Annotated in this window: 103 protein-coding genes and 1 pseudogene (1 of these 104 running past the window's edge); 41 read left to right on the top strand and 63 right to left on the bottom strand. The window is 65.5% G+C overall.

The genetic code is table 11. The annotated features are described in order from the left end of the window. Positions 1-277, bottom strand: partial view of a DUF3857 domain-containing transglutaminase family protein gene (locus EX20_RS23135; RefSeq protein WP_034195041.1) — the 5' end (the start) only. Its footprint begins 1,637 nt before the window's first position; the window shows 277 of its 1,914 coding nt (coding positions 1-277); the start codon lies at positions 275-277; the stop codon falls past the left edge of the window. A gap of 427 nt (positions 278-704) precedes the next feature. On the opposite strand from EX20_RS23135, the gene EX20_RS23130 reads away from it, so the two are divergent. Then, positions 705-1,568 carry a crotonase/enoyl-CoA hydratase family protein gene (locus EX20_RS23130; RefSeq protein WP_011881371.1) on the top strand — a complete coding sequence of 288 codons (864 nt, stop codon included), beginning with the start codon at positions 705-707 and terminating at the stop codon, positions 1,566-1,568. 54 nt (positions 1,569-1,622) lie between these two features. Here the strand turns inward: EX20_RS23130 and pdeR are convergent, their stop codons facing one another. The 4 genes from pdeR to EX20_RS23110 all read right to left on the bottom strand — a co-directional run bounded on the left by pdeR (position 1,623) and on the right by EX20_RS23110 (position 10,213). After that, positions 1,623-3,626 carry a cyclic di-GMP phosphodiesterase gene (gene pdeR, locus EX20_RS23125; protein WP_034194893.1) on the bottom strand — a complete coding sequence of 668 codons (2,004 nt, stop codon included), beginning with the start codon at positions 3,624-3,626 and terminating at the stop codon, positions 1,623-1,625. A 673-nt stretch (positions 3,627-4,299) separates the two neighbouring features. Further along, positions 4,300-7,944, bottom strand: coding sequence for a hydantoinase B/oxoprolinase family protein (locus EX20_RS23120; RefSeq protein ID WP_034194892.1), 3,645 nt, complete (start codon positions 7,942-7,944; stop codon positions 4,300-4,302). 117 nt (positions 7,945-8,061) lie between these two features. After that, positions 8,062-9,369 carry an MFS transporter gene (locus EX20_RS23115; protein WP_011881368.1) on the bottom strand — a complete coding sequence of 436 codons (1,308 nt, stop codon included), beginning with the start codon at positions 9,367-9,369 and terminating at the stop codon, positions 8,062-8,064. Positions 9,370-9,439: 70 nt separating this feature from the next. After that, positions 9,440-10,213: a putative hydro-lyase gene (locus EX20_RS23110; RefSeq protein WP_014724461.1), complete on the bottom strand. Its 774-nt coding sequence runs from the start codon at positions 10,211-10,213 to the stop codon at positions 9,440-9,442. Between the two features lie 205 nt (positions 10,214-10,418). Here EX20_RS23110 and EX20_RS23105 point away from each other — a divergent pair, with 205 nt between their 5' ends. After that, entirely contained in the window at positions 10,419-11,351 is a 933-nt protein-coding gene (locus EX20_RS23105) for a LysR family transcriptional regulator (RefSeq protein WP_034194891.1), read from the top strand. 163 nt (positions 11,352-11,514) lie between these two features. On the opposite strand, the gene EX20_RS23100 is transcribed toward EX20_RS23105, so the two are convergent. Then, positions 11,515-12,468 carry a LysR family transcriptional regulator gene (locus EX20_RS23100; RefSeq protein ID WP_034194890.1) on the bottom strand — a complete coding sequence of 318 codons (954 nt, stop codon included), beginning with the start codon at positions 12,466-12,468 and terminating at the stop codon, positions 11,515-11,517. Positions 12,469-12,594: 126 nt separating this feature from the next. On the opposite strand from EX20_RS23100, the gene EX20_RS23095 reads away from it, so the two are divergent. After that, complete coding sequence (locus EX20_RS23095; RefSeq protein WP_034194889.1) at positions 12,595-13,614, top strand: zinc-dependent alcohol dehydrogenase family protein; 1,020 nt, start codon at positions 12,595-12,597, stop codon at positions 13,612-13,614. Between the two features lie 150 nt (positions 13,615-13,764). Here the strand turns inward: EX20_RS23095 and EX20_RS23090 are convergent, their stop codons facing one another. Continuing rightward, the gene (locus EX20_RS23090) at positions 13,765-14,913 is read right to left on the bottom strand and encodes a porin (RefSeq protein ID WP_014724456.1); all 1,149 of its coding nucleotides are present in this window, start codon (positions 14,911-14,913) and stop codon (positions 13,765-13,767) included. Positions 14,914-15,121: 208 nt separating this feature from the next. On the opposite strand from EX20_RS23090, the gene EX20_RS23085 reads away from it, so the two are divergent. Further along, the gene (locus tag EX20_RS23085) at positions 15,122-15,736 is read left to right on the top strand and encodes a LysE family transporter (protein WP_034194888.1); all 615 of its coding nucleotides are present in this window, start codon (positions 15,122-15,124) and stop codon (positions 15,734-15,736) included. Positions 15,737-15,779: 43 nt separating this feature from the next. On the opposite strand, the gene EX20_RS23080 is transcribed toward EX20_RS23085, so the two are convergent. The 26 genes from EX20_RS23080 to EX20_RS22960 form a co-directional block, all read right to left on the bottom strand. Next, positions 15,780-16,571, bottom strand: a complete 792-nt coding sequence (locus EX20_RS23080; protein ID WP_034195040.1) for an alpha/beta fold hydrolase — start codon at positions 16,569-16,571, stop codon at positions 15,780-15,782. Between the two features lie 81 nt (positions 16,572-16,652). Then, entirely contained in the window at positions 16,653-17,012 is a 360-nt protein-coding gene (locus tag EX20_RS23075) for a DUF4148 domain-containing protein (protein ID WP_034195039.1), read from the bottom strand. Between the two features lie 275 nt (positions 17,013-17,287). Next, positions 17,288-17,812: a cytochrome P460 family protein gene (locus EX20_RS23070; protein WP_014724452.1), complete on the bottom strand. Its 525-nt coding sequence runs from the start codon at positions 17,810-17,812 to the stop codon at positions 17,288-17,290. After that, a complete protein-coding gene (locus EX20_RS23065; protein WP_034194887.1) occupies positions 17,812-18,855 on the bottom strand; it encodes an alpha/beta fold hydrolase in 1,044 nt (347 codons plus the stop codon). Before EX20_RS23065 ends, EX20_RS23070 begins: the two co-directional genes overlap by 1 nt. Positions 18,856-19,101: 246 nt before the next feature. Then, positions 19,102-20,379, bottom strand: a complete 1,278-nt coding sequence (locus EX20_RS23060; protein WP_011881357.1) for an epoxide hydrolase family protein — start codon at positions 20,377-20,379, stop codon at positions 19,102-19,104. Between the two features lie 180 nt (positions 20,380-20,559). Beyond that, positions 20,560-21,156: a pyridoxamine 5'-phosphate oxidase family protein gene (locus tag EX20_RS23055; protein ID WP_034194886.1), complete on the bottom strand. Its 597-nt coding sequence runs from the start codon at positions 21,154-21,156 to the stop codon at positions 20,560-20,562. A 90-nt stretch (positions 21,157-21,246) separates the two neighbouring features. Further along, complete coding sequence (locus EX20_RS23050; protein ID WP_011881355.1) at positions 21,247-21,432, bottom strand: hypothetical protein; 186 nt, start codon at positions 21,430-21,432, stop codon at positions 21,247-21,249. 10 nt (positions 21,433-21,442) lie between these two features. Next, the gene (locus EX20_RS23045; protein WP_014724449.1) at positions 21,443-22,642 is read right to left on the bottom strand and encodes an aminotransferase-like domain-containing protein; all 1,200 of its coding nucleotides are present in this window, start codon (positions 22,640-22,642) and stop codon (positions 21,443-21,445) included. A gap of 371 nt (positions 22,643-23,013) precedes the next feature. Next, positions 23,014-23,202 carry a hypothetical protein gene (locus tag EX20_RS23040; RefSeq protein ID WP_014724447.1) on the bottom strand — a complete coding sequence of 63 codons (189 nt, stop codon included), beginning with the start codon at positions 23,200-23,202 and terminating at the stop codon, positions 23,014-23,016. 60 nt (positions 23,203-23,262) lie between these two features. Continuing rightward, positions 23,263-24,447, bottom strand: a complete 1,185-nt coding sequence (locus EX20_RS23035; RefSeq protein WP_034194885.1) for a thiolase family protein — start codon at positions 24,445-24,447, stop codon at positions 23,263-23,265. Between the two features lie 169 nt (positions 24,448-24,616). Further along, on the bottom strand, positions 24,617-24,802 hold the full coding sequence (locus EX20_RS23030) for a rubredoxin (RefSeq protein WP_011881352.1): 186 nt from the start codon (positions 24,800-24,802) through the stop codon (positions 24,617-24,619). Next, the gene (locus EX20_RS23025; protein WP_034194884.1) at positions 24,799-25,722 is read right to left on the bottom strand and encodes an alpha/beta hydrolase; all 924 of its coding nucleotides are present in this window, start codon (positions 25,720-25,722) and stop codon (positions 24,799-24,801) included. Before EX20_RS23025 ends, EX20_RS23030 begins: the two co-directional genes overlap by 4 nt. After that, positions 25,722-26,819, bottom strand: a complete 1,098-nt coding sequence (locus EX20_RS23020) for a fatty acid desaturase (RefSeq protein ID WP_011881350.1) — start codon at positions 26,817-26,819, stop codon at positions 25,722-25,724. The genes EX20_RS23025 and EX20_RS23020 overlap by 1 nt, the downstream gene beginning before the upstream one ends. Positions 26,820-26,832: 13 nt before the next feature. Next, a complete protein-coding gene (locus EX20_RS23015) occupies positions 26,833-27,153 on the bottom strand; it encodes an acyl carrier protein (protein WP_011881349.1) in 321 nt (106 codons plus the stop codon). A gap of 55 nt (positions 27,154-27,208) precedes the next feature. Next, positions 27,209-28,192 (bottom strand): acyl-CoA desaturase, encoded by a 984-nt coding sequence (locus EX20_RS23010; RefSeq protein ID WP_034194883.1) that lies wholly within the window; start codon positions 28,190-28,192, stop codon positions 27,209-27,211. A gap of 25 nt (positions 28,193-28,217) precedes the next feature. Next, positions 28,218-29,177, bottom strand: a complete 960-nt coding sequence (locus tag EX20_RS23005; protein ID WP_034194882.1) for an acyl-CoA desaturase — start codon at positions 29,175-29,177, stop codon at positions 28,218-28,220. Positions 29,178-29,237: 60 nt separating this feature from the next. Beyond that, positions 29,238-31,037, bottom strand: coding sequence for a fatty acyl-AMP ligase (locus tag EX20_RS23000; RefSeq protein WP_231572286.1), 1,800 nt, complete (start codon positions 31,035-31,037; stop codon positions 29,238-29,240). A 78-nt stretch (positions 31,038-31,115) separates the two neighbouring features. Then, positions 31,116-32,534, bottom strand: a complete 1,419-nt coding sequence (locus EX20_RS22995; protein ID WP_034194881.1) for an MFS transporter — start codon at positions 32,532-32,534, stop codon at positions 31,116-31,118. Between the two features lie 4 nt (positions 32,535-32,538). Beyond that, positions 32,539-32,751 (bottom strand): hypothetical protein, encoded by a 213-nt coding sequence (locus EX20_RS33025; RefSeq protein WP_231572285.1) that lies wholly within the window; start codon positions 32,749-32,751, stop codon positions 32,539-32,541. Between the two features lie 32 nt (positions 32,752-32,783). Beyond that, entirely contained in the window at positions 32,784-33,452 is a 669-nt protein-coding gene (locus tag EX20_RS22990) for a hypothetical protein (RefSeq protein WP_231572284.1), read from the bottom strand. Continuing rightward, positions 33,449-34,453: an aromatic ring-hydroxylating dioxygenase subunit alpha gene (locus EX20_RS22985; RefSeq protein WP_014724439.1), complete on the bottom strand. Its 1,005-nt coding sequence runs from the start codon at positions 34,451-34,453 to the stop codon at positions 33,449-33,451. The genes EX20_RS22990 and EX20_RS22985 overlap by 4 nt, the downstream gene beginning before the upstream one ends. 80 nt (positions 34,454-34,533) lie before the next feature. Next, positions 34,534-35,616 (bottom strand): fatty acid desaturase family protein, encoded by a 1,083-nt coding sequence (locus EX20_RS22980; protein ID WP_011881342.1) that lies wholly within the window; start codon positions 35,614-35,616, stop codon positions 34,534-34,536. A 108-nt stretch (positions 35,617-35,724) separates the two neighbouring features. Continuing rightward, positions 35,725-37,110, bottom strand: coding sequence for an NAD(P)/FAD-dependent oxidoreductase (locus tag EX20_RS22975; RefSeq protein WP_034194880.1), 1,386 nt, complete (start codon positions 37,108-37,110; stop codon positions 35,725-35,727). 172 nt (positions 37,111-37,282) lie between these two features. Next, on the bottom strand, positions 37,283-38,575 hold the full coding sequence (gene fabF / locus EX20_RS22970) for a beta-ketoacyl-ACP synthase II (protein WP_011881340.1): 1,293 nt from the start codon (positions 38,573-38,575) through the stop codon (positions 37,283-37,285). A 155-nt stretch (positions 38,576-38,730) separates the two neighbouring features. Then, entirely contained in the window at positions 38,731-39,390 is a 660-nt protein-coding gene (locus tag EX20_RS22965) for an acyl-homoserine-lactone synthase (protein WP_011881339.1), read from the bottom strand. A 392-nt stretch (positions 39,391-39,782) separates the two neighbouring features. Then, on the bottom strand, positions 39,783-40,166 hold the full coding sequence (locus EX20_RS22960; protein WP_034194879.1) for a DUF4902 domain-containing protein: 384 nt from the start codon (positions 40,164-40,166) through the stop codon (positions 39,783-39,785). Positions 40,167-40,336: 170 nt separating this feature from the next. On the opposite strand from EX20_RS22960, the gene EX20_RS32220 reads away from it, so the two are divergent. From EX20_RS32220 to EX20_RS22945, 4 genes are all read left to right on the top strand, one after another. After that, positions 40,337-40,555 (top strand): hypothetical protein, encoded by a 219-nt coding sequence (locus EX20_RS32220; RefSeq protein ID WP_124259904.1) that lies wholly within the window; start codon positions 40,337-40,339, stop codon positions 40,553-40,555. Positions 40,556-40,562: 7 nt separating this feature from the next. Then, entirely contained in the window at positions 40,563-41,306 is a 744-nt protein-coding gene (locus EX20_RS22955) for a helix-turn-helix transcriptional regulator (RefSeq protein WP_224383353.1), read from the top strand. Between the two features lie 194 nt (positions 41,307-41,500). Continuing rightward, positions 41,501-42,847, top strand: coding sequence for an MFS transporter (locus tag EX20_RS22950; RefSeq protein WP_034194878.1), 1,347 nt, complete (start codon positions 41,501-41,503; stop codon positions 42,845-42,847). 88 nt (positions 42,848-42,935) lie between these two features. Next, entirely contained in the window at positions 42,936-43,508 is a 573-nt protein-coding gene (locus EX20_RS22945) for a PAS and helix-turn-helix domain-containing protein (protein WP_034194877.1), read from the top strand. A gap of 129 nt (positions 43,509-43,637) precedes the next feature. Here EX20_RS22945 and EX20_RS22940 read toward each other — a convergent pair whose 3' ends face one another. The 4 genes from EX20_RS22940 to EX20_RS22925 all read right to left on the bottom strand — a co-directional run bounded on the left by EX20_RS22940 (position 43,638) and on the right by EX20_RS22925 (position 48,295). Then, positions 43,638-44,810: an NAD(P)/FAD-dependent oxidoreductase gene (locus EX20_RS22940; RefSeq protein WP_014724430.1), complete on the bottom strand. Its 1,173-nt coding sequence runs from the start codon at positions 44,808-44,810 to the stop codon at positions 43,638-43,640. A gap of 144 nt (positions 44,811-44,954) precedes the next feature. Then, positions 44,955-46,106 carry a branched-chain amino acid ABC transporter substrate-binding protein gene (locus EX20_RS22935; protein WP_034194876.1) on the bottom strand — a complete coding sequence of 384 codons (1,152 nt, stop codon included), beginning with the start codon at positions 46,104-46,106 and terminating at the stop codon, positions 44,955-44,957. A gap of 311 nt (positions 46,107-46,417) precedes the next feature. Further along, the gene (locus tag EX20_RS22930; protein WP_034194875.1) at positions 46,418-46,621 is read right to left on the bottom strand and encodes a CsbD family protein; all 204 of its coding nucleotides are present in this window, start codon (positions 46,619-46,621) and stop codon (positions 46,418-46,420) included. A 153-nt stretch (positions 46,622-46,774) separates the two neighbouring features. Next, positions 46,775-48,295 (bottom strand): helix-turn-helix transcriptional regulator, encoded by a 1,521-nt coding sequence (locus EX20_RS22925; RefSeq protein ID WP_014724427.1) that lies wholly within the window; start codon positions 48,293-48,295, stop codon positions 46,775-46,777. A gap of 384 nt (positions 48,296-48,679) precedes the next feature. On the opposite strand from EX20_RS22925, the gene EX20_RS32605 reads away from it, so the two are divergent. The 3 genes from EX20_RS32605 (at position 48,680) to EX20_RS22915 (ending at position 49,523) form a co-directional block, all read left to right on the top strand. Beyond that, on the top strand, positions 48,680-48,844 hold the full coding sequence (locus EX20_RS32605; protein ID WP_165927435.1) for a hypothetical protein: 165 nt from the start codon (positions 48,680-48,682) through the stop codon (positions 48,842-48,844). Positions 48,845-48,921: 77 nt separating this feature from the next. Further along, a complete protein-coding gene (locus EX20_RS22920; RefSeq protein ID WP_034194874.1) occupies positions 48,922-49,272 on the top strand; it encodes a BON domain-containing protein in 351 nt (116 codons plus the stop codon). Positions 49,273-49,325: 53 nt separating this feature from the next. Then, on the top strand, positions 49,326-49,523 hold the full coding sequence (locus tag EX20_RS22915; protein WP_014724426.1) for a CsbD family protein: 198 nt from the start codon (positions 49,326-49,328) through the stop codon (positions 49,521-49,523). Between the two features lie 226 nt (positions 49,524-49,749). Here EX20_RS22915 and EX20_RS22910 read toward each other — a convergent pair whose 3' ends face one another. Beyond that, a complete protein-coding gene (locus EX20_RS22910) occupies positions 49,750-50,784 on the bottom strand; it encodes a DUF1338 domain-containing protein (protein WP_034194873.1) in 1,035 nt (344 codons plus the stop codon). Positions 50,785-51,005: 221 nt separating this feature from the next. On the opposite strand from EX20_RS22910, the gene EX20_RS22905 reads away from it, so the two are divergent. Together EX20_RS22905 and EX20_RS22900 are read left to right on the top strand one after the other, a co-directional pair. After that, positions 51,006-51,950 carry a LysR family transcriptional regulator gene (locus EX20_RS22905; protein ID WP_034194872.1) on the top strand — a complete coding sequence of 315 codons (945 nt, stop codon included), beginning with the start codon at positions 51,006-51,008 and terminating at the stop codon, positions 51,948-51,950. Between the two features lie 460 nt (positions 51,951-52,410). Further along, positions 52,411-54,039, top strand: coding sequence for an NADP-dependent glyceraldehyde-3-phosphate dehydrogenase (locus tag EX20_RS22900; RefSeq protein WP_034194871.1), 1,629 nt, complete (start codon positions 52,411-52,413; stop codon positions 54,037-54,039). A gap of 109 nt (positions 54,040-54,148) precedes the next feature. Here EX20_RS22900 and EX20_RS22895 read toward each other — a convergent pair whose 3' ends face one another. From EX20_RS22895 to EX20_RS22855, 9 genes are all read right to left on the bottom strand, one after another. Continuing rightward, positions 54,149-54,385, bottom strand: a complete 237-nt coding sequence (locus EX20_RS22895; RefSeq protein WP_034194870.1) for a hypothetical protein — start codon at positions 54,383-54,385, stop codon at positions 54,149-54,151. A gap of 70 nt (positions 54,386-54,455) precedes the next feature. Continuing rightward, complete coding sequence (locus tag EX20_RS22890; protein ID WP_014724421.1) at positions 54,456-54,920, bottom strand: DUF2846 domain-containing protein; 465 nt, start codon at positions 54,918-54,920, stop codon at positions 54,456-54,458. 153 nt (positions 54,921-55,073) lie between these two features. Then, entirely contained in the window at positions 55,074-56,189 is a 1,116-nt protein-coding gene (locus EX20_RS22885) for a hypothetical protein (protein WP_060715424.1), read from the bottom strand. Positions 56,190-56,720: 531 nt separating this feature from the next. Beyond that, on the bottom strand, positions 56,721-57,311 hold the full coding sequence (locus tag EX20_RS22880; RefSeq protein ID WP_034194868.1) for a hypothetical protein: 591 nt from the start codon (positions 57,309-57,311) through the stop codon (positions 56,721-56,723). 273 nt (positions 57,312-57,584) lie between these two features. Then, positions 57,585-59,339 carry a ShlB/FhaC/HecB family hemolysin secretion/activation protein gene (locus EX20_RS22875; protein ID WP_034194867.1) on the bottom strand — a complete coding sequence of 585 codons (1,755 nt, stop codon included), beginning with the start codon at positions 59,337-59,339 and terminating at the stop codon, positions 57,585-57,587. A 425-nt stretch (positions 59,340-59,764) separates the two neighbouring features. Then, on the bottom strand, positions 59,765-60,034 hold the full coding sequence (locus tag EX20_RS22870) for a hypothetical protein (RefSeq protein WP_011881335.1): 270 nt from the start codon (positions 60,032-60,034) through the stop codon (positions 59,765-59,767). 560 nt (positions 60,035-60,594) lie between these two features. Continuing rightward, a complete protein-coding gene (locus EX20_RS22865) occupies positions 60,595-60,993 on the bottom strand; it encodes a hypothetical protein (protein ID WP_034194866.1) in 399 nt (132 codons plus the stop codon). Positions 60,994-62,056: 1,063 nt separating this feature from the next. After that, on the bottom strand, positions 62,057-62,278 hold the full coding sequence (locus EX20_RS22860; protein WP_034194865.1) for a hypothetical protein: 222 nt from the start codon (positions 62,276-62,278) through the stop codon (positions 62,057-62,059). After that, positions 62,275-72,813: a hemagglutinin repeat-containing protein gene (locus EX20_RS22855; RefSeq protein WP_034194864.1), complete on the bottom strand. Its 10,539-nt coding sequence runs from the start codon at positions 72,811-72,813 to the stop codon at positions 62,275-62,277. Before EX20_RS22855 ends, EX20_RS22860 begins: the two co-directional genes overlap by 4 nt. 1,467 nt (positions 72,814-74,280) lie before the next feature. On the opposite strand from EX20_RS22855, the gene EX20_RS22845 reads away from it, so the two are divergent. Both EX20_RS22845 and EX20_RS22840 read left to right on the top strand, forming a co-directional pair. After that, complete coding sequence (locus EX20_RS22845) at positions 74,281-74,601, top strand: 3'-5' exonuclease family protein (RefSeq protein ID WP_011881331.1); 321 nt, start codon at positions 74,281-74,283, stop codon at positions 74,599-74,601. Between the two features lie 361 nt (positions 74,602-74,962). Then, positions 74,963-75,283, top strand: coding sequence for a DUF1330 domain-containing protein (locus tag EX20_RS22840; RefSeq protein ID WP_014724414.1), 321 nt, complete (start codon positions 74,963-74,965; stop codon positions 75,281-75,283). Positions 75,284-75,306: 23 nt separating this feature from the next. Here EX20_RS22840 and EX20_RS22835 read toward each other — a convergent pair whose 3' ends face one another. After that, positions 75,307-76,143: an NAD-dependent epimerase/dehydratase family protein gene (locus EX20_RS22835; RefSeq protein WP_011881329.1), complete on the bottom strand. Its 837-nt coding sequence runs from the start codon at positions 76,141-76,143 to the stop codon at positions 75,307-75,309. A 226-nt stretch (positions 76,144-76,369) separates the two neighbouring features. Between EX20_RS22835 and EX20_RS22830 the strand changes: the two genes are divergently transcribed. Beyond that, the gene (locus EX20_RS22830) at positions 76,370-77,362 is read left to right on the top strand and encodes a LacI family DNA-binding transcriptional regulator (protein WP_011881328.1); all 993 of its coding nucleotides are present in this window, start codon (positions 76,370-76,372) and stop codon (positions 77,360-77,362) included. 377 nt (positions 77,363-77,739) lie between these two features. Here EX20_RS22830 and EX20_RS22820 read toward each other — a convergent pair whose 3' ends face one another. Beyond that, positions 77,740-79,032 carry an MFS transporter gene (locus EX20_RS22820; protein WP_014724412.1) on the bottom strand — a complete coding sequence of 431 codons (1,293 nt, stop codon included), beginning with the start codon at positions 79,030-79,032 and terminating at the stop codon, positions 77,740-77,742. Positions 79,033-79,610: 578 nt separating this feature from the next. On the opposite strand from EX20_RS22820, the gene EX20_RS22815 reads away from it, so the two are divergent. Continuing rightward, positions 79,611-80,147: a methylated-DNA--[protein]-cysteine S-methyltransferase gene (locus EX20_RS22815; protein ID WP_034194862.1), complete on the top strand. Its 537-nt coding sequence runs from the start codon at positions 79,611-79,613 to the stop codon at positions 80,145-80,147. 34 nt (positions 80,148-80,181) lie between these two features. On the opposite strand, the gene EX20_RS22810 is transcribed toward EX20_RS22815, so the two are convergent. Next, on the bottom strand, positions 80,182-80,679 hold the full coding sequence (locus tag EX20_RS22810; protein WP_014724410.1) for an Lrp/AsnC family transcriptional regulator: 498 nt from the start codon (positions 80,677-80,679) through the stop codon (positions 80,182-80,184). Between the two features lie 156 nt (positions 80,680-80,835). On the opposite strand from EX20_RS22810, the gene glmS reads away from it, so the two are divergent. The 4 genes from glmS (at position 80,836) to EX20_RS22790 (ending at position 84,849) form a co-directional block, all read left to right on the top strand. After that, positions 80,836-82,665, top strand: a complete 1,830-nt coding sequence (glmS, locus tag EX20_RS22805) for a glutamine--fructose-6-phosphate transaminase (isomerizing) (RefSeq protein WP_011881323.1) — start codon at positions 80,836-80,838, stop codon at positions 82,663-82,665. 200 nt (positions 82,666-82,865) lie between these two features. Further along, the gene (locus tag EX20_RS22800) at positions 82,866-83,507 is read left to right on the top strand and encodes a LemA family protein (RefSeq protein WP_014724408.1); all 642 of its coding nucleotides are present in this window, start codon (positions 82,866-82,868) and stop codon (positions 83,505-83,507) included. Between the two features lie 2 nt (positions 83,508-83,509). Beyond that, positions 83,510-84,349 (top strand): TPM domain-containing protein, encoded by an 840-nt coding sequence (locus tag EX20_RS22795; RefSeq protein WP_371464454.1) that lies wholly within the window; start codon positions 83,510-83,512, stop codon positions 84,347-84,349. 2 nt (positions 84,350-84,351) lie between these two features. Next, a complete protein-coding gene (locus EX20_RS22790; RefSeq protein WP_011881320.1) occupies positions 84,352-84,849 on the top strand; it encodes a TPM domain-containing protein in 498 nt (165 codons plus the stop codon). Positions 84,850-84,990: 141 nt separating this feature from the next. Here EX20_RS22790 and EX20_RS32215 read toward each other — a convergent pair whose 3' ends face one another. Further along, positions 84,991-85,230: a hypothetical protein gene (locus EX20_RS32215; RefSeq protein WP_014724405.1), complete on the bottom strand. Its 240-nt coding sequence runs from the start codon at positions 85,228-85,230 to the stop codon at positions 84,991-84,993. 268 nt (positions 85,231-85,498) lie between these two features. On the opposite strand from EX20_RS32215, the gene EX20_RS33020 reads away from it, so the two are divergent. From EX20_RS33020 to EX20_RS22750, 8 genes are all read left to right on the top strand, one after another. Further along, positions 85,499-85,786 (top strand): hypothetical protein, encoded by a 288-nt coding sequence (locus EX20_RS33020; protein ID WP_072465304.1) that lies wholly within the window; start codon positions 85,499-85,501, stop codon positions 85,784-85,786. After that, positions 85,783-87,240 (top strand): TolC family protein, encoded by a 1,458-nt coding sequence (locus EX20_RS22780; protein WP_034194861.1) that lies wholly within the window; start codon positions 85,783-85,785, stop codon positions 87,238-87,240. The genes EX20_RS33020 and EX20_RS22780 overlap by 4 nt, the downstream gene beginning before the upstream one ends. Position 87,241: 1 nt before the next feature. After that, positions 87,242-88,537 carry a multicopper oxidase family protein gene (locus tag EX20_RS22775; protein WP_034194860.1) on the top strand — a complete coding sequence of 432 codons (1,296 nt, stop codon included), beginning with the start codon at positions 87,242-87,244 and terminating at the stop codon, positions 88,535-88,537. A gap of 66 nt (positions 88,538-88,603) precedes the next feature. Continuing rightward, positions 88,604-88,951, top strand: a complete 348-nt coding sequence (locus EX20_RS22770) for a copper-binding protein (RefSeq protein WP_011881316.1) — start codon at positions 88,604-88,606, stop codon at positions 88,949-88,951. A 60-nt stretch (positions 88,952-89,011) separates the two neighbouring features. After that, positions 89,012-89,386, top strand: a complete 375-nt coding sequence (gene copC, locus EX20_RS22765; RefSeq protein ID WP_034194859.1) for a copper homeostasis periplasmic binding protein CopC — start codon at positions 89,012-89,014, stop codon at positions 89,384-89,386. Then, on the top strand, positions 89,386-90,327 hold the full coding sequence (locus tag EX20_RS22760) for a copper resistance D family protein (RefSeq protein WP_034194858.1): 942 nt from the start codon (positions 89,386-89,388) through the stop codon (positions 90,325-90,327). The genes copC and EX20_RS22760 overlap by 1 nt, the downstream gene beginning before the upstream one ends. Positions 90,328-90,512: 185 nt before the next feature. Continuing rightward, positions 90,513-90,914, top strand: coding sequence for a Cu(I)-responsive transcriptional regulator (gene cueR / locus EX20_RS22755; protein WP_034194857.1), 402 nt, complete (start codon positions 90,513-90,515; stop codon positions 90,912-90,914). Between the two features lie 75 nt (positions 90,915-90,989). Beyond that, on the top strand, positions 90,990-93,434 hold the full coding sequence (locus EX20_RS22750) for a heavy metal translocating P-type ATPase (protein WP_072465305.1): 2,445 nt from the start codon (positions 90,990-90,992) through the stop codon (positions 93,432-93,434). A 127-nt stretch (positions 93,435-93,561) separates the two neighbouring features. Here EX20_RS22750 and EX20_RS22745 read toward each other — a convergent pair whose 3' ends face one another. Then, complete coding sequence (locus tag EX20_RS22745; RefSeq protein ID WP_034194855.1) at positions 93,562-94,434, bottom strand: LysR family transcriptional regulator; 873 nt, start codon at positions 94,432-94,434, stop codon at positions 93,562-93,564. Between the two features lie 120 nt (positions 94,435-94,554). On the opposite strand from EX20_RS22745, the gene EX20_RS22740 reads away from it, so the two are divergent. From EX20_RS22740 to EX20_RS32600, 6 genes are all read left to right on the top strand, one after another. Further along, positions 94,555-94,986: a DoxX family protein gene (locus EX20_RS22740; RefSeq protein WP_011881310.1), complete on the top strand. Its 432-nt coding sequence runs from the start codon at positions 94,555-94,557 to the stop codon at positions 94,984-94,986. 17 nt (positions 94,987-95,003) lie between these two features. Continuing rightward, entirely contained in the window at positions 95,004-95,693 is a 690-nt protein-coding gene (locus EX20_RS22735) for a glutathione S-transferase family protein (protein WP_034194854.1), read from the top strand. Positions 95,694-96,256: 563 nt separating this feature from the next. After that, complete coding sequence (locus EX20_RS22730; protein WP_034194853.1) at positions 96,257-96,805, top strand: TetR/AcrR family transcriptional regulator; 549 nt, start codon at positions 96,257-96,259, stop codon at positions 96,803-96,805. Positions 96,806-96,943: 138 nt separating this feature from the next. Then, on the top strand, positions 96,944-97,069 hold the full coding sequence (locus EX20_RS33195) for a hypothetical protein (protein ID WP_257785927.1): 126 nt from the start codon (positions 96,944-96,946) through the stop codon (positions 97,067-97,069). A gap of 75 nt (positions 97,070-97,144) precedes the next feature. Continuing rightward, entirely contained in the window at positions 97,145-98,356 is a 1,212-nt protein-coding gene (locus EX20_RS22725; RefSeq protein WP_034194852.1) for an MFS transporter, read from the top strand. Between the two features lie 51 nt (positions 98,357-98,407). Further along, positions 98,408-98,860, top strand: a complete 453-nt coding sequence (locus tag EX20_RS32600) for a hypothetical protein (protein ID WP_174479781.1) — start codon at positions 98,408-98,410, stop codon at positions 98,858-98,860. A gap of 185 nt (positions 98,861-99,045) precedes the next feature. Here EX20_RS32600 and EX20_RS22715 read toward each other — a convergent pair whose 3' ends face one another. From EX20_RS22715 to EX20_RS22705, 3 genes are all read right to left on the bottom strand, one after another. Next, positions 99,046-99,333: a putative quinol monooxygenase gene (locus tag EX20_RS22715; protein WP_011881304.1), complete on the bottom strand. Its 288-nt coding sequence runs from the start codon at positions 99,331-99,333 to the stop codon at positions 99,046-99,048. 175 nt (positions 99,334-99,508) lie between these two features. Continuing rightward, the gene (locus EX20_RS22710) at positions 99,509-100,045 is read right to left on the bottom strand and encodes a carboxymuconolactone decarboxylase family protein (RefSeq protein ID WP_011881303.1); all 537 of its coding nucleotides are present in this window, start codon (positions 100,043-100,045) and stop codon (positions 99,509-99,511) included. 272 nt (positions 100,046-100,317) lie between these two features. Then, positions 100,318-100,686, bottom strand: a complete 369-nt coding sequence (locus tag EX20_RS22705; RefSeq protein ID WP_014724390.1) for a BON domain-containing protein — start codon at positions 100,684-100,686, stop codon at positions 100,318-100,320. 483 nt (positions 100,687-101,169) lie between these two features. On the opposite strand from EX20_RS22705, the gene EX20_RS22700 reads away from it, so the two are divergent. From EX20_RS22700 to EX20_RS22690, 3 genes are read left to right on the top strand one after another with little or no spacing between them, the layout of a single operon-like run. After that, positions 101,170-101,970, top strand: a complete 801-nt coding sequence (locus tag EX20_RS22700; protein WP_011881300.1) for an SDR family NAD(P)-dependent oxidoreductase — start codon at positions 101,170-101,172, stop codon at positions 101,968-101,970. A 56-nt stretch (positions 101,971-102,026) separates the two neighbouring features. Next, positions 102,027-102,788, top strand: a complete 762-nt coding sequence (locus EX20_RS22695; protein WP_034194851.1) for an SDR family oxidoreductase — start codon at positions 102,027-102,029, stop codon at positions 102,786-102,788. Positions 102,789-102,832: 44 nt separating this feature from the next. Then, a complete protein-coding gene (locus EX20_RS22690; RefSeq protein WP_034194850.1) occupies positions 102,833-104,197 on the top strand; it encodes an FAD-dependent oxidoreductase in 1,365 nt (454 codons plus the stop codon). Here EX20_RS22690 and EX20_RS32200 read toward each other — a convergent pair. Continuing rightward, positions 104,190-104,675 (bottom strand): hypothetical protein, encoded by a 486-nt coding sequence (locus EX20_RS32200; protein ID WP_124260260.1) that lies wholly within the window; start codon positions 104,673-104,675, stop codon positions 104,190-104,192. The two genes, EX20_RS22690 and EX20_RS32200, sit on opposite strands and share 8 nt — an antisense overlap. Positions 104,676-104,687: 12 nt before the next feature. Here EX20_RS32200 and EX20_RS22685 point away from each other — a divergent pair, with 12 nt between their 5' ends. Next, entirely contained in the window at positions 104,688-106,016 is a 1,329-nt protein-coding gene (locus EX20_RS22685; RefSeq protein ID WP_034194849.1) for an MFS transporter, read from the top strand. 54 nt (positions 106,017-106,070) lie between these two features. Here EX20_RS22685 and EX20_RS22680 read toward each other — a convergent pair whose 3' ends face one another. The 6 genes from EX20_RS22680 to EX20_RS22655 all read right to left on the bottom strand — a co-directional run bounded on the left by EX20_RS22680 (position 106,071) and on the right by EX20_RS22655 (position 112,299). Continuing rightward, positions 106,071-106,715: a response regulator transcription factor gene (locus EX20_RS22680; RefSeq protein ID WP_011881296.1), complete on the bottom strand. Its 645-nt coding sequence runs from the start codon at positions 106,713-106,715 to the stop codon at positions 106,071-106,073. Then, positions 106,712-108,610, bottom strand: coding sequence for an ATP-binding protein (locus EX20_RS22675; protein WP_034194848.1), 1,899 nt, complete (start codon positions 108,608-108,610; stop codon positions 106,712-106,714). The genes EX20_RS22680 and EX20_RS22675 overlap by 4 nt, the downstream gene beginning before the upstream one ends. Positions 108,611-108,641: 31 nt before the next feature. Next, positions 108,642-109,022 carry a response regulator transcription factor gene (locus tag EX20_RS22670; RefSeq protein ID WP_034194847.1) on the bottom strand — a complete coding sequence of 127 codons (381 nt, stop codon included), beginning with the start codon at positions 109,020-109,022 and terminating at the stop codon, positions 108,642-108,644. 157 nt (positions 109,023-109,179) lie between these two features. Further along, a complete protein-coding gene (locus tag EX20_RS22665) occupies positions 109,180-110,211 on the bottom strand; it encodes a LysR family transcriptional regulator (RefSeq protein WP_034194846.1) in 1,032 nt (343 codons plus the stop codon). Positions 110,212-110,475: 264 nt separating this feature from the next. Beyond that, a complete protein-coding gene (locus EX20_RS22660) occupies positions 110,476-111,303 on the bottom strand; it encodes a hypothetical protein (RefSeq protein ID WP_226145107.1) in 828 nt (275 codons plus the stop codon). Positions 111,304-111,486: 183 nt separating this feature from the next. Continuing rightward, the gene (locus EX20_RS22655; protein WP_011881291.1) at positions 111,487-112,299 is read right to left on the bottom strand and encodes an AraC family transcriptional regulator; all 813 of its coding nucleotides are present in this window, start codon (positions 112,297-112,299) and stop codon (positions 111,487-111,489) included. 118 nt (positions 112,300-112,417) lie between these two features. Between EX20_RS22655 and EX20_RS22650 the strand changes: the two genes are divergently transcribed. Then, on the top strand, positions 112,418-113,077 hold the full coding sequence (locus EX20_RS22650; protein ID WP_034194844.1) for a glutathione S-transferase family protein: 660 nt from the start codon (positions 112,418-112,420) through the stop codon (positions 113,075-113,077). A gap of 203 nt (positions 113,078-113,280) precedes the next feature. Next, positions 113,281-114,765 (top strand): aminotransferase class V-fold PLP-dependent enzyme, encoded by a 1,485-nt coding sequence (locus EX20_RS22645; protein ID WP_011881289.1) that lies wholly within the window; start codon positions 113,281-113,283, stop codon positions 114,763-114,765. Positions 114,766-114,854: 89 nt separating this feature from the next. Here EX20_RS22645 and glyA read toward each other — a convergent pair. Continuing rightward, positions 114,855-115,343: pseudogene (glyA, locus tag EX20_RS22640) on the bottom strand (serine hydroxymethyltransferase); the annotation flags it as partial.

The following is a 115,343-nucleotide window of genomic DNA, read 5'->3' as shown; positions in this document are numbered from 1 at the left end:
CCAGATTCTTGTCGTACCAGACGTAGCGCTGCGCAATCGCATCGATGCCGCTCGCGTCGTTGGCGCGCAGCGTCGAATCGTCGTCCTCGTCGAGCGAGCCGTCGCGCTGGATCACGAATACGTGGACATCGTCGACGAGCGTGACGGGCGCCGCGTCGCCCGTGTCGGCGGCGGGCACGGGGCGCGCGGCGGTCAGCGCGACGGCGGCGACCGCCGCCGCCCATGCAAAGGCGCGACGCGGCCCGCTGCCGGACCGGCGGAAGGGAAATCGCACCACGTCGAAGCGCTCCAACGCGTGGGGGTTCGGGTCAGGAATTCGGCCGGCGTATCGGCGCCGGCTGCAACGCGCGCGAGCCGATGAGGTCGGCTCGCCCGGTTCGCTCAGCCAGTGTGTTCGCCGCACCGCCCAGCGTCAACCCGCCCGGCATTCGCTCTCCCCGCACGAAACCACCCTGCCCGTTGCCGCCGCCACGCGGCAAGCGCACGCGCGCGGCACCACCCCTCCCTCTCCACTCGCGCGATCACATCGCTCGCCGCGTGCGCGGCTCGCGTAAGCGCCCAACTCGTGCGTTGTTCCCCGCATTTCGGCATTTGTGCGCGCGCAACAATGGCGGTGCCTCGCGACCGGCGCCGTCCGGGGGCCTGTTTTTCCGCGACGCCGGCCGCGGCGCTTTCCGAAGAACCACATCTCACGAGGACATACCATGCAACTCCAATCCCATCCGGCGTGCCGTCCGTTCCATGAAGCAGGCGAACTCACGCAATTGACCGCGTTCTACGAAGAAGGCCGCAACGTCATGTGGATGATGCTGCGATCGGAGCCGCGTCCGTGCTTCAACCAGCAGCTCGTCACGGACATCATCCACCTCGCGCGCGTCGCACGCGATTCGGGCCTGCCGTTCGACTTCTGGGTGACGGGCTCGCTCGTCCCCGAGCTGTTCAACGTCGGCGGCGACCTGAGCTTCTTCGTCGACGCGATCCGCAGCGGCAGACGCGATCAGCTGATGGCCTATGCGCGCTCGTGCATCGACGGCGTGTACGAGATCTACACGGGCTTCGGCACCGGCGCGATCTCGATCGCGATGATCGAAGGCAGCGCGCTCGGCGGCGGCTTCGAGGCCGCGCTCGCGCATCACTACATCCTCGCGCAAAAGGGCGTGAAGCTCGGCTTCCCCGAGATCGCGTTCAACCTGTTCCCGGGCATGGGCGGCTATTCGCTCGTCGCGCGCAAGGCGGACCGCGGCCTCGCGGAGACGCTGATCGCGTCGGGCGAGGCGCATGCGGCCGAGTGGTACGAGGATCGCGGGCTCGTCGACGAGACGTTCGACGCGGGCGACGCGTACGTCACGACACGCACCTTCATCGACGTGGTCAAGCCGAAGCTGAACGGCATCCGGGCGATGCTGCGCGCGCGTGAGCGCGTGTTCCAGCTCACGCGTTCCGAGCTGATGGACATCACCGAGCAATGGGTTCACGCGGCGTTCACGATCGAGCCGAAGGACCTCGCCTACATGGAACGCCTGGTGATGCTGCAGAACCGGCGCGTGTCGAAGCTGCGCACGGTGTAACGGAAGCGGAGCGCGCCGCCGCGTCGCGGCGGCGCGCCCGCGATGCGGACACGCTCAGGCGATCAGCCTGAGCTTTCTCGTTTCGGCGAGCCACGCCTCGAAGGCCTGAGCCGGCATCGGCCGCGCATAGTAGAAACCCTGCGCGCGGTCGACATCGATCTGCTTCAGGAACTCGGCCTCCGCGCGCGTCTCGACGCCCTCGGCGACCACCGAGAAGCTCAGCGCCCGCGCGAGCGACACGACCGAGCTCACCAGCGCCTGCGAGCGCGTGTTGCGATCGATGCCGGTGATGAAACTGCGATCGAGCTTGATCGAATCGAGCGGCAGCCGCGACAACTGCGACAGCGACGAATAGCCGGTGCCGAAATCGTCGAGGTGAATCTGCGCGCCGAGCTGGCGGAACTGCTTCATCAGCCCGTGCGCCGCGTTCTCGTCCTCGATGAAGCTGCTCTCGGTCAGCTCGACGTCGACGAGGCTCGGCTTCAGTCCGGCGCTGTCGAGGATCGACGCGAACTGATCGACCACGTTCATGTCCTGCAACTGCCGCGCGGACACGTTCACCGCGATCCGCACGCCGAGCCCCTGCGCCTTCCATGCGGCGGCCTGCGCGGCCGCGGTGCGCATCACCCAGCGCCCGAGCGGCGCGATCAGCCCCGACTCCTCGGCGAAGCGGATGAACTCGACCGGCGCGACGAGCCCGCGATCGGGCGACTGCCAGCGGATCAGCGCCTCGACGCTGCGCACGTCGCCGGTGGCGATGTCGACGACCGGCTGGTAATGCAGCACGAACTGCTCGTCCTCGAGCGCCTTGCGCAGGTTGGTGTCGAGCCACATGTACTTCGCGACCTTCTGGTTCATCTCCAGCGAGAACACGCGGTACGTGTGCTTGCCTTCTTCCTTCGCGACATACATCGCGGTGTCCGCGCTGCGGATCAGCGTCTCGAGCGAATCGCCGTGCTGCGGATACATCGCGATGCCGATCGAGCAACTCGTGTAGACCTCCACGAGCCCCAGATGGATCGGCGTGCGCAGCCGCTCGAGGATGATCTGTGCGGTCGCCTCGAGCAGCGGCCGCGTGCCGTGCTCGAACAGCACGAGGAATTCGTCGCCGCCGAGGCGCGCCAGCGTCGCGCCCGACGGCAGGCAGCCGCCGATCACGGCCGACACGTCCTGCAGCAGCCGGTCGCCGGTGATGTGCCCGTAGTGGTCGTTGACGCGCTTGAAGTTGTCGAGATCCAGGAACAGGATGCCGACCTGGCCGCGCACGTCGCTGCGATCGGCCGCGAGCGCGATGCGGATGCGCTCGCTGATCGCATGGCGGTTCGGCAGCCCGGTCAGCACGTCGGTATTCGCGAGCTCGGTGAGCCGCTGCTGCGCGTTGCGCTCCTCGGTGATGTCGATGCCCGAGCAGATCAGGTACTGCTCGTCGACGCCGCTGCCGCTCTGCACGAACTTGTTGCGGAACTGGAACAGGCGCGGCCCGTTGACCGTGTTGATGTAGCGCTCGACCGCGAACGGCCGGTTGCTCGCGAAAAAGCCCGTGATGTTGTGGCGCGACTGCTCGCCCTGCTCGGCGCTCATGAACAGCTCGAACGCGCTGCGGCCGATCACGTCGACTTCGCGCTTACCCGTCACTTCCTCGCACAGACGGTTGAAGCGCTGCACCATGCCGTTGCGGTCGAGAATCACGACGAGCGAATTCACTTCGGACACGACCTGCTCGGCGAACGCGAGCCCGTGGGCGAGGTCGGCCGCGACGGACTCGGTATCCGAGTAGGCGGACGCGGTGCCGGCCCAGTTGGCGGTGTCGACCTTGCGGCCGACGAGGTGCAGGCTCACCGGATCGCCGAACAACGCGAGCTCGAGCACGAGGTGCGACGTGACGCCGGTGAGCACGCGGATGCGCGCGGCCTGCTCGCCGGTCAGCGCGACGGCGACATTGGTACAGCCGCGCTGCGCGGCCAGTTCGAGTGCATTGCTGTCGCTACCGAGGCGCCAGCATGGGCTGCGCGTACCGAGATGCGCTTCGAGCACCGCGCAATCGTTTTCGTCATCCATCGACACGCCCCGATCCAGAAAAAACGCATAGTGTAGACGGAGGCGAGCCATCTGCCATCGGTCGCTGCAGGTGCACCGCGCATGCGCGGCGGCGCAGTCGTGACGACAGGGACAGCGGCCCTCGTTCCGTACGTGTTTTCAACCAATGCGACCCGGCATTCGCGCTCGACGCGCGCAGGATTATTCAAACGAATGATGTAACCCATCTTATCAAATGACGATGCGGATTGACACTCACATTTGACGGCGAGTGTCAAGGAATCACGCAATGATTGACAACGATTTCCCATGAATGCGCGCCGCGTCGCGCCCGCGACTTGCGCGGGCGTCGAAGCGCGTGGTGGGGGCCGCCGGGAAGCCGCGTCCGGCGGGCTTTTGCGGCGCAGCGGACGAGCGCGGCAATCAAGCGGCGGTGACGTGTGCGGCCGGGGTCGGAACGCAATGCGCATTAGCGCGGGAAGCCGGATTTTTATTGCCGTACGCATCAGAATGCATGCGTATTGGCGCATATTAATTCCCGTCCCGTTGCGGCGTTCCATCGGACGAATCGCATCCATATCGGCACGCGGGCGGCCACGCGACGCGCGGTGGAACCGGTACTAATACAGCGAGGCGCCCCGCCCGCGCGGAAAATCGCACGCCGCGCATACGGCCGCACCGGCGCGCGTCATGCCTATTCGCCGTCGACGAAGCCGTACCCGCCGCCGCCCGGCGTTTCGACGACGAACACGTCGCCGGCCGCCATCTGCGCGCGGCCGATATGCGCGAGCGTCTCGACGGTGCCGTCGGCGCGCTCGATCGTGTTGCGCCCGAGCGCGCCCGCTTGGCCGCCCGCCGCGCCGAACGGCGCATGGATCCGGTTGTTCGACAGGATCGATGCGGTCATCGGCTCGAGGAAGCGGATCCGCCGCACCGCACCGTCGCCGCCGCGCCAGCGCCCGCGCCCGCCGGAATCGGCGCGCAGCCGGTGCGACTCGAGCCGCACCGGGTAGCGCCATTCGAGCACCTCCGGATCGGTCAGCCGCGAGTTCGTCATGTGGGTCTGCACCGCGCCCACGCCGGCGAAGCCGTCGCCGGCACCGCTGCCGCCCGCGATGGTCTCGTAGTACTGGTAGCGCGCGTTGCCGAACGTGAAGTTGTTCATCGTCCCCTGGCTCGACGCGACGCAGCCGAGCGCGCCGTACAGCGCATTGGTGATCGCCGACGACGTCTCGACGTTGCCCGACACGACGGCCGCCGGATACTCGGGATTGAGCATCGAGCGCGCCGGCACGATCACGTCGAGCGGCTTCAGGCAGCCGGCGTTCAGCGGAATGTCGTCGCCGACCAGCGTGCGGAACACGTACAGCACCGCGGCCATGCAGACGGCCTTCGGCGCGTTGAAGTTGTTGTCGAGCTGCGCGGACGTGCCGCTGAAGTCGATCCGCGCACTGCACGCCGCGCGGTCGACGCGGATCGCGACGCGAATCTCCGCGCCGTTGTCGAGCGGATAGCGATAGGCGCCGTCCTGCAGCGCGCCGATCACGCGTCGCACCGCTTCTTCCGCGTTGTCCTGCACGTGCGCCATGAACGCGACCACCACGTCGCGGCCGAACTGCGCGACCATCCGCCGCAGCTCGTCGACGCCCTTCTGGTTCGCCGCGATCTGCGCGCGCAGGTCGGCCATGTTCTGCTCGACGTTGCGCGCCGGATAGCGGCCCGACGCGAGCAGCGCGCGCGTCTCGGCGTCGCGCAGCACGCCCGCCGACACGAGCTGCCAGTTGTCGATCAGCACGCCTTCTTCGTCGATGTGGGTCGAATCGGGCGGCATCGAGCCGGGCGTGGTGCCGCCGATGTCCGCGTGGTGGCCGCGCGAGCCGACGTAGAACAGCGGCGTGTCGGCATCGTCCGCGAACACCGGCGTGATCACCGTGACGTCGGGCAGATGCGTGCCGCCGTGATACGGATCGTTCAGCATGAACACGTCGCCGTCGCGCATGCGGCCGCGGTTGCGCTCGATCACCGTGCGGATGCTCTCGCCCATCGAGCCCAGATGCACGGGCATGTGCGGCGCGTTCGCGATCAGGTTGCCGGCGCCGTCGAAGATCGCGCACGAGAAGTCGAGCCGCTCCTTGATGTTCACCGAATACGCGGTGTTCTGCAGCCGCAGCCCCATCTGCTCGGCGATCGACATGAACAGGTTGTTGAAGATCTCGAGCCGCACCGGATCGGCCTCGGTGCCGAGCGAGCGGCGCACCGGCAGCGGCGTCGTGCGGGTCAGCACGAGGTTGCCCTGCGCGGTCATCTGCGCGCGCCAGCCCGGCTCCACGACCGTCGTGCCGTTGCGCTCGGCGACGATCGCCGGGCCGTCGATCGTGTCGCCGGCCAGCAGCGCGTCGCGCACGTAGAGCGCCGCATCGTGCCAGCGGCCGCCCGAATAAAACCGCACGGTGTCGTGCACGGGCACGCTCGCCGCCGCGTCGCGCGGCGCGAGCGGCGCGACGTCGACCGGCGCGTCGGAGCGGCCGATCGCCTCGACCGACGCCAGCTCGGCCACCAGCGGCGTGCCGGGCATCAGGAACGCATAGCGCTGCCGGTACGCGGCCTCGAACGCCTGCTGCATCGCGGCGACGCTGCCGGCCGGCACGTCGAGCGCCGAATCGGTGCCCTGGTAGCGCAGGTGCACGCGCCGCTCGGTGGCGATGCGCTCGGGCGCCACGCCCTGCTCGAGCAGCGCGCCGATCGCGTCGTCGGCGAGGCGGTCGAGCGCCGCGTTCAGCCCCGGCAGCGACGCGTCGGACAACACGGCTTCGATCGCGGCCTCGCGCATCGCGGTCTGGTCGGCGAGCCCCATCCCGTAGGCGGACAGCACGCCCGCGAGCGGGTGCGCGAACACCTGCGTCATCCCGAGCGCGTCGGCCACGCCGCACGCGTGCTGGCCGCCCGCGCCGCCGAAGGTCGTCAGCACGTAGCGCGACACGTCGTGGCCGCGCTGCACGGAAATCTTCTTGATCGCGTTCGCCATGCTGCCGATCGCGATCTCCAGGAAGCCTTCGGCGAGCGCCTCGGGCGTCTCGCGCCGGCCAGTCGCCGCGTGGATTTCGTCGGCGAGCGCGGCGAACTTCGCGACGACGCCGTCGCGATCGAGCGGCTGGTCCGCGTTCGGGCCGAACACGCGCGGGAAGTGCTCGGGCTGGATCTTGCCGAGCATCACGTTGCAGTCGGTCACCGTCAGCGGGCCGCCGCGCCGGTATGCGGCCGGCCCGGGGTTCGCGCCGGCCGACTCCGGCCCGACGCGCAGCCGCGCGCCGTCGAAGCCGAGCACCGAGCCGCCGCCGGCCGCGACCGTGTGGATGCTCATCATCGGCGCGCGCATCCGCACGCCGGCCACCTGCGTGTCGAACACGCGCTCGAACTCGCCGTGGTAGTGCGATACGTCGGTCGACGTGCCGCCCATGTCGAAGCCGATCATGCGCTCGAAGCCGGCCGCGCGCGCGGCGCGCGCCATCCCGACGATGCCCCCGGCCGGCCCCGACAGGATCGCGTCCTTGCCCTGGAACGCGTCGGCGCGCGTGAGGCCGCCGCTGCTCTGCATGAACTGCAGGTTCACGCCGGGCATCTCGTGCGCGACCTGCTCGACGTAGCGGCGCAGGATCGGCGACAGGTATGCGTCGACCACGGTCGTGTCGCCGCGCGGCACCATCTTCATCAGCGGCGACACCTCGTGCGACACCGACACCTGCGTGAAGCCGATCCGGCGCGCCAGCACCGCGAGCGCGCGCTCGTGCGCGGTGTGCCGGTAGCCGTGGATCAGCACGATCGCCAGCGCACGCACGCCGGTATCCAACACGCTGCGCAGCGCGGCTTCGGCGCCGTGCAGGTCGAGCGGCACGACGACGTCGCCGTGCGCGCCGATCCGCTCGTCGATCTCGACGACCGTCTCGTACAGCGCGTCGGGCAGCACGATGTCGAGATCGAACAGCCGCGGCCGGTTCTGATACGCGATGCGCAGCACGTCGCGAAAGCCGCGCGTCGTAGCGAGCGCGGTGCGCTCGCCGTTGCGCTCGAGCAGCGCGTTGGTCGCGACCGTGGTGCCCATCTTCACCATCTCGACGCGCTCGGGCGTGATCGGCTCGCCGTCGGCGAGGCCGAGCAGATGGCGGATGCCGGCCACCGCTGCGTCGCGATACTGCTCGGGGTTTTCCGACAGCAGCTTGTGCGTGACGAGCGTGCCGTCCGGGCGGCGCGCGACGATGTCGGTGAACGTGCCGCCGCGGTCGATCCAGAATTGCCAGCGCGCGGCGTCGGAGGAAACGGGGGAAGTGTGTCGGTCGGTCATGGCGTTGAAGTCGATGCGTCGTTGAAGCGGAGGACGAGCGCCGCCGCACGGCGCGCGTCGCGCGCCGCGGGTGGGCTTCGATGAACGTGGGAAGGTGAAGCGGCGGGCGCGGTGCGCTTACGCGGCGTCGAGTTCGCGGCCGCGCGTTTCGGGCAGCGTCAGCGCGGCGACGATCAACACGCCGTATGCGGCGACCGCGAAGATGCCGATGCTCGCGCCGAGCCCGTAGTGCTTCGACAGCGCGCCGATCAGGAACGGAAACAGCGCGCCGACTGCGCGGCCGACGTTGTAGCAGAAGCCCTGCCCCGAGCCGCGCACGCGGGTCGGGAACAGCTCGGTGAGGAACGCACCCATCCCGGAGAAGATGCCCGACGCGAAGAAGCCGAGCGGAAAGCCGAGCCACAGCATCGACGTGTTCGTCAGATGCAGCGCCGGCGACGTGTAGGCGAATGCGATCACCATCGAGCCGAGCGCGAACAGGATGAAGTTCGGCTTGCGGCCGAGACGGTCGGTCAGGTAGGCGCTCGTCAGATAGCCGATCCACGAGCCGACGATGATCGTCGCGAGATAGCCGCCCGTGCCCATCACGGTCAGGTGCCGCTCGGTCTTCAGGAACGTCGGCAGCCACGTCGTGATCGCGTAATAGCCACCCTGCGCGCCGGTGGTCAGCAGCGCCGCGCGCAGTGTGGTCGACAGCAGCTTCGGCGCGAAGATTTCGGTGAGGCGCGGCGCGTCGGTCGCGCGCTGCGCGGCCTTCTCCTTTTCGTAGACGTCCGGCTCCTTCACGTAGCGACGGATCACGACCACCAGCAGCGCGGGCGCGAGGCCGACGAGGAACAGCGCGCGCCATGCCTGCTCGGCCGGCAGCACCGAGAACAGCAGCGCATACAGCAGCGCCGCCAGGCCCCAGCCGATCGCCCAGCCCGACTGCACGAGCCCGACCGCCTTGCCGCGGTCGCGCGCGCGGATCACTTCGCCGATCAGCACCGCGCCGGCCGTCCATTCGCCGCCGAAGCCGAAGCCCATCAGCGCGCGCGCCGCGAGCAGCTGCGAGTAGTTCTGCGCGAGCCCGCACAGTGCGGTGAACACCGCGAACCACAGCACGGTCAGCTGCAGCGTGCGCACGCGGCCGATCCGGTCCGACAGGATGCCCGCGAGCCAGCCGCCGAGCGCCGATGCGAGCAGCGTCATCGTGCCGATGAAGCCGGCGTCCGCGAGCGAAATGCCCCACGTCGCGACGAGCGTCGGGATCACGAACGACAGCATCTGCGTGTCCATCCCGTCGAGCATGTAGCCGACCTTGCAGCTCCAGAACGCGCGGCGCTCGCGCGGCTGCGCGTGCGCATACCATCCGAACAGGCCGTTGTCGTTGCGTGCGGGGCCCGTCGGATCGGCGGCGGGCGCCGCGAGCGTCTTGCTTTCCATGGTGAAGCTCCTGTCGAAGTGTGCGGTTCGGTCGATGCGCGTCGGGTAAGTCGCGCCGGCGGACGCCGGCTCAGAACACCGCGAGCGACGCGTTCGTCATGTCGGTGATCAGCATGTAGCCGGGCGTATGCGCGATCGCGAGCGGCAGCTTCGCTTCCATCAGCGCGGTTTGCGGCGTCACCCCGCACGCCCAGAACACCGGCAGTTCGTCGTCGCGCACCGTCACCGCGTCGCCGAAATCGGGCGCGCCGAGATCGGCGATGCCCAACGCCTGCGGATGGCCGATATGGATGGGCGCGCCGTGCACGCCGGGAAAGCGGCTCGTGATCTGCACCGCGCGAATCGCGTCGGCGCCGCGCAGCGGGCGCATCGACACGACCAGCTGGCCGCCGAAGATGCCCGCCCGGCGGTTCGGAATCGACGTGCGGTACATCGGCACGTTGCGGCCTTCTTCGATATGGCGCAGCGCGATCCCTTCGCGTGCGAGCATGTCCTCGAACGAGAACGAGCAGCCGATCGCGAACACGACGAAATCGTCGCGCCACAGCGCTTCGAGCGAATCGACGCGCTCGGTCAGCCGGCCGTCGCGGTACACGTTGTAGCTCGGCACGTCGGTGCGCACGTCGAGATCCGCGCCGAGCACGTCGACCCGGAACGCGCCCGGCTCGCCGACACCCAGCAGCGGACACGCCTTCGGATTCGCATGACAGAAGCGCAGGAAATCGTGCGCATGCGCGTTCGGCAGGATGGCGAGGTTCGCCTGCGCGAACGGCCCGCACTGGCCGGCCGTCGGGCCGCGGAACGCGCCGCTGCGTACGGACCGGCGGAATTCTGAAGGGGTCATGTAGGTGCTCTGAGGATCGGTCGGTGGTCGGGATGACGCGCTTGCGTCAGCGGATACGGCGAAGAATAGGAAAGAAAAAATTGGCCGGCCAACGAGTTTTTTTGCTGCCGGTGTATAGAATTCCTTAACGCGTATCGGGGTCTTCCCCGATCCCGTTCAGTTTTCTTCACCGGCAAGCTGCGCGTCCCACGTCCACCGATCGCCCATGAACACGCGCTTTCTCGAAACCTTCGTCACGCTCGCGAAGCTGCGCAGCTTCCGCACCACGGCGGCTGAGCTGCATGCGACGCCGGCCGCGATCTCGCAGCGCGTGAAGGCGCTCGAGGACGAGTTGCAGACGGTGCTCGTCGACCGCGACAGCCGCGAATTCCGCCTCACCGCGCACGGCGAATACCTGCTCGGCTACGCGAAGGCCGTCGTCGCCGCGACGCAGGAGCTGCAGGCGGCCGCGGCCGGCGACAGCGCGTTGCGCGGCAAGCTGCGGCTCGGCGTGATCGAGACGGTCGTGCACAGCTGGCTGCCGCACTACCTGCGCCGGCTCGCCGCCGACTATCCGCAACTGGAGGTCGACCTGACCGTCGACGTCAGCGTCGTGCTGCAGCGCCGGCTGATGGCCGGCGAGCTCGATCTGATCATTCGGGTGGAAGGCAGCGACGAGCCGTCGGTGGTGTGCGACGCGCTCGCGAACTATCCGGTGCGCTGGATCGCCCGCGCGGGGCTGCTGCCGAACACGCGCACGGGCCTCGCGCGGCAGGTGCTGCGTCAGCCGATCCTGACCTACGGGCGCGGGACCGCGCCGCATCGCGCCCTCGAGGACATCGTGCGCACGCTCGCGCACGCGCACGGCGTGCCGCTGTCGGAGACGCGCATCACCGGCTCGCCGTCGATCTCGGTCATCGTGCAGCTGGTGCGCGACGGGTTCGGCGTCGCGGCGATTCCGGTGCTGTTCGTCGATGCGCTGATCGAGCGCGGTGAGGTGGTCGAGCTGCCGCTGCAGCCGTTGCCCCCGTCGATCGTGGTGTCGATGTCACGGCGCGCGGATGCGCCGAAGTTCGTGCACGGCGCGTCGATCGCCGCGCGCGCCGCGTGTCATGAGTATTGCGGGAACAGCAACCGGTTGCTGGTGGAAGCGCTGTGACGCGGTGACGGGTCACTGCTCTTGCGCTTAACGAGGTCGGGCATCGCCGGATACGAGCCGGTTGCCGCAACCGCCATGCCCGGCCATCCGCGTACGCCGACGCGCTTTCGCCGATAGCCGAATGCTCGCGCCCGTGCGTCGTGCTGGCGTACGTGCGCCGTGGCTACCGCGTGCGGCTCGCGCGTCGCGGCGCGCGTTCTCCGTCGGCGTCGTCGGACGCGAGCATCTGCGGAATCTCGTCGACGAGCGCATCGACGACGACACGCACCTTCGACGGTACGTGGCGCGACGCCGGCCGCACCGCGAACACCTCCGCGCCCGACACGCTGTCGCTGTCCATCACGAGCGCGAGGCGCCCGTCGCGCACGTACGGCGCCATCAGCCAGCACGGCAGCCAGGCGAGGCCCGCGCCGGCGGCGGCCGCGTCGGCGATCGCCAGCAGGTCGTCCAGCCGCAGGCGGCAGGCCGGGCGATGCTCCCGCACCGTGCCGTCGGCGCCGATGACGCGCCACGGCGACGGCTGCCCGCCGCGCGAATACGCGATGCCGACGTGCGACGCGAGTTCGTCGAGCCCCGACGGCCTGCCGTGCCGCGACAGATACGCCGGCGCTGCGCAGATGCCCATCCGCTGCACGCCGAGCTTCCGGCCGACGAGCGCGCTCGTATCGGCCAGCTCGCCGATGCGCACCGCCACGTCGAAACCGTCGTTGACGAGATCGGCGATGCGATCGCTGAACGACAGATCGACTTCGAGCTTCGGATACCGCTCGACCAGACGCCGCACCACGGGCGCCACGCACTGTCGGCCGAACAGCACGGGCACGCTAATGCGCACGCGCCCGGCCGGCTCGCGGCGGCCCGCGTCGAGCGCGGCCTCCGTTTCGCCCAGCTCCGCCAGCAGCCGGCGACACTGCTCGTAATAGATGAGCCCTTCGTCGGTGAGCCCGAGCTGGCGTGTCGTGCGTCGCAGCAGGCGCGCGCCGAGACGCTGTTCGAGCCGCGCGACGACCTTCGCGACGGCCGAGCGCGTCTTGCCGGCGCGCAGCGCCGCCGCCGCGAAACTGCCCGATTCCACCACGTCGACAAATTCCGCGACGCCTCTCAGTCGTTCGTCCATGGGGCTCCGCTCCGATGCGATGACGGGTTGTGTCCGCGCCGGCACCAATCGTCGGCCGAATTCTCGCCAATGCGTCCCCGTGCGCGACACTATGATAGTCCCGACTATCTCGAAAAAGGAGTCGACATGCACGCATGGCAAGTCAAACCGGGCGACGGCATTGCCGGGCTACGCCGCATCGACGCGACCGCGCGCGCCGTCGGGCCGACCAACGTCGTCGTGAAGATCCACTCGGCCTCATTGAACTATCGCGACCTGATGTTCGCGCGCGGCGACTATCTCGGCATCGGCACCGACGCGCTGATCCCCGTCGCCGACGGCGCCGGCGAAGTCGTCGAAACGGGCCGCGACGTCACCCGCTTCAAGCCGGGCGACCGCGTGATCAACAGCTACTTTCCGCGCTGGATCGACGGGCCGCCGACGCCGCACAAGGTATCGGGTTCGCCGGGCGCGCAATTCGACGGCGTGCTCGCGGAACGGTTCGTGTCCGACGAAGCCGCGCTCGTCGCGATTCCGCCACATCTGGACTACGACGAAGCGGCGACGCTGTCGTGTGCGGGCATCACCGCGTGGAACGCACTGTTCGTCGACGGCGCGCTGCGGCCGGGCGCGACCGTCGTGCTGCTCGGCACCGGCGGGGTGTCGATCGTCGCGCTGCAGCTCGCGCACGCGGCCGGGCTGCGCACGATCGTCACGTCGTCGAGCGACGCGAAGCTCGAACGCGCCCGCGCACTCGGTGCGGACGCAACCATCAACTACCGGGCGATACCCGACTGGCAGCACGAAGTCCTGCGGCTCACCGGCGGCGACGGTGCGGATCTGGTCGTCGAAGTCGGCGGCCGCGATACGCTGCCGCGCTCGGTGGCCGCGACGAAGATCGGCGGCACCGTGTCGGTGATCGGCGGCCTCAGCAGCTTCGGCGGTCCGGAGCTCGGGCTGCTGTCGCTGATCGGCGGCTTCCGGCGGCTGCACGGCCTGATGGTCGGCAGCCGCGCGATGCTCGACGACGTCGTGCGCGTGGTCGACGCGCAACGGATCAAGCCGGTGGTCGATCGCGTGTTCGGCTTCGACGAAGCGCCGCACGCGTACGCGTACCTGCAGTCCGGGCAGCACTTCGGCAAGGTGGTGATTCGCGTCGCGTCGTAAGGCGTGACGGTGCGGGCAGCCGTGGCAACCGTCGTCCGTCCGATCGTCGCGGTCGGCGCGATCGCGGCCGCGCCGGCCGCGCCCACGCCCAAAGCAAAACGCGGCGCCCTCGGGCGCCGCGTTTCGTTTCATGCGTCGTGCACGCCGTCGTCAGAACATCTGACGCAGGCCGATCGCGGCGCCGACGTTGTTGGTCCGGCCGATCTGGTCGACCTTGCCCGTCAGCCGGTTCGTCGCGCCCGGGTAATCGGCCGCGAACGCGCCGTTGCCGCGCGCGAAGTCGACCGTACCGTACACCTCGGTGTGCTTCGACAGCGAGTACTCGGCCAGCACGGTCGCCGAGTAGTTGATGCCGGAGCCGAGCGTGCCGTCGAGCCGCTCCGCGTTGCGCGCGTGGCCGTAGTAGCCGGCGACCGTGATCAGCAGCGGCGCGGTGGCCTGCCAGTTCGCGCCGACGTAGAACGTGTCGTCGATCCGGTTCGGGCTGCTGCCGTTGAGCGTCGGTGCGCCCGACTGCTGCATGTTGAAGTCGGTCGTGCCGGTCTTGTCCTGGCCATGCAGCCAGCCCGCGAGCAGGCGCACGGTCGGCGTGATCTGGTACGCGCCGCTCAGGTGCAGGAAGCTCACCTTCGCGCCGTTGACCGCGCTGCCGTTCAGCGACGACACCGAAGTCTGCTGATAGCCTGCGTTGACCGATGCAGGCCCTTGCGCATAGGTCAGTTCGACGCCGTAGGTGCTGTCGAGGCCCATCGCGCCGGCATGATTGCCGAAGCCGTAGATCGCGTCGACGCTGAAGCCGCGGTACGCGAACTTGTACTTGACCGAGTTCTGCACCGTCAGGAAGTTGCCGATCCCGTTGTAGGCCCAGCTGTCCTGCCAGTAATCGCCGACGGTCATCGGGTCGAAGATGTCGCCCATCGTGTCGTACACCGGCGCGTACTGGTTACCGAACGTCAGCGCGCCGTAGCGGTCGCTCGACAGCCCGACGTACGCCTGCCGGCTGAACAGCGTGTTCGCGACGTGCAGCTTGCCGTCGCCGAGTTCGAAGCCGTTCTCGAGACGGAAGATCGCGGCCAGCCCGCCGCCGAGATCCTCACTGCCGCGCAAGCCCCAGCGGCTGTGCGTTTCCGGGCCGACCGTCATGCCGATCAGGTCCTTGCCGTCGGGTGCGGCATTCGTCTGATAACGAATGGCCGTATCGACGAGGCCGTACAACGTGACCGAACTCTGCGCGAACGCGGAAGGTGCTGCAATAGCGAAAATCGCGCCGATACCGGCGGGAACGACGATACGTCTCATGAAAGGCCTCCCTGAGCAAATTAATTTTGTAAGCACTCCGACAGCATTTGCGCGCGTGGCCGGAACTGCGACCCGGAGAATAATCGGTCATATACGCGACACCTATTGCTGTTTCTGGATTGGACCTTTCCAACTTCGTCAACAATCTCGCAGATAGTCGGGCGGCATTCTGTAAGATGAAAGCCCGCTCCGATTCGCCGCCCATCCCATGTCGACCGCCGCCACCGCCCTGCTGCCGCTCGCCGGCGTCCTGCTGCTGAGTGTCGCCAGCCCGGGACCGAACTTCGTCATCGTCACGTCGACCGCGCTCGCCCGGCGCCGCGCCGGCGTGATGACCGCGCTGGGCCTCGCCGCCGCGTCCGGCAGCTGGGCCGCGATCGCGATCGGCGGCCTGAGCCTGCTCGTGACCCACGTTGCATGGGTGCACACGGCGCTGCGGCTCGCGGGCGCCCTCTATCTGATCTGGCTCGGTCTGAAAATGTTGCTGGCCGCCGGCCAGCCGGCAGCGCCCGCCGCGCCCGCAACGGCGGGCGGCTGGCAGGCCGCGAGAAAAGGCTATGTGGTCAGCATGACGAACCCGAAGGCCGTCGCGTTCTACGGCAGCATCTTCGCGTTGATGGTCCCGGCCCAGGCGCCGGCATGGTTCGACGGCGCGGTCGTCGCGCTGTCGATCGCGATCTCCGGCACGTGGTACGGCGCGATGGCGCTGCTCGCGTCGCACCCGGCGGTGCGCCGCCTGCTGGTCGCGCGCAAGGCCGTGCTCGATACGACGGCCGGGCTGCTGCTGATGGGGGTCGGCGGGAAGATGCTGGCCGGGCGCTGAGCGGCCGCACGATCGCGCGGCGGCACGCGCGGCGCCGCGTCATTCATCGTGCATCGTGCTGCGCGCGCTCGGCAGCCGCGATGATCGCATCGGCCACCGCCTTCGGCTGGCTCAGCATCGCGACGTGGCTCGCGCGCACGTGCGTGACCGTCGCGCCGCTCCGCTTCGCCATCGCGTCCTGCAGCTTCGGATCGATCATCCGGTCCTGTGTCGTGACGACGAACGACGACGGCTTCGCATGCCACGCGGCCTGCGTCACCTTCTCCGAAAGGCAGCCTCCGTACCACGGCCCCTGCGTCGCCGCGACCACGCGCTGCTGCGCGGGCGACAGGTCCGGCGCGAAGTCCTGCGCGATCGCGCGGTCCGACAGCGTCGTGAAGCCGGCCGCGTCCTTGCGCAGCTCGCCGGCCCACGCGGGCGCGGGCAGCCCCTGCGTGACGTCAGCGATCGACTGGCCGTCGTCCGGCGCGAACGCGGCGACGTAGACGAGCGACTTCACCTTGGCGTCGTTGCCCGCCTCGCTGATCACGACGCCGGCCCACGAATGGCCGACCAGCACGACCGGTCCGGTCTGCGCGTCGATGGCGCGCCGGGTCGCGGCCGTGTCGTCGGCGAGCGAACTCAGCGGATTCTGCACCGCGACCACATGCAGGCCGCGCGCTTCGAGCAGCGGAATCACGCGGCTCCAGCTCGAGCCGTCGGCGAACGCGCCGTGCACGAGCACGACGTTGGTCCCTTTCAAGTCCTGCTTCGGTGCGGCGTGCGCCGCGACCGCGCCGGACAGTCCTGCCAGCACCGCCGCGGACAGCAGCAGCCGTTTCGTCAAACCCAACATCGTCATGCTCCTTTGCTTCGTGTCGTCGACTGGATGAAGTGCGGTGATGCCGCGCCGGCGTGACGCAGGCGCGGCCGCGCATCACGAATGCGCGTACAGATCGTCGGTGGCCGGGCGCGGGTAGCGCGCAGCGCGTGCCGCGTGCGTGTCGGCTACTTCGTAGCGGGCGGCCGGCGCGAGCGCGGCGGTCTGGTCGTCCTGCGACTTCGACGGGCCGTTCTGGTCGGAGCGTGCGACCTGCTGCGCGGCCAGCACGCGCTGCGCGGCTTCGATGTCGTCCGGGTAATTCGCTTCGCTGCCTGCCGGGTTGTATCCGGCGTGCTCGAGGCGGATCAGCTCGGCGCGCACGTCGGCGCGCGTGAGGCCGTGGCCGGTAGCGGCGAACGACAACGCGGGGATGGCGGCGAGGACGGCGACGGCGAGGATTCGGGCGGCTTTCATGGTGTTCTCCTTGAACAAGGTGGGTCGGTCGATCATGGGGGCGGCGATCCTGCGCGTGCCACCGAACGCTTGCTGCATGTCGACAGTAGAACCCGCTCACGTATCCGGCATGTTTCCGAAACCCCCGTGCCGTGCAAGCAGACGTTTCCACGACGGCGCCCGATACAGTGCGATACAAAACGGTCGGACGACGCATCGCGCGCCACGATGAAAAAAGGCGTGCCGCGCGCGGCACGCCTTCGTCGAACTGCGCCCACCGGACGCGACGGGTCGCGTCAAGGCGCGAGCCGCGTGAACACGTAGTCGTGGTTCTTCACGCGCGCCTGATGACACGCGAAGCACGTCTGGTGCTGCCCGAGATCGGCCGGCACGCCGTCGATGAAGCGCCCGAAACCCCAGCCGCCGGTCGCCGCATAGCGCCGCGAATCCTTCACCATCACCTGCACGGTCGTCGCCTGGCCGGGCACCGTGGCCGGCGCGAACTCGTCTGACTGCTTGCGCTTGTACGCGAGCTTCACGAGGATCGTGCCGTCCGGGAACGGCAGCGTCGAACGCTCGAGCGCGCGCATCGCGACGGGGTTGCCGAGCACCACGCGCAGTTCGTCGAGCGGCGCCGCTTCCTCGGCCGGCGCGACCATCTCCCACTTGCGGTAGCCGGGCGGAATCGTCACGCCGTAGAGCGGCGACGCGGCCGGCTTCGGCCGCTCGGCGAACGCGAACGGGCCGCTGGCGATGGCCAGCAGCACGCCCGCCGCCAGCACGCAACGGGCCGCACTGCGCACCGCCGCACGCGCGCGCATCACAGATGCTCCACGTGCAGGATCGCCTCGGCGAACGCCTGCGGCGCTTCCTGCGGCAGGTTGTGGCCGATGCCGCCGGTGATCGTCCGGTGCTGGTACTTGCCGATGAACTTCTTCGCATACGCGGCCGGTTGCGGATGCGGCGCGCCGTTCGCGTCGCCCTCCATCGTGATGGTCGGCACCGCGATCGTCGGGCCGGCCGCGAGGCGTCGCTCGATGTCGTCGTATTGCGCCTCGCCCTGCGCGAGCCCGAGCCGCCAGCGATAGTTGTGGATCACGACGGCGACGTGGTCGGGGTTGTCGAACGCGGCCGCGCTGCGCGCGAACGTCTCGTCGGAGAACTTCCACTGCGGCGACGCGAGCTGCCAGATCAGCTTGTTGAACGCGTCGCGGTTCTGCGCGTAGCCGAGCGCGCCGCGCTCGGTCGCGAAGTAGAACTGATACCACCACTGCAGCTCGGCCTGCGGCGGCAACGGCTTCTCGTTCGCGGCCTGGCTGCCGATCAGATAGCCGCTCACCGACACCAGCGCCTTCACGCGCTGCGGCCACAGCGCCGCGATGACGTCGGCCGTGCGCGCACCCCAGTCGTAGCCGCCGAACACCGCGCGGTCGATCTTCAACGCGTCCATCAGCGCGACGACGTCGACGGCCGTCACTGCCTGCTGGCCGTTGCGCATCGTGTCGGCCGAGCGGAACGTCGTCGATCCGTAGCCGCGCAGATACGGAACGATCACGCGATAGCCGGCCGCCGTCAGCCGCGGCGCGACGTCCGCATAACTGTAGATGTCGTACGGCCAGCCGTGCAGCAGGAACACGACGGGGCCGTTCTTCGGGCCGAGATCCGCATACCCGACGTTCAGCAGGCCGGCGTCGATCTGGTGGATCGTGCCGAGCGACGCGGTGGCGGCCGCACCGCTCGCCGCCGATGCATCGGGCGCGGGTTGCGCCTGCGCCGGCGAGCCGAAGCCGAGATCCGCGAGGGTCAGGCTGGCGAGGGTCGTACCGAGCAGCAGGCGGCGACGGGTATTGACGGTTTCAGACATGACTCGTTCTCCAGGGTCGATCGCTAAGAAAAGAGCCCGCGCGGGCGGGCATTCGGAACGGTGTTGGCAGCGGGCCGCGGTCGGGCCGAACGCTTGACCGACGTTATATCCGAGCGGCCGCGACGGTTTGTATCCCAACGTATCTGCAATTGCGGATGACACAAGGCGATTCAAAATTGCGGGCGCCGCGGCACGATGCGGGCCGCACGGGCGGCCCGCCGCCGTCGAGGCCGGCAGCCGCCGCGCTCAAGCGCGCCGCAACGGCCGGAATCCGGCGCGCACCTCGCGGGCGAACAGCTCCGGCTCCTCCCATGCCGCGAAGTGGCCGCCCTTGTCGACTTCGTTGAAGTAGATCAGGTCGTGATACGCGCGCTCGGCCCAGCTGCGCGGCGCCTGATAGATCTCGCCGGGGAACACGGTGATCGCGGCCGGCAGCGAGAGGTCCACCGCATTGAAGTTGTTCGAGTGATCCTCCCAGTAGATCTGCGCGGAGGACGTCGCCGAGTTGGTCAGCCAGTACAGCGAAATGTCGTCGAGAATCTCGTCGCGCGGGATCGACCGTTCGGGCACGCCGCCGCTGTAGGTCCACTGCGAGATCTTGTCGTACATCCACGCGGCCTGCCCCGACGGCGAATCGGCGAGCGCATAGCCGACCGTCTGCGGACGCGTGACCATCATCGCCGAATAGCCGGTGTTGTCGCGATAGAACGTCGCGAGCTGCTCGTAGGCGGCCCGCTCCTTCGCCGACAGCGACGCCGGCGCCGGCGCGTCGGTCTGCAGCAGCGCCGCGATGTCGGGCGGAACCGTCGCCGGCATGTTCACGTGAATCCCGACGAGCCCCTGCACGCGCTGCATCGCCATCCGGTGCGAGATCACCGAGCCGCAGTCGCCGCCCTGCGACACGAAGCGCGTGTAGCCGAGGCGCGCCATCAGTTCGCCCCAGGCGCGCGCGATGTGGTCGGAGCCCCAGCCGGGCTTCGCCGGATGGCCCGAGAAGCCGAAGCCCGGCAGCGACGGCACGACGACGTGAAATGCATCGTCGGCGCTCGCGCCGTGCGCGGTCGGGTCGGTCAGCGGGCCGATCGCCTTCACCAGCTCGAACACCGAGCCCGGCCAGCCGTGCGTCATGATCATCGGCAGCGCGTTCGCGTGCCGCGACCGCACGTGGATGAAGTGGATGTCGAGCCCGTCGATCTCGGTGATGAACATCGGGAAGCCGTTCAGCCGCGCTTCGCCCTTGCGCCAGTCGTAGTCGCTGCCCCAGTACTGCAGCAGCGCCTGCATGCGCGCGAGCCGCACGCCCTGCGATTCGTCGGCGACCGTCTCGCGGCCGGGCCAGCGCGTCGCCGCGATGCGGCGGCGCAGGTCGGTCAGCGCCCGCTCGGGAATGCGAGCGGTAAACGGCCGTATGCCGGTGTTGCCCGTGGCCGCGTGCAGCGCGGTGGGCAGCATCGCCGATACGCCGGCTGCCATGGAGGACGCCAGCAGATGGCGACGCAGCGGGGAAAAAGGTGTGGAAGACATCGTTCGGCATCTCCTTTCTTGAAGTGGAAAGTGAACATGCCGCGCGCGCCGGCGCGCCGTCTGTCGAGCGGGCGCACGCGGTCGTGCGGCGTCGCCCATTTGAAAGGTCCGATGTATCGCGAGTTTGTCCGGTACGTATGCGTTTGTAGCCGTGCGCCGCGCGGCGCGGTCAAGGTGCGGTCAAGGTGCGACCCAGCGCCCGTCGTAGCCGTCGTCGTGCAGCTCGAACAGCGCACGGCGATGGCCGCTGCGCGCGAGGTCGAGCCAGTCGATGCGCGTCACGGCGACGTCGAGCACGCAGAAGTTCGCGTAGCCGTCGGCGGCGGATGCCGTGTCGGGAGCCGGCGCGACATGCGCGTGCCCGGGCGCGTCGATCGGCGTGCCGGGTCGCAACGGCGCGCGATACAACAGCAACGTATGCGGACGACTCGACGCCCAGATCGCGCGACGCCGCGCGTCGTCGTCGCAGATCGACGCGCGGCCTTCGACACGGATCTGCACGAGCGCATCGAGATCGGCCGCGACGATCGCGATGCGCGGATCGCGGCGCGGCTCCGCGACCTTGTCCGAACGCGCATCGGTATGGAACGACAGCCGCTGCTCCGCACGGCTCGCCTGTCGCAGCACGATGGTGCGCACCTTCGGTGCACCGTCGACGCCGAGCGTCGCGGCCTGCACCATCGTGAACGGCGAGCGCTGCGGCCCGACGCCGGATTCGAGGCAGGACCACAGACGGTCGTAGACGTGCGCGAGCGAGTCGGCAGCTGGAACGGACATGATGGCGCGGCGCGGTTGAGGAATTCGATCGCGCCAGCTTAACCGATCCGCCGGCGCGCTTCCCGCGTGAGCCGCGGTGCGCCGGGCGGCTCAGTTGTAGCCGCGCACCACGGTCGCCGCGGTCGTGTCGCCCGGCGCCGCGGCGAAGCGGCCGAGCACGTCCGCGACGTACTGCGGCCCTGCGCCGATCTGCGACGACCGATGCGCGGCCGGCCCGATAGCGGCGACGACCGGCGCGGCGCCGGTCGATCCGACGCCGTCGGTGACGATGCTCATCGCGGTCTCCTCACGCGGCGAGCGCCGCGCGATACGCGCGCACGAGGCGCGCGACGCCTTCCCGGATCGCGTCGACGTCCGGCGCGGCGAACGACAGGCGCAGCGATGCGGCGTCGACGTGGTCCGCGAAGAACGCCTTGCCCGGCACGAACACGACCTGGTTCGCGATCGCGCGTTGCAGCAGCGCGTCGGACGACACGTCGCCGAGCCGCGCCCACACGAACATCCCGCCTTCGGGACGATGGAAGGCGATCGCCGCGCCGAAACCGTCGCGCAGTGCGTCGCACAGCGCGTCGCATTTGCGCCGGTAGGCGGCCGTGATGCGCGGCAGATGGCGTTCGAGCGCACCGTCGGCCAGATACTCGGCGGCGGTCGCCTGCGTCCACGGCGTGCTGCACAGGTCGACCGTCTGCTTCGCGATCACGCAACGCCGCGCGATCTCGGCCGGCGCGATGGTCCAGCCGACGCGCAGCCCCGGCGCGACGATCTTCGACAGGCTCGCGAAGTGCACGATCCAGTCGCGTGCGCCGTCGACTTCGCTCGCGAGCGCCAGCATGGACGGCACCGCTTCGCCCGCGAAGCGCAGATCGCCGTACGGATCGTCCTCGACGATCAGGAAACGGTATTGCACCGCGAGACGCAGCAGCTTCATGCGCCGCTCGCGGCTGAGCGTCGCGCCGGTCGGGTTCGCGAAGGTCGGGACGGTGTACAACAGCTTCGGCCGCGCAATCGCGCCGGCTTCGAGCTGCGACGCGAGGCGTTCGACGTCGAGGCCATGGCCGTCGACGGGAATCGTCACGACGTGCGCCTGCTGCAGACGCAGCGCCGCGAGCGTCGCCGGGTATGCCGGCTGTTCGGTCAGCACGACGTCGCCGGGCGCGACCATCACGCGCAGCAGCAGGTCGAGGCCCTGCTGCGAGCCGGTCGTGACGAGCAGCTCGGCCGGCGTGCAGGTCACGTTGCGGCGCGCCATCAATGCGATCAGCTGCTGCTTCAGTTCGGCGAGGCCGTCGGTCGGGCCGTATTGCAGGCAGCGGACCGGCTGCGCGTATGCACGCTCGGCGGCCGCGTTCAGGCCGTCGACGTCGAACAGCTCGCTGGCCGGGTAGCCGCCCGCGAACGAGATCATCCCCGGCTCGGACAGGTATTTGAACAGCTCGCGGATCGGCGAACCGGCGGGATTCTGGAAGGAAGGCGTGAACGCGTACATGTCGTCGTGAGCTGGATGGCGGCGACGGCCGGGATAGCCGCCGGGGCCGCGCGCCGCGGCGCGCGTGGCGCACGCCGCGGGGAATTCGAGCCACGATTGTCGACAGTCATTAACGCTGCGGCAAACGATATCTACGCACTAGGTCTTGCGGTTTGGTCATCAATTGGCGCGCGGCGAACGCGCGCCTTGCGGCGTTGCGAAGCGAGGCCCGGCCGCTCTGACGGACGTGTGCGGCCGGCCGTCGGGCAAGCTGCCACCGGCGACGCCACGGCCGGCCGGGCCACGGCGCGAGTTCGCCGCATCGTCAGCGGTACGCACCACGACGCAGCATCGGCAAGGCGCGCCGTGGCCCGGCCGCCCGCAAGCGCGCGCTATCCGTGCGGCGGCGCTATGCCGTCGCGGACATAGCAGGCAATCGCCTCGAGCATGCCGAGGTCGAGGTCCTGCACGCGGTCGGCCCCGAAATGGGCCAACCATTTGCGCGCAAGCTCGGCATGCGCCGTCGTATGCCCGGTCGCGGCAAGGGCACTCAGGTCTTCCAGTGCTGAACGCTCGTCCATGTCTTCTCCGTGATCCTGATGGTCCGGACGCTGCCGGCCGTCGTCGGGGCCGGGCTGCCGTCAGACGGCTTCGAGCGCGAGAGCGATGCCCTGGCCGCCGCCGATGCACAAGGTCACGATGCCGCGCTTGATGCCGTCGCGGCGCATCGAATGTGCAAGACGGGTGGTCAGGACGGCACCGGTCGCGCCGATCGCGTGACCGTGCGCGATCGCGCCGCCTTCGACGTTGATCCGCTCTTCGTCGATGCCGAGCTCGCGCGCGACCGCGATCGGCACGGCGGCAAAGGCCTCGTTGATCTCGAACCGCTCCACGTCGTTCATCGACCACCCGGCACGCGCGAGCGCCATCTTCACTGCCGGCACCGGCCCGAGTCCGAACAGGCCCGGCTCGACCGCCCCCACGCCGTACGAGACGAGCGTGGCGATCGGCTCGATGCCGTGCGTCTCGGCATAACGCCGCTCGGCCACGATCATCGCCGCCGCACCGCTGTTCAGGCCGGGCGCATTGCCGGCGGTGATGGTGCCGTCAGCGCGAAATGCGGGCTTCAGCCTCGCAAGCGACTCGAAGTTCGTGTCCGGGCGCGGCTGCTCGTCGCGCTCGAATCGGACGGTCTGCTTGCGCCCCGCGACCTCGACCGCCACCAGTTCGGCGTCGAATGCCCCACGCGCCTGCGCGTCGGCGAAGCGCCGTTGCGAACGTTCCGCCCAGCGGTCCTGCTGCTCGCGCGTGATCCCCTTCATCGCGACGAGGTCTTCCGTGTGCCATCCCGAATGCAGGTTGGAGAACGCATCGACGAGGCCATCCACGAGCATGCTGTCGGCGATCTCGGCATTGCCCATCCGATAGCCCCAACGGCCGCCGCCGAGCAGATACGGCGCGCCGTCCATGTTCTCCATTCCGCCCGCCGCCGCAACCTCGCCGAAGCCGAGCCAGATGTCCTGCGCCGCATTCGCGATGGCCTGCGCACCGGAGCCGCACACGCGATTGACCGTCAGCGCGGGCACGGTCACGGGAATGCCGCCCGCGACGGCCGCCTGACGCGCGGGATTCATCTTGTTGCCGGCCTGCACGACGTTGCCCATCACGACCGACGCCAGCTCCGCCGGATCGATCTCGCTGCGACGCACCGCTTCGCGCAACGCGGCCGCGCCGAGCGCCGTCGCCGCAACGTCCTTCAACGTGCCGCCGAACGCGCCGATTGGCGTCCGGACGGGACTGCAGATCACTACCTGTCGAGCAACCATTTCAACACTCCATTCAAAGCCCGCTTCATGCGGGACGGATGCCGCCGCAACTCGACGCGGCGCTTGCGGGAAAGGAACGCATGCATTCGCATGCCCGGCACGTTCGTAAAGCGCTCTCGTGTGCCGACGCACGCACCGATGGCGGGGCGACGCGCGCCCCGCCATCGCGTCAGATCGAGACCATTTCGAAATCCTCCTTGCCGACGCCGCACTCGGGACACTTCCATTTGGCCGGAATGTCTTCCCAGCGCGTGCCCGGTGCAATGCCGTCTTCCGGCGCACCGTGCCGTTCCGAATAAATCCAGCCGCACACCAGACACATCAGCGTGCGCATCTCTACCGCCGTCGTGCTCATCTCGCCATCTCTCCCAGGTTCGACGTCTGTCGCGTCACGAATTCGCGCACCTGCTCGCGTACCCTCGCATCCGACAGGATGCGGCCGTGCCCCGCACCCGGCGCCGGCCACAGCGTCGCGTCCGGCAGCCCGGCCACGACGCGCTGCGCCTCGCAGTACGGCACCACCGAATCGGCCGGGTCGTGCACCACCAATACCGGGACGTCGAGCGACGCGCCGCGCGCGAGCAGATCCCAGTGACTGACCGGCACGCCGTTGCGCAGCTGCAGCTCCGCATAGATGCGCTCGACCACCGGGCGCGGAAATGCCATGTCGCGGCTGGCCCAGCGCTCCAGCACCTCGGTCAGGCCGCTGGTCGGGGCGATCAGCACGAGGCAGCGCAACGACGCGCGGCGCGAGCGCTCGGCCAGCGCCGAGACGGCCGCGATCGAGCCGAGCGAATGCGCAATCACCACCTGCGCGCCTTCGATCGCATCCAGCACCGCACCCGTCGCGCGGGTGAACTGCGTCATCGTCGTATGCTTGCCCGGCGAACGGCCATGCGCGGGCGCGTCGAACGCGGCCACCGAGAAGCCGAGCGACTGCATCGGCTTCACGAAGCTCAGCATGCTGCTGCTGTCGGTGCCCCAGCCATGCACGAGCAGCACGCGCGATGCGCCGCCCTCCCAGTGATAGGCGCGGTCGATGTCCGCGTTGCCGTCGATGGACGCCTCCTTCGCACCGAGCGGCACGCGGTCGCTGACGGGCAGCCCGTAGCCGCGCGTGAAGCCGAACGTGTCGGCCGCCCGGCGCCCCGCGGCGTGCGGCGCGAAGGTCGTCAGCACGCGCAGCGCACGACGGCCGAGCCGAACGCGCAACGACGGCTTCCTGGCCTTGCGCCGCGCGAGCGGCGAGACGTCGGTAGGGTTCGCTGCCGCCATCACCGGCCCTCCGCCGCCGCACGCGCGCCGACCGGCACGGCCTCCCGGGACAGGCTGCGGTAGTAACCCGACTCGGTGTCGTAGAAATGGCAGTGACCGATCACGTGCCACAGATCGCCGAAGGAGAAATCCTTTTCGCGGATCATTCCCGGAAACGCCTGCTTGAGCGCCGCCTGCGCCTTCGGCAGGTTGTAGAACGGCACGATCGGCGCGACGTGGTGCGCCGTATGCACCGAGATGTTGTGCGTCATGAAGTGCAGCCACTTCGGATACCGGTAGTCGGTCGTCACCAGCAAGCGGCTGGCGTTCGGCGTCCAGTGCTGCGACGGCAGGAACGGGATCTCGTCCGACGTGTGATGCATCAGCGTCGTGGCGCTGAACCACGCATGAATCATCAACCAGGGCACGACGAAGTACAGGAACAGGCCGGTGATGCCGGTGAAGTAGATGAGCGCCGGGAAATAGAGCGCGGACGCGAACAGGACGAACGCGATCGAGCGTTTCACGTCGCGCCGCATCTCGCGCTTCGGATAGAAGCCCGGACGGAAGCCCGATTCCTTCCAGTAGCTCACCGTGCCGGCCCAGAACAGCCACTTGCGGGTGCCGGCGTACTCGAGCCGCTTCAACAGCGGCATGCGATCGTAAAGCGGCGCGGGAATCGGCCGCCAGTCGGTATCGAGCTCGAGGTTGTTGGTATTCGCGTGGTGCAGGTTATGCGTGTGGCGCCACGCGTGGAACGGATACAGCAGCGGCAGAAGCGACAGGTGCCCGATCGCCAGGTTGAACCATCGGACGCGCGAAAACGAGTTGTGCCCGCAATCGTGCGCGATGCAATGCAGCCCCCAGCCGCCCAGGCCGGCCAGCAGCCACAGCGGAACGTAGAACAGCCAGTGCGGCGCGTAAGCGATGCCGACGAGCGCGCCGATATACGCCGCATAGCTCACCACGAAACCGAGAATGCCGCGCCATACGCGCGGCTCGTAGAGGGATTTCGGAATCGCATCGGTCAGCCGCACGCCCTCGAGCGACTTCGACTTCTGCATGAATTCGTCGAAACGCGCCGGCGGCGCGCTGGGGACCGTGTAGGTTTTCGCCATGTCGATCTCCCGCTTACGCCGCTTGCAGACCGAGCTCGGTCGACAGGTGGCGCGCCAGCTCGTCGATGCTGTTGTGTTCGAACAGCAGCGCCGGGGACAGCCGCTGCTCGACCACCTTCTCCAGATCGCCCGACACCTGCACGGCGACGATCGAATCGAGCCCGTACTCGTCGAAGCGCTTGGCGGGATCGATCGCGGCGCGCTCGAGCTTCAGCTGCTTGGCGAGCCGGTCGATCAACCAGTTGCGGATCGACGCTTCGGTGAGCGGCCCGACATCGGCGGCCACCGCCTTCTTGCGGCCGAACAGGCCGCCCAGGATTCCAGCTTGAGACATGATGATTAATCCTTCCGTACGAGGGAGATGAACTGAATGACGACGGCAACTAGCTTCAATACGGCTGCTTGGCGAGCTTGCGGATCGCCGCCGGCGTCGGCTGACGCAGGTCGCGCACGATGCCGACCTTGCCGAGCGTCCACAGCACCCAGGCGCTCAGATCCGGCTCGTACCACTTCACCGAATGGCGGTATGACGCGGGAAAAGCATGGTGGTTGTTCTGCAGGCCTTCGCCGAACGTGAATACGGCGACCGTCCAGTTGTTCGCGCTGTTGTCCCCGGTCTTGAACGGCCGGCCGCCGAACATGTGGCACACGGACCCCACGCACCACGCGGCCTGGTTGGCCACGAAGATGCGCGCCAATCCGCCGAACAGCAGGCCGTTCCATGCGCCGAGCCACGAGCCGGCGACGGCGCCGCCGATCGCGGCCGGCAGCACGAGGCCGAGCACGATCCACCAGGCGTAGGTGCGGTGATAGAAGAACAGGCGGCGATCGCGCAGCACGTCGGGCGCGAAGAAGGTCCAGCCCGAGACGTCGGGGGCCAGCATCCACGGCATGTGCGCATACCAGAGGCCGCGCAGCTTCGCGAACAGGCCCTTGCCGGCCAGATTCGGCGAATGCGGATCGCCTTGCTGATCGCTGTACAGGTGATGTCGGCGGTGCGTCGTCACCCAGAACATGATCGGTCCTTGCGCGGCCATCGACCCGCAGATCAGCAGCAGCCCTTCGAACCACTTCGACGTGCGGAACGTCTTGTGCGCGAGATACCGATGGAAGCCCATCGTGATCCCGCCCATGTGCAGAAAATAGAACACCGCGAACAGCACGAGATCGGTGGCGGCGAACTCGCCCAGCACGAGCTGGCGTACCGCCAGCGCGAAGCCGGCCAGCGGCACCAGCATCACGGCCAGGGCGGTCAGGCGTTTGACGCGCGCCCCGCTGCCCAGCAGCGGCGAAACACCGGGGATCTGCCCGTCGGCGGCCGACAGCCCGCCTGCGGCAGTCACGCCGGGTGCAACCTGAATCGACGAATTCATAGGAATCTCCAGACGCTAAACAGGATTACGGCGAAATTGAAGGAGCCGTCGCGCGGCGCTTGGGCGCATAGCGCACCTCCGTGACGAGCCCCAGCGCGTCGAGCAGGCGGATGACCCAGGCGGAAGGATCGAGCTGCCAGAACGCGTGATCGTTGTTGGCGAAGGCCGGCTGTGCGTGATGGTTGTTGTGCCACGCGCCGCCCACCGAGACGATCGCGAGCAGGCCCAGATTGCGGCTGTGGTCGCGCGTCGCGTGCGGGCGGGTGCCGATGGTGTGGCACAGCGAATTGACGGCCCAGGTCGACTGATCGAGCAGGAAGATCCGTGCGAGCCCGCCCCACAGGAAACCGCCGACGGCGCCGGTCAAGGCCTGCCCGGCCGGCGCGAGCAACGCGCCCGCCAGCGCGGGCAGCGCGAGGCCGAGCAGCACCCACCACCCATAGCGCAGATTGAGATTGACGATCAGGCGGTCGCGCAGCAGGTCCGCGGCATACGCGCTCCAGTTCTCGCGGCGCACGCTGAACAGCCAGCCCACGTGACCGTGCCAAAGGCCCGCGAGCCGGCTCGGTTGGCCGTGGCGGTTCGCGCGCGGCAGCGGCGAATGAGGATCGCCGTCCTGATCGGTGAACGCGTGGTGCATGCGGTGCGTCGCGGCCCAGAACAGGATCGGCCCCTGGGCGGCCATGCTGCCGAATACGCCGAGCATCACGGTGACGATCGGCCGTCCCTTGAACGCACGGTGTGAGAAGTAACGGTGCATGCCGGTTTCGACGCCGATCGCGGTCGAGAAATACATCACCGCGAGCAGGATGAAGTCGGTGGCGCGCACGCCGTATGTCCACGTGTAGGCAATCGCGAGCACGAAACCGAGCGCGGGAACGCCGACGGTCAGATAAGCGAGCCGGCGCGCGCGCGAGTCGGTGTCGGCGTCGGCCGCACGGGCGGTCGCGGGTGTTCGCGACGACGAGAGATCTGCTTCAGCCATGACTGGCTCCGAAGAAAGACAGCGACAATGGAAATCGGGAATGCGGAAGCGGCGAACGGCTCAGGCGCGGGCCTCGAGCGTGCTCAGGCTGCCTTGCTGGAACGCCTGCTTGCACGCTTGCCTGCGCACCTTGCCGCTGGTCGTGAGCGGAATCGCGCCCATCGGCCCCAGGTGCACGACCGCCGGCGCCACGCCGTGATCGCGCGTGACCGCCAGCGTGATCGCCGCTCGCACCTCGCCCATTTGCTCGGGGCTCAGACGCCGCGAGCGCTTGAGCTCCGCAACGATGACGAGCGACTCCAGCGGGCCGCCGTCGATCGAAAACGCCACCACGCCGTTGGTTCGGATCGCATCGTGCGCGGCCTGCACCGATCCTTCGATGTCGGTCGGATAGAGGTTGCGCCCGGCGACGATCACGACGTCCTTGATCCGGCCCGTGACGAACAGCTCGCCGTGGTTCAGAAAGCCGAGATCGCCGGTGCGGAGGTAGCGCGCCGAATCGGCGTCGCCGCGTTCGTCGCAGACCGCCGCCGCGAACACGTCGTCGCTGTCCGCGCGGCCGAGATAGCCGGCAGCGACGTTCGGACCGCTGAACCAGATTTCGCCGATGCTGCGCTCCGGCAGCGCGCGCTTCGTCGCAGGATCGACGATCAGCAGCCGATGGCCGGCCGCCACGGGCCCGCAGCCCACCAGCGTCGTGCGCCCGAGCAGGTCGGATTGCGCGTCGTACGGCACGCACTGGCCGCGGGCGAGCGCCTCCTTGTCGACGTCGATCAGCGTGATCGGCGAACGGCCGGGCTTGCCGGACACGTAGAGCGTCGCCTCCGCCATTCCGTAGCACGGCACCACGGCGCGGCGCTCGAAGCCATGCCGGCCGAAGCGCGCGGCGAAGCGCTCGAGCGTCGCGTGGCTCACCGGCTCCGCGCCGCAGAACACGTGCTGCAGCGAGCCGAGATCGAGCGTGGCGGCTTCTTCGTCGCTGATGTGGTCGACGCATAGGTCGAACGCGAAATTCGGCGCGACGCTGGTGGTCACGCGGTAGTCGCTGATCGCCTTGAGCCAGCGATACGGACGCTGAACGAAATGCTGCGGCGACAGGATCACGAGCGGAAAGCCGCTGAACACCGCGAGCAGCAGCGCGCCCATCAGGCCCATGTCGTGATACGGCGGCAGCCACGTGCAGCCGACGCGCTCCGGATCGGCGCCGAGCCGCTCGGCGATCACCGCGCAGTTGCTGACGAGATTCCGGTGCGTGACGACGACGCCCTTCGGCTCGCCCGTCGATCCCGACGTGTACTGCAGCAGCGCCGGCCGCTCCAGATCGAGGCCCTGCTCCAGCACGCGCCCGAAGTCGTGCGCCGATGCGTCGATGGCGTCGAAGGCATGCTCGTCGATCGTCAGCAACGCCGGCGCGACGCGCGCGCCGTCGTGCAGCCGGTCGAGCTCCTGTTGCAGCGAGCGATGCTGCTTGCCGGCGATCACCACGTCGGGACGGGCGTCGCGGCAGATCGACGCGAAACGCGCCACGGCGCGGGAGCCGGCCGGCGGAAACGAAGGCACCGCGGTGGCGCCCGCCAGCAGGATTCCGAACAGCGCCGCGACGTAACCGAGACCGGGTTCCAGCACCAGCAATACGCGGCGTTCGTGCAGCGCGTGCTGCACGAGCAGATCGCGCACGTGGGCCGCAGCGGCGGCGAACTGGCCGTAGGACCAGCTCGCGACGTCGTCCTCGCCGTCGCGCAGAAAATGGAACGCGACACGCTCCGGCGTGTGCTCGGCACGCTCGCGAAGCACATGGAGCAGCGACGAGGTCGTGCGCTCCGCCAGCAGAGCGGAGGGAGGAATGCTACCGGCCATCATGGGACCCTCGGATAATCGGTTTCGTATTGTTTCGATCAAATCGTCATGCCCGGCGCCGGGCCGAACGCGGCGCCGCCCTCAACGCGCCGCCGCGGAGGCGAGCACGCGCGGTCGCGTATCCACCGGCGCGCACAGGATCGCCGTCGCCAGCGCGAGCGCAATCTGCAGGTAGCAGAGCGTGTGGAATTCGGCGAGCCGCGTGATCGCATTGCCGGTGATGGCGACCGTCAGCGCCACGCCGAACACCGATCCCATCTGGCGTATCGCCTGATTCACGGCCGAGCCGACGCCGAACCGCGCGGGCGGCAGATGCGCAACCGCGGCAGCCGACAATGAAGGCATGACCATCCCGACGCCCAGCCCGGTCAGCAGCGCGCCCGGCAGCCAGGCATGCAGATAGTCGGGCGTGACGCCGGGCACCAGCGCGAACCACAGGCTTGCCGCCATGGAGATCAGGCTTCCCGTCACCAGCAGAAGCCGGTGCCCCGCGCGCGCCGCGAACCGGCCGCAGACGATCGCCGTCGGCACGACGAGCAGCGGCCCTGGGGTGCCGGCCAGCCCGGCGCGCGTCAGCGAGTACGACCAGACGCCCGTGGTGAACAGAAACGTCTGGAAGAACATCATCGCGAAGCCGATCGCGAAGCACAGCGACGCCAGATTGATGTAGCGGTAAGTGCGATCCTGGAACAACGACAGATCGATCGCCGGCGCACGGGCCGTGCGCGCCCACGCGACGAACGCGGCCAGCATCGCGAGCCCGCCCGCGATCGCGAGCGCCACCTTCGGCGACGCCCAGCCAAGCGCTTCCGATTGCACCAGCCCGAACGCGATCGCGCCGACGCCGACGATCAGCAGGACGACGCCGACCAGATCGAGCGGCGCGCCCCGCTCGGGGTCACGCGACTCGTCGAGCACGCGCCATCCTTGCCAGAGTGCGAGCGCGCCGAGCGGCAGATTGAGAAAGAACGCCCACGGCCAGCCGAAGCGATCGACCAGGAACGAGCCGACGCTCGGCCCCAATGCGCCGGCCACGCCGCTGACCGCGCCCCACAGGCTCACGGCGATCGCCCGTTTGGTGACGGGGAACGCCGCCAGCAGGATCGACAGCGAGGCAGGCAGCAACAGCGCCGCGCCCGCGCCCTGCACCGCGCGCATCATCCACAGCATCTCGATGCGCGAGGCGATCCCGCAGCCGAACGATCCGCCGACGAACATCGCGAGCCCGAGCAGGAACATCCGCTTGCGCCCGCACAGGTCGGCCAGGCGGCCGGCCGGCACGAGCAACGCGGCGAACACCAGCGTGTAGGCGTTCAGCACCCACGACAGGCCGCCCGAATCCGTGCCGGGAAACGCCCGTCGCAACGCGGGAAACGCCGCGTAGAGCACGGTGACGTCGATCGAAACCAGAAACACCGCCACGCTCGCGATCCAGAAAACCGGCCACGGCGAAATCGAATTCGGCTGCGCCTGCGAAGCGGGCACGCTGGGTGCGCTCATGGCCTTATACCTCGCGAAGCTGGGCGCGCGTCACGCCGTCGCCCGATGCGGATTCGGGTTCGGCGTCCGCTTCGAAATACGACGGGTCGAGAAACGGCAGCGTCCGTGCCCGCATCCGCGCCTGGAACAGCGCGACGACCGGCCACGGGCGCATCGCCATTGCCATGCTCCTGACGTTGCGCTCGTCTTCCCAGCAGATGACGTTGGCTACTTCCAACGGCAGCCCGCCGACCTCGCCGGTCCACAGGCTCAGCGTCGTCGCACCTGCCGACAGACGCGGCCCGCTCGCCCGCCATAGACCGCGATCGAATGGCCGCACACGCGCTCGACATCGGCGCGCCCGCGTATCGGCTTGCAGGCCACCGGGCTGGTCAGAAACATCTCGTCGGTAATGCCGAACGGCAGCTTGGCATCCAGCACTTCGTCGTCGGGAATCGGCGGCAACGCGGTGTTGACCTCGGCGGGCAATACCCACGCATCGACGTCGACCAGATCCCGGCTCGCGTCATACAGCGCGCGCCGGACCGGCGCCGGAAACGAGCCGAGGAAAATGTCGACCTCGATGCGCGTGCCGGATCTGCGCGCCACCGTCACGCCGCGAATCTGGCGGTCCTCGAAGCGGCCGTGCCATTCGCGCCCGCCGATGTCCGCGCCACGCCACGCGTGTTGCGGCTCGATCGCGGCAAAGACGCCCGCGGCGGCCGCTGCGAGTTGCTCGACCCGCTCGCGACCGAGGATTTCGCCGAACATCATCGGATGATGCAAGGCGACCTCGTCCGGCGCCGACATCCCGAGTTCCTGCAGCAACTCGCCCACATAGAGCGTCCGTCCCGGCTCGTTCATCGTCGCGCCCGCCTCTGCCGTCATCGTGGTTTGTTCGGGTGCGCCCGGCAGGCGCGCCGTTGCCGCGGCCGTCATACCGTCGCTCGAATGGATGCGCGCGCACCCATTCGCTCCAGGATCCGTCGTGCGGCGAATGCCGGCCGGTCGAGCTGGATGTCGATCATCGGCGCCGTGGGGCTCCAGTTCGCCTGCAGGCTCTCCGCGACGTCCTTGTCCTCCATCACGGTCGCGAACACCTCCTTCGCGGTGAACTCGGTAAACCGCTCGTTGTCGACGTCGAAGTCGCGGTGCATGCCCACGAACACGTGGGTGGTGGTGTCGGTGGCGGGCGTGAAGATCGTCGTCGTATAGACGTGGAAGATCCGGCCGCTGGCATCGTCGCAGGCGTGCGCTCGCGTTTCGACCCGCGTGTTGCCGATGGGCCAGTAGAGCACTTCCTGGAAGCGATCGATGTAGTCGAGCTTCAGGATATGGGTATAGAGCGGCGGCGTCTTCTCGCGGCGCAAGTAGCGGCGCACGCGGACTTCGTCCTCGCCGATCACGATTTCAGGCGGCGTCTCGACGATGTCGAGCGAGCCGAGCGTCTTCGCGTGCACGAACGCGGCGTGCGAAATATCGAGGATGTTGTCGATCCCGAACAGGTAGCTGCACGCGATCGTGCAATAGCTCATCGTTCCGGCGAGCTCGGGCGCCGAGCAGACCCAATGGTTCGGAATCGCTGCCTCGTCGGCCTGCTCGGGGTCGCCCGTCCACAGCCAGATGAAGCCGTATTTCTCGACGGCGGGGAACGCGCGCACGCGCGCGCCCTTCGGGATCGTGCTCTGGCTCGGAATGCCGACGCACGCGCCCGAGCAGTCGTACCTGAGCCCGTGGTACCAGCACTGGAGTTCGTCGCCGACCACGCGCCCGCGGGACAACGGAACCTGTCGGTGCGGGCATCGATCCTCGAGCGCGACGACCTGGTCCGCCAGGGTTCGATACATGACGACCTTATGGTTCAGGATCGTCCGGGCAAAGGGCTCGCGCTGGACTTCCGCGGAGAGTGCTGCTGCATACCACGCATTCTCGATAAACATGATTCCTCTCTTTGCTACATGGGCGACGTGGCGGCACACCCGACCCGCGTGCGGGTCGGTGTGCGGCTTGCGGATCGTTGCTACTTGCGCATGACGGCGATCAACGCATCGGCGTCCGGCGCGTCCATCGATGCCGCCTCGCGGTCGAGATGCCCCTGCGCCATCCGCTCGAGGAATTCGTCGGTCGACGACTGCAGATTGACGCAGGGATACTGGAAACGGCCCGTCGTATACCGAAGCGCGCCGAAGAAGGACGGCTCGACCGGCGCGCGTGCCGCGGCGAGCAGCCCCTGCGACATCAGATACTTGTGGAGCGCCGGCAGCCGGTAGCACGGCACAGCCGGATACTGATGGTGTTCGAGATGGAAGTTGCTGCCGAAGAACAGCGCGGTGTAGATCGGCGACGTATAGCTGCGGCTGTCGCGATAACGCCCCGGCACGGTATCCGTGTGCTCGATGTACGCGCGGATGGTGCTGAACACGTAGACGCCGATATACGGAATCAGCATGACCGTGAAGCCGAGCCACAACGACCGATGCCAGATGAACCCGTAGGCCGTCACCGCACCCAGGTTCAGTGCAATGTTGATCCGCGAGATCCAGCGCATTTCGCGCTCGCTGAACGGCAGCCGCGTGTTCTCCGGCCACGGAAGGCCAGCGGCCATGCGTACGGCGTTCTTCGTATAGATCCGTACGCCCCGGGAGCGCGCGAGAAAGAAGCGCGACCAGAAGGTGCGGTACTGCGAATAGATCTGGACATCGGGGTCGATGTCCTGACCGGTGTAGCGATGGTGCTTCCAGTGAGTCATGCTGAAACCCACGATCAGGAAGCCCGGCACCAGCGACGAGCAGATGAGCGCCAGCGCGGCGCTCACGTACTTGTTGCGATGCAGGTTGGTGTGCATGCCCTCGTGGCCGACGAAGGTCAGCAGATGCATGCCGTGGCCCGCGATCACGCCGAGGACGAGCGCCATCGCCACACGGGCCGGCGCCGACGCCGGGATATCGACGACGGCGAACGCCACCGCAGCCGGAATCAGGAAGAATGCGAGCGCGTGCGCCACATAGAGGATCGTCGCGACGGAGCTGATCTGGTGGAAGTGTCGCGGCAGCTTGAGCCGCGAAAATGCAGCATTGCCGTCCAACGTGGCTTCGATGGTCATGGAATGGCTCCTCGGCTTACTCGACATGGGACCGGTGACGGGCAGAACTGCCCCGCCACGGCTTGCATACGCGTGATCGAAACGACCACGCGCCGTCGTTCCGTGCGCTCATATCGACGCTCTCGCGCAAACGTCGCGATCGCCACCGGCGGCCACCGGCGCGAGATCGTCCGACTCGCACGCCTGCGCCCACCTTGCGTGCGCCTCGTCCGCGAGACGCTGGCGCAACGCCATCTCGGCGCGGATCGCCTCGCCTCGCGTCGACATGTCGATCAGCGGCTGAATGACGCCGGTTTCGCCGCCGGCAATGGCCTCGTCCGCCCATTTCTTGATATCGCTGGGATCGAACACCGCAAACGGCGAACATCGGCGATTCTGCGAAGCCAGCAAGCGCGCCTGCAGCACCGGGTCGGCCGTCAGCTTGCCGAACAGGATCCGGCTGAGCGGATTGTTGTGGCCGAGTGCGCCGCGGCCGCGCGAGTATTCGAACAGGTCGATCGACGTCGCGTCGCGCTGGCGCCAGTAGCATTCCAGCGCGCGGTCGTCGTCCTCGACGATGGCCTGGCCGAGTGCGCGCGCATCGCGAAGTGCGTCGGTGATGCCGAATCCGGGGGACGGATCCATGAACAGGCCCGCGTCGCCCACCAATGCCCAGCCGGGTCCGGCAGCCTGACGGAAGAAGAAGCGCAGCTTCAATGCGCCGAGCACCTTGCTCACCGGCTCACCGGTAATCAGCGGCGCCGTATGGCGGTTGCCCTTCAGCGTTTCGGTCAGCTTCTCGAGCGCGCGGCCCTTCCACTGCGGCAACTGCGTTTTCGGGAACGCCACCCCGATCAGCAGAAGATCGCGGTTGGTCGGAAACACGAAGACGATGTCGTCGCCGAACGTGCAGTTCATCGCCCCGCCCAGATAGCGCGGATCCGTGTCGAACCAGTCGGGACGCGGCCAGTACGCCCAGTACATCGCGCGCGGGCAGTCATAGCCGTGGTACTCCTCCGCGCCGACCAGCTCGGCCGTCGTCGAGTGCGGGCCGTCCGCGCCCACCACGATCCGCGCGCGGATCTCCTCGCGCACGCCGTCATGTTCGACCACGGCGCCCGTCACGCGCTCGCCGTCGCGCAACAGGCCGACCAGCCGGGTCCGGGCCCGCACCTCGGCCCCCGACGCGCGGGCCTCCTCCAGCAACAGGGCATCGAGATCCATGCGGCGCGGGCACGAGCAGCGCCCGCCGACCGGGTACTCGACGCGGCCCGTCACGTCGTCGTTTCCGTACATCATGCTGGGCACCGGGGGCGCGAAGCGGCGCACCTTGTCGCCGAGCTCGAGCTCGTCCAGCAACGCCATGCCGTAGGGAGAAATCCAGTGGGTGGACAACGGTTGATCGCTCGGCAGATGGTTCGCATCGATCGCCAGCACGCGCTTGCCGGCGCGCGCCAGATGAATCGCGAGCGTGGCGCCCGCACAGCGGGCGCCTATGATGAGGGTGTCTAGCACGGAAAATTCCCTTTGGATAACGACCGGAGTCCGAATTGCACGGGACGCAACCTCGCCGTCGCCGGCGCCATCGGTCAGATGGAGAGCCGGCGAACGGCGGCGCAGCGCCGAATGATTACGGTTTGACGTACTGACGAAATCAGCGGTACTGCGGGACCCGCGTGCCCATCGCTCAATGCGCCTCTGCGGACCGATCCGACGGATATCGCCTGAACAGCACCGACGCGTTCACGCCTCCGAACCCGAACCCGTTGGACAGCGCGATCTCGACCGGCACGTGCCGCGCGGCAGGCCCGATCAGATCCAGCCCGTCGGCTGCCGGGTCGGGGTGCTCGAGATTCAGCGTGCCGGGCAGCACGCCATCGCGCAGAGCCAGAATGGAGAACGCCGCTTCGATGGCGCCCGCCGCTCCGAGCAGATGCCCGGTGGCCGACTTGGTCGACGAAATCGCCGGGCCGGCGCCCACACCGAACACCGTCTTCAGCGCCTCGATCTCGCCGGCGTCGCCGACCGGCGTCGACGTCGCATGGGCGTTGACGTAGTCGACCTGCTCCGGAGCGACGTCGCCCATCCGCAGGGCCAGCTTCATCGCCCGCATCGCGCCGGATCCGTCGTCGGGTCCGGCGGTCATGTGATAAGCGTCGGCCGTGGTGCCGTAGCCGATGATTTCCGCGATCGGCCGGGCGCCGCGCGCCAGGGCATGATCCAGCGACTCGACCACCACCATGGCGGCGCCCTCGCCCATGACGAATCCGTCACGATCGCGATCGAACGGACGCGACGCCCGCACCGGCTCCTCGCTGAAGCCGGTCGACAGCGCGCGAGCCGCCGCGAAGCCCCCGAGGCTGACCTTGTCGAACGCCGCTTCGGCGCCGCCGGCGAGGACGACATCCGCCTCGCCGGTCCTGATCATGCGCATCGCATCGCCGATCGCCTGCACACTCGCGGCACAGGCCGTCACGGGACAGCCGAGCGGCCCGCGGAACCGGTGCTTGATCGAAATCTGGCCGGCTGCCAGGTTGGACAGGAAGAACGGAATGGTGAACGGCGACAAGCGCCGCACGCCGCGCGTCTCGCCGATTCTCACCGCCTCCGCCAGGCCGGGAAATCCGCCGATGCCCGAGGCCACGACGGTAGCGGTCCGCTCGCGCTGCTGCTCCGCTTCCGGCGCCCATCCTGCTTCGGCGAGCGCCTCGTCCGCGGCGACCATCGCCATCTGGATGAAGCGGTCCATCTTCCGCAGTTCCTTGTGCGGCACCGAGCGCTCGGGATCGAAGCCGCCTTCCGGATCTTCGGCCACGTCCTGGACGGTCCCGCCGACCTTGGCGGACAGCTCACCGGCGATATCGTCGCCGAGGCGGCGAAGCCCGGAGCCCCCGCCGATCAGGCGCTGCCACACCAATTCCTTCCCACAACCCAGTGGAGACACAATGCCAATACCGGTTACCACCACTCGAAGCGTCATCTCACATTCCTCTCGCTGACCGGGACTAGCCGAGCCACATCGTTAAAGCCGTTCATCTTCAGGCACACCTGTTGAAATACCGTATTGCGCGCGCCGCGCCGGGCCGCGCCGCCGGGCGGCGGCGCACGCGAACCTTCACGGCGCGCATCGCCCGCTCATACCGATTGCTCGAGCGCGCGCGACGCATCCGGCCTGCGCAACGTCTTGGGCGGCACGCCGCCGACGCGCTCCAGCCCGTCGAGGTTCAGCGCCGCACGCGTCTGTTCGTCGATCTCGATCCAGAACGGCAAGGTCGGCTTGCCTTCGATCATCTGGGGCGGTGCGGCGCGGTGCACATTGACGCCCATGCGCTTCAGGAGCCGTTCGTTGCCGAGCACGGAGAACGCAATGAGGCGATTGGCGCCATGGGCGTGCGCGACGCGAACGATTTCGGACATCATGGCTCGCGTGTTTTGCCACGACTCTTCGGCGGTCAACGACTCGCCGCGCGGCATGCTCATCGCGAAGCGGGACAGTTCCCACACGTCGGGGGCATGGGGAAGCGCGGCGTCGCCCATCAAGGTCGGGAACACGTCGCCGAGCAAATAAGGCTCGTCGGTCGGCAGCAAGCGGCCGCAACCGACGATTTCGCCATTGCGATCGCGGGCGATGACGTAAAGGGTATCCGCGTGATCGAAATTGTCGAATTCGATGCCATTATCGGTAGGCAAAGTCCATCCGAGTTCTTGTATGAAGACCTTATGCCGATACTTTGCGAGTTGATACATCGTTTCGCGATTCAAATCAGCGCTTCTTCCCGACAATAACGTCAGCATCTGAATGCCCTCTCTCATCTCAGAATTGTTGACGCGATTGAACCCGAAATTGCAGCGGCAAAATAGCTGCCCGAATGGACAGGTCGTACGTCGCAGACGCGATGGATCGCGCCGATTACGACGAAACGCGGTGCCGGGATAGCGAATTCAGGATTAACGGACGATCGTTCGAAAATCAGCGAAACGGAGCGCCGAAGCAGAGCGTGGGATCGGAAATTGGGGGCCGGGTATCTCGGGCGCCGCATCACGGCATCGATGATTGCGATCGCGATCGAATCGGCGCCGCGCCGCTCAGGAAACTCGGACCCGAGATTTCCGTTTCACGGCACGCGCGGTTCAACGGATAAACCCGTGGCTTTTTGATGAAATAATCATCGGGATCGAACAAAAAATCAGTGATCGGCGACGACGGCCGATTCAAGTGCGCGTTGCCGCGCCCCCGAACATAGCCAGTTCTGGATTAATGCCCGGCTGTATTGCGCGCCATAATCGTCGCCGTCCGTATCGAGAAGCATTACGTTGCTGCTGACGTCGCCTCGCCCGACCTGCACGTCGGGCTGGCCCACCGCCACGTACCACGCGCAGCCGACGCTTGCGCTCGGCTGCGTGTCGGTGCAGACCAGCTCGTAGTAGCCGGCATTGACGGCGCTGATCCCCTCGCCCCAAAGATCATGCAGGAGTTCCGAATCGGGTTGACACATATGCTGACGGAAACGCAACGCGTAAAATGCGGGCAAAGTCAATCGTATGTATCCATCGTTCCATTTTTTTTGCATATCGGTTATCTCGACGTGACACCTGTTAAAATCGCTTCCGAATAGGCCGGCAAGATTCACGGTGGTCGGCCAGACGAGGGCTATTGCAACGCTCGTAGCGCGCCCGCGTTGTGATTCTTGATGCCGGTTCGATCGCGCGCATGTGATTCAGGATTATTGCAGATCGTCTGATGAATGACATCGCATTATCAGCCCGTGAAAAGGGGGCACGCCTGCGTGAAATTGAGCGTTTCGAGCGTCTCATCGTCAGTGCGGATGCTCCGCGAAATCCGTCGTCAAGCAAAAAATATCACCGGCGCCATGCTTTCTGCCTGATACCCGGAAAATTCAACCCCACCCTGGAATATCGTTTAATAAGAATCGACCGATGTGTCGACTACACGATATAGCTGCCTCATGGGTAAGATTGACCGAAAAGGTAATGATATGCAGGCTTGGAGAGAAAAGTATCTGAATGGATTCGCCACCGCAAAATCCGAGGCCGACGTGTTTCTGGAGTTTTCGGCGGATGTGCGGGCGCTCGGATTCGACCACTGTTCATTCGGTCTGCGCATACCGTTGCCGATCAGCAAGCCGCAGTTCATGCTGCAGTCCAACTATCCGCAGACGTGGGTCGAACGCTATGTGAGCCAGAACTATTTCGCCGTGGACCCGACGGTCCGGCACGGGTTGAGCCGGATGAGCCCGCTGATCTGGCGCGCCGACAGCCAGACGCAGTGCGTCCAGTTTTGGGAGGAGGCGGACCAACACGGCCTGCGGCACGGCTGGTGCATGCCGTCCGTCAGCCGCACCGGCGCGATCGGGCTCATCACGATGGTCCGGTCCGGCGAACCGATCGAGGAACGCGAGCTCGCGGAAAAGGGATACCAGATGTCATGGCTCGCCAACACGGCCAACTATGCGATGAGCATGCATCTGCTCCAGCGGCTCGTGCCCGAATACACCGTCGAGCTGACCGTACGCGAGCGCGAGGCGCTGCAATGGTCCGCTGCGGGGAAAACCTACGCGGAGATCGGCAAGATCATGCATGTCGACGACCGCACCGTCAAATTCCACCTCGTCAATGCGATGCGCAAGCTGAACGCGGCCAACAAGACCGAAGCCGCGGTCAAGGCCACCATGCTAGGGCTTTTGTTCTGACGATTCGATTCATCGAGCCTCGGCCGGCGTTCGGCACACCGGCCTCATGGCTCAAGGTCACGCAACCGTCCGGGCGGACATTCGCAGCCGCCCTCGATTACCTAGGTAATTGACACCTATCGACCTAGGTAATTGGCGTCCCTACCATGGTTTTCGGCGCGAACCCAAGCGCCACACCTAGAGAGGACACGACCATGACCACCCAGGACGTCGATACCCGCACGCTACGGCGTGTGATCGCCGCAGCGTCGATCGGCAATTTCGTCGAATGGTTCGATTTCGCCGCCTACGGCTTCCTCGCGACGATCCTGACGCGCGAGTTTTTCCCGAGCGGCGATCCGACGATCGGGCTGCTGAAGACGTTCGCCGTGTTTGCGGTGGCGTTCGCGTTCCGTCCGCTCGGCGGCCTGGTGTTCGGCGTGATCGGCGACCGGATCGGCCGCAAGCGCACGCTCGCGCTGACGATCCTGATGATGGCCGGGTCGACGACGCTGATCGGCCTGCTGCCCACTTACGCGAGCATCGGCTACTGGGCGCCGCTGCTGCTCACGATCATTCGCTGCGTGCAGGGCTTTTCGGCCGGCGGCGAATATGCGGGTGCGTGCGCGTACGTGATGGAACACGCGCCGCGCCGCCGCCGCGCGTTCTTCGGCAGCTTCGTGCCGGTCTCGACGTTCTCGTCGTTCGCGTGCGCGGCCGTGGTCGCGTATCTGCTCGAATCGTCGCTGTCGTCGCAGGCGATGATCGACTGGGGCTGGCGCGTGCCGTTCCTCATCGCGGCGCCGGTCGGGTTGATCGGCGTCTATCTGCGCGTGAACCTGAACGAAACGCCTGCGTTCCAGGCGCTCGAGGGCAAGCACGACGTCGCGCATGCGCCGCTGATGGAAACGCTGCGCTCGCAATCGTGGAACATCCTGAAGCTCGGTGCGTTCGTGTCGGTCACCGCGCTGTCGTTCTATACGTTCACGACGTACTTCTCGACCTACCTCCAGGTCGCCGGCCACCTGTCGCGCGGCACGTCGCTGCTCGTGACGGTGCTTGCGCTGTTCTTCGCCGCGGCACTGTGTCCGGTCGCCGGCTTCTTCTCCGACCTCGTCGGCCGCCGCGCGACGATCGCGACCACCGGCCTGTTCATCATCGTGTCGGTGTATCCGGCGTTCTCGCTCGGCGGCTCGGGCGTGTTGTCGCAATCGCTGCTCGGCGTCGCTCTGCTGGCCATCGGCGCGGTGTTCTCCGGCGTGGTGACGGCACCGCTGATGTCCGAAGTGTTCGCGACGAAGACCCGCTATACGGCCTCCGCGATCACCTACAACCTCGCCTACACGATCTTCGGCGGCACCGCGCCGCTCGTCGCGACGTGGCTGATCTCCGCGACCGGCACCAACCTGTCGCCCGCGTACTACCTGATCGCCGTGGCGATCTTCGCGATGATCGGCGGGCTGGCGCTGCCGGAAACGTCGAAGACGGCGCTCGAGGACGCCGGCCCGGCGACGGGCCGAGCGGCCCGCAACGCCGAGCGCAGCGTCGAAGGCGCCGTGTGAGCGGCGGGCGGATATCATGAACGGTCTTCACGATTCCGCCCTTGTCACCGCTCGCCCGGTTCGAACGTCGTTCGGGCCGGGCGACGGGATGCCGACCATGACCGACACGATGCCCAGCCTCGACTACGAAGATCTCTTCAGGCACCTGCCCGTCGCGGCGATCGTGGCGAAAGAGCGGATCATGGTCGAGTGCAACGAGAAGGCGCTGCAACTGTTCAGGGCGACCCGCGACGACATCATCGACCAGTCGTTCGCGAAGCTCTATCCGCAACAGAAGGACTTCGCGACGACCGGCCGCCGCCTTGCGCCGCTGCTCGCGAAGCATGCCGGCTTCAGCGACGACCGCATCATGCGGCGGGTCGACGGCAGTCATTTCTGGGTCACCGTCCGCGGCTTCGGATACAACCCGAAGCGGCCGTTCGAGCTGGCCGTGTGGACCTTCACCGATCTGTCGGAAAACTCCAAGCATCCCGATGTCACCGGCACGCTGACCGATCGCGAGCGCGACGTCGCGGCGCTGCTGGTGCATGGCCTGACGAGCAAGGAAATCGGCAAGGAGCTGAGCATCAGCCCGCGCACCGTCGATATTCATCGTGCGAGTTTGTTGAGGAAGTATGAGGTGCGCACGACGCATGACCTGATTGCGTGCTTGCTGGCTTGAGCGTCCCGCCCGGTCCCCACTGCGCGCTGCACGGCCGCCGCGGACGAAAAAAAGCCCGGCAAAGCCGGGCCAATCAGATCGAGATCCGAGGAGAACCCCGCCCGGACCACGCCAGGCGGGCGCGCCGCACTACACGACGTTCTTTTCGACGATCGGCCGGTTTTCCAGCACACGCTCCCAGCCGAGCGACGACAGGTCGAGCGTTTCGTACCGCCCGCCCAGAATCAGTTCACTCACGCCACGCCCCGTGGCAGGCCCCTGCTGCAGCCCGTGCCCGCTATACCCGTTCGCGAACACGACGTTGTCGAGCTCGGGGTGATACCCGATGATCGCGTTGTGGTCGAACACGTTGTACTCGTAGTACCCGGACCAGCAATTCTCCACGCGCAGCGCCTCGAACTCCGGCACGCGGTTCGCGAGCGTCGGCCAGATCACCTCGTCGAACAGATCGTGATCGACCTCGTCGAGCGGCAGATCGTCGGGATCGCGATCCGGGCTCGGCGACGTCCCGCAGATATACGTGCGCCCTTCCGGCCGGAAATACACGCCGGTCGGATCGATCAGCAGCGGGCAATCGGCGAGCTTCGCCGGCGACGACACGTTGAAGATGCTGCGGCGCCGCGCATACACCGGAATGTCGATGCCCATCATCGACGACAGCGTGCGCGTCCACGCGCCGGCCGCATTGACGAGCGTGTCGCATGCATGGCGCTCGCCGTCGTTCGTCACCACGTGCGTGATCTTGCGGCCATCGCGCACGACGCCGGTCACGTCGGCCGCCACATAGCGCGCGCCGAGCGCCTGCGCCTTCTTGCGCAGCGCCTGCACGAGCCCGTAGCCGTCGAACCATCCTTCGCCGCTCGCGCCGTAAGCGCCCGACACGAGATCGTCGACGTTCAGCCACGGGAACTTCGCACGCAGCGCGTCGCGGTCCAGCAGATGGATATCGGCGCCGAGCCTCGTCTGCAGCGCGTGGTTTTCGCGCAGCGTCGCATCGCCGGCCGGCGTCGCGAGGAACAGGTAACCGCCTTCATGCAGATCGATCGACGGCTGCGTTCCGTCGACTTCGAGCCGTTCGCCGATATTGCGCAGGAACGCGATGCCGAACAGCGACATCTCGATCGACAGCGGCGTCGAGAACTGCTGGCGGATCGACGCGGCCGACAGCGCCGACGACGACTTCGCATAGGTGGGATCGCGCTCGATGACGGTCACGGAAACCGTCGGATCGGTGGCGCGCAGGAAATAGGCGATCGAGCTGCCGATCACACCACCGCCGACGATGACGACTTGAGAACTCACGACTGACTCCAGTTGCACATGAAAGGCGCGGCCAGCCGGCCGCGCCCGAAGGTTGTTCGTGCCGCGTCGCGCGTATCGTGCGCGCCCGATCGTTGCGGCTATTTCAGCACGTCACGCCGCGCCGCGAAAGAGCGCGTGCGGCGCTCAATCGGCCGTCTGCGTGGTGACCGGCTGCCACGCGGCGTTCTTCACTTCATACAGCGTCGAGCTCGGGTTCTTCAGGTCGCCCGTGGTCGTGAACGCGATCGTGCCGGTGATGCCGTCGTAGCGCGTGCTCTTGAGCGCGCCGTTGAAGTCGGCCGGCTTCGCCGAATTCGCCTTCTGCATCGCATTGATCGCGATCCAGGTCGCGTCGTAGGCGAACGGCGCATAGGCGAGCATGTCGACGCCGTACTTCTGCCTGAACTTCGTCTCGAACTGCTTGCCCTTCGCGAGCCGTGCGAGCGGCTGCCCGTACTCCCACACGGCCGCGCCTTCGGCCGCATTGCCGGCGAGCCTGATGAAGTTGGCGTTCATCACGCCGCCGCCCGCGAGGAACTGCGCACGCACGCCGAGCTGGCGCATCCGCTTGACCAGCATCGCGGACTGCGCATCGAGCCCGCCGAAGAACACGAGGTCCGCGTTCGCACTCTTGATCTTGGTGAGCTGCGCGCTGAAGTCGACGGCCTTGTCGTTCGTGAATTCGCGCGCGACGATCGTGCCGCCCGCCGCCTTCACCGCCTTCTCGAACTCGTCGGCTTCGCCCTGACCGAACGCAGTGCGGTCGTCGATGATCGCGATGCGCTTCGCCTTGGTCACGCCCGCCGCATACGCGCCGGCATTGCCGGCGTTCTGCGCGTCGGTGGCGATCACGCGATACACGGTGCCGAGCCTGGCGCGCGTGATGTCGGGATTGGTGGCCGACGGCGTGATCATCGGAATGCCGGCCTTCGCGTAGATCTTCGAAGCCGGCAGCGTCGTGCCCGAATTGAAATGGCCGATCACGACCGCGACCTGCGCGTCGGTCAGCTGCTGCGCCGCCTGGACGCCGATGCGCGGATCGCTCTGGTCGTCCTGCGACGCGACGACGAACTTCACCGGCTTGCCGCCGAGTGTCGGCCGCGCCGCGTTCGCCTCGTCGACGGCCATCCGCACGCCGTTCTCGATGTCCTTGCCGTAGGCGGCGCCGCTGCCGGTCAGCGGCACGGCCACGCCGACCTTGACGACCGCTTCCTGCGCGTGAGCCGCGCCGGTCTGGAACGCGAGAAGCGCGGCGGCCAGCGCCATGCCGGAAAGCGAGCGAGTGCGGAACGTCATCGGCGAATCCTTTCTTTTATGGGTCGGGGCACGGTGCGCGGCTATCGCGCGCGCAACAGGTGAGCCGATTGTGGGTAGCCAATACGCGTGCCGCAAACGAAATATCGGAACTACGTTGTGAGGAATTGTCATCACCCGACGGTATGGCCGACGACGCGCCGGCCCGCGCATGGACGGGCCGGCAACGAAGTACGTCGGGTCGAACGCGCGCCGGTACGGTGGCAAGCCGCGGCGCGCGGTGATGCCGTGGAAGAATCATCACCGGCCGAGGGGCGATGAGGCGCGCCGCGACGCTGCCGCCGGCGCAGCGCTCAGTGCCGGTCGATATGCGTATCGATGCCCGTATGCCTGCGCACCGCGTCGGCCGCCTCGCCAGCTTGCTCCTGGAGCTTCCCGGCCCGCTGTTCGGCGACGCCCTCCGCTTCCGTCTCGCGGTCGCCGGTCACCTTGCCGAGCGCTTCCTTGACCGAACCCTTCACCTGTTTGAGCTTGCCTTCGATGCGATTTCTATCCATGGTCGTCTCCTGCGATGAGTTGAGGGAGAGTCGGCCGCACGGCCAGCGCGCCGTGCCGCCGAGGGGACAGGATCGCAGCCGCGCGCAATGCGCGGCAGATGCGGATGCATCATCGTGGCTGGTGCATTCGCACCGATCGCATACGGGACGGCGTCAGTCGCCGCCCTTGTCGGTGCGCGCGACGTTCGGATCGGCCGCGCCGACGACGCCGCGCTCGCGCGCCCATACGATGGCCTCGCCGCGGCTGTGCACGTCGAGTTTCGCGTAGATCGTCGCGACGTGATTGCGGACCGTGTTCGGCGCGAGGCCGAGGCGGCCGGCGATCTCCTTGTCGGCGAGGCCCTGACACAGCAGATCGAACACGTCGCGCTCGCGCGCGGTGAGATCCGACAGCTGCGGCCCCGCGTCCGGCGCATTCGCGCGCCGCACGTTCGCGAGCTTCTCGATCAGTGTGCGGCTGAACCACGACGCATCCTGCATCGCCGTCTCGATCGCATAGACGAGCTCCATCTCGGTGCGCTTGCGGTCGCTGATGTCGAGCAGCGCGATCAGCACGCAGTCCTGGCCGTGAATCGCGACCGGGTCGGCCGACACCACGCAATCGCGCAGGTCGCCTTCGCGCGTGCGGATCTGCACGTCCGCGTTGCGCACGCCGCCGTCGCGCGCGAGCTGGCCGTCGAGCTGCTCGCGCGCGCCGCGCTCGGCCCACAGGCCAATTTCGTCGGCGGACTTGCCGAGCAGGTCGTCGCGCGGATGGCCGGTCATCGCGACGAAGGCGTCGTTCACGTCGAGCAGCACGAAGCCGTCGGCCGTGACGATCGCGGTAGCCACCGGCGCCATCCGGAACGCCTTCGCGAAGCGCTCCTCGCTCTGCCGCAGCGCAAGCTCGGCCTGCCGGCGCGGCTCGAGGTCCATGAAGGTGAACAGCATGCATGCTTCGCCGTTCATGTCGATCGGCTGCCCGGCAACGACGACCGCATTCGGGCTGCCGTCCGCGCGTTTGACCACGGCCTCCATCTGCGGAATGGTCGCGCGCTCGGCGAGCCGCTCGATCGCCAGTTCGCGCCGCTCGGCCTGTTCGAGCACGTCCACTTCATAGACGGAGCGGCCGAGCACTTCGTCGCGGGCGTAGCCCGTCATGTCGAGAAAGCCCTGATTGACCTTCACATAGCGCAGATCGTCGAGCCGGCAGATCGCGGCCGGCGCGGGGTTCGTGTTGAAGGTGCGCTCGAAGCGGTCCTCGGCGCTCGCCCATTCGGTTGCGTCGTGCAACACGAGCGCGAGGCAATCGGGCTCGCCGGCCGCATTCGTCAACACGAGGCTGCGGATCCGGTGGACCCAGCTCACGTTCGCGTCGGCGGCCGATTCGACTTCGACGGTCACGTCGCTGAACTGCTCGCCCGCGATCACGCGGTCCATCGGATAGTGGCCGTGACGCACCGGACGATTGTTCCGGTAGCGCAGCCGGAAGCGCGCGCGATACTCGGTGACGTCCGCGCCCAGCTCGGCGAGCTCGGTCACGCCGTGCATCGCGAGCGCGGCCTCGTTCGCCCACACGATGCGCTGGTCCGGTTCGATGAGGATCACGCCCTCGGTGAGCCCCGCGATGATCTGATGTAGTTGGCGCCGATCGGTATGCGACTTGAGCGCCTGTTCGTTCACTCGTTCGTCCATTGATTGATGATCCACGTCGTCTGCATGGTTGCCGGCCGCGTCGCGCCCGCGCGGGCATGCGCCGGGCCGGTGGATGCCGCGAGGAGCCGGCGCCGTCGCTACGCTCGACGCGCGCCGATGCACCCCGCGCAATAGTACATTCGCGCCGCGCCGCCGCTGCGTGCGCGAGCGCGCCACGCGCGCGCAGCCGCGCTGCGCCGCGTGCGGCGGGCGCTTGCGCAGGTACGAAGCACGCGTCGTTCCTGCCCCGCCGTTCCGTCCCCATGCAAACGCACTAGCGCATCCGGTGAATTTGCGCGATGTGCGCGTGCGTTCTCGTCGGTACGCTGGTAACACATCGGCGCTCCCGCGCTGCCCAGCAACACCGCAGAGGAGGACATCCTGATGAAGCTGCATCAGACACCCGATCCGACGCGGCCCGAACCGGCCCCGGACAATCCGCCCGAACCGGCGCCGGGCATCGACCCGCCGGTGCCGTTGCCGCCCGACGTGCCGCGCCCGGACATGCCACCGCGCGAGCCCGGCTACGACACGCCGATCGCACGTTGACGGCGAGCCGTCGCGCGATCCCTATCGACCGTACGACCGCAGCATTTTTTCAACCATAAGATCGAAGGAGAACATCGATGAACAAGACCTCGCATCTCTCGACCGTCCTCGCGATCAGCGCGTCCTTCCTGCTCTGCGCTGCGCCGCTCACGCATGCCCAGACCCAGGCGTCGTCGACCGACAGCAGCATGACCAGCGAGTCGAATCAGCCGGTGACCGACACGTGGATCACCACCAAGGTGAAGAGCGAACTCGCCACCACCGACGGTGTGAAGAGCACCGACATCAGCGTGAAGACCGTCGACGGCGTCGTCACGCTGACCGGCGTACTGCCGACCCGCACCGCAGTGAAGAAGGCCGTCGCCGTCACGCGTTCGATCAAGGGCGTGAAGCACGTCGACGCGGCGGGACTGAAACCGAAGGCGTGAACCGTTGCGCGCCCGAGCGCCGCACTTTTTTCCCCTAACTCGAGGAGCAAATGATGAACGAAGACAAGATCAAGGGCCAATGGAAGCAGCTCACTGGCAAGGTCAAGGCGAAGTGGGGCAAGCTGACCGATGACGACCTGGCCGTCGCCGAAGGCAACCGCGACTATCTGGTCGGCAAGATCCAGGAGCGTTACGGGATCGCCCGCGACGAAGCCGAGCGACAACTGAAGGACTTCGATAGCGGGCTGTAACGAACCGGTCGTCATACCCCGCCGCGACGCGCTGCGCGTCGCGGCCACGTGGAGGACAACGACATGGGCAAGTACCTGATTGCATGGCTGCTCGGCGTGCCGCTGGGCGTGCTGGTGCTGTTCTACCTCGTCATGCACCTGTTCTGACCGATTGCGCAGTCCATTCAACGCCAACGGGCCGGCGGCTGTCCTCAGCCGCCGGCCCGTTCTTCGATGAGTAGCGCGCTTATGCCTGCTTCGCCGCGTTCGCCGTCATCTTGAAGATGCCCTGCGCGTTGCCCGCATCGAAACGCAGGTCGGTCACCCAGCGGCGCGTCGCCTGGTCGAACGTGCGACGGCGCGTGATGAACTCGTAGAACGAGCCCGGCACGTTGCGCTTGACCGTGCCGCCGTCGCGCGTGCGGAACTCGCGCTCGACGACGTCCGCGCGGTAGGCCGTCTGGAACACGCGGCCCGAGCGCGAACGCTCGACTTCCGGCTTCATCGGCCGGCCCTTCGCCTTCTCGTCATCGGACAGCTTGAACACGTCGGCCACGCGGTCGGTCGCATGGTTGAACGCGTTGCCCTCGGTCGCGATCCAGGCCATCTCGGCGGATTCGAGCAGCAGCGTGTCGTAGTCGAGCTCGCTCGGCACATCGTGCTGGCGCGCGAACGCGCCGACGATCTCGGGCAGCAGCGCGTGCGCCGCATCGATCGGCAGCCAGCCTTCGCGCTCGATCTCCCACAGCAGCGCGACGGCCGCCGGCGACAGCGGATCGCGCGACGAGCTCACCACGTTCGTCACCGCCTGCTGGAATTCCTTCGAGAAACGCTCCGGATGCAATTCGCTGACGAAGAACTGGGCGATCTCGTCGGGCGCGTCTTCGTGCGCATAGGCGCGGCCGGTCATGCCTAGCTTGTCGAGCTGATAGCGGCCGTTCAGCCGGAAGCCGAGCGGACGCAGGATGCGCGCGAACGCCGCCTCGCCCGGCGGCAGCGCGCCCGTATGCGGCCAGCGCACCGTGCGCAGCGCGCCATGATCGAAGTAGACCGAGCCGCCGCCCTCGACCGCGTCGGCCGTGTACGCGCGCCCGTTCGCTGAACGCTCGAGCAGCCCTTCGAACAGCGCCATGTTCATCGCCTGCGCGATTTCCGCGCGCGTGACGACGTCGGTTTCCCATTCTTCGAGGATGGACGGCATGTTCAACGTCGCGAACAGGGCGTCGGTCTTTGCCTGTCCCAGCAGCCGGGTCAGCAGGCTTTCGATATTCGGATTACGCATCGGGTTTCTCGGTTCGGGGCATCGCCGGCAAACGCGCCGGCCACTCGGCGGCCAGGCGCCCCACTGGCGCGCCTGGCCTTGCGTGGGATGCATTATTCAAAGGCTTGCAGCCGCCCGTAAAGCGAGATTAAATTGAGATGTGATGAGTTTTTGGAATCAGTCGGCGTTCTCGCCGCTGTGGGCCGCCCCTGCGGCCCCGTTCGTCGGACACAACGAGCATCATGCGCAAATTCAAGATTCCCAACATGGGGGCGCTCGTGGCTTTCGAAGCCGCAGCGCGCCACGAGAGCTTCACGCACGCGGCGAAAGAGCTGTTCCTCACCGAAAGCGCGGTATCGCGGCAGATCGCGACGCTCGAAGCGAGCCTCGGCGTGCGGCTGTTCGCGCGCGTGAAGCAGCGCGTGGTGCTCACGCGCGCCGGCAAGCTGTACGGCACGCAGGTGCGGCGTGCGCTCGAAGCGCTCGATCGCGACACGCTGTCGATCATCGCGCACGGCAGCGGCGGCGGCTACCTGGAGCTCGCGGTGCTGCCGACCTTCGCGTCGCACTGGCTGATTCCGCGCATCAAGAGCTTCTACGACCACACGCCTGACGTGCGCGTCAACATGGGCAGCCGCACCGATCTGTTCTCGTTCGAGGACACACATTTCGAAGCGGCGATCCACTACGGCAAGCCGACCTGGCCCGGCACGTCGTCCGACTACCTGTTCGGCGAAGAAGTCGTGCCGATCTGCGCGCCCGCGCTGCTCGAGCGCCCGGTCGAACGCGTGGAGGATCTGCTCGCCTATCCGCTGCTGCACTCGACGACGCGCCCCGGCGCGTGGGCGCAGTGGTTCGAGACGCACGGCGTCGAGGACATCCGCACGATGCAGGGCGTGCGCTACGAGCTGCATACGATGCTGATCAGCGCGGCGGCGGCCGGGCTCGGGATCGCGCTGGTGCCGAAGTTCTTCGTCGAGCAGCAGTTGCAGCAGCTCGGGCTCGTCGTGCCGTGCGACGCCGCGACGGTCGGCGATTCCGCGTACTACCTCGTGTATCCGACGGAGTTCAGTCACAGCAAGCCGCTCGAGTCGTTCCGCGCGTGGTTGCTGGAGCAGGCGAGCGCGTATGCGGCGCCCGGGCGCGACGCGCTCGGCGACGCGGAGGATGACGAAGACGTGGCGTGACGGCGCCGTGGCGCGGCAGGATCCGGTGCGCGCCGGGCGGGCAACCCCGCCCCGGCGCTCCGGGCAGCCGATCTTGCTTCGGCAACGCGACGGACCTTGCTTCGCTCGTTGACTTCGTGTGTTTTCTCTCAGGTTCCGGGCATTTTTGCTTCGTCGCGTCGGGCCATTATCCGCCCAAAGCGGCCGAAGTGAAACGTTTGCGCATGCGGCGAACGCGCAATTCCGCGGATTCCGAAACATTCCTACAAAGCGCTTACGCTCGAGACGCCTGCGTTCTGCACTGGTTGCAATCGGCGCGGCATTCGCTTTTAATGGAACTGGTTCCAATCCGCGTTTCGGTGGTCGATCTGCATGACGCCTCGTCGTGCGCGCGTCATGATGGCGGTTCAGGATCGCCTCCATTCGGCCCAGGATTGCGCATCGCTCCCGTCCTTCCGGACACCTGTCAAACGAGACCGTCATGCCCGACTCCGCTTCGCTGCAGCAGCTGTTTCCCGCTCATCAGGACATTCCCGCCGAGTTCCGTCTCGCCGCGCCGATCCATCAGCGCGTATCGTTGGTCGACGGCGAACTGCGCGCGTGGGACGGCGCGACCAAGACCGTGCTGTCGCCCGTGTGCGTGCGCGAAGCCGACGGCAGCGTCGCGCAGCTGGAGATCGGCAGCTATCCGGTGATGGGCGAGACGGAAAGCGACGCGGCGCTCGACGCCGCGGTGCGCGCGTACGATTCGGGCCGCGGCGAATGGCCGACGATGAAGGTCGAGCAGCGCATCGCATGCATGCAGGACTTCATCCGGCGGATGGTCGCGCAGCGCGAGCGGGTCGTGAACCTGATCATGTGGGAGATCGGCAAGAGCCTTGCCGATTCGCAGAAGGAGTTCGATCGCACCGTCACCTACATGACGCAGACGATCGATGCGCTGAAGGAGCTCGACAACGCGAACTCGCGTTTCGTGATCGCCGAAGGCACGATCGGGCAGATTCGCCGCACGCCGCTCGGCGTCGTGCTGTGCATGGGCCCGTACAACTATCCGTTGAATGAGACCTTCGCGACGTTGATCCCCGCGCTGCTGATGGGCAACACCGTCGTGTTCAAGCCGCCTCAGTACGGCACGCTGCTGTTCGAGCCGCTGCTCGACGCGTTCCGCGCCGCGTTTCCGAAAGGCGTGATCAACACCATCTACGCGCCGGGCGCGGTCGTCGTGCCGCACATGCTGGCCTCGGGCAAGATCAACGTGCTTGCGCTGATCGGTTCGAGCAAGGTCGCCGATCACCTGAAGAAGCAGCATCCGAAGTCGCACCGGCTGCGCGCGATTCTGGGCCTCGATGCGAAGAACGCGGCGATCGTGCTGCCCGATGCCGACCTCGACCTCACCGTCAAGGAATGCCTGCTCGGCGCGCTGTCGTTCAACGGGCAGCGCTGCACAGCGCTGAAGATGCTGCTCGTGCATCGGTCGATCGTCGACGAATTCCTGAAGCGTTTCACCGCCGCGCTCGAGCAGTTGAAGATCGGCATGCCGTGGGAGAAAGGCGTCGGCATCACGCCGCTGCCGGGCATGCATCGCACCGCGTACATGACCGACGCGATCGACGACGCGAAGGCGAAGGGCGCGCAGGTCGTCAATGCGTCGGGCGGCGAATTCAGCAAGACGCTGTTCTATCCGGCCGTCGTGTATCCGGTGTCGGAAGGGATGAAGCTGTATCGCGAAGAGCAGTTCGGGCCGATCATTCCGGTCGCACCGTTCGACGACGTGGAGACCGCGCTCGACTACGTGACGACGTCGGAGCATGGCCAGCAGGTGAGCATTTTCGGTTCCGATCCGGCGCAGATCGGCGCGCTCGTCGACCCGCTCGTGAACCAGGTGTGCCGCGTGAACATCAATTGCCAGTGTCAGCGCGGGCCGGACGTGTTCCCGTTCGCGGGGCGCAAGGACTCCGCGGAAGGCACGCTGTCGGTGACCGATGCGCTGCGTGCGTTCTCGATCCGCTCGATGGTCGCGGCCAAGCAGACCGACGGCAGCAAGCAATTGCTCGACTCGATCGTGTCGGATCACCACTCGAAGTTCATCAACACGGGCTTCATTTTCTGACGCGCGGTTGGAGTGGTGCGGCGGGCGCTCGCGCGTGGGACGTGCGCGGCGCGAGCGCTACCGCGAGATGCCCGTCGGGCGCTGGAGTACGCCTGCCAGGGTTGCCGGTCTACGAAGCCAGCACGACGCCCGTAGTCAGCGCGGCAAGCCCCGCGTACCAACATTGAATCAACACGCGCCCCGCACGCTCGCGCCGCGCGTACGCCCACAGATAGAACGGCACGAACATTCCCACGATTCCCTTGACAGGGTTGGTGAGAAAAACATGAATCCCGATTCCGATCTGCGAAAGAATGATCGACGCCAAGCCGACAATGATCAGAATCGATCCCAGTGAATGCGTCATCGCACGTCTTCTCCAGTGAAGAACGCCCGCTTGCGCGGGCGTGGTTGCAAGCACTAGCAGCAATACGCGGTCACTTGGCAGTATCAGGCTGATCGGACTTCAGAACCGTCAGCTTCGATTCTTTCACGCCGGTTTGTCCGGTGACGTCGTCGACGAGTTGGAGCTTGTTGCGGGCGTACATGACGCCCATCTTGACCTCCTGCCATACGTAATAAATCTTCCCTGCGACCGTATCCACGTCCAGCGTCGAGTCGTTTTCAGCCATCGACACCAATTGATGGTGACCGGGGTCGACCTCGCTATACAGGTAAGTCCTCGCGCCCGTCGTGCCGAGAATCTTCCCGTCGAGCGTCACCGGCATCTTGACGGCCCCGCCCATGCTCTCGTTTCGATACACGTAAATCGCGGCCTTATCGTGCGGAGCGTTGAAGGTCTTCAGCTCGGCATCGCGCTGCGGATCCCCCATCGGTACCGACGCACAACCGGCCAGAATCGACAGTGAAACGCCGATCGCGAACAATTTCTTCAATTTCATTTTTAATGGTCCTCGTTTTTTGACAGCTAACCCCGAATCATTTTTATGCGCTGGTCGATCCATGCGTATGCCGGCTACCGCTCAATGCCTGTTGGCGTTTGCGACGCATTATGCACGACATCTTTTTAAAGCCGTCTTTACGTCCACCGCGCCTTATTGAAGGACGCGTTTGCCGTACACCCATTCGATACTGCCGTAAGGCGCAATCCCATCGAGGATACGCAGCCTGCTGCGCGCGGCGTCGGCATCGCCTTTGACGAACTTCGCATAAGCGCCGAGATAGAACTGCTCTTCGGCTTCCGCCTCCTGGCGCTCCTCGCCGGACAACCCGGCATTGACGATCGAAAGCGCCTTCAGCGCGTCCTCGCCCTGCCATATGCGCAACAAGACTCCGTATTGGTTCTTGTCGTTCGCGGCGTAGTAAGTCGCGTCCCGTTCGAGCCGCGGATTCGCCAACGCGGGATCATGGGCACGAGCCATGATGTAGCGGTAGACCAGCGCACGGTACGCATAGAAGCTCGGCCCTTCCAGCGGAGCCTCGGCATCGGCCAATGTATCGATTGCCGCCTTCCATTGCTGCAACTGAATATGCGCGAAAGTGGCCGTGACGAATCCTTCGGTATAGGTACCCAGTACACCGACGCGTGCAAGTTGTGGGTTGCGCGCCGCGAACTCGCGCGTCTTTTCTATTTCCGGAGCCAGAACCGAGAGCGCCTGCTGCGGATCGTTCAGCGAGAACAATATGCCGGCTTTCGTGGCGATCAAATCCTTGCTTTTGGCGGGATCGGCCAATTGCAACGCCTCGTTGATTCGCGCAAGTGCTGCGTCGGATTCGCCGAGGGAATCGAGCGCGGCGGCCTCGTCCTGCAACGCCAACGCCTTGTCGAATGCCGAATTTGCAGCCGCCTCGTGTATCCGAGCAGCCGCAAGCGCCTGCTCGTGCTTCGCCCGGAGCGGATTACCGCCCATCGAAGCTCTGAGATCTCGCAGTGAGCAATGAAGCGGACGCCCCACGGAAACCGGATGGTCGCGGACCGTAATATCCGTCATGCTCTGCGAACAGCTCTGCGTGCCATCGAACGCAAAATTGACGTGATACACGTGCCCCTTTTCCGGCACCAAAGCGGTGACGAACGGTCCGCACGAATCCGAACGGCGGTCCATATCGTCGCCGTAGAGACCCTTGACCTGGATTTGTACGCCGGGCTTCACGTTTACCGCGCGCGACGTCTCGGTTCTGAGGACAGCCTTGTTGAGCTTCTCGGTCAAGCTCGCAATCGACGGCAGTAGTGCTCCCCGCCCGCTATCGAAGACGGCTCCGACCGATTGGAATCCGGTGCATGCCTGATCCGACGTGCTTGTCGAAAAGCCCACCGCCATGGGCATGCCGCTCGTCGTAAAGACGATTCTTGCACCATCCTTCGGAGCGTCAGCGGCGAGGTTCGTCGGTATAGAAGTATTTCTGCCTTCCTGCACCGCGGTCCTGCGTGATGCTGCGTGCTTGGTCGCACACCCCGTGATCAAGAGAATTGACGCTAATGCCGCGCAAACGGATCGCGTCAAGGTTGTTTTGGTCGTTCGCATGAGTTTGGTTTGGTGATTTATGTCTGAATTTCGATTCACCCCATGTGCGAGTCGAATCGTATCAAAGTTCGCCAATATCCTCATCACGCGATTTGCGACGATAAGCGGCACCTCGGTTGATGTCCGAGTTGCGTTGGCGATTTTCAAACTTGCGTGATGGCGGAGCGCCACCACGCAAGCCAATACCTCGACCGTCAGGTCATCAGAAACGTGTTGTCACTTCGTCAGTCGAACGACGTACAAACCGGAATCCTGCGCATTCGCGCTCAGACTGTAGTTCGGTGCAGTCGCGTACGATGCGCCCTGGGTCAGCTGCTTATAGACTACGGTCGAGCCGGACACGTCGGCGAACTCGACAACCGGCGGATTCGGATTCGGAACGGTATTGGTCGTGAAATTCAGCGTCATTGTCGACGATGCCATCGCGTGGAGATCGCCCGAAGATTTCACCTCGTAGATGTAGTTTGCGGTTACGCCGGCCGGCGCCGGATCAGGCTTGCCCAGACAGATGGTCAGGTCTCCGGTCTGGCCACTCGCAGGTGTCTTGACCGTCAGCGTCGCAATGCCGTCATCGGTCGTCAGGTTGAGGTTGGCGTTCGCGATGACGCTGTTGTTCGACAAACTGAGTTTCTTGTAGGTCGCCGGGCAGGAAAACGCCGCGGTCGTCGTTGTCGTAGTTTGCGACGTCGAGCCGGCCGAATTTCCCGACGCCGCGCTGCCGCCACCGTCGCCACCGCCACCGCCACCACATGCAGCGAGCACGACCACGGTGCTCATAAGACCAATCAATGCTGACTTGTTATTCATCGCTTCTCCGCAATTGTTAAATAGTTCTAAATACAACACCTACACTTCACCTGTCCGATTTTCCCTAACTCGCACAGCGTGATTCACGCATAAAAAGCGCGTGGCGATGTTGATGCCACGCAAGGCGCCCAGGCTCAAAATGAGCGCGCAGACGCAACCAATCAGCGGCGAAACGTCAATCAAATACCGTGTGTCGCTCTTGCTTCACGGTAATTCTCGATTCGACGCAAAGTACGTGCATACGCTCGACTGTGACCTGCAAGGGCTGCCCGCTCAAAACTGCGAAGTCAGCTGGAATCCAAACGTGACGCGCGCAGTGGGAAAGCCCGAGGGTTTATAGATCGGCGTACCGGCAAACAGGTCATACGCGTAGGCGCCGAAGCGCGTCCCGATGCTTCCCTTCACGCCGATAACAGCGCCGGCCAACTGCGTGCCGACGAGCGCGATCGGCTGTGGCCCCCATACGCGGCCGTAGTCCAACCCTGCGTAAATCGCTTGACCCGTCTGGCCGATCGGCATCTGCAACTCGTTACGCCAGTAGAAACCGCGCGACGAGGCGAGCATCGTTTCTCCGTCGAAGCCGCGCACCGTGTATCGGCTACCGATCGTCATGTCGTCGAGGTAGTACAGGGTGTTCCCCGTGTACTGGCCGTGGAACGTACCGACATAACGGAACGGCTGTTTGCTAATCACGAACGGCACCGACAGGTTCGCGTCAAGCACTGCCATCTTGAAGCGATACGTTGGGCCAGCTGCGAGCATGTCATCCTGCGCGCCGAAACCGCCGATGCCCTGCCGATAGGCGGTCGAGCCGTCGAACTGCGCGCCATCCAAATAGTGACGATCTGTCACGCCGAGTTCGATGATCGTGTTGTTGCGGCGTTGTTGAGAAATCTCGGTGTCCTCAATGAAACTCTGACCAAAACGGCGCGACAGCCGGAAGTACCCACCGAACACGTCATTCTGGCTGCGTGCCAGGACTCGGGCCAGTTTGAAATCGACTGTCTTCGAGTTGCCGCTCGCGATGAATGTCTGATTCACGCCCGCGATCTGCTGGTAGTACGTGTTCGTGCTGGCGGACAGCGTAGCCGCCCAGTAGCCCCACGGAATCGTATAGAAACCGTTCCAGCCGTGCGAGCCGAGGCGCTTGTCGCCGAACTCGAGGTCTTGGCTGACGCCGACGTTGAGCATGTCGTTCAGCCCGAGCGGGTTGTCGATGCCGACCGACAGATTGCCTTGCAGCTTGCCGGTGGCGCGGGTGCCGGAGTTGTCGATCGATGCGACGACGGTCCACGGCTTGCTGCGCTTCACGTCGAGCACTACGTCGCTTTCGCCGGGCAGAGCGCCCGGAACGATTTGCATCGAGACGTCCTGACTCGACACGCGCTTCATTTGCTCGAGACCTTGCTCGAGATCGCGCAGGTTCAGCACTTCGCCGTCGCGGGTCGGGAAGGCGGTTTTCCACGTGCCCCGCAGTTTTTCATCGGCGAAGCGCACATGACGAATCATGCCGGGAATCAGCGAGAGTTTGAGCGTGCCGGTCGATAGGTCTTGCTCGGGGATGAGCACGCGCGTCGTGACGTAGCCGCGGGCCAGGATCGCTTGGGACAGGCCCTTGACGAGCACGTCGATGCCTTGCTTACCAACGCATTGGCCTTCGTAGTGGTTCAACCATTCCCGGGCGAACGCAAAGCGATCCATCGGCAAGGCTGATGCCCCTTGGGCCTTCGCCGCATCAGGCAACGAGGCAGGAACGTCAAGTGTGAAGCGGTCGATGCGGAAACACGGTGTTTCGGTTGGAAGCGCCGGATATGCTTCGACCTTCGGCACTTCCGAACGCACGGAAGGCGCACGCACGGTTACGGCGCGCTGCTGTGCTTCCCATTGCTGCTGCGCCTGCCGATCCTGTTCGGCGTTCGCCTTCGCGGCAGCCGCTTGGTCAGCAGGCGTGGGGGCCTGCTGTGCATGTACCGCGAGCGACACCAAGGCCGTGATTGGGAGGGCCGTCAACCGTTTAGCTATCTTCATTTTAATTTAATCCCTGATTCTGCCAGTGGCCTGCTAGCCTCGCAATAACCGCCTTTCCGGTCAGCTCATACGCGAGATTCTCGTTACGCAATTCTGTATCCGTCGCCCGGTTCCAAACTGCTGCTGTCCCGCGTTGTACGCGTCTCGATTCGGCTTGATGTACTGGCTATTCTTATCGTGATTCGCATATTGAGGGTCGTTCTTGAAACCATCGCAGTTCAGATCCTGATAACCCACGATGCTGCTAATTTCATAATCGTGCTTTCCGTCCGATGATCCGACTTACGCAGGTCCCCTGCGACAATTCGGCCTTCGGCCCCCGTTTGCCAATACTCAGCTCCTTCAAAACCGTTTTCGCGTATCTCACCGCACAATCGTATCCGCTCTGGTGAGGCTGCCGACTGTATAGCAACGATCTGCTGCTTTCAGGACTTGTCCTGCTCATCGCCCTTCACTTCGTAGCTTCTGCGCGCCCTCTTGTAACTGTTGCCGAAGGGTTTGATGTGCAGAATCTTTGCGCGACTCGTCATACCCCCAACAAGCGCGATTGCGAATCCAACAAGCAGGAGAATGCGGGCCCACACAACGGGAAGGTCAAACCCAATTGCGATTGCAGCGAAACCGATTCCCGTAAGGATAAGGAGGAGACGCACCCACGAAGTAAGATTTCCATCTTCGATGAATCTGATCTTCATTGATTTTTCCCTACGGCGTTTCCGCCCGCGCGGCAGCACCAATGGCGATTGAATCCAGCACCAGCCGAACTGGCGTTGTTCCGGACCGTATACTGAATGTTCCCGTTTGGGTAGACGGTTACATCGTTCGCACCACCCTTTGGCGTCGCGGCCAATCCATTATCCACGAGATTCTGTTCGAATTGACTTCGCGTAAGATCAATGACGGCATTCGGAACAATCCGAACAAATCGGAGCCCGCGGTAATTTGCGTGTCACGATTTTCACGCCCTGCCCATTCGCATTGCCTTTAGATACACTCGCGGCCAATTCCAGCGAAATAGGCTCGATCTTTTACCATAGAATCAGCTTCGCACAATACAAAAATCAGATCGCGTCCAACACTTTTACCGCATTCTGATCCAACGATGTTACAGGCTGTTCCGCAACGTAGAATGCTGGGCCGAACCGACTGCTTGGATCCAGAAAAGCGGGGGCAATACCGTTATCGAGTGTCCCCTTTTGCAACCGCCGGCACTCCTGTCTAGCGCCCCGCCGGAACGCCCCGTTCAGCGGCGGTGTTAGAACGGCCCGATGTCGTCGAGTACTTCAGCTCGGGTTAGGCGACCGATGCGCAACAGAACCTCAACTTCATCACCTTCGCTTACTCTTTCGTATTTCCAATCTGGCGGCCCAATCACAAACAATTCACCCTCCACGTCCACCTCCAGCATATTTCTAGCAGGCACTTTGACCAACAACCGACCTTGCTGCTCGGTGTGTTCCGGCACGACGAATTTCCGTGTTATCCGGCCCTTCTTTGTTGTCGAACTCATGACACTGAAGTTAAGTAAGCCAAGTGATATTTTGAAAACGATGAAAATTAGCAATAATCCAATGGCGAAAAATAAGCACCCGACAACCGCGCTTAGCCCGCCTTGATTGATCAGTTCGAACGGGAAAACTAGCAAGCGATTCATGAGAGCGATCTCATTTTGAGGAACTCGGATTGTTCAGGCTGTTCTGGACCTTCGTTTGCGCTGGCCCCGAGAGAATTTGGACAGCGTGGTTTGCAATATTCCCCGCGTGTCCGGGAAGCCAAATTTGCGCTGCGGTGCCAACGCCATACGCGGTTGCCGAAGTCGCTGCGGAAGCGGATGGATCGCTCGATGGATTGACCATTCCTGCCCCTGCGAACGCTCCCGTCGCGCTTACAAGCCCGTTGTAGGTTCCGACGGCGATCTTCGCGCCGATACCGCTTCCAAGCGTATCCAGCGGAAGTCCAAGTGGTGTTAAGGCGGTGGCCGCAGTTCCAACTATCAGAGACTTCCCAGCGTTCGGGGCGTCGCTGCTCATATGGGTATCCCGCTGCTGCCGTTGAAGTATCACGGTTTGCTAGCACGTATTCGAACAGCAGATGAGGGACTTCCATTGCCAACTGCACAAACCTCCGGGCCGCCTTGACCGACTCAACCTCGAAATCGTCGCGGCCTAAAAGCACTGAGAAGTCCCCTATATAGTCCATCTCGGGGAACAAATCGTCATTCGACAACGTGAACCCCTCGATACCTAGCACCCCGATTCCCAAACGTTCGCATAGCTCCAACAGCCGCATACTATCTGGAGAATCGAACAATGAAACACCAGCGGAACGTGCGGTCGGCCGCAGTCCGCTTCGGCTCAACAGATCGTCTATGTTTACTACGCTCACTTTGCCCATGGCGCCTTCCAATTCGGATTGTTCCGGTTAGAGACCTGCACCACCGCGCCATTCTTTGTTCACAACGACGTACGAGCCGTCGCTCATCATGGTTGCCTCGTCACCAACCCAAATTTTCCCAAGTCGGTTAGCCTCAGCCGTCGTCCCGATACCAATAGAATCGTTGATGTTGTTTGTGCCGCTACCATTCACCGCAGCTGCGAGCCTAGGGTCCTGAGCAGCGATATTGGCTAAGTTCTCATTCAGGAGTTGCCCTCCAAATCTTGAAGGGTTGCAGCGTTGGCCGTACCTTCGGACGTCACTGTTGTCCATGTGGCAAAGAATTAGCCTACGTCGCTAGCCTCCACGGTCGCAAGCGCGTACGCATCGTCCGCTGCCAAGAACGCCTCTACTTCATATGCGACCGGCGCTGCTGGGTCACCGAATACCAACACCACTGTGACCAATGTTCCAGCTGGCAGCACTACGGTTCGATGCTCCCCGATCACGGTTGCTTCCAACGATTTCGACAATGCAAAGGTGTCGTTCTCTTTCATCGCGTTCATTTTTTTGCTGGGATACCTGTTACCAATCGAACTGTACCGGAGTTGTCCTTCATGAAGACAAACGACGTGTCAATAGTCTTTCCATTCGCCCCGGTGATTGGAATAACCTGTTCGTAGGTTTGTCCGTACTGCGTGGTCTTCGTCGGAACAGCAGTGGCGGGGTCAAAATATAGTTGACTTGCCAAATCCTGCCAGTTCCTCTGGTCGAAGCCCAATGCTTGACTAAACCAATTAGCCTTAGTTTGGTTCTGTGGATGCGCCGGGTCCAGCAAATAACCGCTCAACTTGCTTTCGAGGTTTGACGTATCGAAACCAACGTTGTTCGTGGCCTGAGGCCCTGACGACGAAGCCGAACCGCCGCCGCTCGAATCATCGCTCCCGCCCGCGGACATTGTAGGCGCCCCCGGCGTTACCACTGGCGTTACCGCCATGCCGCAAGCACCGGGGCCCGCCGGACATGGAATCGGCGTAACAACGGCCGTCGCAGTCGGGGGCGTCCCGTTACCCCCGCCGCTCGGCCCGTTCAGATCGTCCGGATTGACATATGGGCCCTGCGGACCATTTTGCGCGATCTTCTTCAGCAACGCATTACCGAGATTCGTGGCTCCGCGCCCTGCCGACTTCGCCTGCTGGAGGGCCCAGTCGCCCATCGCGTTAAGCGGATCGTTCAGCTCATCAGACAGGCTATACACGAACAATCCTGTCGCCTTCAGGTCCTGCTGTTCGCTTATATAGCCGGCACCACGCTGTTGCGACGCCAACGCTGCCGCATACGCCGGGTCGTTGCTCGACAACTGCGCCGCACACTGCACCAGATAGCACGCCGCATCGGCGAGTCGGTCCTGTTCGTCTTTCGGTTGTCCCTTTTGCAACTGCGCCAGCTTCTGCTTTTCATTCGGATGCAACTGCCGGTTATAGAGATCGGCGCTCAACGCACCATTCGCACCACTCAGTGCGCCAGCCGCCCCGCCGATCGCGCCACCTACCGCCGCACCAGCCAATCCCGATGCGACGTTCCCCAGCACCGTGCCACCAAGCGTATCACCCAGCGCGCCACTCGCAGCATTGCCCACCATGTCACCCGCCACCGTGCCGCCGATTGCGCCCGCCACATTGCCCCCGCCCATCGCTGCACCGATTCCAGCAACTCCTGCATGCGAAGCGATGCGCGCAGCCCCATCTGGCCCCCACATCGCCACCTGTGCATTCGCGGCAGTCAAATCTGCCTGAGCTTGCTGAGCCGCCGCGTCATCGTGAATCGCATTTGCTTGATCCAGTCGTTGCTGAGCATCGCGTGCGTTGGCCTTCGCGCGGTTTTGAAGCGCATCCGCCACGTCACCGACCACCTGCATGCCGACCTGTCCGACCGACTGCTGAACCGCAATGTCGTTCTGCACGTTCTGCGCATTGAACGTGTTCTGTACCGCACCATTCGCATTCGCCGTGTCGCGGCTCAAACCGACGGTGCTGTCGTGCCCGGTACCCGCGTCGCCCCGCACCGTGATCGCGCCCGGACTCACCGCCGCATACGTCGTCCCCGACGCGTCGCTGCTCGTGCCCGCCGCCGAGAATCCGCTCGGTCCCAAACCTTGCGAGTTCTGCGGCCCAGGCAACTTGTTCGCGATCGAGGTGACCGGTGTCTTCAACATGGCTCCGCCCGGCCCGCTCCAACCAAAACCGCCACTCGCACTGAAGCCGACCGTATCGCCCGAATAGCTCGCGTGATTTTCCAGATTCGTGAAGCCCAGCGTCTGGGTCGACAAACTGTTCTTGTCCGGCGTCGCCGTGCTCGCGATCACACCGCCGTCAAGCTGCGTATGGTTTCCGACATTCACGTCGTACCCGCCCGTGCCTGCATAGATCCCGCTTTGCTGGTTCACCGACTGGTAGTTCGCGTTGATGTTCTGCTGGCTCGCGCTCGCGCTACCGCTAACGGTCTGGCCGTAGCAGAACGGTGGCACGCAAATGCTTGCCTGGAATCCAGCGCTCGACTGCTTACTGTCGTACGTGGCGGTGTCCTGTTGGCTCGCGATATTGAGGTCGCGCCCAATACTCGCATTGACCGCATCGCCCGAGACCTCCGCGCCACGCAAATTCGTATCCCGCCCGCTCGTCATCGACAACGTATCGCCCGCGGTAATTTGCGTGTCACGATTGGTCACGCCTTGGCCATTCGCATGGCCTTTGGATGCATTCGCGGCCAATTCCAGCGTGAAGCCGTTCTGCTGTCCTCCGATACCCAGCCCGACACCGACGCTACCGCCGCTGCTACTGTTGTGGCTCGCAAGTTGGTTCGTGTCCTGGGCGCTTTGGAGATTGATGTCGCGCGCCGCATTCAGTGTCACGTTCTGCCCGGAAATCTGCGTACCGCGCGCGTTGATGTCGCCATCCGTAGCAAAGCCACTCGCGTCCTTCTTACCGCTGCCGGTCGCGATCAGGTTCACGTTGCCGCCCGCGTGCAGCGTGCTGCCGTCGTTCGACAGGGAACTGCTCTGCGAGTCACTATGGCTCGAGCCGCCTCCGATGCTCACCGTGGCCTTGATCAACGGTTGACTCGTCGGCCCCTTGCTCAACGCCGTACCAACTTGATACGCGTTGTACGCCGCAAGTCCGGCCTGTGCCTTGTCCAGCGCCGCCAACCGCGAATCGCCCCCGCGCGCGGGCTGCGCAAATGCTTGATTGGCTTGCGCGACGGCGTTCCCGACCGCGCCGCCAAGCGCCACACTCACGCCGAACTGACTGGAATCCTGACTCATCCGGCTCTGCGTCGCGTCCGTACCCGGGTCGAGATTCAGGTTCTTGCCGATCAGCGTCAGATCCTTACCCGCGCTCAAATCGGAACCGGCGACCGTGATGTCCTGCTTCGCATCGAGCGTCACGTTGCCGTTGCCGCTGACGATCTGGCTGCGCATCGTGCTTTGGGTCTGCGAAGCCGTGTCCTGGACACTATGGTTCTTCGCCACACCGACGCTAAAGCCGGTAGCCGTGCCGTTACTGCCCAGACTGCCGATCTGCTGACTGCTCGATTCCTGGTGGCTCGTACTCGTGTCAAGCCCGGCCAGCACGTTGATTGCGCCCTGTGTGGCGACGAGATCGACGCCCTGCGTTCCACTGATGCCCGAGCCGACGACGTTGATGTCGCCCGTCTTGCTCTTGATGACGACGCTATTACCCGTGACCGATGCCGCCGTTTGCTGCGTCATCGTCTGACTACCGTCCGAATTGCTCCGGCTCGCGTTGTACGGAGACGGGCTGTTGCCACCCGTGTTCGCCGTGCCACCCACCCAGCGCCCCAAATCGCCCAGGCTCGGCGATGCTGCTTGAACGCCCCATGACGAACCGGACGATTGTGTCGACTGCTGCAAGTGATCAGTCGATGCCTGCAAGTTGACGTTACGGTGCGCATCCAGCGTCGCCGTGCCGCCCGCGCTGATTGCCGAGCCGATCACGGAAATATCGCCATCCACGATGTTGCCGTTCGCGTCCTTCTGCGCGCCGCCAGTCGCTTTCACGGTCACGTTTCCACCACCGCGAACCGTGCTTCCGAAGTTCGTCAAACTCGACATATCGGTCGTAGAGCTGCTACGGCTCTGTCCGTACGACACGGAGATCCCCGGCACGTCTGCCGCGCTTGCGCCGATCTCGTTGCCCACTGCTTGGCCGCGCTGGAAGGCGTTACCCGACGACGCATTCGCCTTCAGGTTGCGTACCGTATCGTACGGCGTACCGGTCACGGCAACGGTCAGGCCACTCGAATGCGCTTCGCGTTGATCGTGCGATTGCGCCACATCCTGCCCTGGATCAATCGTCACGTTCTGCCCGGTGATACTGATATTGCCCGTGTTTCCGTCGACGTCGCCCGCCGCCTTGCCTGCCACGAAATCGCTGCCGCTGATATGGACGTCCTTCCCGCCCGATACGGTCACGTTGCCTTCAACGCTGCCGACCGTACTGCGCGACTGGCTCTGCGTCGTCGAAGCCGCGTTATACCGGTCGCTCTGTTCGCTCGATCCGATCGTAATGCCAAGTCCACCCGAGCCAGACAAGCCCGAATGCTTCTCTTGGTGATACTCGTTGTCCTGATACGTGTCGGTCGCCGCCGTGATGTTGACGTTGTTTTTAGCGGACAGCGCCACGTCGTGCGTCCCGACAATGGCGCTACCGGTGACGTTGATGTCTTTCCCGCTGACGACCGTTACGCCGTCAGCCGAAATCGCGCTGCCATTGGCATACGTGGTGGTCTGGTCGACGCGGTTTGTCGCGCTCGCATGACTTGCAACGCCGCTGTGGTCGTGCGATTCGTTCATGTTCGACACGTGCGTTTCGGTCGCCGCGCCGACGTTCACGTTGCCGACCGCCATCAGGCCCACGTTGCCCTGGTCAAGCAAGATCGTGCTTCCGATGACGCTGATGTCCTTGCCCGAAGCAACGCTCAAGGTATTGCCGCTATGCACCGTCGTGCCAACGACGGTCTGGTCGGACGTGTGCAACGTTTCCGAATAGCTGCCGTGGTGATCGCTACCCGAACTGTTGCTGTCGACCGTCGACGTAGCGCTCGCAGCGCCGAGCGTGATATTGCCCTTGGCCGCGATCGTTCCGCCGTTGCCCAGGTTGATTTGCGCGCCGCTCGCGGTCAGATCCCCATTCACTCCGATCATCGACACGCCGCCGACATTCACAGCGCTACCAACCACGCCATTGATGTCGGTATTCGATACGCCATTCGCGCGCTGCACGATCTTGTGCTCGCCGACTTGCTGCGTACCTAGGTCGTAGTTTCCCCCAATCAGCATGCCGAGATTGCCGCCGACCGTCAGCGCGCCCGCATGCTGCTCGACATTGCCACCTGTCATGATTCCCGCATCGCCCTTGACGTCGAGCTGAGCAATCGGCCCGAGCGTCGTCGTCACACTCGTTGCGCCATCGCGACTCACCCGGGTGTCGCTTTTCACGGCGGAATCGAGAATCAGATCGCCACCGGCATTCAGATACAGGCTTCCGGCCTTGACCTTCGCCGACGTCAAATCGACATTGCCAGTCGTCGTCAACGACATGAGCCCACCACTCTGCAACGCGCCGAACGCGTTATCGATCTGCTTGCCCTGAATCGACAGCGTGTTGTCCGCCTTCACCGTCCCGCTGTTCGTGAAGTTCTGCGCGTCCTTCAGATCGATGTCCGTCGCGGTAATCAGCGGGCCGTTGACGTTCTGCTGGTTCGCCTGCGCGAGGTACACGACCGGCACGAGCACCGATTGGCCGTCGACCACTCGCGTTTCCATCATGATCACGTTGTTCGTGAGCTGCGATACCTGCTCGGCCGACAGGCTCGCGCCCAGCGAGAGATTAAGCGTCTTCTCCAACGATGCACCCGCCGCCATCAACTGCTGATACATCGTCTGAAGATCCGTGTACGGACCCAATACCGCACGGCCGGTCAGCGAAGTGACCTGATTGCGTACGAGTTGCTGCTCGTAGAATCCATCACCCAGACGCTTCGGAATATGCGTGAGGTCGACGCCGATCTGACTGAAGAAGTAGTCGCTGGAGATGAAGCGCTTCTGGTTCGTGAATGCCGGGTTCGTCTCGATCGCATAGCTCGCGTTCGGCGACGGATTCGGTCTGTACAGACCGCCCTGCGGGATCGTCAGATTGTTCAGGACGTTCTGCGCCGTCGCGCTGGCGATGACCGGCGAGACCGTGATCACCCCACCATGCACGGCCGAAGCGCCCGACTTCGTGCCGCTCGCGCTTCCGCTCAGCCCACCAATCATCAGACCGGGGACGGATTGACCGGGCAGCAGACCGAGCGACGGAATCGACGCGTTTGCGGCCGTGTTATTGATGCTGACACCCGTGCCGGAGATCGTGCCGTTCGAACCCAACGTCGAATCGTAGCTCGGCAGACTGTAGGTCTTGACGTCCGCTGGCGCGACTTGGGTATAGCCGCCCGGACGGCTCGTCACGAACGGGGCGTTGCCGAACGGCAATTGCCAGTTGTATTCGCTGCTGTCGTAGTTGTTGTAGTGGTACTGGCCCGAGTACGTCACCGTCACGGTCGGCGCCTGCTGGCCCGTCGCCGCCCAACCGTTGCCGTCATAGTTTTGCGGCAAGTCGAGGTTGCCAACGGCCGTGATGCTGCTCCAGTAGTTTTGCAGGGTACCGGTCGATGTTGCATTGAGACCGCCGCCCGACACGATTTGCGCAGTCGGACTCAATGCCGTGACCGTGTTCGCCACAGCCGTTCCAGTATAGGTCGTGTAGAAGTACCCGCTGTTCCACTGGCCGCCGTGAGGCGGCTCAATGTACATGCCGCCCGGCTGGGCGATGATGGCGGCCGCTTCGGCCGGGGTGATGTTGTCGGACCGGAGACCGGCGATCATCTGCCCCCCGTTCATGCAATTCACCGCGAAGTACGATGCGCAACCTGACAGGCTAATGCCGTATTGCGCGAGGGCCGCCGGATCGACGTTACTCGTGCTTCCCGAGGTGCTCATCACGCGACGGGTACTCGTCACCTTGTTGGCGTGGAGTTCCATATCGCCGCCGGACTGGATCAACGCCGACGAGTTGTTGACGAGTGCCGCATTCGTGTAATTGCCGCTCGCGTCCTTACCACCCGCGAGTACGACCTTACCCATCCCGAAAATCGCCGTCGTCGGCATCGAATCCGTCGCCGTCGTGTCGTCACGGTTTTCGATATCGTGCGCGAGAATTTCAAGCGTGCCGTTGCTATCCGATGCACCGATCAAGGCCGTCGGCCCGACGTTCGACACCGTGCCCGTTGCGTTGAGCGAGACGCTGTCGCCCACCAGCGACCCAGCATTGGTGAGGTTGCCCGATTGCGTATGCAGCAAACCGCCGGCTGACAGTGCGCCGGAGTTGACGATGTTGCCGGCATTGACGCTCAGATCGTTGACCGACTGCACGTTGCCGCTGTTGTCGAACGTACCGGGCAACGCAAACGCAAGATCATGGCCGACGTTGAACTGATAGTCGGGCGTCACCGAGAAATCGCCCTGCAAATTGACGCTCGCATCGTGGGCCGCGCTATAGGTACCGCCACCTTGCAGCGTCGGCGCTGTCACCGTCAGGTCGTGCGTCGAACTGATCTGCCCGTTCGTGTTCGTGATCGCGCCGCTGGTCGTCACGGCCACATCGCCGCTCGAATTCGCGACGTTACCAATCTGCCCGCCGCTGTTGTCCAAGGTCGTCCCCTGAACATGCAGCGAGGCGCCGCTCAGCTGGCCACCTTGCGTGTTGGAAATCGACGCAGCGTTCACCATCACGTCACCGTTACCGGTGATCGCACCCATCCCCGACACACCACCGGCGTTGCTGTTGGTGATCTGACTGCCGCCCTGCACGGTCATTTGGCCGGCGCCAAGGTCGGCGATCGACCCGTCGGCGTTGTCGATCGACGCGGACTGGATGCGCAGCGTGCTCGTGTCGCCTGCCACGGTCTGGCCGGCCTGAATATGCCCGCCCTGGTTCACCAGCGCGCCGCCGTTCGTCAACGACAAGGACGTTCCTGCGCGCACCAGGCCTTGCGCGTTGTTCACGTCGCCCGCGATCGTCGCGGCGATGTCGCCCTGTGCCGCGAAGATGCCGCTCGTATTGTCCCAGCCGCTCGCGCCGACGACTGCATTGCCCTTGGTGACAACGGTGCCGCCCGCGTTGTTCACTGCACCTGCACCGCTGCCTGGTTCAATCGTCAGCGTACCCGCGCCGGCATGCGTAATCGTTCCGCCAGCGTTGTTCAATTGCGCGGGAGCGAGCGTCAGGTCCGTACTGTTCGTCTGGATCACACCGCCAGCGGAATTGTCGAGCGTGCCGCTCACATTGACGCCCATCGCCGACGACCCATACTGCGTGATCGTGCCGCCGTGGTTCGTCAGATTCGGCGTGCTCAGTGCGAGCTGATTGGCTGTGAGCTGTCCACCGCTATTGTCGAGCGTCGAATCGGCTGTGACCGACAGATTCGGGGCAACGATCGCGCCGCCCTGATTCGTCATCGAACCCGTGTGAATCGTCGCATTCGTGCTCGCGCCGATTTGGCCGCCATCGTTCGTCAACGTGCCGCTCGTCGAGCCGAGCTCCGTGTTGGACAGCAGCTTGCCGTTGGTATTGTTCAGCGTGCCGCCAACCACCGCGATCAGCCCGCTTTGCGCGTTGATGGAACCCGAGGTGTTGTTCAGCGAGCCGCTTTGCGCCGCGATATGTCCGTTGCTGGCAATCACGCCGCCGACGTTCGACACCGAACCCGCACCGTTGCCCAACGTCAGCGTACCCGTGCCGGCGTGGACGATCGTGCCACCATCGTTGACCAGCGCAGCAGGGGCCAGCGTGACGTCCGTGCTGTTCGTCTGGAGCGTGCCGCCACTCGAATTGTCGAGCGTGCCCGATACATTGACGGCCATCGTGCCGGTGCCGATCTGCGTGATCGTGCCGCCGCGATTGACGAGACTGGTACCGGTCAACGCGACCTGTTGGGCTTGCACGGTGCCTGAGCTGTTGTCGAGCGTAGTGCCGTTCAACGCGGCGGTTTGGCCCATGAGCGTGCCGCCACTGTTGGCCAGGTGCGCAGCGGCGTCGACCGCGACGTTCTGCGCGGCCTGCAAGGACCCGCTGCTGTTGTCGATCGACTGACCGGCCACGTGCAGATTCGTATTGGACGTGATCGTCGCGTGGTTGGCGATCGTCCCGCCTTGCACCGTCACGTCGCCATTGCCGCCGATCACGCCACCTTGCGCGCCGGCCGCCGTCGTACCTGCCGCATTCGTGAGTTGGCCCGTCGCGGTCAACACCATCCCGTCGCTATTGAGCGACGTAATGCGGCCGGCCGTATTGTCGATCGTGATTGCATCGACCGTGGCACGACCAGCGCTCTGGACCGTACCTTGGTTGTTCGCGACCGTGCTGCCACGCAGCGCCATCGTGCTCTGCGAAACGAATACGCCGGACTGGTTCGCGATCTGGTCGGCGGCCGTCACCGACAGCGGCCCTTGCGACGACACTGCGCCGTTCCGGTTCGACACGTCGTTGCCCGTCAGGCTCGTTGCACCGCCGCTCGTCAGATTGCCTCGATCATTGATGACCGTGCCTGCGGCATTCGCCGTGATGGCCCCTTGGGCGCTGGTCGTCGCGTTCGTGAAGTTGACGTCGCCGACCGTGGCCGTGAGCGACAGATCGCCGTTCGCGGCCGTCGTGCTGCCCGCGAGGTTTACGCCGGAGCCTTTCGCGCTCACGTTGCCGCCCGCAACGTTCTTGCCGGTCGCATCGAGCTGGCCCGTCGTCGCGAGTTGCAGGTCGCCGGTTTGCGTCACGGAACCGTCGCTGTTCACGCCTGCGCCGAGCAACCCGGTCGAATTCAGCGAGCCCGCGGTCACGCCGACGTGATGTTGCGCAGCCAGCGTACCGGTATTGACGACGTCCGCACCGGTATTCACCGACACCGACTGCTGGCCGTAGGTGGTGCCGCTGTTCTCGACTCCGCCTGCAGCAGAAATGGCGGCGTTCCCGGCCGACGAAACCTTGCCCGACTGAATCAGCCGTCCGTCGGTAGTCAACGTCAGCCCCATCGCGTCCGCCGCGATCGTCCCGGCGTTTCGGACTCCGACGCCGCCCTCGGTGCCGACCAACAGGATGCGATTGCTGTACATGCCGCCCAATTGCGCAACGTCGATCGCAACCGCAGGCGCCGCACCATCGCCCTGAATGCGGGTCGCCTCGAGGGTGTCGTGATGGACCTGATTCGCACCGGCGATCACGTTCAGGTTCGTCGCATAGATGGCGGCGTTTGCCTGTACGGCTCTGGAAATGAGGTCGACCTGATCCACGTTCGTGGCATTCAGGCCCGCGCCCTGTACCGCGATGAGGCCGCGCGTCACACTGAAACCCGCCAGTGATCCGTCCGGATTCAGGTTCGGCGTGCCGGTGGTCAGGATTGCACGCGAGGTATTGATGAAGCCGCCACCATCCACGACCAGTCCCGACGGATTGGAAATGATCATCTCCGCACGCTGGCCGGCGATCTCGACGAAACCCCTCAGTTGCGACGGGTTCGGGCTGTTGACCTGGTTGATGATGATCCTGGCCGAACCGTTCGGGCCGAGATTCGGGTTGCCGTTGATGTACCCGGCCTGCTGCGTATTCGTCAGCGTAGGCGAGTTGTTGACGATCACGCCGGGTTTGGGCACATCGAACTGCGAATAGGTATTCAACGACACGCCCGCACCGGACGGCTTCGTGATGTTGACCTGTTGGAGACCGTTTTGCGTCTGGATGACCGACGGCGCGTTCGCGCCCGCGCCCACGACCTGCGCATTTGCCCACATCGGCGTGACCCCGGCCGCGACCAGCACCGCGAATGCAGCATGGCGCAAGGCAAAGCTCGCCGACGCGCTCGCCATGCGATCGCCAACGGCACGCGACGCTTCACCCTTGGTGACTTTCCCCGTCGCGTGAGCCGTTTCCTCGACTGCAACGAGCATGCGGCGCACGCGGCTGAATACCAGACGATATTGGTTCTTGTTCATGGATACGGCAAACGCTTTTAGACGTGGAGCAAATCGATCGGGAAGCCACCACGAGTACAGAGACGCTCTCCAATGTCGAAAGCAACGCTGTCTAAGTTTGTCTGCACGTCGCAACGTGTGATCGCGATCGAATGGCGGCCCTTCACGCCGAAATCTATCGAAAGGTGCGCATTCACAGTGTCAGAGATTGCAAGTCACCGACTAATAAATTTCACGCCGCCGCGCGCGTGATCGTCGACAGCGTGGAAGATGGCGTGCGGGACGCACCATATCGACCGCCTTCCGCTCGAAACGCGGATGCGGAATTGACATTCCGAAATATTTTTATAATCGACCAGCGATTGATATAAATCCGTATCGAGTGGCCGGCACTCACCACTGACTCAACCTGAATCGTCACCCGATCCGACTCAACGGAATATTTTCAATGGTCGCTCACTCGTACAACGTTACTCGCGAGTAGTCGCGTGACCATTGAATCGCCACCATCTCAAAATAAGCCAATTGACATTTAAAACAACTAGCAAGTCCGATCGCGAATTGCGATGGCCGCTTCAGCGTGCTCTACGACTCGCGTCTCCAATTCGCAACGGCGCATCGATATGAAGAAACCAGGCGTCGCGTGGTGATCGCATGTCGAGTTGGGACGCGTGGCTGATATGCGTGTGCGCGCGGGCAAAGGATTTCCGGTTTCCGGCTGAGGCATACGGCGTCGAGGCATCGCCCGCCGCTGAACGCTACGCGCTCACGACCGTCGAGCGGTTGCAGATGCAGCGCCACAAGATCGGCGCCCGTACGGTCGCTTCCGATCGGAGGTCGCTGCGTTGACGCAGAGGGGAGCCGCCCCGCGCAACATAGTTGGGAAGCGCACCGCATCCCGGCACGGTTGGAGTGCGCGATGACGCAGCCCGCGCTGGTTTACCCCGAGCGCTCGAACGTCGGCCAGAGGTCTGAGGCCCGAAGTTCAACGCATGTCAGACACGAACTCCTGGCAACGGCAGGACGTCTCACCGATGAAACGTCCGGTGCGCGCCGCACGCAATCGCGTGCTTGGACCGACGCCCGTATCGAGTACCCCACGCAACCGCCCCCACCGCGCACACCCCCGCCCGGCGCACCTCCCGCGCACACGCCTCGACACCACCGCGTCCGCGCCCGAAAATGCGACTGGCGTCACCATGGCGTTACGTTACATCGGTGAAGCATTTCATCGGTCCGGACGAGTTTTCCGTGCCGCACGCCACCATACACGACCGTCCGCCGGACGCCGCGACATCCCGCGCGAGCCAGTCCCGACGCGCCACAGCAGCCATCGCGGCGCGCCGCGCGCGACCGGCCGGGCAAGTGGATCGCGTTGCTGGTACGGAACCTGCATTCGTTGCAGCAACAGCCGCGCCGCCGAGCGGCGCATATACGAACCCGGTTCAGGCCAAGCCCGAACGATCCACGCCAGTTGCGAGGCATTTCATGGATACGCTGCCCAACTCGTCCGATACGTCGTTCCAGATCTTTCTCGCGAAGCTGCTCGAACAGCCGCAGCCTGAATGGACCGAAAAGCAGCAGATGGAACTCGAGATGGCCCGCTCGCTGTCGACCGAGATGGTGCGCTACGCCGAGGACATGCGCGGCCGCGCCGACCTCGCGCGCTGCCTCGTGCTGCTGCGCTACGCGAAAGTCCTCGACTTCATGCTGACGTCGCTCGCCGCGCACCGCGACATTCACCCGCAAACGCTGCGCACGCTGTTCCGCCTCGCCAACCTCAAAGTCGACGATGCGTATCCGGTGTGAGCGGTGTGAGCGCACCCGAGCGACACACCGTCGGCGCCATTAGCGCGCCGCCCGCCATCCACTTCCGGTAACGCCGCGCTCAACATCGCGCGGCGATCTGCTGCCCCACCAGCGGCTGCACCACCCGCGCTGCCCGCGACCATCGTCGCCAGCGGCCCACTCCGCGCCCGAGCCGGCGTCGCTACCGATGCGCCAGCGCGCGTGAACGCATCATGCGACACGTGCGACACGAGCGCGTCGAGCCCCGCATCGCATACAGCCGCGCAGATTTGCTTACGTCGCAGGTAATCGACGCGCGTCGCGCGCGTGCCGATCATGGGGTCACCGATCGACGCATCGCATCGACGCCCAGGAGCCCGACATGACCGCCTACGCCATCGCCCACCTGCACGACGTTCAAATGTGCGACGACATCGTCGAATACCTCGAACGCATCGACGGCACGCTTGCGCCGTTCGATGGCTACTTCGCGATACACGGCGCGCGGCCCGACGTACGCGAAGGCGAGTGGCACGGCGATCTGATCGCGATCGCGTTTCCCGATCTCGCCGCCGCGCGCGCGTGGTACGACTGCGACGCTTACCGGCAGATCCAGCCGCTGCGCACGCGGCACGCGAGCGGTTCGCTGATCCTGATCGACGGCGTGGACGCGTCGCACAAGGCGACGGACATCCTGCGCTGAAACCGCCGCGGCCGCCCCGGCGTCTAGTTCGCGCCGCGCTCCAGCGGCTCGCCGACGACGAAGCCGCCACCCTGGTAACGCTGCGCCGGATCGTCGTATTCGGCGCTCGGCGCGGTCACCGGAAACAGCCCGGCGAACTGCGCGGAGCTGTCCTGCGGCCGGAACCCGAGGAAGCCGGCCTTCGTGTTGTCCCACCACTTCACCGGGTTGTCCGACACGCCGTACACGATCGCATGCCCGACGCGGTTCGTCAGCAGCGCGCAGCGCACCAGCTCGATGAAGTCGCGATAGCTGAGGAAGGTCACCAGCATGCGCGGGTTCTTCGGAACCTCGAACGACGAGCCGATCCGCAGGCACACGGTCTCGATCCCGAAGCGGTCGAAGTAGTACCGCGACAGCGCTTCGCCGAAGCACTTCGTCACGCCATAGAGGCTGTCCGGACGCAGCGGCGCGTCGACGTCGAGCACTTCCGTGACCGGATGAAAACCGATCGCATGGTTCGAGCTCGCGAACACGACGCGCTTCACGCCGTGCTTGCGCGCGGCTTCGTACAGGTTGTACGTGCCGGTGATGTTCGCATCGACGAGATCGTCGAACGGCGCATCGACCGAAATTCCGCCGAGGTGGACGATCGCGTCGACGCCGTCGACGAGGTCCATCACCGCCGGCCGATCGGACAGGTCGACGACCCGGGTTTCCTCGTGCTGCGCCGCGTCACCGAGCGCGGCGACGTCGCTCACGCGCACGATGTCGGCCCAGTTCGCGAGCGCGCCGCGCAGCTGGCGACCGAGATTGCCGGCCGCGCCGGTCAGCAGCAGGCGCGCAAACGGCTTGCGGGCGCCGGTGGAAGTGGCGTTCATCGAGTCTCCTTGGATCTGTGCTGAAGGTATGCGGATGCGCCCGACCTCCAATCGCTTGCAACGATTTGGCCGGAAAACGTTTTCCAACTATACGCGGCGGCGAAGGCGAACGTCAACGGTCGGCCACCTTCTCGGCCATCCGCACTTTCCCGATGTCGGCCGATGGCCGGCCGCCTCGGTTTTCTGCCACAATCGCGGACAACGGAACGTAAACGTTACCCTTGCGATGAAAAAAGTTTCCCCGACGATCCGCGACGTGGCGGCCCAGGCCGGCGTGTCGGTTGCGACGGTCTCCAAGTTCGTGAACGGCACGCAGCGCTTCTCACCGACGGTCGAAGCGCGGCTCAAGGAGGCGATCGAGCGCCTCGGCTATCGTTCGAATCCGCTCGCGCGCTCGATGATCACCGGGCGCACACGCACGATCGGCCTCGTGATCCTCGACATCAGCAACCCGTATTTCACGAGCGTCGTCAAAGGCGCGAACCGCGTCGCGCTCCAGCACGACTACACGCTGCTGCTCGTCGATACCGAAGAAAGCCAGGCGCGCGAACGCTCGCTGGTCGAGGCGCTCGCGCAGCGCGTGGACGGCTTGATCGTCAGCACGCGGATGCCCGACGACGAAGCGGGCTGGATGCTCGATCTGCACAAGCCGCTCGTGCTGCTGCGACGCAGCCCCGGCCTGCCGATCCCGAGCGTCGGCATCGACAACCGGCTCGCCACCTACATGCTCGCGCGCCATCTGCTCAACCTGGGCCACACGCGCATCGCGTATCTCGGCTTCGGCACCGCGCGCGTGAACGACGAACGGATCCAGGGCGCGCGCGACTGTCTCGCGGAAGCGGGACTCACGCTCGACGTGCACGACGCGCATGCGCCCACCGCCGAAGCCGGCGAGCGCGCCTGCTCGCGCGTGATGCTCGGGCCGCAGCGCCCGCAGGCGGTGATCTGCTACAACGACCTGATCGCGCTCGGCTTCATGAAGGAAGCCGCGTCGCTCGGCTTCCGGTTGCCGCAGGACGTTTCCGTCGCCGGCATCGACAATGTGCCGTACGGTCAATACGCGGCGCCCGCGCTGACCACCATCGACATCCAGAGCGAAAACATGGGCGAGCTCGCGATGCAGAAGCTGATCGACGCGCTCGCCGGACGCACCGACGCGAGCTATTCGACGTTCGAGCCGCGGTTGATCATGCGGGCATCGACGGCGGCGGTGGGGTGAGTGGCGGGCGGGCTGTGCGGCGGTTGCGGTAGCCTGCGGTTGCAGTTGCTGTCGTAGTCGACATCGCAGTCGCAATCGCTGTCGCAATCGCTGTCGCAGCCGCTGTCGCAATCGCAATCGCAATCGCAATCGCAATCGCAGCCGCAGCCGCAGCCGCAGTCGCAATCGCTGTCGCAATCGCTGTCGCAATCGCTGTCGCAATCTCAGTCGCTGTCGCTGTCGCTGTCGCTGTCGCAGTCGCAGTCGCAGTCGCAGTCGCAGTCGCAGCCGCCATCCCAAACTCAACCGCCGCAACCCCGCATCGCTTCGCATGCGCCCCGCCCACCCCAAACGAAAACGCGCCGCGTCCAGCGCGGCGCGTTCGCGTGTCGCGGCGCTTACGCGCCGAGTCGGGCCGGCTTCATCTTCGGCGTGAGCGCGTGCATGATCGCGAGCGCGAGCAGGTACGCCAGCGCGCCGATCGCGAACAGCACCCAGTAGTGGCCCGTGCGCTGCAGCACCTGCCCGATCACTTCCGAGAACAGCACGCCGCCGATCGAACCAGCCATCCCGCCGATGCCCACCACCGACGCGACCGCGCGGCGCGGAAACAGATCGGATGCCGTCGTGAACAGGTTCGCCGACCAGCCCTGGTGCGCGGCCGCGGCGAGCCCGACGATCGTCACCGCGATCCACAGGCTCTGCACCTGCGACACGAACGCGATCGGCAGCACGCAGCACGCGCAGACGAGCATCGCCGTCTTGCGCGCGCCGTTCACGCTCCAGCCCGCGCGCAGCAGCGCCGACGACAGCCAGCCGCCGCCCACGCTGCCCACCGTGGTCAGCGCATAGATGCACACGAGCGGCAGGCCGATGTGCTGCATGTCCATCCCGCGCGACTCGTTCAGCCACTTCGGCAGCCAGAACAGATAGAACCACCACACCGGGTCGGTCAGGAACTTGCCGATCAGGAACGCCCAGGTTTCGCGCTTGCGGATCAGCTCGCCCCAGCGCGGCGCGCCGGCATCCGCGTTGGCCGCGTCGAGTGCTTCCGCTTCGTCGCGCGGCTCGTCGTATTCGGCGGCGAGCGCGTGCGTGTCGGCCGTGCGGTACAGCACCAGCCACACCGCGAGCCACACGATGCCGATCGCGCCGATGATCACGAACGCCGCGCGCCATCCGTAGGCCAGCGCGATCGCCGGGATGATCGCCGGCGCGAACACCGCGCCGATGTTCGCGCCCGAGTTGAAGATGCCGGTCGCGAGCGCGCGTTCGCGGCGCGGAAACCATTCGGCCGTCGTCTTGATCGCGGCCGGGAAGTTGCCGCCCTCGCCGATCCCCAGCAGCGCGCGCACCGCGGCGAAGCCCATCACGGAGCCGACCGCCGCATGCAGCATCGCCGCAATGCTCCACATCAGCATCGCGGCCGCGTACGAGATGCGCGTGCCGAGCCAGTCGACGATGCGCCCGAAGCCCAGCAGGCCGATCGCATAGAACGCGGTGAACGCCATCACGATGCGGCCGTACTGCACCTGGGTCCAGCCGATGTCGTGCTGCAGCATCGGCGCGAGCAGGCCGAGGATCTGCCGGTCCATGTAGTTGATGACGGTCGCGAAGAACAGCAGCGCACAGACGGTCCAGCGGTAGCGGCTGGCGACGGCGCGCACCGCGCCGACAACGGCAGATTGCATGAGTGTCTCCGATGCGCGGTCGCGCCCGTCGCGCCGACTGTCGATACGTAGTCCGTAACCGGCGACGGGCGCCGCGGCGAACCGCAACTGCGCGGGCATCGCGCAGCCGCTATTTCACCGATGGGTGGAAAACGTTTTTCCAAGCATAGGCCGCCGGTCGGGGCGATGTCAGTCCGGGATTTCGATGAGTCGTCTCAAATTCGATCGCGCAAAAAGAGATGACCGTTTCGCAAAGTGCACATCAATCGTTTTCCGCGATGCGCGTGCGGTGAAACGGGGTCGTGACGGAGCCCGTGCGCGCGGATGCGCAAGTCAGCGTTCGGCCGAAAACTGCGCTGCGGATCGTTTAAAGTCATCGGATGTATGCCGATCCCGCTCCGCTGTCTGCTACGACACGATGCCTTCGCGCAATCGCTGCCTCAACGGCGGGTTCGGATGTGCGTATCGTCGCCCTAGGTGGAGCGCCGCATGGCCCGCTGCGTAAACGCGCCGAATGCGTTCGCTGCCGGCGCTGCGGCGCGCAATAGCGTGCATATGCCGCGCTACGCGAGCCAACGCCCTCAAGGAGAAACTTCGCGATGACTCCCGCGCTTCTGATCCCGAGCCCGCTCGGCGACATCGCCGTCCGTATCGAGCACGATGCGCTGACCGGCCTGTTCTTCGTCGGCCAGAAATACTATCCGTCGCTCGCGATCGCCGCGGATGCGCACGCGCACGTCGCCGCTTCATCGCTCGCGCGGCACATCGCCGACGAGGTCGCCGAATATTTCGGCGGCACGCGCCACACCTTCTCCGTACCGATTCAGCTGAACGGCACCGCGTTCCAGCGTGGCGTCTGGCAGCAACTGCTCGCGATCCCGTTCGGCGAACTCGTGTCGTACGGCGACGTCACCGAGCGCCTGGGGTTGCCGATGAGTGCGGCGCGCGCCGTCGGCGGCGCGATCGGCCGCAATCCGGTCGCGATCATGGTGCCGTGCCATCGCGTGATCGGCGCGTCCGGCAGCCTCACCGGCTATGCAGGCGGGATCGAACGCAAGCGCGCGTTGTTGTCGCTCGAAGGCGCGCGCTTCGTGCGCGGTGACCGACACGCAGCGCAGCAGGCGTTCGCGTTCTGAAGGCGTCGGATCGCGTGCGACGCGCCGCCGTGGGTCAATCGTCGCGACGCTTGCGCATTGCGTGCGCGACGCGCGCGTTCGCGTCGAATTTCGCGCGATGCGTCGAGAAGAACGTCCGCACGTTGCGCACGTTCGATGCGCCGGTGAAGAGGCGCCGCGCGAACGCATCGTATTCGGCGACGTCGGCCAGATCGGCCACCACGATGAAATCCGGCCCCGGCGACACGCGGTAGCACTGCGTGACCGACGGCTCCGCGCACACGTAGGCCTCGAATGCGTCGTAGTCTTCGGCCGTCTGCCGGTCGAGGCTGATCTCGATCAGCGCGGTGACGGCCGTGCCGATCGCGACCGGATCGAGCACCGCGATCTGCCGACGGATCACGCCGGCCTCCGTCAGCCGCCGCACGCGGCGCATGCAGGTCGGCGGCGACGACAGCGCGCGCTCGGCCAGTTGCAGGTTCGACACCGATGCGTCGTCCTGCAGGATCGCGAGAATGCGCAGGTCGAGATCGTCGAGCGTGATGCCGGCCATCGGCAGCTCCTTGCGAGATGGATGTGGAATTTAATTTCATCATCCTACCGCATTGCCGCATCGTTTCAGGATTACACCAATTTTGAAATTTAATTCCATTTTGCTGCCTCTACTATCGCGGTCACGGACTCAGACAACGTATTCAGGGAGCGCGATATGTGTGGAATTGTCGGGGCGGTGGCTCAGCGGGACATCGTGCCCAATCTCGTCGACGGGCTGAAGCGGCTCGAATACCGCGGCTACGATTCGTGCGGGGTCGTCGTCTATCGCGACCGTGCGCTCGCCCGCGCGCGTAGCGTCGATCGCGTCGCGAACCTGCAGCGCGAGATCGCGGCGCAGGGGCTGTCGGGCTACACCGGCATCGCGCACACGCGCTGGGCCACGCACGGCGCGCCCGTCACGCTCAACGCGCATCCGCATTTTTCGCCGCGCGACGACAACGCGCGCATCGCGCTGTCGCACAACGGGATCATCGAGAACTGCGATCAATTGCGTGCGGAACTGCAGGCGCACGGCTACGTATTTGCCAGCCAGACGGATAGCGAGGCGATCGCGCATCTGATCGATCATCTGTACGACGGCGACTTGTTCGACGCGGTGCGCGGCGCCGTCGCGCGCTTGCGCGGCAGCTACGCGATCGCGGTGATGTGCCGCGACGAGCCGCATCGCATCGTCGGTGCGCGCGACGGGATGCCGCTCGTCGTGGGCGTCGGCGACGGCGAGAACTTTCTCGCGTCGGATGCGATCGCGCTGTCGGGCGTGACCGACCGCATCGCGTACCTCGAGAACGGCGACGTCGCGGACATTCAACTGCATCGCTACTGGATCGTCGATGCGGCCGGCCAGCGTGTCGAGCGCGCGGTACAGCGGGTCGCCGCGCACAGCGGCGCGGCCGATCTCGGCGCGTACCGCTACTACATGCAGAAAGAGATCTTCGAGCAGCCGCAGGCGGTGGCCGATACGCTGCTCGATGTCGCGTCGATCATGCCGGAGCTGTTCGGCGACGGCGCGTGGCGCGTGTTCAACGACGTCGACTCGGTGTTGCTGCTCGCGTGCGGCGGCAGCTATCACGCGGCGCTGACGGCGAAGTACTGGATCGAAAGCATCGCGAAGCTGCCGACGAACGTCGAGATCGCCAGCGAATTCCGCTATCGCGACGGCGTGGCGAACCCGCGCACGCTGGTCGTCGCGGTGTCGCAGAGCGGCGAGACGGCCGACGTGCTCGGCGCCGTGCAGGTCGCGAAGCAGCGCGGGATGATGCATACGCTGGCGATCTGCAACGTCGCGTCGAGCGCGCTGATGCGCGAGTGTGCGCTGCAGTTCGTCACGCGCGCGGGGATCGAGATTGGCGTCGCGTCGACGAAGGCGTTCACGACGCAGCTCGTCGCGTTGTTCCTGCTGACGCTGTCGCTCGCGCAGGTTCGCGGCCGGCTGAGCGACGACGACGAGAAGGCGCATCTGCGCGCGCTGCGGCATCTGCCCGATGCGATGGCGAAAGTGCTCGCGCTGGAGCCGCAGATCATGGGCTGGTCGGAGCTGCTCGCGCGACGCGACAACATGCTGTTCCTCGGCCGCGGGATGCATTACCCGATCGCATTGGAAGGCGCACTGAAGATGAAGGAGATTTCGTATATCCATGCCGAGGCGTATCCGGCGGGCGAACTGAAGCATGGGCCGCTGGCGCTGGTCAGCAACGAGATGCCGGTGATCGCGGTCGCGCCGAACGACATGCTGTTGGAGAAGCTCAAGTCGAACATGCACGAGGTGAGCGCGCGCAACGGCAGGCTGTTCGTGTTCGCGGACGTCGACTGCGGGTTGACGTCGGGCGAAGGGATCGACGTGATTCGGCTCAACGAGTACTACGGGCCGCTTTCGCCGATCCTGCATACCGTGCCGATGCAGCTGCTGGCTTATCACGCGGCGCTGGCGCGGGGGACGGATATTGATAAGCCGAGGAATCTGGCGAAGTCGGTGACGGTGGAGTGAGGTTGGGGGCGGGGTTTGGGCGGTCACAATCGGTGAACGTGCGCTCCCGTGTCGCGTTCCTCCTGCCTGTCGCGGCGGACATCCATCCGAAGTCGACACGCAAGGCCGGGCTGCCCCCCCATTGACGCAAATCAAGCCCGTCATACGCGAGCCGCTTAGCATCGTTTCAGCAGACACAACCGGCCGTAAGGGGGCAGGACATGCAACGCTTTTCGACTTTTCGTGCCGCGTGTCTTGCGGTGTTGATGACGGCCTGCATCGTGATGCTGTCCGGATGCGGCTACAACGCCATACAGGCCCAGGACGAGCAGGTGAAGGCCAACTGGTCCGAAGTGCTCAATCAGTACCAGCGGCGCGCGGACCTGGTGCCGAATCTCGTCAACACCGTGAAGGGATATGCGAACCAGGAAAAAGACGTTCTAACGCGGGTGACCGAAGCCAGGGCTCAAGTGGGCGCCATGCGCGCCACGCCGGAACTGCTGGCGGACCCCGCCGCGTTCGCAAAGTTCGAGGCGGCCCAGGGACAACTGACGTCGTCTCTTTCCCGGCTGCTCGTGGTTTCCGAAAACTACCCGCAGCTGAAGTCCGACGCGAATTTTCGTGACCTCCAGGCCCAGCTCGAGGGTACCGAAAACAGAATCGCCGTAGCCCGGAACCGCTACATCCGCTCGGTTCAGGACTACAACATCACGGTTCGCTCGTTCCCGAACAATCTGACCGCGATGGCGTTCGGCTACAAGGAAAAGCCGAACTTTGCCGTCACGAACGAAGCGGAAATCGCCAAGCCGCCGCGGGTGGACTTTGGTGCCGCGCCGGGGCCGGCGAGCGGAGCCGCAAATTGAAGATGGTTCGCGCGGCGCTGGTCGCCTTGGCCGTGCTGTTTTGGTGGAGCAACGCCGTCGGTCAGACAGCGCAGCCTGTACCGGCGCTCTCCGCGCGCGTGACCGACGCGACGGGCACGCTGTCCGATGAACAGCGCAGCACGCTGGAGCAATCGCTGAAGGATTACGAAGCACGCAAGGGAAGCCAGATTGCGGTGCTCATCGTACCGACGACGCAACCCGAGACCATCGAGCAGTACTCGATCCGCGTCGTCGAACAATGGAAGCTCGGGCGGACGCGCGTGGACGACGGCGTTCTGCTCATCATCGCCAAAAACGACCGGACGCTGCGTATCGAAGTCGGCTATGGCCTGGAGGGTGTGCTCACGGACGCCACGAGCAACCGCATCATCGAGGACATCATCGTCCCACGATTCCGGCAGGGCGATTTCTACGGCGGCGTATCGGCCGGCGTGGACGGCATCATGCGCGTGGTGGATGGGGAACCACTTCCGGCTCCCCGCCAATCTCCGGGGCCAGGCGCCGGCAGTCTATTGCCGGTGTTGTTCGTGCTGACGATTGTGGCGGGCGGTGTGCTGAGAACCCTCTTCGGCAGACTGGCCGGAGCCGTCATCACCGGAGGCGCAGTTGGATTCGTCGCGTGGCTATTGTCGGGCGCGGTTCTCGTCGCCATCGTCGCCGGCGCCATTTCCCTTGTATTCACGTTGATCGGCGCCGGGATGGGGATGCGCGTCGGCGGCCCCTACATCGGCGGACATTCAGGGGGGCAAGGTTCTGGAAGAGACATCTTTCGCGGCGGCGGCGGTGGCTTTGGCGGCGGTGGCGCGTCGGGGAGATGGTAATCATGGATTTCCGACGCGTTATCCGGCACCTGCTCATGACGAAATGGCGGGTCAACGCCGCCTTCCCGAAACCGACGCTGGCGAAGATCGAGGCAGCGGTAAAGGCGAGCCACGTCGCGCACGCGGGCCAGCTGCGCTTCGCGGTAGAGGGCGCATTGCATAGCGCCGCGTTGCTTCGAGGACAGACCGCCCGCGAGCGCGCGATTGACGTGTTCTCGGAGCTTCGGGTCTGGGACACCGAGCACAACAACGGCGTGCTCATCTACTTGCTGCTGGCCGACCGGGACGTCGAGATTGTCGCGGACCGAGGCATCCATTCGCGCGTCACAAGTGAAGAATGGGAAGTGGTCTGCCGCACCATGGAAACCGCATTCAAGGCTGGCAGCTTCGAGTCTGGCTCGATACACGGGATTGAGCTCGTCACCGAACTGCTCAAGAAACATTACCCGTCTCGCCGTCCTCCTCAGGACGAGTTATCCAGTAAGCCCGTCGTGATGTGACCTGCCGCCAATTCGATAACGCGGCGCGACCTGTGACCGGCTAAGGAAGCGCATGCCGCTCCCGCCCGCGACGACATGTCGGTTCGCGGATGCCGCTACGCGTCGTCACGATGACGACATCGCAACGCGCGTCACGTCATGCTAGACTTTTGCCCCATGTCGTACTGGCGCAAACTCTTCCTCGTTCTGTTCCTCGCACTGAGCCTTCCGGTTCAGTCGTTCGCTGCGATTGCAATGCAGTGCGCGGCGGCACATGCGGACGAAGACGTCGAGTTCGCCACTGGCGCCGGGCAACCGCTTGCCGAGCAGCACCATGAAGCGGCCGACGTACACGCGGCAGCTGACCACGGCACGCACCAGCACAGTCTGGCAGATACCCACCACGCGCACTCGTGCTCGACCTGCGTGTCGTGTTGCGTCGGCGCTGGATTGCCAACCGCGCCGTCGGTCGCGCGGTCGTTCGATTCCGCACTCACCGCTGTCTTCCCTTCCTCTTCTACCGCAGCCGCGTCATTTCTGACCGCTGGCATCGAGCGGCCTCCCCGAATCCTTCTCGTCTGAGCTTCGCGTCGCAGCGTGTGTGCTGCGGCGTTCATCTCGCTTTGGCGGCGCGTTCCGGCCGCCCGGCTGACATTCGACGAGAAAAACCATGCGAATCCTATCTGCAGCGCTGGTCGGCGCGGCGGCAGCATTGCCGACGCTCGTCCTCGCTACGACGTCCGTTCCCGACCCGTCAGACGCGGCAGCGTCGGTCCCGGCCGTTGCCGCCCCGTCCGCATTTGACGATTACCAGCCGTACAGAGACGGTGAGGCGCCCACCTGGCAACAGGTAAATCGGGCCGTCACGCCGGCACGCCCCAGCTCGAAGCGCGAGGCAACCTCCAGCAGCCCCTCGAACACGAGTCATCACTCGACACACGAGAGGGACGGCCAATGATCGAGCGACGCATTTCCATTCGGTTGATTGCCGGTGCCGTCGCGCTGGTCGTGCTCGCCGGCTGTACGACGTTTTCCAGGGATGGCGGTTTCAATACCGTCTCGACCACCGCATCGGAGCGGCTCGGGAAAGAGGCGCTGTTCGTCCGTACCGAGCAGGACCGTGACGCGGTCGCGCAACGCACGCGCGAAGTGCTCGGAAAACCGCTGGCCATGGATGACGCCGTCCAGGTCGCCTTGCTCAATAACGCGGGACTGCAGGCGTCCTACGCCGAGTTGGGAATCTCGGAAGCGGACCTTGTCCAGGCCGGTCGCCTCCCCAATCCGGGCTTCAGTTTCAGCCGCACGCACTGGAGCGACAACTTCGGCATCACGCGCACGTTTTCCGCGAACGTGCTGGCCATCCTGACGCTGCCGCTGGCCACGCGCATCGAAAGCCGCCGCTTCGAGCAGACCAAACTCGAGACGGCCGATGCGATGCTCAAAGTGGCCGCTGACGCCCGCCGCGCATACGTGAGCGCCGTGGCAGCGGGGCAGTCCGCGAAGTATGCGGAACAGGTCAAGGACTCCGCCAGTGCCGGAGCAGAACTGGCGCACCGGATGCAGCAGGCCGGCAACGCCAGCCGGCTCGACTACGCGCGCCAGCAGGCGTTTTACGCCGATGCGGCGACTCAGGTTGCGAAGGCGCGGCAACAAGCCTTTGCAGCGCGAGAAAAGCTGACTCGCGTGATGGGCGTTTGGGGCGCGGCGACGCAATACAGCTTGCCGGAGCGGTTGCCCGACTTGCCCAGGGAACGACCGGAATTGAAGGATCTGGAGGTCTTCGCGATGCACAACCGGCTCGACATCCAGGCCGCCAGGTTGCGCACGCAAGGTGTCGCGACGTCCCTCGGCCTGAGCAAGGCGACGCGTTTCGTCAATGCGCTGGAGGTCGGTTACCTCAACAACTTCGAGACGGACAAAGGGCACGAGCGCGGCTACGAAATCAGCGTCGAGATTCCGATTTTCGACTGGGGCAGTGCCAAGGTTGCGCGGGCGGAAGCGCTGTACATGCAATCGGCGAACAAGCTGGCACAGACGGCCGTCGACGCACGCTCCGAGGTCCGCGAATCGTACGTCGCCTACGTAACGAACTACGACATCGCCAGGCATTACCGCGACGAGGTGGTGCCGCTGCGCAAGACCATCTCCGACGAGATGCTGCTGCGCTACAACGGCATGCTCGCCAGCGCGTTCGACCTGCTTGCCGATTCGCGAGAACAGGTCAACGCGGTCAATGGCTATATCGACGCGCTGAAGGACTACTGGCTCGCGGAAACCGACCTGCAACTCGCACTGGGTGGACGCCTCCCTCCGCCCGACCGTCCAGTAGACGCTCCCGCCCGTTCAACCGAGCAATCAGCGACGGCCGCAGCCACGCTCGCGGCGCCGCACACGCAGTCCGAAGGTAATTGAGATGGTGTCACGACGAACATTCCTGAGCGGCTCGGGTGCCGCATTGCTGGGTGCCGCGATGGTCAGCAAAGCTGGCGCGGCGTCGCTGCCCGAAGCGCCGACGATGGCGCATCCCGCAACGCAGCCGCCGCTTCAGCCGCCCAACGGGCGGCCCTACACGCCAGTGACGACGCTGAACGGCTGGTCATTGCCGTGGCGCATGAAAAACGGCTGGAAAGAATTCCACCTCACTGCGGAGCCGGTCGTTCGCGAAATGGCGCCCGGCATGAAGGCCAATCTCTGGGGCTACAACGGCCAGTCGCCCGGCCCGACGATCGAGGCGGTCGAGGGCGACAAGGTGCGCATCTTCGTGACCAACAAGCTGCCGGAGCACACCACGGTCCACTGGCACGGGATGCTGCTGCCCTGCGGAATGGACGGCGTCGGAGGGCTCACGCAGCCTCAGATTCCGCCCGGCAAGACCTATGTGTACGAATTCCAGCTCGAGCGGCACGGCACGTTCATGTACCACCCGCATGCCGACGAGATGGTGCAGATGGCGATGGGGATGATGGGCACGTTCATCGTGCATCCGAAGGACCGGGCGGTGATGCCGGTGGACCGCGACTTCGTGTTCCTGATGTCGGCATATGACATCGACCCCGGCAGCTACACGCCGCGCGTCAACACGATGACCGAATTCAACATGTGGACGTGGAATTCGCGCGTATTCCCGGGGATCGACTCGCTGCCTGTGCGCGCGGGCGACCGCGTCCGCATCCGGTTCGGCAATCTGACGATGACGAACCATCCGATTCACCTGCATGGCTACAGCTTCGAAGTCGTCGGCACCGATGGGGGATGGATACCGCCGTCGGCGCGCTGGCCTGAAGTGACGGCCGACGTCGCCGTGGGACAGATGCGCGCCATCGAATTCACGGCAAACCGGCCGGGCGACTGGGCGTTCCATTGCCACAAGTCGCACCACACGATGAATGCGATGGGACACCAGGTACCCAATCTCATCGGCGTCCCGCAGAAAGACCTCGCGAAGCGCATCAGCAAGCTGGTGCCGGATTACATGGCGATGGGAAGCACGGGCGGTGCGATGGGCGCAATGGAGATGCCGCTGCCCGACAACACGCTGCAGATGATGACCGGCACCGGACCGTTCGGGCCGCTGGAAATGGGCGGCATGTTCACGGTCGTCAAAGTGCGACAGGGCCTCGGCCGAAACGACTACCGCGACCCGGGCTGGTTCAAGCACCCGAAGGGAACCGTGGCCTACGAATACACCGGCGAGTTGCCGGACAGCTGAACAACACAACAAGGCCGGGCATGACCCAGCCGTCGATTTCCTCACCTCAACTCTGGAGAACACACGATGAAAACTGCATTCGTTTCGATTGCGATGGGCTGTGCGCTGACCTTCGCTGCTGCAACGTACGCGGCCAGCGACATGGGCAACATGAGCATGGGCAGTGGAACCATGCAATCCGCCGACATGAAGGACAGCATGTCGCACGGCGAAATCAGGAAGGTCGACCTGGCCGCCGGCAAGCTCACCATCAAGCACGGTCCGCTCGAGAACCTCGGCATGGAAGCGATGACGATGGTCTTCAAGGTCAAGGACCCAGCCATGCTGTCTCAAGTGAAGGTCGGCGACAAGATCGACTTCGTCGCCGAAGAAGTGAATGGCGCACTGACCGTGGTGAAGCTGCAGAAGCAATAAGGACATCCAGCGGGGCGCCTGTATCGCGCCCCGCCCTCACCATTCGAGACGAGCAAGAACATGAAGACTCTCACATTCAGGCAGTTTGCCGGCCTTGCTGCGGCTGGCGCTATCGCAGTCGTGCCTGTCGCAGCATTGGCGCACGGAAAGCTGGAAAGTGCCGTTCCGGCGTCGGGCGCCATCGTCGACGCCGCACCGGAAGCGTTGCGGCTTACTTTCAACGAGGACCTGGAGCCGACCTTCAGCACGATAAAGGTCACTGACGCGAGCGGCACCTCCATCGGAAAGGAAAGAGCGAAGGTCGATGCTGCCAATCCACGCGTCATGACCGTTGCCGTGCCGAAGCTCGCGTCGGGTGTCTACGCCGTGCAATGGGCGGTGATGACCTCCGACTCGCACAGGACCAAGGGCACATACGCGTTCAAGGTGAAGTGATGAACGACGGGTTCCTCGGCATCCTGCGGCTGGTATCGGTGGCCATCCAGAACGTCGGCTTCGCCGTCATCGTCGGTGCCCTGCTCAGCAGCCAATGGCTTGCGCGCGGTGAGTCGACCTGGCAACAGCGCGTCGGCCGGCGTCTGGTCGTCACGCTTCGAGCGGCGTCCATCGTCTCGCTGCTGGCAAGCGCGCTGTCGTTCTGGGCGCATTGCGCGCTGATGAGCGAGTCGTCGTTAGTCGAGGCGGGCCCGGCCGTGTGGTCGATGCTTGCGGCAACCGGGTTCGGACATGCATGGCTGGTTGGCGCGTTTTTCACGCTTTGCATAGCCGTACTGGCATTCCTGCGGTCGGGAAACGAAACCCGCTTGCCGTTCGCCATATGGGGTGCGTTAGCGGGCGTCGCGCTGGCGCGCAGTAACGCCGGACATCCCGTCGACGCAGGGCTGTTCAGTCTGCCCGTATGGGTGGACTGGCTGCATCTGCTTGCCATCAGCGCGTGGGTCGGACTGGTGCTGGTTACGACTTACGTGGTTATGCCGCGCCTGCTCGATGCCCTGGGAAACGAACGGCAGACCAGCGCATCGTTCGTGCAGTCGCTCTCCGACGCATCGACTTACGCGCTGATCGTCCTGTTCAGCACTGGCGCCTACAACGGCTGGCGAGGCGTCAACGTTCCCGCCAATCTGTTGCACTCGATTTACGGGCAAGTTCTCATGCTCAAGCTGGCGCTCGTACTGCTTGGCGCCGCACTCGGCGGACACAATCGCTTCTTCGAGATGCCCACGCTTCTGTCGACATTGAAAAAGCCGTCGGAAGCGATTCCTGGGAGGCCGCTCCGTCGATTCGGCAGGGTGCTCCATGTGGAATCTCTCGTACTGGTCGGCGTGCTGATGGTAGCGGCCGTGCTTGGTTCGAGCCCGTTGCCAGGAACGACTTGAACGACACCGCATCATCGTCCGTTCACGCCGATGGTTCGCCCGTGTAGATACGTCGTGCTCGAGTAACGACCTTGACCGCCGGAAATCCGTTTCTCTATCTGGTCAGGTTCCTTGACCTTCCCATAGTGGGAAGGTCAAGAATGTGCATCATTGGGGCTCGAAATGGGCCACCAAAGGAGGCGGTCATGAATATCGGTGAGGTGGCGAAGTCTTCCGGCGTTTCAGCCAAGATGATTCGTCACTATGAAGAGGCCGGGCTCATCCGGCCCGCGACGAGAACGGCATCGAACTATCGGGTCTACACGGCCAAGGATGTCGAGGTCCTCCGCTTCGTGCGACGGGCGCGACATCTCGGCTTCTCGACTACGCAGATTTCGGCGTTACTGGCGCTCTGGGAAGACCGCGAACGTCCCAGCAGCGAGGTCAAGCAGCTCGTGACGCAGCACATCGACGACCTGAACGAGCGTATCCGCGAACTCGTCGAAATGCGCGACACACTCCAGTATCTGGCCCAGCACTGCAAGGGCGACTCGCGCCCGGATTGCCCGATATTGGCGGAGTTGGCCAGGCAAACGCATTGCGACTGACTCAGGACAGAGGCCGGGCCTCGCACCCGGGTTCGAATAACACCGAATCAGTGCCGATAGCGAAGGAGCGTCAAGATGAACAGTCAACGTGAAGACGATGGGGCACCTCAGCAGCCGGTTTCAGCGCACTCGTCAGACGGACATCATGCCCATGGCACGCGTGGGCACCAGCATGCCGTCGAACACGAAGATGACGCGCATGCGCATCTCCACGGGGGAGACCGCGACCACGGTGGTACGGGGGCGCAACTCCACGACCCCGTATGCGGGATGCCGGTCAGGCAGACATCACGCTTTCGCAGTGAATACGACGGGAAGCCATACTTCTTTTGCAGCGAGGCCTGCCTGACGAAATTCCAAGCGGCTCCGTCGAAATACGTCGCGCCATCGAGTGCTGCAGCATCGCCTGCTATGCCGGAGGGCACCATCTACACGTGCCCGATGCATCCGGAAGTCCGTCAGGACCATCCGGGGCAGTGCCCGAAGTGCGGCATGACGCTCGAGCCAATCCTGCCGAATCTGGACGAAGGTGAAAATCCCGAACTGGTCGATTTCCGGCATCGATTCTGGTGGACGCTGCCACTGACGGCCATCGTTTTCATGCTGGCGATGTTCGGCCACCAGGTCGAACTGATGCCGTCGTCGACCGAGAACTGGGTCGAATTCGTTCTCTCCTCGCCAGTCGTCCTGTGGGCCGGCTTCCCGTTTTTTGTTCGGTGTGTGCGTTCGTTCATCAATCGCAGCCCGAACATGTGGACGCTCATCGGGCTCGGGACTGGAGCCGCTTACGTTTACAGCGTCATTGCGACGGTCCTTCCCGACCTGTTTCCAGCGACGTACAGCGCGCACGGCCGTGTCAGTGTGTATTTCGAAGCCGCTGCGGTGATCATCTCTCTGACGCTTCTGGGGCAATTGCTGGAGCTGAAAGCGCGTTCGCAGACGTCTGCGGCCATCAAGGCGCTGCTGGGCCTCGCCCCGAAGACGGCTCGCCGCATCAATCCAGATGGCGCCGAAGAAGACATCCCGCTGGGCCACGTGCAGGTGGGCGATCTGCTCCGTGTTCGCCCCGGCGAGAAAGTCCCCGTGGATGGCGTCGTAACCGACGGCACGAGCTCGTTGGACGAGTCGATGATTACCGGCGAGCCCATTCCCGTCACGAAGCGCGTCGGAGACCATGTCATTGGTGCAACGATGAATGCAGCCGGCAGTCTGGTCATCCGGTCGGAGAAGGTCGGCTCCCAGACGGTGTTGTCGCAAATCGTGCAGATGGTCGCGCAGGCGCAGCGTTCGCGCGCGCCCATGCAGCGAATGGCGGACAAGGTTGCAGGCGTGTTCGTCATCGGCGTCGTGAGCGCCGCCGTTTTGACGTTCTTCGTGTGGGGGCTCGTCGGACCCGAGCCCAGCTGGGTATTCGGCCTCATCAATGCGGTCGCGGTGCTCATCATCGCGTGCCCTTGCGCGCTCGGACTTGCAACGCCGATGTCCATCATGGTGGCAAGCGGCAAGGGGGCGTCGAGCGGGGTGCTCTTCCGCGACGCCGCCGCCATCGAGAACCTGCGCCAGGTCGACGTTCTCATCGTGGACAAGACGGGAACTCTGACCGAGGGCCGTCCCGCGTTCGAGCGCACCGCAGCGGCAAATGGATTCACCGACGAGGAGGTGCTGCGGCTGGCCGCCAGTCTGGACCAGGGTAGCGAGCATCCGCTGGCTGCTGCCATCGTGAAAGCTGCACGCGAGCAAGGTCTTGCGCTGGACCTGGCGGAGGCCTTCGAATCTGCGACAGGCATCGGTGTGCGCGGGCTGGTTGCAGGGCGGCGACTGGCGCTCGGCAATACCGCGTTGATGCAGGCCGGCCAGGTGTCCGTCGAGCCGCTGGCGCAGGAAGCAGACCGTATGCGCGCACAAGGCGCCAGCGTCATGTACTTGTCGGTCGATGGGCGCCTGGCCGGACTGTTGGCGGTCGCCGATCCAATCAAGACAACCACACCGGAAGCGCTCGCGACATTGAGGGAAAAGCGCATCCGCGTCGTGATGGCGACAGGCGATGGCGTGGTGACGGCCAGGGCTGTTGCTGAAAAACTCGGTGTCGATGAGTTTCATGGTGAGGTCAAGCCGGCCGACAAACTCGAACTGGTGACGAGGCTTCAACGTGCCGGACATGTTGTGGCAATGGCCGGAGACGGCATCAACGATGCACCGGCGCTCGCGAAGGCGGATGTCGGCGTGGCCATGGGAACCGGCACCGATGTCGCCATGAGCAGTGCGCAAGTCACGCTCGTCAAGGGAGACTTGCGTGGTATCGCGCGCGCTCGGGAACTGTCCGAGGCAACCGTCCGGAACATGAAGCAGAACCTCGGCTTCGCATTTGTCTACAACGCACTCGGCGTCCCGCTGGCAGCAGGCGCGCTGTATCCATTCACCGGCTTGCTGCTCTCGCCGATGATTGCAGCGCTGGCGATGAGCCTGAGTTCGGCATCCGTTATTTCAAACGCGCTACGTTTGCGCAATGCGAAGATTTAGTGTGCTCACGCGTTCGCCGGGATTTTGAAGCGTGTCGACCATGACCGGAGCCGACTTCACCAGTCCTCGTCAGCCAGAATCGATAGCACGTCTACTCGCGGCGAGTGGCGCGCTGCATCTTGCGCGCTCAAATCTTCAACGTCGTCGACAGGTATTTGAACACCGTCGAAACGCGCCGCAGATGCCGCGACTCCCGGTGAGTCAGCACCCATAGCTCGGTCTGGCAGTCGTGCAGGACATCGGTCAATTGCACGAGGTCGGAGCGGCCGCGGGTCAGGAACGTCGGCAGGATGCCGACGCCCATGCCGAGGGCGACCAGTTCCATCACGGTCAGGATGCTGTTGACCTTGTAGTGCGGCACCACTTTCCTGAAATGACGCTTGCGCCAGATGACCGACGGATGGCCCGGCAGCGCGTCGTCCGGCGCGATCCAGCGTACCTTGCCCGCCGTGACGTCGTCATAACTGCGCGCGGCCTCGTAGTGCTTTGAGGCAAAAAGCGCCACGTCGATCGGACCGACATGCTTGCCGACGAGATATTCCGGTGGCTCCTTCGTCGCACGCACGGCGATATCGGCATCGCGGCGCCCGAGGTCGGCGATCTCGTTGCCCGTGTGCAATTCGTACGCAAGCCGCGGATGTATGGCCTCCAACTGCTTCAGTGCCGGCCCGACCAACCCGTGCAGGATCGTGTCGGTGGTCGTGATGCGCACCGTGCCGCCCACCTGCTCGGGCGCTTGTTGGGCGATCGAGCGGGCCGATTCGACCTGCACTTCCACTTGCTCGGCGTGTTCCGCGAGCGCCAGCCCGATTTCCTTCACGCGATAGCCGGAACGGGTCCGTTCGAACAACTGCTGCTGCAGGCCGCGCTCGATTCGCCGCAGATTGCGAAACACCGTCGATGCATCCACTTGCAGTCGCTCGCCCGCCTGAACGAGCGTGCCCGTGCGGAAAAGTGCCAGGATCGTTTCGAGATCTGCCGCGCTGAGCTTGTATGGCATCCAGTTGTCTCCCGTGCATTGCATTTTTGCATTCACTCTTTGTAATTATGCTTATTATTCAAGCATATCCGCAATGCTAAATTCGGTCCCGCTTTGCCAACTCTCGCAATGGGTACCGATATGAATCAATCGATTTCAACAAATGCCAATGCCGCCGCGTATGGCGCGTTGCTGCTCCGAGTGGCATTGGGCGTCATGTGGATCGCCCATTCACTGCTGAAATTGCTGGTCTTTACCCTGCCGGGCACCGCGCAGTATTTCCAGAGCGTCGGCTACCCCGGCTTCCTGGCCTATCCGGTCTTCACTGCCGAGTTCGCCGGCGGGATCGCGCTCGTGCTGGGCGTCTATGCGCGCCAGGTTGCATTGCTGCTGGTGCCGATCATGGTGTGCGCGACGCGTGTGCATTTGTCCAATGGCTGGGTGCATACGAGCCAGGGCGGCGGCTGGGAATACCCGGTGTTCCTCATCGTCGCGTCCGTCGCGCTGTGGCTGCTCGGCGATGGCGCGCTCGCGGTACGCCGCAGCGAGCGCTTCGCGCTTGGCGCGGCCTGACGGAGCGAGGCGTCGACATGAGCACGCTCCAATACCACCTCGTCAGCCACGTGCTTTGCCCGTACGTCCAGCGCGCCGTCATCGTGCTGACCGAAAAAGGTGTGCCGTTCGAACGCACGGATGTCGACCTGAGCAACAAGCCAGACTGGTTTCTCAGGATTTCTCCGCTCGGCAAGACGCCGGTGCTGGTCGTCGATGGCGCGCCCATCTTCGAATCGGCGGTGATCTGCGACTATCTCGACGAGACGCTCGCGCCGCCGCTGCATCCCGATGCGCCGCTCGAGCGGGCGCGGCACCGTGCCTGGGTCGAGTTCGCATCGGTACTGCTCAGCGCCATAGCGGGCTTCTACACGGCTCCGGACGAAGCGACGCTCGCCGGGAAAACCCGCGGCATCCGCGCGCGATTCCAGCAGCTCGAAGACACGCTCGGCGCTGGCCCGTATTTCAGCGGCACGCATTTCAGCATCGTGGACGCGGCATTCGGGCCGGTGTTCCGCTACTTCGACGTGTTCGAACAGATCGACGACTTCGGGTTCTTCGCGGCCCTGCCCAAGGTCACCGCCTGGCGGCAACGGCTTGCCGAACGGCCGTCCGTGCGTGCAGCGGTCCGGGCTGATTATCCGCAACTGCTGATGGAATTCCTGCTCAAGCGCGGCTCGATGCTGTCGACGCGTATTCGCGAGCACGTATTGCGCGTTCAGGATTGAATTGAGATCAGTTATATGTGCGCCGGCGAGGAACTGAAGCCGGCACAAGAATGTGCAGCCGTAACTTGAAAGACATCTGTTTATCGTCGCCAGCCGGCTGCTGAACGTTCTTGCGTCCGGTCACGGGTACGTGCACGACAGCAGGCGCGATGGTTTTACTTCTGCGCGATCGCTTGGCACGAAATCGTGAGATCGCGCGTGCACGGTTGCACCGCACGTTGCTTCGTTACCCGACGCCGGAAGTGAAAACCAACGTCGCGGCTGGAAATCACGGACGAAATGGAGCGCCAGGACACCAACCCTGCGTTCAGTGCTGCAAGCACATTGCGTTCGCGTCACTCGCGTCGAACTTTCGAAAGCTGGTGCAAGACCAGGGGCGCTGACGAAAGGACAACGCATTCGCCGTGTGCAGGAATCTCACGCGAGCTTCCAAGCCTCCCAGCCTGGCCAGCCACAACCCATCTCCTCCCGCAAACGGGCCGGTCCCACGACCCCCTTACCCCCATTTAAAACCGTTCGGTTTAAAATCCCCGCATATCCACCTCGAGAGAGATGACCACCCCATGGGCAGACCGAAAAAATTCAGCCGCGAAGGCGTGTTGGAAAAGGCGCTCCCGGTCTTCTGGAAATACGGCTTCGCCGGCACATCGCTTCAGCAGCTGGAACAGGCGACCGGCGTCAACAAGTCCGGGCTCTATTCCGAGTTCGAGGACAAGGAAGACCTGTTTCTGCACAGCCTGCTCTATTACTACGAGCATCGTGGCGCGCTGCGGATCCTTACCGCAGAACCGAAGGGCTACGCCAACATCGAGCGCTTTCTGCGCCTCGGCGACCCGCAAGACAACGGCTGCGTCGGCTGTTTCTCGGTCAATTCGATCCGCGAATTCCCGTCGCTGTCCGAGCGCGTGCGCGACGTACTCGCCGCGTACCACCACCGGTTGACGCCGCAGATCATCGAAAACATCGACGCCGAGCCTCACACACTCCCCGCCGCAACCATCGCCACGATCGTCTCGGTGTTCTTCGCCGGCTATTGCATCGAACGCAATCTGCCCGAGCTGGCGGAAAGCGACGCCGTCGGCGCGTTCATGCAGGCGCTCCGCCTCCTCTGAGGTGCCGCGACGCGCGCAGCACGGACCGATAGCCCGCCCTTTCTGAACCGATTGGTTTTTTTAATTTGCCCGCCGCCCGTCGCTTACCCATACTGAACCGGTCAGTTCAATAAGCATCGATCCAAGCGGAGAGCAGCCATGGCCCTGAAGATCCACCCCATCAATTTCGGCAACATGTCCGGCGGCGTGTCGTTCCGGGACTCCGGTTCACCGGCCACGCGCCGTGTGCCCGTGCTTCTGACCCACGGTCGCACGCACCGTTGACCGGCTGCCCCGCGCATCCATCCAGTTTCCCGGCCCGCATGCTCCCAGGCCACCGGCCTTGAAAAGGACCCACACATGACTACGCCCCTCCCCGCGCGCACGGCACGCGCGCTTCGCATCCTCAGCCTCGCATACTTCGTCCAGGCGACCGGTGCGCTCTCCGTCGTCGGCAGCCTCGATTCGATCTCGCGTCAGTGGGGGCTCGCGGATTCGCAAAGCGTCTACCTCGTCACCGTGTTCGGCGTCACCTTCGCGTTCGCCGCGCCGCTGCTGCAGGTCGGCTTCGGCCATCTGCCGCGTCGTCGCCAGGTGCTGCTCGGCCTGACGCTGTTCAGTGCGGCGGCGCTGCTGCTCGCGGCCGCGCCGAATTACCCGGTGCTGCTGCTGTCGCGCGTGCTGATGGGCCTCGGTGCAGGCTTCATCGGCCCCGTGCTCGGCGCATTGGGCTCGAGCCTCGTCGAACGCGAACAACAGGGCAGCGCGATCGCCGTCGTGCTGCTCGGCCTGAGCGTCGCCGGCCTGGTGGGCATGCCGCTGTCCGCATGGATCGCGCACGCATGGGGCGCTCGCGTGCTCTTTCTCCTCATCGGACTCGCCGGCGCAGTAACCGCCGCGCTGATCCTCCGCCTGATCCCGGACACGAGCCAGGGCGAGAACATCGATTTCGCGACGGTTTCGGCGCTCCTGACGCGCACCGATACGCTCAGCGCGTTCCTCGTCGTCTTCTTCATCGCGGCCGGCGTCTACTCGACCTACGCCTTCATCGCGCCCATCATTCGCGACGCGTTCCATGCAGGCGCCAATACGGTATCGACCGCGCTCGTCGTATTGGGCGCCGCGGGCATCGCCGGCAACCTGTTCGTGACGCGCGCCGCGCGTCGCTATAGCGCCGAAGCGATGCTGTTCGCCGGCCTCGCATTGCTCGCGCTCGACCTCGTGTTTCTCCGCTTCACGCCGCCGAGCCTGCGCCTGCTGTTCGTCGCGCTGGTCGTGTGGGCGTTCGCAACCGACCTGCTGTGGCCGTCGCAGCAGCGCCGCATCGTCGAACTCGTGCCGCAATGGCGCGGCATCGCACTGGCCTTGACGGCATCCTTCGTGTTTTGCGGAATCGGCGTCGGCTCCGCCGTTGCGGGCTGGGTCTATCCCGCGTTCGGCCTGACAGGCTCGATCGGCAGTTCGCTCGCGTTCCTCGCGCTGGCGACCGGCAGCCTGCTCGTGTCGCGCGCGTCGGTCAATGCGAAGCGCAGCGCCGACGTGTCGCCCGCGCCCCCATCGCTTCAATCATGAAGAAGCCGTCGAAGCCACGCAGACCTCCGCGTCGCGCGGCGCGCCGCGACGATGCGTGCAGGCATCGCGGCCGTCGCTGGCCCGGTTCATCGCACAGCCGGGCCAGCGTTTCGCAGCGGTCGGCAACTGCTTTTTCCTTCCATTGCAGAAACTCTTACTCGCCATCTGCGGCTACTCGACCGCCGGGCGACCGACGACAATCCGGATGACCGTTGCGACCGCGTAAGCGCGTTCGCTTCTTCCTCTCGAGGCATGGCGATCATGTTGAATGCGTTGTCGACCCTTCTCGTCGGCGAGCTGCTCCTGCCGGGCCTCCTGATCTGGAAAGGCGGACCATCGCCGGAGTTCGAAGGATTCGAGCAAAAGCCTGCTGTCGTGGCTCGCCATGTTGTTCGTGCCCGCGGCTACCGGGCGATGACGGCTTTCGATCAGTTGGCGACCGACTGGCTCATGCAGCGGCTCAGCAACGCTCGCGACAAAACGGAATCCAGACATGACCTCTGACCTCGCGCCCGCATAGGCGGTGTTGCAGCAGCAACCTCTCTAGGGGCTGCTCGCGACATTGATCGCATATCTGCTCAGGCTGTCCGTGAATCAGGCGTGCGCGGCGGTCCCGCTTCCATCGCCACAATGAATAACGGCGGCCGGAAATCCGGCCGCCGTCCGTTTCAGAACCGATCTCGACGAGCTCAAATCAGCTTCTCGAGCAACACGACTTGGAGCGTCGCCTTACCGTCGAGCGCACGCGCCAGCGTCTGGAATGCCGGCGCTTCGCCATGCACGTGCAGCGCATGCTCGTCCCGCCAACGCTCGATCATCGTGAAGCGATGAGACGCGTCGCGGTGTCGATGCAGCTCGTACTGCTCGCACCCGTCTTCGTTTCGAACGGCCGGTACTGCCGCCAACAGCGCATCTTCCACCGCCGCGACGTGTCGCGGATCTGCGGTAATCGTGGCAACCACATACTGCTTCGACATCGATGGCCTCCATTCGCCACTGGATCGTTTCGTGCGCGAGCGCGCGCGTTGCATCGCTTCAGAACGCAGCGACGGCGAGCATTCCGCACGACACGCAGCTGCGTCGCGATATCGGAGCGCACCAGCTCGCGAGCACGGCGTCATGCCGTGCAAATCGAGCCGGATACGCACGCGCTCAATCGACCGCCGGAAAATCCAGCGTCGTGTCGTTCACACGGTTCACCAGATTCGTGAACGTGATCGATGTGACGACCAGGATCGTCTCGATCACCTGGCGCTCCGTGAACCCTGCTTCCAGCACTGCGTCGAGCACGGCAGCGGGCACCGTATCGCGGCTCGTCACGATCGAGCGCACGAACGCGAGCAACGCATCGCGGCGCGCATCGCCGGTCGCGTGGCCGGCGCGGATCTGCTTCATCGCGTCCGGCGCGAGGCCGGCCATCTTGCCGATCATCGTATGGGCGGCCAGGCAGTAATCGCAGCCGGACAGCGCGCTGACTGCGAGGCGCACCGCCTCGACATCGGCCTGCTCCAGCGAACTTGCGGCGATCGCGGCGTCGACGTTCAGCATCGCCGCGAGACCGGCCGGACTGTGCGTGCCGATGGTCGCGTAGGCGTTCGGGACCTTGCCGATCGCGGCCTTGATCTGGTTGAACACGACTGCGGTTTCGCCGGTTGCTTCCGACGGCTTCAAGGTGGTCAAGCGGGTCATATATATCTCTCACTAGGCTGGATAATCGGGAGCCGCCCGATGAAGGTCGGCGCAATAGCGCGGAGCGCGGGCCAATGCCCGCATTCCGAGCCTTTACTGCGGATCAAGCGTGACAAGGATCGAATACGCGCCATCGCGCAATACCGATTTTTCCTTGCACTCTTGTCGTCGAAGCTGATATCGACTTCGTCGTCACGTGCGCATGGCAGACATCGCTTTGAATCGATCTCGCGCACCAACATGTGAATCGACACCGACGTGTGCGAGCGAAATCACCGGCCCGGTTCGCCCGGCACCAGGTTGTTGACCACGGACGTCACGCCCGCGACGCGCGCCGCGCTGTCGCCGGCGAGCTGCACCTGTTCGCTGTCGGGCACGTATCCGGTCAGCGTCACGACGCCATGGCGGACCAGCACCCGCGCATTCACCGCGTTCAGCCCTTTCGTTTTCGACAACGCCCAAACGATTTTCCGCGACAGCGCCCGATCGGCAGCGCGTTCGGTCTTTCGTTCGGCCTTCTTCACTTCTTTCTGACTGACGACCGCATCAGAAGACGGAGCGGCATCCTGTTCCGCTGCATGGGCGGACACGCCGAAAGCCAAATACGTTACGTACAGTACCGACGCGACAATCTTCTTCATCACAGGCTCCTCAAAAGACATTGGTGGAAATTCGACAAGGGCTGAAACCCGAACGAATGGTAGACAAGCGCCTACCCGCGCTCAATGGCGTATTACCGAAAACAGCATTCACGCATCGATGATGGTCTGCCGCGCCCGCCCAAACGGCCGCTCTATACCTGCGTATAGGTGCGTTGAATGGTTGGAGCCGGTGCGAATACACCATGACGACGCCACGCGGCTCATCGGAAAGGCGTCGCTGCACGCGATTGCGCCCGCCGCGCTGGCCGAACTGCGTGCGCCGATTCAGTATTCATGCTGGATGAATTGAGTTTATGGGCGGGGCGCGTTGATCGACCCGCCATACGACTCATACACTGCATCGCACTACCTCGACACGAACGAGGAAGCGCATGCAGCACCGAGCCACCGGCATCACGCAAGCGGCTCATGCGCTTCCCCGGCCCGTGTCGAGCACTTCGACACCCTCACCGGAGCAACAGCATGACGCAAGCACATCAAGGCACCGCACTCATCACCGGCGCATCGTCGGGCATCGGCGCGATCTATGCGCAACGGCTCGCACGCCGCGGCTTCGATCTCGTCCTCGTGGCCCGCAATCGCGACCGGCTCAACGACTTCGCCAAGCGCATCACCGACGACACGCAGCGCAACGTCGAAGTGATCGCCGCCGACCTCGGCGATCCTCGCGCGCTCGCCGAGATCGAAGCGAAGCTGCGCACCGACGCGAGCATCACGATGCTGGTGAACAACGCCGGTGTCGGCACGCACAAGCCGCTGCTCGAAAGCGACGTCGACGCCATGACGCGCATGATCGACCTCAACGTCACCGCGCTGACGCGTCTGACCTATGCCGCCGCACCGGGCTTCGTCGCGCGCGGTCACGGCGCGATCATCAACATCTCGTCGATCGTCGCGATCGGCCCCGAGCTGCTGAACGGCGTGTACGGCGGCAGCAAGGCGTTCACGCTCGCCTTCACGCAGTCGCTGCATCACGAGCTCGCCGACAAAGGCGTGCAGGTGCAGGCCGTTCTGCCCGGCGCGACGGCCACCGAGTTCTGGGACAACGGCGGCCTGCCGCTCGACAACCTGCCGAAGGAGATCGTGATGTCGGCGTCCGACCTCGTCGACGCCGCGCTGACCGGCTTCGACCGTCACGAGCTGGTCACGATTCCGTCGCTGCACGCAGCGGAAGAATGGGACGCCTACGACGCCGCCCGTCGCGTCATGACGCCCCATCTGTCGAACAGCACCGTCGCCGCACGTTACGCCGTCACGCACTGACCTCGGTCATCCAACTTCGCAACCGCTCAAGTCAATCATTCAAAGGAACCACGATCATGAAACTCACCGGTAACACCATCTTCATCACCGGCGGTACCTCGGGCATCGGCCGCGCACTCGCTGAAAACCTTCATCGGCGCGGCAACAAGGTGATCGTCGCCGGGCGTCGCCGCGCCCTGCTCGACGAGATCGCCGCCGCGAATCCGGGCATCGACACGGCGGAGCTGGACGTCGGCGACGCGCAGCAGATCGAGCGCGTCGCACGCCAGCTGATCGCCGACTATCCGACCTTGAACGTCCTGGTCAACAACGCGGGCATCATGCCGTTCGACGATGCCGCCGGTGCGCTCGACGATGCCCAGGCCGTGCGGCTCGTGAACACCAACCTGCTCGGCCCGGTGCGCCTGAGCGCCGCGCTCGTCGAGCATCTGAAGGCGCAACCGGAGTCGTACATCATCAACAACAGCTCCGTTCTCGCCTACGTGCCGCTTGCGTCCACCGCGCTCTACTCGGCCACCAAGGCGGCGATTCACTCGTACACGCTGTCGCAGCGCTTCGCATTGCGCGACACGAGCGTGCGGGTGCTCGAAATCGCGCCGCCGTGGGTCGATACGGACCTCGTCCACAAGAGCGGCGATCCGCGCGCGATGCCGCTCGACGCGTTCATCGCGGAGACGATCCAGCGTCTCGAAACCGCGACGACCGAAGTCGTGGTCGAGATCGCACAGCCGCTGCGCAACAACGTCGGCCCGAACGAACATGCATTCGTCGAGCAGTTCAATCAGGCGCTCGCGGAAAACCCCATTCCGGTCGCGTGAGTCCTCGCGGATTCGATCTTTTGGACAACCTGAGGAGTCGCGTCATGGAAAGCCCCAAACAATACGAGTATCTGTTCCTCGGCGGCGGCAAGGGCGGCAAGTCGCTGGCGATGGATCTCGCGCGTAGCGGCAAGCGCGTGGCCATCATCGAGCGCGGGATGATCGGCGGTTCGTGCATCAACGTCGCCTGCATTCCGAGCAAGACGCTGATCCAGAATGCCCGCAACATGCATGCGTGGCGCTCGGCCGACGCGACGGCGCATCCGGTGGCCGACATGGCGCGGGTCCACGCGAACGTCCGCGCCGTGGTCGACGGGATGGTCGACGTCAACCGCCGCGCGTTCGAGCAGTCCGGCCTCGATCTGGTGATCGGCTCCGGCCGCTTCGTCGCGCCGCGACGCGTCGCCGTGCGCGCCGCCGACGGCAGCGAGCAGCTGTTCGAAGGCGAGAACGTCTACATCAACACCGGCACCGTGGCGACGATCCCCGACGTGCCGGGGCTGCGCGACGCCGCTCCGCTGACCCACGTCGAGGCGCTCGGCCTCGACGTGCTGCCGGCACGACTGATCGTCATCGGCGGCGGCTACATCGGCCTCGAGATGGCGCAGGCGTTCCGGCGTCTCGGCAGCGAAGTCGTCGTGATTCACGACGCGCCGCGCGTCGCGGTTCGCGAGGACGAGGACGTCAGCATCGAGATCCAGAACGCGTTCGAAGCCGACGGGATCGCGTTGCGGCTGTCTGCACGCATTGCCAGCGTGGAGGGCCGATCGGGCACCGGTGTCACGGTCGCGCTCGCCGACGGCACGACCGTCGAAGGCAGCCATCTGCTGGTGGCGACGGGCCGGCGCCCGGTCACCGACGACCTCGGCCTCGATCTGGCCGGCGTCGAGCGCGACGCGCGCAGCTTCATCGAGGTCGACGACACGCTGGCGACCACCGCGCAACGCACCTGGGCGATCGGCGAAGTGGCCGGCACGCCGATGTTCACGCATGCGTCGTTCGACGACTATCGCGTGCTGAAAGCCGGCATCGACGGACGCGGCGGCACCACGGCGTCGCGGGTGATTCCGTACGCGTTGTTCACCGATCCGGAGCTGGCGCGCATCGGTCTGAACGAAACGGACGCCAAAGCGCGCAACACGCCGGTCATCGTCGCGAAACTGCCGATGGCAGCCGTGCCGCGCGCGCGCACCAATGGCACCACGCGCGGCTTCATGAAGGCGCTCGTCGCACCCGACAGCGGCCAGATCCTCGGCTTCACGATGGTCGGCTCGGGCGCGGGCGAAGTGATGTCGGCCGTGCAGATGGCGATGATCGGCAAGCTGCCTTATACGTCCGTGCGCGACGCGATCCTCGCTCACCCGCTTCTCGCCGAAGGGCTGAACCTGCTGTTCGCGACGATCAAGTAAGCCGACGGCCGGGTTTTCCCGGCTGATCGTGCCGGCCACGCCGGCCGCCGATGCCGTCGCGACGCGTCCTGCGTCGCGACGGCATCGGCGCGTCCGCGCGCCTTCCACGTCCCGGATCGAAGCAACTGCACTTAGCGCGCTCGCGCCGATACGATCCGGTAGAATCCGCGGGCGAGTTCGAATGGCGCGCCGGCGTTCCCATCGATTGGGACGTCGGCGCGTGCGCCATTTCGAACTCCGAGAAAAACATGCCTTCGCCGACACCGACGCTCCGCTGCGGGCGCGTTGCCGGATCGCGGGCGAGGTCGCCGTTCTTCCACTCGCATCCAGTACCCGGCTGTGCTTCGTTGCCCACGCGAACGACGCGCACGCGCGGCTGTGCGTCGTGGCGCGGACACCTGAATTGCTGTTGGCATTCGACATCGACGACCGGAGGCATTGCCATGGACAGATTGACGCAGCCGTTCTCGCCGAGCAACGGAGGAACCTCTTGGATCTGAACGCGACGCGCTCGTCCGATCATCCGGTCGACGGCGGCGACTCGAACGACGCGGCGCGGGAAACGCGCATTTCGCGGCATCTTGCGCTGCGCATCCTGCCGATCTTCATGTTCGCGTACGTGGCCGCCTACGTCGACCGCATCAACGTCAGCTTCGCGAAACTGCAGATGGTGGTCGATCTGGGTTTCAGCGACGCGGTGTTCGGCTTCGGCGCAGGTACGTTCGCGCTGGGCTACGTCGTGTTCGAGGTGCCGAGCAACATGATCCTGCAGCGGGTCGGCGCGAAGCGCTGGCTCACGCGCATCATCCTGTCGTGGGCGATCGTTTCGGCGTTGACCACGTTCATCGCGACGCCCAAGCAGTTCTACGTGATGCGCTATCTGCTCGGCGTCGCGGAAGCCGGGCTCGTACCGGGCATCGTCTATTACATCTCGCAGTCGTTCCCGCGATACCACCGTGCGCGGGTGCTGTCGACGTTCTACGCGGCGCTTCCGCTGTCCGGGCTGATCGGCTCGCCGTTGAGCGGCTTCATCATGGAATACTTCGACGGCATCGCCGGGCTGTCCGGATGGAAATGGATGCTGGTCGTCGAGGCGTTGCCGGCGTTCGTCGCGGCGCTGCTCTGCTGGAAGTATCTCGAGGACGACGTCACCCAGAGCCGCCACGAGAGCGAGGCCGACCGCGCGTACCTCAGCCGCACGCTCGCCCAGGATCGGGCGCTGGCCGCATCGGCGTCCAACGACCAGATGTTCGGCAGCTGGATTTTCTGGACCTTCGGCGTGATCTACTTCCTCGACGTGTTCGGCATTTACGGCTACACGCTATGGGCGCCGACGATGATCAAGTCGCTCGGCGTCGGAAGGGATTTCGTCATCGGGCTGATCGCAGCGCTGCCGAATGCGGTCGCGATGATCGTGATGATCACGGTCGGACAAAGCGCGGATCGTCACCGCGAACGGCGCCTGCATACGGCCGCGCTGTTCCTGCTCGCCGCGGCGGGGCTCATGCTCGCGCTGGTCTGGCATGGCAACCTGTGGCTGACCGTGCTCGCGCTGTGCATCGCCAACGCCGGGTTGCTGTCCGTGCCGCCGGTGTTCTGGGGAATGCCGACGGCGGTGCTCGGCCCCAGCAATGCGGCCAGCGGCATCGCGTGGATCAGCGCGATCGGCAACATCGGCGGCTTTTTCGGTCCGTACGTGGTCGGCGTGCTGAAGCAGTCGTCGGGCAGCTTCGCGCTGCCCGTATCGTGCATGATCGTGTGCCTGCTGGCCGGCCTGGGTCTCACGCTGGTGCTGCCCAAACATATCGTGAACCGATAAGCCGCAGCGCTCACGCCGCCGCAGCGCCTCGTGCAGGCGCGGCGGCCGGCAGCGTTACTCCGCCGCGGGATCGAGCCCCAGCGCTTGCGCGCCGAGCACGAATTCGGGCAGCGTTCGCGCGCCCATCTTGCGCATCGCGTGGCCGCGATGGATCTTCACGGTGATTTCGCTGAGCCCCATCTCCGCGGCGATCTGCTTGTTGAGCAGGCCGCTCACCACGTACTTCATCACCTCGCGCTCACGCGGCGTCAACGTGCCGTAGCGGCGGCGAACGTCGGCGAGGCGACCGTCCGACTTGCGGCGCTTCTCGTCCTTCAGCAACGCATTCTGGACGACGTCCAGCATGTCCTGATCGCGGAACGGCTTCGACATGAAGTCCAATGCGCCGTTCTTCATCGCCTTCACCGACATGGCGACGTCGCCGTGCGCCGTGATGAAGATGATCGGCAACTGAAGATCGCCGGCGACGATCTGCTCCTGCAACGCGAGGCCGCTTTGGCCTTTGAGCCGGACGTCGAGAATCAGGCAGCTCGGCACATCGCGCTTGTCGAAATCGAGAAACTCCTGGGCCGACCCGAACAGCTCCACGCCGAGGCCGACGGAGCGAAACAGCCGGCCAAGCGCGTTGCGCATCGAGTCGTCGTCGTCGACGACATACACGACGGAGTTCGTTGCGATGAGATCGGGACCGTTGCTCATGGCTGCGTGATTCCTTCGACTGGTAGAACGAACTGCATCGATGTCCCCTCGTTTTCTTGTGATTCGGCCCAGATGCGGCCACCATGCCCTTCGACGATCGAACGGCAGATCGACAGGCCCATTCCCATGCCTTCCTTCTTGGTCGTGAAGAACGGCGTAAACAGCGAATCGGCGTCCTGCGTCTTGATCCCGTGGCCGGAGTCTTCCACCGTGATCTGCGCGTTCGCGCCGTCGACGAGCCGCGTCGACACGGCCAGCGTGCGCCTGCGGCCGGCGACGCCGCTCATCGCCTGCACGGCGTTCATCAGCAGATTGATGATCACCTGCTGCAACTGCACGCGATCGCCGCGCACCCACAGCGACGGCTGGCAGCTCTGCGCGACTTCGACGCCGTGGCTCTGCAGCTCGCGGCGCATCAGATCCATCGATTGCTCGACGAGCGACGTCACGTCGACGAGCGTATCGTCGCGGTCGTTGCGCTTCGCCATCGCGCGGATCTGACGAATGATATCGGTAGCGCGCCGCGCGTCGTCGGTCATTTGTTCGATCGAGTCGCGCACTTCGTCGAGATCCGGCACGTCGTGATTCAGCCAGCGAAGCCCGGCCTCGCCCGACGTCACGATCGCGGCCAACGGCTGCGTGACCTCGTGCGCGATCGACGCCGCGAGTTCGCCGAGCATCGTGACGCGCGTGACATGGGCCAGTTCCGCGCGCGAGCGCTCGAGCGCCTGCTCGGCCTGCCGGCGCGCCTCGATGTCGGTATTGACGCCGTACCAGCGGCGAATCCGGCCGTCCGCGTCGCGCAACGGCGCCGCGCCGATGATCATGCAGCGATACTCGCCGCTGCCGAGCTGGACGCGCGCCGTCACCTCGAACGGGCTGCCGGACGAAATCGCATCGTGCCAGGCCGCCTCGAGCGTCGCGATGTCGTCGGGATGGACGATGTCGCGCCACACGTCCGCGCCGTCGCGGGTTCTGACGTCGTAATCGGTCCAGCGGCGATTGAGGTACAGCAGGCGGCCGTCTTCCGCCGTGCTCCACACCATCGCAGGGATCGCATCGATCGTGGCCACCAGCTCTTCCTTCTGGCGGCGCAGCTCGGCTTCCAGCGACTTCGCCTGCGTGATGTCGCTGTCGGTCGACAGAATCGCGACCGGCTGGCCCGACTTGTCGCGCGACACGATCCAGCGGCTGGAGATCAGCACCGTCTCGCCGTTCTTGCGCGTGCGCGTCAGCTCCCCTTGCCAGCAACCTTCGCGGATCGTCGTGTCGATCAGCTCGGCGATCGGCGCGGCGGCGGCCGTCTGCGTCAGCTCGTGGAACGCCGCGCCGAACGCTTCCGGCGCGCGCCAGCCGTACAGACGCTCCGCGCCCTTGCTCCAGAAGCGGACGCGCCCGTCGAGGCCGTACACGACGATCGCGTCGTGCGTGAGATTGAGCAGATCGACCTGGTTCTGCAGCATGGCGCGGCTGCTCTGATTGCGCAACGCGAGCGCCGACACCGTCACGATCGCTATGACGCTGACGATGCAACGCGCGAGCGAACTGACCGCGATCTGATCGCTTTGCGCGAGCAGGAAGCCGAGCACGGTCAGCGACACGCAGGCCCACGCCGTGCCGACGGTGACCGTCGTGGACGCCACCGACGCAACCAGCAGCACCACCACGACGTACAGCACGGCGACCGCGACGTCGATCGGCGCGAACGCGTCGACGAGGAACACCGCGAGACCCAGCGCGATCGCGACCGCGTACACCGCGCGCGGGCTGGTGCGCAGCTGGGCGTCGACATTGGGGCCGAGCGCGGACGCAGGCACCGCCGCAAGCTCGGGCGGCGCAATGATGTGGTCCACACGTACGCCGCGACCCTCGCTCATCTGGCGATTGCTATCCATATCTCGTGACTCGGTAAAAACGGATTTCGGATTACTGGGGGCCGCTGTTCGCGCCGACGTCCTCGAGGCGCTCCTGGATCTGCGCCGGGTCGACCGGTTTGCTGAACACGCAGATCGCGCCGAGCTTCATCGCCTGCTCGCGCGTTGCGTCGGATGGGAAAGCCGTGATGAAGATCACGGGAGGCGCCGGTCCGCGCTCGAGAAGGGCCGCATACATCTCCAAGCCGGTGATGCCCTTCATATGCACGTCGGAGATGATACACGCGACGTCGCCGATCGGATCGGCGTCGAGGAACGCCTCGGCGGACTCGTAGACGCGCACGTCCCAGCCCAGCGAGCGGACGAGACTGCGCGTCGCCCGACGGACGGACCGGTCATCATCGACGATGGAAACAATACCTCGGTTCGGCATACCAGCGGTCCTTGACCTTCAATTCAGAAAAATGGCGAGATCGCGCATTCGAGGTCCGCGGGCTCGACCGCATCCTATGCCGCCGGCATCGGCTCGAAAACTATACTTCGGTATAACGCCGCGCCCGAACCGCATGCCGTCGCCTCGTCAGCGCGGCTCACGCCGTGGCCGACAGCGGCTGGAAGCCCGCTGTAATGAACGGCCGCTCGCTGTTGTTGCGCTCGCTGTTCGGCGTCCAGTACGGCGCCGCGTCGCGCCCGCCGTTCGGCGCCGACGTGTGGTCGAAGCTGGCGATTTCCAGATCGCGAAGCTGCGTCTGCATCCAGTCGATGAACGCGCGGATCGACATCGGCACCTGGCGTCGATCCGGATACAGCACCGAAATCGGCAGCGGCGGCGGGCCGTACTCGCCGAGAATGCTGACGAGCGTGCCCTTCGCCAACTCCTCCGCGACCATCCGTTCGCTCACCTGCGCGATGCCGACGCCTTCGACCGCGTATCGAACGGCCGAACGCACGTCATTGACGGAAATGCGCTCCGCCAGCTTGAGCCGCGTCTCGGCGCCGTCCACCGTGTAACGGAACTCGCGGACCGGACCGAAGCGCCGCGGCGTGTAATGGATCACGTCGTGGCAATGGAGGCTGTCGGGGTCGACGGGCGTGCCGCGCGCCTTCAGATAGTCGGGGCTCGCCACCGTCACCGCATGGAAGTGCCCGACGCGCCGGCTGCGCAGCGACGAGTCGGCCAGCTGGCCGACCACGACCGCGCAGTCGACGCCGTTCGCGATCAGGCCGTCCGCGTCGCCGCCGACGTCGACCCGCAAGCCCACTTCCGGATGGTTCGCGCGGAACACCGGCAGGAACGGCAACACCGAATGCGCGACTTCCTGATCGAGATCCACCGCCAGCCGGCCGCGCGCGATCTTCCCGGCGCCGCTCAGTTGCTGCTGCATCAGCTCGATCTCGCCGAGAATGCGCTGGCAGTGCTCCTGATACTGCTCGCCCTCCGTGGTGAGCCGGACACAGCGCGTGGAGCGCTGCAGCAGCGTTGCGCCGAGATGCTCCTCGAGCCGGCGCACCAGCGTGCTGGCCGATGCCGCGCTGATGCCGAGCATCTCGGCCGCCGCGGTGAAGCTGCCCAGGCGCGCGACCTGGCTGAACACTGACATCGCATGCAGGGTACGGTCCATGCTGTTCTCCGGAATTCGTTGCGGTAGAAGGATTGATGTGAAGTCTAGAGAACAGTCGGGCCGCGCAATATCACCAGATGGGAGTTCGCACCTTATACGATGGTGTTAGGGCGCGCACCGCGGATGGCGTGCGGCGGGGGTTCGGGGGCGTGGCCAGAGGGTGGCGGGATGGGTCGGGCGGGACGCGCCGGGCGTGCTGCGGCGCGCTAGAGAACATCGGCTCGCGCCGGCACGCGCGGCCAGCCGGCCGCGCACGAAAGACCACTACTTCGACAAACTCAGATTCTTCGACAGCACCGCGCCGCTTGCGGGGTTCACCAGCGAAATCGTGTCGATATCCAGGTACAGCCGCGACGTGTGGGTCGTGATGTCGGTCGGCTCGTCGTCGGTCGGCTCCGCGTGCTCGACGTGTTCGGTCAGATACGGTTGCACCAGCCGGCCCGACAGCGCGATCGCGAATTCGCCGTGCGTTTGCGCGTACGCGGCGGACGAAAGCCGCACGCGCCCGCGCACGGTGGTCTTCCCGCCTTTGCCGGGATCGAGCTCGATGATGTCGATCCGCTGGATATAGCCTTTCGCTTTAGCCTCGGCGGCGATCACCAGCCCGCGCCCGCGCGGCCCCGTGATGGCCTTCCTGAGCAGGATGCCGGTGCGGCCTTCGCCATCGGCGTTGACCATGTCGACGTCCACCGTCAGCAGACGCTGCTGCGTCTGATACCGCAGCCCATACGTGGCCGGCACGAGGAACGTCACCTTGCGATCCAGGCCGATCGCGGCCAGCTCGGGGTTCGCGCGATGCTTGTCGCCGCCCGGGATCAGGCGGCGGACGCGATCGCCCAGCGACGCCGGCGTGCTCGCGAGATGCCGCTGCGCAAGCGCGTCGCGGATCGCAACGGGATCGTCGCCGACGACACGCGCCGGGGCCGACGGCTCGCGCGCGCCGGCCGGCGAGGCGTGTGCCGCGTGTGCCGCGTGTGGCGGGCGCGCCGGCTCAACGACGCGCTCGGCCGCCGCATGTGTCGCGGTCGGGGCCAGCATCAGCGCCGCCATCGGCACGCACAGCACCCGCAGCAGATCCAGACGACCCAACATGGAATTCCGGTGAAACACGACAAGCTCCCGATTTTGTGGCGAAACGCCCGGCCGGGCGGCAGTGGCCGACCGGCAACGCGAACGTAGCGCGCAGACTACGCGAATCGACGACGCCCGAACAGCGCCCCGACGTGCATGATGCAACGGCTTCCCGTTGCGCGTCGCGAAGCCGCCGCTGCACCGTCACGCATGCCCGTCGTCGCGCCGATACTCGGCCGGCGCCTTGCCGACCAGCTTGCGAAAATCGCGCGTGAAATGCGCCTGGTCGAAATACCCGAGCGAATGGGCGAGTTCCGCGAGATCGACCGGCTCGCCGCCCGCGAGCCGGTCCGCCGCCTCGTGCAGGCGATAACGACAAATCACCCATTTCGGCGTCACGCCCACGTAGCTGGAAAAGAGCTGCTGCAGCGTGCGCTCGCTCAACCCCGCACGCTCGGCGAGATCGCGCACCTGCGTGAGCGCCGCGTCCTGCTGCAGCAACCGCAGAATCGCATCGATGCGCTCGACCTGCGGATCGGCCGGCGGTAGCACGCGCAACAGCAGCGCCTCCGCGGCGGCAACCATCGCCGCATCGTCGCCGGCGCCGAGCACGGCGTTCTCGGCGTCGGCCTCGTCGAGCCCGAGCGTCGACACCGGCAACACCTTGTCCGTCATCAGGTGCACCGGCTTGCCGAAGAACGCGCGGAACGCGCCCGGCCGGAACCGCAGCCCGAGCACGCGTCCCGCGCCGGCGAGCGTCGTCTCGAACGCGCCGGACACCACGCCGAAGATGCCGGTGCGCCGGCGATCGAACACGAGGTTCACGCACGGATACGGCAGCGTGCGCTGCACGTGCGGCGGCTGATCGCGCAAGTCCCACTCGACGATCCAGTGGTGGTCCAGCACGCCGGCGAGTTCGGCGCGCGGATAGTAGCGATTGAGGCGGAAGCGCTGATTGAGGGCTTTCGGGCCGACGACGCCTTTCGGCGTGTCGGTCACGTGACGCAAGGCGGTCATGGCGACGAACCGTTGGGGTGACCGCGCGATGATGCACCGCCACGGCGGGTTTTTCCAATACGGCGCCGCGCGATCGGCCTACATTGAGCGCTTGTCCCATCCCCCACCGGAGCCCGCGATGCCGCACGACCGCCACCTGACCCTCTATCACTCGCCGCGCAGCCGGTCGGCCGGCGCACGCATGCTGCTCGAAGAGCTCGGCGCCGACCATGAGATCCACGCGTTCGACCTGTCCGCCGGCAAGCAGCACGAACCCGAGTTCCTTCGCCTCAACCCGCTGGGCAAGGTGCCCACGCTGCGCCACGGCGACGTGATCGTCACCGAGCAGACGGCCGTCTATCTGTACGCGGCCGAGCTGTATCCGGAAGCCGGCCTGTCGCCGGCGCCCGGCGATGCGCTGCGCGGCCCGTATCTGCGCTGGATGGCGTTCTACGGTTCGTGCTTCGAGCCGGCCATCGTCGACCGCTCGATGAACCGCGCGGCGGCCGCGTATTCGACGTCGCCATACGGCGACTTCGACACCGTCGTCGGCGCGGTCGGCGCGCAACTGGCCGGCGGCCCGTATCTGCTCGGCGAGCGGTTCACCGCAGCCGACGTGCTGTGGGGCTCGGCGCTGAGCTGGACCACGATGTTCAAGCTGATGCCGGAAACGCCGCTCGTGCGCGCGTATATCGACCGCGTGCTTGCCCGCCCGGCGATCCAGCGCGCGCAGGCCGCAGATGCGGCGCTCGCGGCCGAACAGGATCGGGCGAAGGCGGCAGCCGCGGACGGCCGGTAGCGCGACGGCGGGCGCGATCGTCGCGGGATGCGCCGCATGCGACGGTCCGCGCGCCGAACCCGCAAGAAAATAAATTCGCCATATTCGATAACGATAAAACGTTATTCCACATCGTTCTGAATCCACGGCTGAATTTGGATCCTTTTTCCCCGCTCACCCTCGTATCATTTCCTCCGTCACGAAAAGAACGAGCCGATCAGCACATGAGCGATACCACCCCGCTGCACTACCTCGACTACGCCGCCACCACGCCCGCCGATCCGCGCGTGATCGAAGCGATGATGGCCTGCCTCGGCGCCGACGGCATCTTCGGCAACCCGGCGTCGAGCTCGCACGCCGCCGGCCGGCTGGCGAAGCAGAAGGTCGAGCACGCACGCGCCCAGGTCGCGGCGCTGATCGGCGCGGACGCCGACGAGATCGTCTGGACCTCGGGCGCGACCGAATCGAACAACCTCGCGCTGAAGGGCTACGCGGAAACCGCGACCGGCAAGCGCCACCTGATCACGAGCCGCCTCGAACACAAGGCGATCCTCGACACGACGGCGAACCTGTCGAAGCACGGAATGACGGTCACCTATCTGTCGCCGAACGCCGACGGCGAAATCACCGCCGACGCCGTAGCCGCGGCACTCAGCGCCGATACGGGGCTCGTGTCGCTGATGCTCGTCAACAACGAGCTGGGCACGCTGACCGACATCGGCGCGATCTCGCGCATCGTCCACGCGGCCGGCGCGCTGTTGCACGTCGACGCCGCGCAGGCGCTCGGCAAGACGCCGATCGACGTGCGCGCGCTCGGCATCGACCTGCTGTCGATGTCCGCGCACAAGGTATATGGCCCGAAAGGGATCGGCGCGCTGTTCGTCCGCCGCGACATCGCGGATCGCATCGCGCCGCAGATCCACGGCGGCGGACACGAGCGCGGCCTGCGTTCGGGCACGCTCGCGACGCATCAGATCGTCGGGATGGGCGTCGCGTGTGAATTGGCCGCCGACAAGCTCGAGCGCGAAGCCGCACGGATCGCGGCGCTCAGCGCACGCGTGAAGGACGCGCTGCTCGCGCTCGGCGACATCACGCACAACGCGGCAGCGGCGCGCCGCATTCCGCACACGATGAGCTTCACCGTCGACGTGCCGGGCTTCTTCCCGTTCATGCTCGGCGATGCGCTCGCGGTGTCGTCGACGTCCGCGTGCAACTCGACGAGCGGTGCGCCGTCGCACGTGCTGACCGCGATCGGCCTCGATGCCGCCGCCGCGAGCCGCACGGTGCGCATCAGCTTCGGCCGCTTCACGACGGAACAGGACGCCGAGTTCGCGATCGCGTGTTTCGCTCGCGCGCTCGAACAATGCCGGGCCGCGGCCGCGACCGGCTTCACCGCGTCGCGGCAGATCACGCCGGCCGAGCTGACGGCGATTCGTCATGCGGGCTTCCGCGCGGTGATCTGCAACCGGCCGGACGGCGAAAGCGCCGACCAGCCGGCATTCGACGAGATCGCCGCCGCCGCGCGCGAACTCGGGCTCGATGCGCGCTATCTGCCGGTCGAGCGCGACGGAATCGACGATGCGCAGGTCGACGCGTTCGGCGCGCTGGTCGATGCGCTGCCGAAGCCGGTGCTCGCGTATTGTCGAAGCGGCAGCCGCTCCGCGCTGCTGTGGAACCGGCTGACCGAGCGCCGCGCGATCACGGTTTGAACGCGGCCGCGCGGGCCGTGTAATGCGGCCCGCGCGTTCGCGCTCGCGGTGTCACCCCAACCGGCGTCACCGACACACCGGAACGCGCATCACCCGTAGACGGGGAAACGCGTGGTCAGCTCGGCCACTTGCGCGCGCACGCGCTCGAGCGTCGCCGCATCTTCCGGGTTCTCCAGCACGTCCGCGATCAGGTTGCCCACCTGCTCCGCTTCCGCCGGCCCGAAGCCGCGCGTCGTCATCGCCGGCGAGCCCAGCCGCACGCCGCTCGTCACGAACGGCTTTTCCGGATCGTTCGGAATCGCGTTCTTGTTCACCGTGATGTGCGCCGCGCCCAGCGCCGCTTCCGCCGCCTTGCCCGTGATGTGCTTCGCTCGCAGGTCCACCAGCATCACGTGGCTTTCCGTGCGGCCCGACACGATCCGCAGCCCGCGCTTCACCAGCGTCTCGGCCAGCACCCGCGCGTTCTCCACCACCTTTTGCTGATACGCCTTGAACTCCGGCGACAGCGCTTCCTTGAACGCCACCGCCTTCGCCGCGATCACGTGCATCAGCGGGCCGCCCTGGATGCCCGGGAAAAT

It is taken from the genome of Burkholderia sp. WP42, assembly GCF_000745665.1.
Taxonomy (GTDB): Bacteria; Pseudomonadota; Gammaproteobacteria; order Burkholderiales; family Burkholderiaceae; genus Burkholderia; species Burkholderia vietnamiensis.
Note: the sequence above shows the minus strand (reverse complement) of the source record. Positions and strands in the feature narration are given on the sequence as shown.

Excerpts from the sequence above, each read along its gene's own strand:
- EX20_RS23030 (WP_011881352.1), bottom strand. The coding sequence starts at position 24,802 with ATGAGCACGACGGCGGTAGAGATGCGCACGCTGATGTGTCTGGTGTGC.
- EX20_RS22845 (WP_011881331.1), top strand. The coding sequence starts at position 74,281 with ATGGATACGCTGCCCAACTCGTCCGATACGTCGTTCCAGATCTTTCTC.
- EX20_RS22695 (WP_034194851.1), top strand. The coding sequence starts at position 102,027 with ATGAAACTCACCGGTAACACCATCTTCATCACCGGCGGTACCTCGGGC.
- EX20_RS22880 (WP_034194868.1), bottom strand. The coding sequence starts at position 57,311 with ATGAATAACAAGTCAGCATTGATTGGTCTTATGAGCACCGTGGTCGTG.
- EX20_RS22730 (WP_034194853.1), top strand. The coding sequence starts at position 96,257 with ATGGGCAGACCGAAAAAATTCAGCCGCGAAGGCGTGTTGGAAAAGGCG.
- EX20_RS33020 (WP_072465304.1), top strand. The coding sequence starts at position 85,499 with ATGCGAATCCTATCTGCAGCGCTGGTCGGCGCGGCGGCAGCATTGCCG.
- EX20_RS23120 (WP_034194892.1), bottom strand. The coding sequence starts at position 7,944 with ATGACCGACCGACACACTTCCCCCGTTTCCTCCGACGCCGCGCGCTGG.
- EX20_RS22735 (WP_034194854.1), top strand. The coding sequence starts at position 95,004 with ATGAGCACGCTCCAATACCACCTCGTCAGCCACGTGCTTTGCCCGTAC.
- EX20_RS22650 (WP_034194844.1), top strand. The coding sequence starts at position 112,418 with ATGCCGCACGACCGCCACCTGACCCTCTATCACTCGCCGCGCAGCCGG.
- EX20_RS22935 (WP_034194876.1), bottom strand. The coding sequence starts at position 46,106 with ATGACGTTCCGCACTCGCTCGCTTTCCGGCATGGCGCTGGCCGCCGCG.
- EX20_RS22645 (WP_011881289.1), top strand. The coding sequence starts at position 113,281 with ATGAGCGATACCACCCCGCTGCACTACCTCGACTACGCCGCCACCACG.
- copC (WP_034194859.1), top strand. The coding sequence starts at position 89,012 with ATGAAGACTCTCACATTCAGGCAGTTTGCCGGCCTTGCTGCGGCTGGC.
- EX20_RS23020 (WP_011881350.1), bottom strand. The coding sequence starts at position 26,819 with ATGGCGAAAACCTACACGGTCCCCAGCGCGCCGCCGGCGCGTTTCGAC.
- EX20_RS23080 (WP_034195040.1), bottom strand. The coding sequence starts at position 16,571 with ATGTTGGGTTTGACGAAACGGCTGCTGCTGTCCGCGGCGGTGCTGGCA.
- EX20_RS22780 (WP_034194861.1), top strand. The coding sequence starts at position 85,783 with ATGATCGAGCGACGCATTTCCATTCGGTTGATTGCCGGTGCCGTCGCG.
- EX20_RS23090 (WP_014724456.1), bottom strand. The coding sequence starts at position 14,913 with ATGAGACGTATCGTCGTTCCCGCCGGTATCGGCGCGATTTTCGCTATT.
- EX20_RS23010 (WP_034194883.1), bottom strand. The coding sequence starts at position 28,192 with ATGAATTCGTCGATTCAGGTTGCACCCGGCGTGACTGCCGCAGGCGGG.
- EX20_RS22790 (WP_011881320.1), top strand. The coding sequence starts at position 84,352 with ATGGATTTCCGACGCGTTATCCGGCACCTGCTCATGACGAAATGGCGG.
- EX20_RS22895 (WP_034194870.1), bottom strand. The coding sequence starts at position 54,385 with ATGACGCATTCACTGGGATCGATTCTGATCATTGTCGGCTTGGCGTCG.
- EX20_RS22690 (WP_034194850.1), top strand. The coding sequence starts at position 102,833 with ATGGAAAGCCCCAAACAATACGAGTATCTGTTCCTCGGCGGCGGCAAG.
- EX20_RS22865 (WP_034194866.1), bottom strand. The coding sequence starts at position 60,993 with ATGAATCGCTTGCTAGTTTTCCCGTTCGAACTGATCAATCAAGGCGGG.
- EX20_RS23070 (WP_014724452.1), bottom strand. The coding sequence starts at position 17,812 with ATGCGCGCGCGTGCGGCGGTGCGCAGTGCGGCCCGTTGCGTGCTGGCG.
- EX20_RS22715 (WP_011881304.1), bottom strand. The coding sequence starts at position 99,333 with ATGTCGAAGCAGTATGTGGTTGCCACGATTACCGCAGATCCGCGACAC.
- EX20_RS23085 (WP_034194888.1), top strand. The coding sequence starts at position 15,122 with ATGTCGACCGCCGCCACCGCCCTGCTGCCGCTCGCCGGCGTCCTGCTG.
- EX20_RS23115 (WP_011881368.1), bottom strand. The coding sequence starts at position 9,369 with ATGGAAAGCAAGACGCTCGCGGCGCCCGCCGCCGATCCGACGGGCCCC.
- EX20_RS22775 (WP_034194860.1), top strand. The coding sequence starts at position 87,242 with ATGGTGTCACGACGAACATTCCTGAGCGGCTCGGGTGCCGCATTGCTG.
- EX20_RS23100 (WP_034194890.1), bottom strand. The coding sequence starts at position 12,468 with ATGGACGAACGACTGAGAGGCGTCGCGGAATTTGTCGACGTGGTGGAA.
- EX20_RS22855 (WP_034194864.1), bottom strand. The coding sequence starts at position 72,813 with ATGAACAAGAACCAATATCGTCTGGTATTCAGCCGCGTGCGCCGCATG.
- EX20_RS23130 (WP_011881371.1), top strand. The coding sequence starts at position 705 with ATGCAACTCCAATCCCATCCGGCGTGCCGTCCGTTCCATGAAGCAGGC.
- EX20_RS22660 (WP_226145107.1), bottom strand. The coding sequence starts at position 111,303 with ATGTTGGGTCGTCTGGATCTGCTGCGGGTGCTGTGCGTGCCGATGGCG.
- EX20_RS23015 (WP_011881349.1), bottom strand. The coding sequence starts at position 27,153 with ATGTCTCAAGCTGGAATCCTGGGCGGCCTGTTCGGCCGCAAGAAGGCG.
- EX20_RS23065 (WP_034194887.1), bottom strand. The coding sequence starts at position 18,855 with ATGTCTGAAACCGTCAATACCCGTCGCCGCCTGCTGCTCGGTACGACC.
- EX20_RS22925 (WP_014724427.1), bottom strand. The coding sequence starts at position 48,295 with ATGGACGAACGAGTGAACGAACAGGCGCTCAAGTCGCATACCGATCGG.
- EX20_RS23035 (WP_034194885.1), bottom strand. The coding sequence starts at position 24,447 with ATGGTTGCTCGACAGGTAGTGATCTGCAGTCCCGTCCGGACGCCAATC.
- EX20_RS22985 (WP_014724439.1), bottom strand. The coding sequence starts at position 34,453 with ATGTTTATCGAGAATGCGTGGTATGCAGCAGCACTCTCCGCGGAAGTC.
- EX20_RS22770 (WP_011881316.1), top strand. The coding sequence starts at position 88,604 with ATGAAAACTGCATTCGTTTCGATTGCGATGGGCTGTGCGCTGACCTTC.
- EX20_RS22665 (WP_034194846.1), bottom strand. The coding sequence starts at position 110,211 with ATGGACCGTACCCTGCATGCGATGTCAGTGTTCAGCCAGGTCGCGCGC.
- glmS (WP_011881323.1), top strand. The coding sequence starts at position 80,836 with ATGTGTGGAATTGTCGGGGCGGTGGCTCAGCGGGACATCGTGCCCAAT.
- EX20_RS22750 (WP_072465305.1), top strand. The coding sequence starts at position 90,990 with ATGAACAGTCAACGTGAAGACGATGGGGCACCTCAGCAGCCGGTTTCA.
- EX20_RS22680 (WP_011881296.1), bottom strand. The coding sequence starts at position 106,715 with ATGAGCAACGGTCCCGATCTCATCGCAACGAACTCCGTCGTGTATGTC.
- EX20_RS23060 (WP_011881357.1), bottom strand. The coding sequence starts at position 20,379 with ATGTCTTCCACACCTTTTTCCCCGCTGCGTCGCCATCTGCTGGCGTCC.
- EX20_RS22930 (WP_034194875.1), bottom strand. The coding sequence starts at position 46,621 with ATGGATAGAAATCGCATCGAAGGCAAGCTCAAACAGGTGAAGGGTTCG.
- EX20_RS22725 (WP_034194852.1), top strand. The coding sequence starts at position 97,145 with ATGACTACGCCCCTCCCCGCGCGCACGGCACGCGCGCTTCGCATCCTC.
- EX20_RS23050 (WP_011881355.1), bottom strand. The coding sequence starts at position 21,432 with ATGAGCATCGTCACCGACGGCGTCGGATCGACCGGCGCCGCGCCGGTC.
- EX20_RS22800 (WP_014724408.1), top strand. The coding sequence starts at position 82,866 with ATGCAACGCTTTTCGACTTTTCGTGCCGCGTGTCTTGCGGTGTTGATG.
- EX20_RS22955 (WP_224383353.1), top strand. The coding sequence starts at position 40,563 with ATGGGTAAGATTGACCGAAAAGGTAATGATATGCAGGCTTGGAGAGAA.
- EX20_RS22945 (WP_034194877.1), top strand. The coding sequence starts at position 42,936 with ATGCCGACCATGACCGACACGATGCCCAGCCTCGACTACGAAGATCTC.
- cueR (WP_034194857.1), top strand. The coding sequence starts at position 90,513 with ATGAATATCGGTGAGGTGGCGAAGTCTTCCGGCGTTTCAGCCAAGATG.
- EX20_RS23075 (WP_034195039.1), bottom strand. The coding sequence starts at position 17,012 with ATGAAAGCCGCCCGAATCCTCGCCGTCGCCGTCCTCGCCGCCATCCCC.
- EX20_RS22890 (WP_014724421.1), bottom strand. The coding sequence starts at position 54,920 with ATGAAATTGAAGAAATTGTTCGCGATCGGCGTTTCACTGTCGATTCTG.
- EX20_RS23040 (WP_014724447.1), bottom strand. The coding sequence starts at position 23,202 with ATGGACGAGCGTTCAGCACTGGAAGACCTGAGTGCCCTTGCCGCGACC.
- EX20_RS22840 (WP_014724414.1), top strand. The coding sequence starts at position 74,963 with ATGACCGCCTACGCCATCGCCCACCTGCACGACGTTCAAATGTGCGAC.
- EX20_RS23045 (WP_014724449.1), bottom strand. The coding sequence starts at position 22,642 with ATGTACGCGTTCACGCCTTCCTTCCAGAATCCCGCCGGTTCGCCGATC.
- EX20_RS22795 (WP_371464454.1), top strand. The coding sequence starts at position 83,510 with ATGGTTCGCGCGGCGCTGGTCGCCTTGGCCGTGCTGTTTTGGTGGAGC.
- EX20_RS22815 (WP_034194862.1), top strand. The coding sequence starts at position 79,611 with ATGACTCCCGCGCTTCTGATCCCGAGCCCGCTCGGCGACATCGCCGTC.
- EX20_RS22875 (WP_034194867.1), bottom strand. The coding sequence starts at position 59,339 with ATGAAGATAGCTAAACGGTTGACGGCCCTCCCAATCACGGCCTTGGTG.
- EX20_RS22860 (WP_034194865.1), bottom strand. The coding sequence starts at position 62,278 with ATGAACGCGATGAAAGAGAACGACACCTTTGCATTGTCGAAATCGTTG.
- EX20_RS22745 (WP_034194855.1), bottom strand. The coding sequence starts at position 94,434 with ATGCCATACAAGCTCAGCGCGGCAGATCTCGAAACGATCCTGGCACTT.
- EX20_RS32220 (WP_124259904.1), top strand. The coding sequence starts at position 40,337 with ATGAATGACATCGCATTATCAGCCCGTGAAAAGGGGGCACGCCTGCGT.
- EX20_RS22870 (WP_011881335.1), bottom strand. The coding sequence starts at position 60,034 with ATGAAGATCAGATTCATCGAAGATGGAAATCTTACTTCGTGGGTGCGT.
- EX20_RS23055 (WP_034194886.1), bottom strand. The coding sequence starts at position 21,156 with ATGTCCGTTCCAGCTGCCGACTCGCTCGCGCACGTCTACGACCGTCTG.
- EX20_RS33195 (WP_257785927.1), top strand. The coding sequence starts at position 96,944 with ATGGCCCTGAAGATCCACCCCATCAATTTCGGCAACATGTCCGGCGGC.
- EX20_RS22950 (WP_034194878.1), top strand. The coding sequence starts at position 41,501 with ATGACCACCCAGGACGTCGATACCCGCACGCTACGGCGTGTGATCGCC.
- EX20_RS22910 (WP_034194873.1), bottom strand. The coding sequence starts at position 50,784 with ATGCGTAATCCGAATATCGAAAGCCTGCTGACCCGGCTGCTGGGACAG.
- EX20_RS23025 (WP_034194884.1), bottom strand. The coding sequence starts at position 25,722 with ATGGCGGCAGCGAACCCTACCGACGTCTCGCCGCTCGCGCGGCGCAAG.
- EX20_RS22760 (WP_034194858.1), top strand. The coding sequence starts at position 89,386 with ATGAACGACGGGTTCCTCGGCATCCTGCGGCTGGTATCGGTGGCCATC.
- EX20_RS23005 (WP_034194882.1), bottom strand. The coding sequence starts at position 29,177 with ATGGCTGAAGCAGATCTCTCGTCGTCGCGAACACCCGCGACCGCCCGT.
- EX20_RS22675 (WP_034194848.1), bottom strand. The coding sequence starts at position 108,610 with ATGGATAGCAATCGCCAGATGAGCGAGGGTCGCGGCGTACGTGTGGAC.
- EX20_RS22835 (WP_011881329.1), bottom strand. The coding sequence starts at position 76,143 with ATGAACGCCACTTCCACCGGCGCCCGCAAGCCGTTTGCGCGCCTGCTG.
- EX20_RS22905 (WP_034194872.1), top strand. The coding sequence starts at position 51,006 with ATGCGCAAATTCAAGATTCCCAACATGGGGGCGCTCGTGGCTTTCGAA.
- fabF (WP_011881340.1), bottom strand. The coding sequence starts at position 38,575 with ATGACGCTTCGAGTGGTGGTAACCGGTATTGGCATTGTGTCTCCACTG.
- EX20_RS22980 (WP_011881342.1), bottom strand. The coding sequence starts at position 35,616 with ATGACCATCGAAGCCACGTTGGACGGCAATGCTGCATTTTCGCGGCTC.
- EX20_RS22670 (WP_034194847.1), bottom strand. The coding sequence starts at position 109,022 with ATGCCGAACCGAGGTATTGTTTCCATCGTCGATGATGACCGGTCCGTC.
- EX20_RS22810 (WP_014724410.1), bottom strand. The coding sequence starts at position 80,679 with ATGGCCGGCATCACGCTCGACGATCTCGACCTGCGCATTCTCGCGATC.
- EX20_RS22915 (WP_014724426.1), top strand. The coding sequence starts at position 49,326 with ATGAACGAAGACAAGATCAAGGGCCAATGGAAGCAGCTCACTGGCAAG.
- EX20_RS22705 (WP_014724390.1), bottom strand. The coding sequence starts at position 100,686 with ATGAAGAAGATTGTCGCGTCGGTACTGTACGTAACGTATTTGGCTTTC.
- pdeR (WP_034194893.1), bottom strand. The coding sequence starts at position 3,626 with ATGGATGACGAAAACGATTGCGCGGTGCTCGAAGCGCATCTCGGTACG.
- EX20_RS23000 (WP_231572286.1), bottom strand. The coding sequence starts at position 31,037 with ATGATGGCCGGTAGCATTCCTCCCTCCGCTCTGCTGGCGGAGCGCACG.
- EX20_RS22990 (WP_231572284.1), bottom strand. The coding sequence starts at position 33,452 with ATGACGGCCGCGGCAACGGCGCGCCTGCCGGGCGCACCCGAACAAACC.
- EX20_RS22920 (WP_034194874.1), top strand. The coding sequence starts at position 48,922 with ATGAACAAGACCTCGCATCTCTCGACCGTCCTCGCGATCAGCGCGTCC.
- EX20_RS22740 (WP_011881310.1), top strand. The coding sequence starts at position 94,555 with ATGAATCAATCGATTTCAACAAATGCCAATGCCGCCGCGTATGGCGCG.
- EX20_RS22830 (WP_011881328.1), top strand. The coding sequence starts at position 76,370 with ATGAAAAAAGTTTCCCCGACGATCCGCGACGTGGCGGCCCAGGCCGGC.
- EX20_RS22655 (WP_011881291.1), bottom strand. The coding sequence starts at position 112,299 with ATGACCGCCTTGCGTCACGTGACCGACACGCCGAAAGGCGTCGTCGGC.
- EX20_RS32605 (WP_165927435.1), top strand. The coding sequence starts at position 48,680 with ATGAAGCTGCATCAGACACCCGATCCGACGCGGCCCGAACCGGCCCCG.
- EX20_RS22700 (WP_011881300.1), top strand. The coding sequence starts at position 101,170 with ATGACGCAAGCACATCAAGGCACCGCACTCATCACCGGCGCATCGTCG.
- EX20_RS22900 (WP_034194871.1), top strand. The coding sequence starts at position 52,411 with ATGCCCGACTCCGCTTCGCTGCAGCAGCTGTTTCCCGCTCATCAGGAC.
- EX20_RS32600 (WP_174479781.1), top strand. The coding sequence starts at position 98,408 with ATGCGTGCAGGCATCGCGGCCGTCGCTGGCCCGGTTCATCGCACAGCC.
- EX20_RS22710 (WP_011881303.1), bottom strand. The coding sequence starts at position 100,045 with ATGACCCGCTTGACCACCTTGAAGCCGTCGGAAGCAACCGGCGAAACC.
- EX20_RS23095 (WP_034194889.1), top strand. The coding sequence starts at position 12,595 with ATGCACGCATGGCAAGTCAAACCGGGCGACGGCATTGCCGGGCTACGC.
- EX20_RS23110 (WP_014724461.1), bottom strand. The coding sequence starts at position 10,213 with ATGACCCCTTCAGAATTCCGCCGGTCCGTACGCAGCGGCGCGTTCCGC.
- EX20_RS22960 (WP_034194879.1), bottom strand. The coding sequence starts at position 40,166 with ATGCAAAAAAAATGGAACGATGGATACATACGATTGACTTTGCCCGCA.
- EX20_RS22965 (WP_011881339.1), bottom strand. The coding sequence starts at position 39,390 with ATGCTGACGTTATTGTCGGGAAGAAGCGCTGATTTGAATCGCGAAACG.
- EX20_RS22820 (WP_014724412.1), bottom strand. The coding sequence starts at position 79,032 with ATGCAATCTGCCGTTGTCGGCGCGGTGCGCGCCGTCGCCAGCCGCTAC.
- EX20_RS23105 (WP_034194891.1), top strand. The coding sequence starts at position 10,419 with ATGAACACGCGCTTTCTCGAAACCTTCGTCACGCTCGCGAAGCTGCGC.
- EX20_RS22995 (WP_034194881.1), bottom strand. The coding sequence starts at position 32,534 with ATGAGCGCACCCAGCGTGCCCGCTTCGCAGGCGCAGCCGAATTCGATT.